This is a genomic window from Trinickia caryophylli, assembly GCF_034424545.1.
Classification (GTDB): domain Bacteria; phylum Pseudomonadota; class Gammaproteobacteria; order Burkholderiales; family Burkholderiaceae; genus Trinickia; species Trinickia caryophylli.
In genome coordinates, this window is the sequence record NZ_CP139970.1 from 3,030,770 (window position 1) to 3,143,077 (window position 112,308).

Annotated in this window: 105 protein-coding genes and 4 pseudogenes (2 of these 109 only partly in view); 61 read left to right on the forward strand and 48 right to left on the reverse strand. The window is 64.9% G+C overall.

The genetic code is table 11. The annotated features are described in order from the left end of the window. Positions 1-148, reverse strand: the 5' portion of a protein-coding gene (locus U0034_RS13685) for a flavin reductase family protein (RefSeq protein WP_085230372.1). The gene continues 362 nt to the left of window position 1, outside the view; only the first 148 of its 510 coding nucleotides appear in the window; the start codon lies at positions 146-148; its stop codon lies off the left edge, out of view. A 260-nt stretch (positions 149-408) separates the two neighbouring features. Between U0034_RS13685 and msrA the strand changes: the two genes are divergently transcribed. Then, positions 409-960, forward strand: a complete 552-nt coding sequence (gene msrA / locus U0034_RS13690; protein WP_085230371.1) for a peptide-methionine (S)-S-oxide reductase MsrA — start codon at positions 409-411, stop codon at positions 958-960. 80 nt (positions 961-1,040) lie between these two features. On the opposite strand, the gene U0034_RS13695 is transcribed toward msrA, so the two are convergent. The 3 genes from U0034_RS13695 to pdxH form a co-directional block, all read right to left on the reverse strand. Further along, the gene (locus tag U0034_RS13695; RefSeq protein ID WP_085230413.1) at positions 1,041-2,252 is read right to left on the reverse strand and encodes a DUF72 domain-containing protein; all 1,212 of its coding nucleotides are present in this window, start codon (positions 2,250-2,252) and stop codon (positions 1,041-1,043) included. Positions 2,253-2,287: 35 nt separating this feature from the next. Further along, positions 2,288-3,502: an SAM-dependent methyltransferase gene (locus U0034_RS13700; protein WP_085230370.1), complete on the reverse strand. Its 1,215-nt coding sequence runs from the start codon at positions 3,500-3,502 to the stop codon at positions 2,288-2,290. Between the two features lie 156 nt (positions 3,503-3,658). Then, entirely contained in the window at positions 3,659-4,297 is a 639-nt protein-coding gene (gene pdxH, locus U0034_RS13705) for a pyridoxamine 5'-phosphate oxidase (protein WP_085230369.1), read from the reverse strand. A gap of 153 nt (positions 4,298-4,450) precedes the next feature. Here pdxH and U0034_RS13710 point away from each other — a divergent pair, with 153 nt between their 5' ends. Beyond that, positions 4,451-5,317: a tRNA threonylcarbamoyladenosine dehydratase gene (locus tag U0034_RS13710; protein WP_085230368.1), complete on the forward strand. Its 867-nt coding sequence runs from the start codon at positions 4,451-4,453 to the stop codon at positions 5,315-5,317. A 74-nt stretch (positions 5,318-5,391) separates the two neighbouring features. Here the strand turns inward: U0034_RS13710 and trxA are convergent, their stop codons facing one another. From trxA to tsaE, 4 genes are all read right to left on the reverse strand, one after another. Beyond that, positions 5,392-6,240: a thioredoxin gene (trxA, locus tag U0034_RS13715; RefSeq protein ID WP_085230367.1), complete on the reverse strand. Its 849-nt coding sequence runs from the start codon at positions 6,238-6,240 to the stop codon at positions 5,392-5,394. Positions 6,241-6,328: 88 nt separating this feature from the next. Then, positions 6,329-7,210: a pirin family protein gene (locus U0034_RS13720; protein WP_085230366.1), complete on the reverse strand. Its 882-nt coding sequence runs from the start codon at positions 7,208-7,210 to the stop codon at positions 6,329-6,331. 97 nt (positions 7,211-7,307) lie between these two features. Next, on the reverse strand, positions 7,308-8,870 hold the full coding sequence (locus tag U0034_RS13725; protein WP_085230365.1) for an N-acetylmuramoyl-L-alanine amidase: 1,563 nt from the start codon (positions 8,868-8,870) through the stop codon (positions 7,308-7,310). Further along, positions 8,852-9,388 carry a tRNA (adenosine(37)-N6)-threonylcarbamoyltransferase complex ATPase subunit type 1 TsaE gene (tsaE, locus tag U0034_RS13730; RefSeq protein ID WP_085230364.1) on the reverse strand — a complete coding sequence of 179 codons (537 nt, stop codon included), beginning with the start codon at positions 9,386-9,388 and terminating at the stop codon, positions 8,852-8,854. The genes U0034_RS13725 and tsaE overlap by 19 nt, the downstream gene beginning before the upstream one ends. 17 nt (positions 9,389-9,405) lie before the next feature. Between tsaE and queG the strand changes: the two genes are divergently transcribed. The 5 genes from queG to plsY all read left to right on the forward strand — a co-directional run bounded on the left by queG (position 9,406) and on the right by plsY (position 13,530). Beyond that, positions 9,406-10,728, forward strand: coding sequence for a tRNA epoxyqueuosine(34) reductase QueG (queG, locus tag U0034_RS13735; RefSeq protein WP_085230363.1), 1,323 nt, complete (start codon positions 9,406-9,408; stop codon positions 10,726-10,728). 47 nt (positions 10,729-10,775) lie between these two features. Further along, positions 10,776-11,264 (forward strand): methylated-DNA--[protein]-cysteine S-methyltransferase, encoded by a 489-nt coding sequence (locus U0034_RS13740; protein WP_085230362.1) that lies wholly within the window; start codon positions 10,776-10,778, stop codon positions 11,262-11,264. Then, positions 11,261-12,196, forward strand: coding sequence for a site-specific tyrosine recombinase XerD (gene xerD, locus U0034_RS13745; protein WP_085230361.1), 936 nt, complete (start codon positions 11,261-11,263; stop codon positions 12,194-12,196). Before U0034_RS13740 ends, xerD begins: the two co-directional genes overlap by 4 nt. 69 nt (positions 12,197-12,265) lie before the next feature. Continuing rightward, a complete protein-coding gene (ybaK, locus tag U0034_RS13750) occupies positions 12,266-12,757 on the forward strand; it encodes a Cys-tRNA(Pro) deacylase (protein ID WP_085230412.1) in 492 nt (163 codons plus the stop codon). 119 nt (positions 12,758-12,876) lie between these two features. Beyond that, positions 12,877-13,530: a glycerol-3-phosphate 1-O-acyltransferase PlsY gene (gene plsY, locus U0034_RS13755; protein WP_085230360.1), complete on the forward strand. Its 654-nt coding sequence runs from the start codon at positions 12,877-12,879 to the stop codon at positions 13,528-13,530. A 30-nt stretch (positions 13,531-13,560) separates the two neighbouring features. Here the strand turns inward: plsY and U0034_RS13760 are convergent, their stop codons facing one another. Further along, on the reverse strand, positions 13,561-14,046 hold the full coding sequence (locus U0034_RS13760; protein WP_085230359.1) for a YajQ family cyclic di-GMP-binding protein: 486 nt from the start codon (positions 14,044-14,046) through the stop codon (positions 13,561-13,563). 152 nt (positions 14,047-14,198) lie between these two features. Here U0034_RS13760 and murB point away from each other — a divergent pair, with 152 nt between their 5' ends. Next, entirely contained in the window at positions 14,199-15,230 is a 1,032-nt protein-coding gene (gene murB / locus U0034_RS13765) for a UDP-N-acetylmuramate dehydrogenase (RefSeq protein WP_085230358.1), read from the forward strand. A 189-nt stretch (positions 15,231-15,419) separates the two neighbouring features. Here murB and argF read toward each other — a convergent pair whose 3' ends face one another. After that, positions 15,420-16,349, reverse strand: coding sequence for an ornithine carbamoyltransferase (gene argF, locus U0034_RS13770; protein ID WP_085230357.1), 930 nt, complete (start codon positions 16,347-16,349; stop codon positions 15,420-15,422). A gap of 232 nt (positions 16,350-16,581) precedes the next feature. Between argF and U0034_RS13775 the strand changes: the two genes are divergently transcribed. Then, a complete protein-coding gene (locus U0034_RS13775; protein ID WP_085230356.1) occupies positions 16,582-16,914 on the forward strand; it encodes a DUF3579 domain-containing protein in 333 nt (110 codons plus the stop codon). A gap of 265 nt (positions 16,915-17,179) precedes the next feature. Here the strand turns inward: U0034_RS13775 and rpsT are convergent, their stop codons facing one another. Further along, positions 17,180-17,455 carry a 30S ribosomal protein S20 gene (gene rpsT / locus U0034_RS13780; RefSeq protein ID WP_085230355.1) on the reverse strand — a complete coding sequence of 92 codons (276 nt, stop codon included), beginning with the start codon at positions 17,453-17,455 and terminating at the stop codon, positions 17,180-17,182. A gap of 432 nt (positions 17,456-17,887) precedes the next feature. Between rpsT and murJ the strand changes: the two genes are divergently transcribed. Together murJ and U0034_RS13790 are read left to right on the forward strand one after the other, a co-directional pair. Then, positions 17,888-19,438: a murein biosynthesis integral membrane protein MurJ gene (gene murJ / locus U0034_RS13785; RefSeq protein WP_085230354.1), complete on the forward strand. Its 1,551-nt coding sequence runs from the start codon at positions 17,888-17,890 to the stop codon at positions 19,436-19,438. A gap of 5 nt (positions 19,439-19,443) precedes the next feature. Beyond that, the gene (locus U0034_RS13790) at positions 19,444-20,283 is read left to right on the forward strand and encodes a SirB1 family protein (protein WP_085230411.1); all 840 of its coding nucleotides are present in this window, start codon (positions 19,444-19,446) and stop codon (positions 20,281-20,283) included. A gap of 119 nt (positions 20,284-20,402) precedes the next feature. Here the strand turns inward: U0034_RS13790 and U0034_RS13795 are convergent, their stop codons facing one another. From U0034_RS13795 to lpxK, 5 genes are all read right to left on the reverse strand, one after another. Continuing rightward, positions 20,403-21,161, reverse strand: a complete 759-nt coding sequence (locus U0034_RS13795) for an SDR family NAD(P)-dependent oxidoreductase (protein ID WP_085230353.1) — start codon at positions 21,159-21,161, stop codon at positions 20,403-20,405. A 155-nt stretch (positions 21,162-21,316) separates the two neighbouring features. Beyond that, on the reverse strand, positions 21,317-21,979 hold the full coding sequence (gene adk, locus U0034_RS13800; RefSeq protein WP_085230352.1) for an adenylate kinase: 663 nt from the start codon (positions 21,977-21,979) through the stop codon (positions 21,317-21,319). Positions 21,980-22,187: 208 nt separating this feature from the next. Further along, a complete protein-coding gene (gene kdsB / locus U0034_RS13805; protein ID WP_085230351.1) occupies positions 22,188-23,003 on the reverse strand; it encodes a 3-deoxy-manno-octulosonate cytidylyltransferase in 816 nt (271 codons plus the stop codon). Positions 23,004-23,094: 91 nt separating this feature from the next. Next, positions 23,095-23,301 (reverse strand): Trm112 family protein, encoded by a 207-nt coding sequence (locus U0034_RS13810; RefSeq protein ID WP_085230350.1) that lies wholly within the window; start codon positions 23,299-23,301, stop codon positions 23,095-23,097. After that, positions 23,282-24,316, reverse strand: a complete 1,035-nt coding sequence (gene lpxK, locus U0034_RS13815; protein WP_085230349.1) for a tetraacyldisaccharide 4'-kinase — start codon at positions 24,314-24,316, stop codon at positions 23,282-23,284. Before lpxK ends, U0034_RS13810 begins: the two co-directional genes overlap by 20 nt. A 390-nt stretch (positions 24,317-24,706) precedes the next feature. Here lpxK and xseA point away from each other — a divergent pair, with 390 nt between their 5' ends. Together xseA and sodB are read left to right on the forward strand one after the other, a co-directional pair. After that, complete coding sequence (gene xseA, locus U0034_RS13820; protein ID WP_085230410.1) at positions 24,707-26,107, forward strand: exodeoxyribonuclease VII large subunit; 1,401 nt, start codon at positions 24,707-24,709, stop codon at positions 26,105-26,107. 216 nt (positions 26,108-26,323) lie between these two features. Continuing rightward, the gene (gene sodB / locus U0034_RS13825) at positions 26,324-26,902 is read left to right on the forward strand and encodes a superoxide dismutase [Fe] (RefSeq protein ID WP_085230348.1); all 579 of its coding nucleotides are present in this window, start codon (positions 26,324-26,326) and stop codon (positions 26,900-26,902) included. Between the two features lie 128 nt (positions 26,903-27,030). Here sodB and U0034_RS13830 read toward each other — a convergent pair whose 3' ends face one another. Next, entirely contained in the window at positions 27,031-27,261 is a 231-nt protein-coding gene (locus U0034_RS13830; RefSeq protein WP_085230347.1) for a helix-turn-helix domain-containing protein, read from the reverse strand. Positions 27,262-27,272: 11 nt separating this feature from the next. After that, positions 27,273-27,836, reverse strand: a complete 564-nt coding sequence (locus tag U0034_RS13835; protein WP_085230346.1) for a DUF2975 domain-containing protein — start codon at positions 27,834-27,836, stop codon at positions 27,273-27,275. Between the two features lie 182 nt (positions 27,837-28,018). On the opposite strand from U0034_RS13835, the gene U0034_RS13840 reads away from it, so the two are divergent. The 3 genes from U0034_RS13840 (at position 28,019) to U0034_RS13850 (ending at position 29,753) form a co-directional block, all read left to right on the forward strand. Then, positions 28,019-28,504, forward strand: coding sequence for a MarR family winged helix-turn-helix transcriptional regulator (locus U0034_RS13840; RefSeq protein ID WP_085230345.1), 486 nt, complete (start codon positions 28,019-28,021; stop codon positions 28,502-28,504). Between the two features lie 119 nt (positions 28,505-28,623). Further along, entirely contained in the window at positions 28,624-29,226 is a 603-nt protein-coding gene (locus U0034_RS13845) for a chromate transporter (RefSeq protein WP_085230344.1), read from the forward strand. Next, positions 29,223-29,753: a chromate transporter gene (locus U0034_RS13850; protein WP_085230343.1), complete on the forward strand. Its 531-nt coding sequence runs from the start codon at positions 29,223-29,225 to the stop codon at positions 29,751-29,753. The genes U0034_RS13845 and U0034_RS13850 overlap by 4 nt, the downstream gene beginning before the upstream one ends. Positions 29,754-29,763: 10 nt before the next feature. Here U0034_RS13850 and clpP read toward each other — a convergent pair whose 3' ends face one another. After that, entirely contained in the window at positions 29,764-30,399 is a 636-nt protein-coding gene (gene clpP / locus U0034_RS13855; protein WP_085230342.1) for an ATP-dependent Clp endopeptidase proteolytic subunit ClpP, read from the reverse strand. A 220-nt stretch (positions 30,400-30,619) separates the two neighbouring features. Between clpP and U0034_RS13860 the strand changes: the two genes are divergently transcribed. Next, positions 30,620-31,570, forward strand: a complete 951-nt coding sequence (locus U0034_RS13860) for a sigma-70 family RNA polymerase sigma factor (protein ID WP_158243565.1) — start codon at positions 30,620-30,622, stop codon at positions 31,568-31,570. Between the two features lie 50 nt (positions 31,571-31,620). Here the strand turns inward: U0034_RS13860 and U0034_RS13865 are convergent, their stop codons facing one another. Together U0034_RS13865 and U0034_RS13870 are read right to left on the reverse strand one after the other, a co-directional pair. Then, a complete protein-coding gene (locus tag U0034_RS13865) occupies positions 31,621-32,886 on the reverse strand; it encodes an EAL domain-containing protein (protein ID WP_085230340.1) in 1,266 nt (421 codons plus the stop codon). Positions 32,887-33,201: 315 nt separating this feature from the next. Beyond that, positions 33,202-34,641, reverse strand: coding sequence for an aminotransferase-like domain-containing protein (locus U0034_RS13870; RefSeq protein ID WP_386092120.1), 1,440 nt, complete (start codon positions 34,639-34,641; stop codon positions 33,202-33,204). A gap of 130 nt (positions 34,642-34,771) precedes the next feature. Here U0034_RS13870 and U0034_RS13875 point away from each other — a divergent pair, with 130 nt between their 5' ends. Both U0034_RS13875 and U0034_RS13880 read left to right on the forward strand, forming a co-directional pair. Continuing rightward, positions 34,772-35,074 (forward strand): DUF2917 domain-containing protein, encoded by a 303-nt coding sequence (locus tag U0034_RS13875; RefSeq protein WP_085230339.1) that lies wholly within the window; start codon positions 34,772-34,774, stop codon positions 35,072-35,074. Positions 35,075-35,087: 13 nt separating this feature from the next. Next, positions 35,088-35,677: pseudogene (locus U0034_RS13880) on the forward strand (CoA transferase); the annotation flags it as partial. Between the two features lie 74 nt (positions 35,678-35,751). Here U0034_RS13880 and U0034_RS13885 read toward each other — a convergent pair. Further along, on the reverse strand, positions 35,752-36,498 hold the full coding sequence (locus U0034_RS13885) for a GntR family transcriptional regulator (protein WP_085230338.1): 747 nt from the start codon (positions 36,496-36,498) through the stop codon (positions 35,752-35,754). Positions 36,499-36,645: 147 nt separating this feature from the next. Between U0034_RS13885 and U0034_RS13890 the strand changes: the two genes are divergently transcribed. After that, positions 36,646-37,485 (forward strand): aldo/keto reductase, encoded by an 840-nt coding sequence (locus U0034_RS13890; protein WP_085230337.1) that lies wholly within the window; start codon positions 36,646-36,648, stop codon positions 37,483-37,485. Between the two features lie 163 nt (positions 37,486-37,648). Here the strand turns inward: U0034_RS13890 and U0034_RS13895 are convergent, their stop codons facing one another. From U0034_RS13895 to U0034_RS13930, 8 genes are all read right to left on the reverse strand, one after another. Beyond that, entirely contained in the window at positions 37,649-39,763 is a 2,115-nt protein-coding gene (locus U0034_RS13895) for an ABC transporter ATP-binding protein (RefSeq protein ID WP_085230336.1), read from the reverse strand. Then, complete coding sequence (locus U0034_RS13900) at positions 39,760-40,626, reverse strand: ABC transporter permease (RefSeq protein WP_085230335.1); 867 nt, start codon at positions 40,624-40,626, stop codon at positions 39,760-39,762. The genes U0034_RS13895 and U0034_RS13900 overlap by 4 nt, the downstream gene beginning before the upstream one ends. Continuing rightward, on the reverse strand, positions 40,623-41,633 hold the full coding sequence (locus U0034_RS13905; protein ID WP_085230334.1) for an ABC transporter permease: 1,011 nt from the start codon (positions 41,631-41,633) through the stop codon (positions 40,623-40,625). The genes U0034_RS13900 and U0034_RS13905 overlap by 4 nt, the downstream gene beginning before the upstream one ends. Positions 41,634-41,721: 88 nt before the next feature. Continuing rightward, positions 41,722-43,398, reverse strand: coding sequence for an ABC transporter substrate-binding protein (locus U0034_RS13910; RefSeq protein ID WP_085230333.1), 1,677 nt, complete (start codon positions 43,396-43,398; stop codon positions 41,722-41,724). Positions 43,399-43,714: 316 nt separating this feature from the next. Next, complete coding sequence (fusA, locus tag U0034_RS13915; RefSeq protein ID WP_085230332.1) at positions 43,715-45,823, reverse strand: elongation factor G; 2,109 nt, start codon at positions 45,821-45,823, stop codon at positions 43,715-43,717. Positions 45,824-45,980: 157 nt separating this feature from the next. Continuing rightward, entirely contained in the window at positions 45,981-46,505 is a 525-nt protein-coding gene (locus U0034_RS13920; RefSeq protein ID WP_085230408.1) for a DUF192 domain-containing protein, read from the reverse strand. 145 nt (positions 46,506-46,650) lie between these two features. Continuing rightward, positions 46,651-46,839 carry a hypothetical protein gene (locus tag U0034_RS13925; RefSeq protein WP_085230331.1) on the reverse strand — a complete coding sequence of 63 codons (189 nt, stop codon included), beginning with the start codon at positions 46,837-46,839 and terminating at the stop codon, positions 46,651-46,653. 349 nt (positions 46,840-47,188) lie between these two features. Then, positions 47,189-47,770, reverse strand: a complete 582-nt coding sequence (locus U0034_RS13930) for a pseudouridine synthase (RefSeq protein WP_085230330.1) — start codon at positions 47,768-47,770, stop codon at positions 47,189-47,191. A 387-nt stretch (positions 47,771-48,157) separates the two neighbouring features. Between U0034_RS13930 and icd the strand changes: the two genes are divergently transcribed. After that, complete coding sequence (gene icd / locus U0034_RS13935) at positions 48,158-49,414, forward strand: NADP-dependent isocitrate dehydrogenase (protein WP_085230329.1); 1,257 nt, start codon at positions 48,158-48,160, stop codon at positions 49,412-49,414. A gap of 327 nt (positions 49,415-49,741) precedes the next feature. On the opposite strand, the gene cspD is transcribed toward icd, so the two are convergent. After that, a complete protein-coding gene (cspD, locus tag U0034_RS13940) occupies positions 49,742-49,945 on the reverse strand; it encodes a cold shock domain-containing protein CspD (protein ID WP_085230328.1) in 204 nt (67 codons plus the stop codon). Between the two features lie 564 nt (positions 49,946-50,509). Here cspD and clpS point away from each other — a divergent pair. The 4 genes from clpS (at position 50,510) to U0034_RS13960 (ending at position 54,864) form a co-directional block, all read left to right on the forward strand. After that, a complete protein-coding gene (gene clpS / locus U0034_RS13945) occupies positions 50,510-50,824 on the forward strand; it encodes an ATP-dependent Clp protease adapter ClpS (protein ID WP_085230326.1) in 315 nt (104 codons plus the stop codon). Then, entirely contained in the window at positions 50,821-53,118 is a 2,298-nt protein-coding gene (gene clpA / locus U0034_RS13950) for an ATP-dependent Clp protease ATP-binding subunit ClpA (RefSeq protein WP_085230325.1), read from the forward strand. Before clpS ends, clpA begins: the two co-directional genes overlap by 4 nt. 169 nt (positions 53,119-53,287) lie before the next feature. Further along, positions 53,288-54,328, forward strand: coding sequence for an AAA family ATPase (locus tag U0034_RS13955; RefSeq protein WP_085230324.1), 1,041 nt, complete (start codon positions 53,288-53,290; stop codon positions 54,326-54,328). Beyond that, a complete protein-coding gene (locus U0034_RS13960; protein WP_199187098.1) occupies positions 54,328-54,864 on the forward strand; it encodes a hypothetical protein in 537 nt (178 codons plus the stop codon). The genes U0034_RS13955 and U0034_RS13960 overlap by 1 nt, the downstream gene beginning before the upstream one ends. Before the next feature lie 29 nt (positions 54,865-54,893). On the opposite strand, the gene dut is transcribed toward U0034_RS13960, so the two are convergent. The 5 genes from dut to U0034_RS13985 all read right to left on the reverse strand — a co-directional run bounded on the left by dut (position 54,894) and on the right by U0034_RS13985 (position 61,219). Beyond that, on the reverse strand, positions 54,894-55,340 hold the full coding sequence (dut, locus tag U0034_RS13965) for a dUTP diphosphatase (protein ID WP_085230323.1): 447 nt from the start codon (positions 55,338-55,340) through the stop codon (positions 54,894-54,896). 85 nt (positions 55,341-55,425) lie between these two features. Further along, positions 55,426-56,640: a bifunctional phosphopantothenoylcysteine decarboxylase/phosphopantothenate--cysteine ligase CoaBC gene (coaBC, locus tag U0034_RS13970; RefSeq protein WP_085230406.1), complete on the reverse strand. Its 1,215-nt coding sequence runs from the start codon at positions 56,638-56,640 to the stop codon at positions 55,426-55,428. Positions 56,641-56,752: 112 nt separating this feature from the next. Beyond that, positions 56,753-57,253, reverse strand: a complete 501-nt coding sequence (lspA, locus tag U0034_RS13975) for a signal peptidase II (protein WP_085230322.1) — start codon at positions 57,251-57,253, stop codon at positions 56,753-56,755. Next, the gene (gene ileS, locus U0034_RS13980) at positions 57,253-60,090 is read right to left on the reverse strand and encodes an isoleucine--tRNA ligase (RefSeq protein WP_085230321.1); all 2,838 of its coding nucleotides are present in this window, start codon (positions 60,088-60,090) and stop codon (positions 57,253-57,255) included. The genes lspA and ileS overlap by 1 nt, the downstream gene beginning before the upstream one ends. A 115-nt stretch (positions 60,091-60,205) precedes the next feature. Beyond that, entirely contained in the window at positions 60,206-61,219 is a 1,014-nt protein-coding gene (locus U0034_RS13985) for a bifunctional riboflavin kinase/FAD synthetase (protein ID WP_085230320.1), read from the reverse strand. Between the two features lie 162 nt (positions 61,220-61,381). Here U0034_RS13985 and purN point away from each other — a divergent pair, with 162 nt between their 5' ends. From purN to nadC, 6 genes are all read left to right on the forward strand, one after another. After that, positions 61,382-62,038, forward strand: a complete 657-nt coding sequence (purN, locus tag U0034_RS13990) for a phosphoribosylglycinamide formyltransferase (RefSeq protein ID WP_085230319.1) — start codon at positions 61,382-61,384, stop codon at positions 62,036-62,038. Then, complete coding sequence (locus tag U0034_RS13995) at positions 62,035-63,378, forward strand: RsmB/NOP family class I SAM-dependent RNA methyltransferase (protein WP_085230318.1); 1,344 nt, start codon at positions 62,035-62,037, stop codon at positions 63,376-63,378. The genes purN and U0034_RS13995 overlap by 4 nt, the downstream gene beginning before the upstream one ends. 47 nt (positions 63,379-63,425) lie before the next feature. After that, positions 63,426-64,814, forward strand: a complete 1,389-nt coding sequence (locus U0034_RS14000; RefSeq protein ID WP_085230405.1) for a mechanosensitive ion channel family protein — start codon at positions 63,426-63,428, stop codon at positions 64,812-64,814. A 228-nt stretch (positions 64,815-65,042) separates the two neighbouring features. Next, positions 65,043-66,239, forward strand: a complete 1,197-nt coding sequence (locus U0034_RS14005) for a DesA family fatty acid desaturase (RefSeq protein WP_085230404.1) — start codon at positions 65,043-65,045, stop codon at positions 66,237-66,239. Positions 66,240-66,335: 96 nt separating this feature from the next. Continuing rightward, positions 66,336-67,481: a quinolinate synthase NadA gene (nadA, locus tag U0034_RS14010; protein ID WP_085230402.1), complete on the forward strand. Its 1,146-nt coding sequence runs from the start codon at positions 66,336-66,338 to the stop codon at positions 67,479-67,481. Further along, positions 67,478-68,401, forward strand: coding sequence for a carboxylating nicotinate-nucleotide diphosphorylase (nadC, locus tag U0034_RS14015; RefSeq protein WP_386092117.1), 924 nt, complete (start codon positions 67,478-67,480; stop codon positions 68,399-68,401). The genes nadA and nadC overlap by 4 nt, the downstream gene beginning before the upstream one ends. Positions 68,402-68,519: 118 nt before the next feature. Here the strand turns inward: nadC and nadB are convergent, their stop codons facing one another. From nadB to radC, 4 genes are all read right to left on the reverse strand, one after another. Continuing rightward, positions 68,520-70,118 carry an L-aspartate oxidase gene (gene nadB / locus U0034_RS14020; protein WP_085230317.1) on the reverse strand — a complete coding sequence of 533 codons (1,599 nt, stop codon included), beginning with the start codon at positions 70,116-70,118 and terminating at the stop codon, positions 68,520-68,522. A 276-nt stretch (positions 70,119-70,394) separates the two neighbouring features. After that, a complete protein-coding gene (rpmG, locus tag U0034_RS14025; protein WP_004185395.1) occupies positions 70,395-70,562 on the reverse strand; it encodes a 50S ribosomal protein L33 in 168 nt (55 codons plus the stop codon). 17 nt (positions 70,563-70,579) lie between these two features. Continuing rightward, positions 70,580-70,813 carry a 50S ribosomal protein L28 gene (gene rpmB / locus U0034_RS14030; protein WP_085230316.1) on the reverse strand — a complete coding sequence of 78 codons (234 nt, stop codon included), beginning with the start codon at positions 70,811-70,813 and terminating at the stop codon, positions 70,580-70,582. Positions 70,814-71,155: 342 nt separating this feature from the next. Beyond that, positions 71,156-71,800 (reverse strand): RadC family protein, encoded by a 645-nt coding sequence (gene radC / locus U0034_RS14035; protein WP_233212050.1) that lies wholly within the window; start codon positions 71,798-71,800, stop codon positions 71,156-71,158. Positions 71,801-72,059: 259 nt separating this feature from the next. On the opposite strand from radC, the gene U0034_RS14040 reads away from it, so the two are divergent. From U0034_RS14040 to U0034_RS14070, 7 genes are all read left to right on the forward strand, one after another. After that, positions 72,060-72,515: an FKBP-type peptidyl-prolyl cis-trans isomerase gene (locus tag U0034_RS14040; protein WP_085230314.1), complete on the forward strand. Its 456-nt coding sequence runs from the start codon at positions 72,060-72,062 to the stop codon at positions 72,513-72,515. A gap of 3 nt (positions 72,516-72,518) precedes the next feature. Beyond that, positions 72,519-73,484, forward strand: coding sequence for a 4-hydroxy-3-methylbut-2-enyl diphosphate reductase (ispH, locus tag U0034_RS14045; protein WP_085230313.1), 966 nt, complete (start codon positions 72,519-72,521; stop codon positions 73,482-73,484). Between the two features lie 138 nt (positions 73,485-73,622). Then, the gene (locus U0034_RS14050) at positions 73,623-74,108 is read left to right on the forward strand and encodes a hypothetical protein (RefSeq protein WP_085230312.1); all 486 of its coding nucleotides are present in this window, start codon (positions 73,623-73,625) and stop codon (positions 74,106-74,108) included. A gap of 223 nt (positions 74,109-74,331) precedes the next feature. After that, positions 74,332-75,282 (forward strand): branched-chain amino acid ABC transporter permease, encoded by a 951-nt coding sequence (locus U0034_RS14055; protein ID WP_085230311.1) that lies wholly within the window; start codon positions 74,332-74,334, stop codon positions 75,280-75,282. A gap of 18 nt (positions 75,283-75,300) precedes the next feature. Continuing rightward, positions 75,301-76,470: an ABC transporter permease subunit gene (locus U0034_RS14060; protein WP_085230310.1), complete on the forward strand. Its 1,170-nt coding sequence runs from the start codon at positions 75,301-75,303 to the stop codon at positions 76,468-76,470. A gap of 28 nt (positions 76,471-76,498) precedes the next feature. Continuing rightward, positions 76,499-77,275, forward strand: a complete 777-nt coding sequence (locus U0034_RS14065; protein WP_085230309.1) for an ABC transporter ATP-binding protein — start codon at positions 76,499-76,501, stop codon at positions 77,273-77,275. Continuing rightward, positions 77,275-77,991 carry an ABC transporter ATP-binding protein gene (locus tag U0034_RS14070; protein ID WP_085230308.1) on the forward strand — a complete coding sequence of 239 codons (717 nt, stop codon included), beginning with the start codon at positions 77,275-77,277 and terminating at the stop codon, positions 77,989-77,991. The genes U0034_RS14065 and U0034_RS14070 overlap by 1 nt, the downstream gene beginning before the upstream one ends. 185 nt (positions 77,992-78,176) lie before the next feature. Here U0034_RS14070 and U0034_RS14075 read toward each other — a convergent pair whose 3' ends face one another. From U0034_RS14075 to U0034_RS14085, 3 genes are all read right to left on the reverse strand, one after another. Next, entirely contained in the window at positions 78,177-78,671 is a 495-nt protein-coding gene (locus tag U0034_RS14075; protein WP_233212048.1) for a GNAT family acetyltransferase, read from the reverse strand. Continuing rightward, positions 78,668-79,852: an acetylornithine transaminase gene (locus U0034_RS14080; RefSeq protein WP_085230307.1), complete on the reverse strand. Its 1,185-nt coding sequence runs from the start codon at positions 79,850-79,852 to the stop codon at positions 78,668-78,670. The genes U0034_RS14075 and U0034_RS14080 overlap by 4 nt, the downstream gene beginning before the upstream one ends. A gap of 262 nt (positions 79,853-80,114) precedes the next feature. Next, positions 80,115-81,146 carry a CDP-6-deoxy-delta-3,4-glucoseen reductase gene (locus U0034_RS14085; protein ID WP_085230306.1) on the reverse strand — a complete coding sequence of 344 codons (1,032 nt, stop codon included), beginning with the start codon at positions 81,144-81,146 and terminating at the stop codon, positions 80,115-80,117. An 80-nt stretch (positions 81,147-81,226) separates the two neighbouring features. Between U0034_RS14085 and U0034_RS14090 the strand changes: the two genes are divergently transcribed. Further along, a complete protein-coding gene (locus tag U0034_RS14090; protein ID WP_085230400.1) occupies positions 81,227-82,246 on the forward strand; it encodes an NAD-dependent epimerase/dehydratase family protein in 1,020 nt (339 codons plus the stop codon). Here the strand turns inward: U0034_RS14090 and U0034_RS14095 are convergent. Then, on the reverse strand, positions 82,239-82,427 hold the full coding sequence (locus tag U0034_RS14095) for a hypothetical protein (protein WP_085230305.1): 189 nt from the start codon (positions 82,425-82,427) through the stop codon (positions 82,239-82,241). The genes U0034_RS14090 and U0034_RS14095 overlap by 8 nt on opposite strands. A gap of 159 nt (positions 82,428-82,586) precedes the next feature. Then, complete coding sequence (locus U0034_RS14100) at positions 82,587-83,291, reverse strand: pseudouridine synthase (RefSeq protein WP_085230304.1); 705 nt, start codon at positions 83,289-83,291, stop codon at positions 82,587-82,589. A 145-nt stretch (positions 83,292-83,436) separates the two neighbouring features. Here U0034_RS14100 and U0034_RS14105 point away from each other — a divergent pair, with 145 nt between their 5' ends. Next, positions 83,437-83,877 (forward strand): DUF2946 family protein, encoded by a 441-nt coding sequence (locus tag U0034_RS14105; RefSeq protein ID WP_085230303.1) that lies wholly within the window; start codon positions 83,437-83,439, stop codon positions 83,875-83,877. A 120-nt stretch (positions 83,878-83,997) separates the two neighbouring features. Then, the gene (gene copC / locus U0034_RS14110; RefSeq protein ID WP_085230399.1) at positions 83,998-84,369 is read left to right on the forward strand and encodes a copper homeostasis periplasmic binding protein CopC; all 372 of its coding nucleotides are present in this window, start codon (positions 83,998-84,000) and stop codon (positions 84,367-84,369) included. Between the two features lie 27 nt (positions 84,370-84,396). Here copC and U0034_RS14115 read toward each other — a convergent pair whose 3' ends face one another. Beyond that, complete coding sequence (locus tag U0034_RS14115) at positions 84,397-85,293, reverse strand: LysR substrate-binding domain-containing protein (RefSeq protein WP_085230302.1); 897 nt, start codon at positions 85,291-85,293, stop codon at positions 84,397-84,399. 111 nt (positions 85,294-85,404) lie between these two features. Between U0034_RS14115 and kdgD the strand changes: the two genes are divergently transcribed. The 20 genes and pseudogenes from kdgD (at position 85,405) to U0034_RS14215 (ending at position 110,624) form a co-directional block, all read left to right on the forward strand. Further along, complete coding sequence (gene kdgD / locus U0034_RS14120) at positions 85,405-86,331, forward strand: 5-dehydro-4-deoxyglucarate dehydratase (RefSeq protein ID WP_085230301.1); 927 nt, start codon at positions 85,405-85,407, stop codon at positions 86,329-86,331. Then, positions 86,328-87,923 carry an aldehyde dehydrogenase (NADP(+)) gene (locus U0034_RS14125; protein WP_085230300.1) on the forward strand — a complete coding sequence of 532 codons (1,596 nt, stop codon included), beginning with the start codon at positions 86,328-86,330 and terminating at the stop codon, positions 87,921-87,923. The genes kdgD and U0034_RS14125 overlap by 4 nt, the downstream gene beginning before the upstream one ends. 89 nt (positions 87,924-88,012) lie before the next feature. After that, positions 88,013-89,371, forward strand: a complete 1,359-nt coding sequence (locus U0034_RS14130; RefSeq protein ID WP_085230299.1) for an MFS transporter — start codon at positions 88,013-88,015, stop codon at positions 89,369-89,371. Positions 89,372-89,488: 117 nt separating this feature from the next. Further along, positions 89,489-90,862 (forward strand): enolase C-terminal domain-like protein, encoded by a 1,374-nt coding sequence (locus U0034_RS14135; protein WP_085230398.1) that lies wholly within the window; start codon positions 89,489-89,491, stop codon positions 90,860-90,862. Positions 90,863-90,902: 40 nt separating this feature from the next. Further along, a complete protein-coding gene (gene gudD / locus U0034_RS14140) occupies positions 90,903-92,243 on the forward strand; it encodes a glucarate dehydratase (RefSeq protein WP_085230298.1) in 1,341 nt (446 codons plus the stop codon). Positions 92,244-92,295: 52 nt separating this feature from the next. Next, positions 92,296-93,891, forward strand: a complete 1,596-nt coding sequence (garD, locus tag U0034_RS14145; protein WP_085230297.1) for a galactarate dehydratase — start codon at positions 92,296-92,298, stop codon at positions 93,889-93,891. A gap of 1 nt (position 93,892) precedes the next feature. Further along, the gene (locus U0034_RS14150; protein WP_085230296.1) at positions 93,893-94,744 is read left to right on the forward strand and encodes an NAD-dependent epimerase/dehydratase family protein; all 852 of its coding nucleotides are present in this window, start codon (positions 93,893-93,895) and stop codon (positions 94,742-94,744) included. Between the two features lie 7 nt (positions 94,745-94,751). Beyond that, a complete protein-coding gene (locus tag U0034_RS14155) occupies positions 94,752-95,642 on the forward strand; it encodes an SMP-30/gluconolactonase/LRE family protein (RefSeq protein ID WP_085230295.1) in 891 nt (296 codons plus the stop codon). Between the two features lie 99 nt (positions 95,643-95,741). Next, complete coding sequence (locus U0034_RS14160; RefSeq protein WP_085230397.1) at positions 95,742-96,905, forward strand: ABC transporter substrate-binding protein; 1,164 nt, start codon at positions 95,742-95,744, stop codon at positions 96,903-96,905. Positions 96,906-96,972: 67 nt separating this feature from the next. Further along, complete coding sequence (locus U0034_RS14165; RefSeq protein ID WP_085230294.1) at positions 96,973-98,055, forward strand: ABC transporter ATP-binding protein; 1,083 nt, start codon at positions 96,973-96,975, stop codon at positions 98,053-98,055. Continuing rightward, entirely contained in the window at positions 98,052-98,921 is an 870-nt protein-coding gene (locus U0034_RS14170) for an ABC transporter permease (RefSeq protein ID WP_085230293.1), read from the forward strand. The genes U0034_RS14165 and U0034_RS14170 overlap by 4 nt, the downstream gene beginning before the upstream one ends. Beyond that, positions 98,921-99,841, forward strand: a complete 921-nt coding sequence (locus U0034_RS14175) for an ABC transporter permease (protein WP_085230292.1) — start codon at positions 98,921-98,923, stop codon at positions 99,839-99,841. Before U0034_RS14170 ends, U0034_RS14175 begins: the two co-directional genes overlap by 1 nt. Before the next feature lie 251 nt (positions 99,842-100,092). After that, a pseudogene (locus U0034_RS14180) lies at positions 100,093-100,858 on the forward strand (MFS transporter); the annotation flags it as partial. A gap of 440 nt (positions 100,859-101,298) precedes the next feature. Beyond that, positions 101,299-101,643: a DUF6404 family protein gene (locus tag U0034_RS14185; RefSeq protein WP_139831219.1), complete on the forward strand. Its 345-nt coding sequence runs from the start codon at positions 101,299-101,301 to the stop codon at positions 101,641-101,643. A 551-nt stretch (positions 101,644-102,194) separates the two neighbouring features. Continuing rightward, on the forward strand, positions 102,195-103,454 hold the full coding sequence (locus tag U0034_RS14190; protein WP_085230290.1) for an HlyD family secretion protein: 1,260 nt from the start codon (positions 102,195-102,197) through the stop codon (positions 103,452-103,454). 13 nt (positions 103,455-103,467) lie between these two features. Beyond that, positions 103,468-104,244, forward strand: a pseudogene (locus U0034_RS14195) (cysteine peptidase family C39 domain-containing protein); the annotation flags it as partial. Positions 104,245-104,313: 69 nt separating this feature from the next. Continuing rightward, positions 104,314-105,434, forward strand: a protein-coding gene (locus U0034_RS14200; protein ID WP_143795509.1) for an IS3 family transposase whose coding sequence is annotated in 2 segments (ribosomal slippage) — positions 104,314-104,572 and positions 104,572-105,434 — 1,122 coding nt in all. Because the reading frame shifts where the segments join, the coding sequence is not laid out codon by codon here. Positions 105,435-105,481: 47 nt separating this feature from the next. Next, positions 105,482-106,960: pseudogene (locus U0034_RS14205) on the forward strand (peptidase domain-containing ABC transporter); the annotation flags it as partial. After that, on the forward strand, positions 106,957-108,396 hold the full coding sequence (locus tag U0034_RS14210; protein ID WP_085230825.1) for a TolC family protein: 1,440 nt from the start codon (positions 106,957-106,959) through the stop codon (positions 108,394-108,396). The pseudogene U0034_RS14205 and the gene U0034_RS14210, both read left to right, overlap by 4 nt. A gap of 287 nt (positions 108,397-108,683) precedes the next feature. Then, complete coding sequence (locus tag U0034_RS14215; RefSeq protein WP_102623153.1) at positions 108,684-110,624, forward strand: methyl-accepting chemotaxis protein; 1,941 nt, start codon at positions 108,684-108,686, stop codon at positions 110,622-110,624. 28 nt (positions 110,625-110,652) lie between these two features. On the opposite strand, the gene U0034_RS14220 is transcribed toward U0034_RS14215, so the two are convergent. Beyond that, entirely contained in the window at positions 110,653-111,642 is a 990-nt protein-coding gene (locus U0034_RS14220; protein ID WP_085230827.1) for a cytochrome d ubiquinol oxidase subunit II, read from the reverse strand. Positions 111,643-111,670: 28 nt separating this feature from the next. Beyond that, on the reverse strand, positions 111,671-112,308 hold the final stretch of the coding sequence (locus U0034_RS14225; RefSeq protein WP_085230828.1) for a cytochrome ubiquinol oxidase subunit I. It continues 754 nt past the right edge of the window; 638 of the gene's 1,392 nt are visible here — the last part of the coding sequence; the start codon falls outside the window, past its right edge — the gene reads right to left on this strand; its stop codon occupies positions 111,671-111,673.

Genomic DNA, 112,308 nt, shown 5'->3' on the forward strand with positions numbered 1-112,308 from the left:
GCGAAACCGAGTTGAACGAGCTTGCTGTGATGCCGATGAGCTGGCCCGACGGCGCGCGTGTCGTGATGACGGTCACGCCCGTGGCGAACTGGCCAAGCGCGCGCCGAAACGCCGCGGCATCGAAGTTGGGAGGGCTCGCGCGTTTCATCGAGTCGGGGCTGGGCAAGGAAATGCCGCGGATACGGGCGGCGCGAGAGGGCCATGCGGCGGGAACTGCGGCAATGAATCGAAGGTCATGTCGAGATTCGGCGATTAGCCGAGATTTTAAATGAATTCGGACATTTCGCCTCAGGGGCTTGCGCGTGCGCGGATTTCGCCGTTCCCGGGCAAAACGCACTAAGCTACTTCTTCTGGAGATGCGCACGATGCGCATCGCATCCCAGGTTCCATGCAACCTAAGGAGCAGCCATGACTGAGGCGAATGAAACCGCCACGCTCGGCGGCGGGTGTTTCTGGTGTCTCGAGGCGGTCTACGTCGATGTCGACGGTGTGAAATCCGTGGAATCGGGCTATGCCGGCGGCAGCACCGCGCATCCCACGTACGAGCAGGTCTGCGACGGCGGCACCGGGCACGCCGAGGTCGTCAAGGTCGAATTCGACCCCCTGAAGATCAGCTATCGCGAGATTCTGCAGATTTTCTTCTCGATCCACGACGCGACGCAGCTCAACCGCCAGGGCAACGATGTCGGTACCCAGTACCGCTCCGTCGTCTTCACGCATTCGGATGTGCAGCGCGAAACCGCGCTCGACGTGATCCGCGAACTCGAGCAGGAAGGTGTCTACGATCGGCCGATCGTGACGCAGGTCCAAGCGCTCGATGGCAACTACTGGCCGGCCGAGACGTATCATCAGAACTACTTCGCGCAACATCCGGAGCAGGGTTATTGCACCTTCGTGGTCGCGCCGAAAGTGGCAAAGTTTCGTGCCAAGTTTGCAAGCTGGATGCGCTCGGGCGCGTAGCCGGTAGCGAGCGTGCGGCCGGTGCGCGAGCGCCGGCCGCCGGCCCTCGATCGGGACCGGCTGGCCGGGCGCACGTTCGCTCAGGCCGCAAGGCCGTCGAAGCTGCCGGGCGCCGGTTCGTCGCGCAACCGCGCACAGGCTGCCGCGATTTCGCGCGCGAGCGCCGCACAGCTGAGCGGCGCGGATCCCTCTGCCTTATTGTTGGCGATGATCAGCACGGGCTGGCCAGCCAGGGCGTAGCGCGCGGCGAGTTCGGCCAGCGCTGCCCGCGTGGCCGGGTCTTCGTCCACGAGCCGGTTGAACGGCTCGTACTTGGCCTTCGCCTGCTCATACTTGAACCCGCTATGCAGGCTCCACCGCACGACGAGCGGCCCGGCCGGCTTCTCGCCATCGAGCAGCGCAAGCGCCGCAGCCTGGCGCAGCGGATCGGGCATGCGTGCGTGCAATCCCACGCAGTAGCGCACGCCACGCTCTCGCAGCATGCGGATGAGTCGCGGCGTAAGCAGGCACGCGTCGCGGATCTCGATGGCGTAGCAAGGCCCGTCGCCGGCCGGTGCGGCGCTACCGTCGCCGCTCGATGGCAGCGGCGGTAGCGCTGAAAAGAAGGCAGCCAGCCTTTCGATGAATGCGGCCGGCTCGGCGAGGATCCGCTCGGGCAACGGAGAAAACTGAAATACGAGCGCGCCGGCCTTGGCTCCCAGCCCCGCGAGGCACGGCTCGACGAATTCGGCGGCGGCCAGCTTCGCGTCCAGAAAGCAGGGGTTGTCGGCAATCGGCTCGCCCCGTTGCGCGCGCAGCGTCGCATCGGTCACCGAGGCCGGCGCCTTGACGATGAAGCGGAAGTCGTCGGGCACTTGCTGCGCGTAGCGCAGATATTCGGCAATCGAGAGCGGCGCGTAGAACGACCGGTCGATACTGACCGTGCGCAAGAGCGGATGGGCACCGTAGGCCGTAAGGCCGTCGCGGGAGAGCTTCGATTCGCTGTACGGTTCGCCGTACACGATGCCTTCCCACCCGGGAAACGACCATGAGGAAGTGCCGAGATGCACGTTCGGCGGCAAGCCGGCGGCTGCCTCGCGGGCTTCCTCGCCCGGCGCGGCCGGCAGGACTTCCTTGGCGCGCCGCTTCTTGCGCTCGGGACGCGGGGCGGCTGGATCCTCCGCCACGGGTTCGCGGGGGGAGGACTCGCCCGCCGCCAAGGGGGCGCCCGGCGGGACGTCGCCCGCCGAAGCCTTCCCGGGTGCCGGCAGTGCGCCGAACAGATCGAACTGAGGGTCTTGCTGATCGTCCATCGTGGCCGCGCCGGCGCACCGGGCGCGCACAGGTCTCAAAGCGGCCGATCGTACATGTAGCGGCGCGACCACGGCAAGGACTTCGCGCTGCCGCCCGCCTTGCGGCAAACGACCTGATAGATCGAGACGTCGTCGTGCTCGAACGCGTAGGAGCAACCCGCGAGGTAGACACGCCAGATGCGGAATTTTTCGTCGTCCACGAGCTTTCTTGCCTGCTCGGCGTGCGCCTCGAAGTTCTCGGTCCAGATATCGAGCGTGCGCGCATAGTGACGGCGCAGGCTCTCGACATCGACGGCCTCGAGCCCGCCGCGCTGCATCGATTCGAGCGCAAGGCTGATATGCGGCAGCTCACCGTCGGGGAAGACGTAACGGTCGATGAATTCACCGCCGCCGAGCGCCGTCTCGCCGCTGTCATAGTCAGACGAGGTAATGCCGTGGTTCATGGCTACGCCGTCGTCGGCCAGCAACTCGCGGATCTTGCCGAAATAGCCGGGCAGGTTTTTGCGGCCGACGTGCTCGAACATCCCGACGCTCGTGATACGGTCGAACTGGCCCTGCACGTCGCGGTAATCCTGCAGACGGATTTCGATCCGGTCAGCGAGGCCGGCGGCCCTGACGCGCTCCGTGGCGAGATCGAACTGGTTCTGCGAGAGTGTGACGCCCACGCAGCGCGCCCCGAACTTCTGTGCGGCACGCAGCACGAGCGCGCCCCATCCGCAGCCGATGTCGAGCAGGCGCTGGCCGGGTTGCACCTGGATCTTCGTCAGGATGTGATCGATCTTTTTCAACTGCGCCGTGGCCAGATCCTCGTCGCCGTTCTCGAAGTAGGCGCACGAATAGACCATATTCTCGTCGAGCCAGAGCCGGTAGAACTCGTTCGAGACGTCGTAGTGATACTGGATCGCCTTTTTATCCGACGTTTTGGTGTGATTGAAGTAGCGGCGCACGCGGGCGAGCTTGCTCGCGTTCGTGACCGTGCTGCGCGCGAGCGAATAGCCGATGTTGATGATGTCGGAGAGTTTCCCCTCGATATCGATCTTGCCCTTGACGTACGCCTCGCCAAGGTTGTCGAGACTCGGGTCGAGCAACAACGGTAACGCCGATGCAGTATTGACCTTCAGCGTGACCTGCGGCGCGGCGAAGCTGCCGAAATCATGCTGCTCGCCGTTCCATAACACGAGGCGCGCCGGCAGGTTTGTCTTCGTGCGCACATCGTCTACCCACTGAGCCAGCTTCTTTTCCCAGAACATGCGTGATTCTCCGTGTCCGTTGATATTAGAAGGACAGCAAAGCACCGTGTGCGGCACCCCCCGGGCACCGGCACGGCATGGACTTCGAAAACAATCTGCGCCGCGAGCGGGAACGGTGCTTCACGCGAACATCCGTTCATGCCCCCCGGCGGTCAGTCAAGGCGCAAGACGGCCGATGCTCCAGCGATCGTCGCTTTCGCGCGTGTACACAATGCGGTCGTGCAGCCGCGAGGGGCGGCCCTGCCAGAATTCGATCGTCCGCGGCACTAGGCGGTAGCCGCCCCAGTGCGGCGGACGCGGCGGGTGCTCGCCGAACTGCTCCGCGAATGCTTTTTCGCGCGCTTCGAGCTCGCCGCGATTCGCAATCGGACGGCTCTGATCCGAGGCCCATGCGCCGATGCGCGAGCCGAGCGGCCGCGACGCGAAATAGGCGTCGCTCTCGTCGACACCCGTCTTCTCGACCGTACCGTCCACGCGCACCTGGCGCTCGAGTTCGATCCAGTAAAACAGCAAACTCGCCTGCGGATTGACAGCGAGATCGCGGCCCTTACGGCTTTCGTAATTCGTATAGAACACAAACCCGCGTTTATCCACGCCCTTGATCAACAGGATACGCGCGGATGGCCGGCCGTGCTCGTCGGCCGTGGCGAGCGTCATCGTGTTCGGCTCGGGCAGCTGCGCGTCGAGCGCCTGCTGAAACCAGAGCTGGAACTGGCTGATCGGATCGCGATCCACGCTCGTTTCGTCGAGCGATCCACGCGCATAATCTTTGCGGAGTTCGGCAAGGGAAATCATTTCTTATGTGACCGCTTCAGTCGGCTCAGTATAGCCAAGGCCGGAAAAACGTGCGTGAACGTGTCACGTTGTCTTTTCGAAAGGAACGGCCGTGCGTGCCGATCGTGCACAATATGAGTTTTCGCGTCCCGACTTTGCTGAAAACCACGCATCATGCCCAGCACCCTGGCGACGAGCCCTGATCTTATCTCCGCGCGCGCGGCCGACCATGATCTCGATCAGGCCGATCGCGCGCGGCGCTTCGCCGGTGTGGCGAGGCTTTACGGCGCCCCCGCCCTGGCGGCCTTCGAGCGCGCGCACGTGGCCGTCATCGGCATCGGCGGCGTCGGCTCCTGGGTGGCCGAAGCGCTCGCGCGCAGCGCGATCGGCAGCTTGACGCTCGTCGATCTCGACAACGTTGCAGAAAGCAATACGAACCGGCAGATCCATGCGCTCGACGGCAATTACGGCAAGCCGAAAGTCGAGGCAATGGCCGAGCGCATCCGGCTCATCGACCGCGCGTGCGACGTACGGCTCGTCGAGGACTTCGTGGAGCCGGCGAATTTCGAGGCGCTGCTTGGCGGCGGCTTCGACTATGTCGTGGATGCGATCGACAGCGTGCGCACCAAAACGGCACTCATTGCGTGGTGCGTGCAAAAGGGGCAGCCGCTCATTACCGTGGGCGGGGCGGGCGGACAGCTCGATCCAACGCGCATCCGCATCGACGATCTCGCGCTGACGATTCAGGATCCGCTGCTCTCGAAGGTGCGCGGGCAACTGCGCAAGCACCACGGCTTTCCACGCGGGCCGAAAGCGAAGTTCAGGGTAAGCGCCGTCTATTCGGACGAACCGCTCATCTACCCCGAAGCGGCGGTGTGCGACATGGACGACGTGGCGCAGCATCTGGCAAGTTCGCCGGGCCACGCCGGCCCGGTCGGGCTGAACTGTGCCGGGTTCGGCTCGAGCGTGTGCGTGACGGGGAGCTTCGGGTTTGCCGCCGCCTCGCACGTGCTGCGTGCGCTTGCCAGGGCGGCGGGCTGAACAGTCCTTGCACGAGCCTGTCTGATTTCCTTCGTATTGCTTTCCAGGCTCTGACGTTTCCGAAGCGCCGTGCGTCAGTGCAATGTGGTGCTGAGCTTACGCCGCCACTCGGCGACGAGCTCGGGCCGATGCGACGCGAGATCGAAGACCGACAGCATCGTCTTGCGCCCGATATCGTCGCGGAATGCGCGATCGCGCTTGACGATCTCGAGCAGGTGGGCGAGGGCGGCTTCGTAGTCGCGCCGCGCGATCAGTGCGCTCGCGAGATCGAACTGCGCCTCGAGATCGGCCGGATTGGCCGCCACGCGCGCTTCGAGCGCGTCGGTGGGAGGCAGTTCGGCCGCCGCGTCGAGTGCGTCGAGGCGCGTTTTCAGCGTGTTGTAGCGCACGTCGATGCCTTGCCGCGTCTTGGGCGAGAGCAGCTCGTCCTCCTTGCGGGCTTCGTCGACGCGCTCCTCGTCGAGCAGTAGCTCGATGAGGTCGAGCCGCGCCTCGTCGAAACCGGGGTCGAGCGCCAGCGCCGCCTTCAGATGGTCGAACGCGGCGTCGAGCCGGTGGGTCTCGAGCGCGTCGAGCGCGCGCTGGCGCTCGACTTCGGCCGGATTCGGCACCAACTGATCGATGAACGCACGCAGCTGCCCCTCCGGCAGCACGCCGATGAACTGGTCGACGGGCTGTCCGTTGGTGAAGGCGACGACGTGCGGAATGCTGCGAACCTGAAAATGTGCCGCGAGCTGCGGGTCTTCGTCGACGTTGACCTTCACGAGCCGCCATTTTCCGCCCTGTTCCTGCTCGAGTTTCTCGAGCAGCGGGCCCAGCGTCTTGCAGGGGCCGCACCACGGCGCCCAGAAGTCGACGAGGACGGGTGCGAGCTTCGATGCTTCGATCACGTCCCTTTCGAAGGTGGCCAAAGTGGTGTTCATCGCTTCCTCGTTTGCTATGGACCGGTTGAATAGATGAGGTTCGCTCCGATCATTTCAAGATCCGGCCTGCGGTATGGCGGGGGGCGGCTTACCGGTGCGGCTTTTCGGGCAGCGGTATCCACTCCGTTTCGCCGGGCACCTTGCCCATTTCCTGCTTCGTCCAGGCTGCTTTGGCCTGAGCGATGCGCTCGCGCGAGCTGCTCACGAAATTCCACTCGATGAAACGCTCGCCGGGCAGCTTCGCCCCGCCGAGCAGCATCACGGTGGCGCCCGTGCGGCTTGCGAGCGTGGCCGTTTCTCCCGGCGTCAGCACGGCCATGTGGGCCGGCTCGAGCGGTTCTCCGTCGATCGCGAGGTCGCCGTCGACGAGGTAGACGCCGCGTTCTTCGTGCTCGGGTTCGAGCGCGAGCGCACCGCAGGGCTCGAATTCGGCGGCGGCGTAAAGCGTCGGCGAGAACGTGGTGACGGGCGAGCGCGCGCCAAACGCCTCGCCCGCAATGACGGTGAGCGTCACGCCGCTGCGCTCGATCTTGGGCAGCGTCGCGGCGGCGTGGTGCTCGAATGCCGGATCGGCCTCCTCGTGCTCGACGGGCAGCGCGACCCAGGTCTGAATACCGTGCATCGTGCCGCCGGCCGCGCGTACCTCGTCCGGGGTGCGCTCGGAATGGACGATTCCGCGGCCCGCGGTCATCCAGTTCACGTCGCCCGGCACGATCTTCTGGGCCGAGCCGAGGCTGTCGCGATGAAAGATCGCGCCTTCGAACAGGTAGGTGACGGTAGCCAGCCCGATGTGCGGGTGCGGGCGGACGTCGAGCCCCGTGCCCGGCGCAAAGGCGGCGGGGCCCATGTGGTCGAAGAAGATGAACGGCCCGACGAGCCGGGCGGCGAGCGCCGGCAGCACGCGCCGCACGGCGAATCCGCCGATGTCGCGGGTCGAGGGTTTCAGAACGGTTTTGATCGAGTCAGGCATGCGGGAGTCCGGACGGGCGCGACGATGCGCCGATTCTACCGTCGCCAGCGCTCGTGCGCCCGTTCGCGGTCTGGCCGCGCGACCCGCCCACCCGTCGTCAGGTCATGCGGTTCTTGGCAAGCGGCGGGTTCGCCGCGAAATAGCGCCTGATGCCCTTCAGGATCGCGCTCGCCATCTCGCTGCGGTAGCTGTCGTCGTTCAGCCGCGCCTCTTCCTCGGGATTGCTGATGAAGGCCGTCTCGACGAGGATCGACGGAATGTCGGGGGCCTTGAGCACGGCGAATCCGGCCTGCTCGACGGAGCCCTTGTGCAGCTTGTTGATGCCGCCGATTTCGCGCAGCACGAACGAACCGTAGCGCAGCGAGTCGCGGATCTGCGCCGTCGTCGACATGTCGAAGAGCGCGCGATTGACGGCCTCGTCCTGCGTCTTGACGTTGATTCCGCCGATCAGATCGGAGGCGTTCTCCTTGTTCGCCATCCAGCGCGCCGCCGCGCTCGACGCGCCGTGGTCCGACAGCGCGAACACCGACGAGCCGCGCGCGGAAGGCGTCGTGAACGCATCGGCATGGATCGAGACGAACAGGTCCGCCCCGACGCGGCGCGCCTTTTGCACCCGCACGTTGAGCGGCACGAAGAAATCGGCGTCGCGCGTCATCATGGCGCGCATATTCGGCTGAGCGTCGATCATGGCGCGCAGCTTCTTCGCGACGTCGAGCGCGACGTGCTTCTCGTAGGTGCCCGCGCTGCCGATGGCGCCCGGGTCTTCGCCGCCGTGCCCGGGGTCGATCGCCACCGTAAGCAGGCGCACGGTGCGGCCAGCCTTGGGCGAGGAGAACGGATAGGCGTCGCCGTCGAGTCCGTCGTCGCCTTTGCGCGCGTAGGCGTTCTCGCCCGATCCGCCGCCGGGTGCGGGCGTGGGGGCACCGTTGTCTTTGCCGCGCCCCGTGGGCGGCTGGCGTTTCGTGCGCCCGCTGCCCGCGGGCGCCTCGGCCGGCGCGCTTTGCGCATAACGCTGAAAGAAGGCGTCGCTGTTGTCGGCCGCGGGCGGCGCGGTCGGGCCGGCGAGGGGCGCCGGCGCAAGCGTTTCCGGCAGGCCCGGGCTTTCGTTGAGCTGCTTTTCCTTGTGTTCCGTTTGCGCGAGCAGATCCATGAGCGGGTCCGGCGCCACAGTCGGATAGAGATCGAGCACGAGCCGGTAACGATAGTTGCCCACGGGCGGCAGCGAAAACACCTGCGGCTTCACCGAGCCTTTGAGATCGAATACGAGCCGCACGACGTGCGGCTGAAACTGGCCCACGCGCACCGCGCGGATCTGCGGGTCGTTAGGGGTGATCTTCGAGACGAGGTCGCGCAGCGCCTGATCGAGATCGAGGCCGCTCAGATCGACCACGAGCCGGTCGGGGCCCTGCAGCAGTTGCTGCGAGTTTTGCAGCGGCTGATCGGATTCGATCGTCACGCGTGTGTAGTCGCGCGCGGGCCATACACGTACGCCGAGCACCGAGCTCGCATAGGCCGCGCGCGGCGCGACGAGCGGCGCGGCCAGGCCCAGCAGGAGCGTCGAGGCGCCCGCCCGCAGCATCTGGCGCCGGCGCCAGTTGTGCGAAGCGGTGGCGGCGGACTCGATCGAACGGAACGGCTTGATCAACATCTTTCGAGACATTCTTTTCCTGATTCGCTGTAGGCATGCGCGTCGAGCCGGCGGCGCTCGCCGTCCGTATCGAGCGCGAAGACGAGATCGGGTACGCCAAGGAGCCCGCCGGCCTTTTGCGGCCATTCGACGAGACAGATGGCCCCCGAATCGAAATACTCGCGAAAGCCGGCATCGGCCCACTCGGCCGGATCGGCGAAACGATAGAGGTCGAAGTGATAAACCTCGAGCTCGCCGCTCTCGCGCTCGAGCGCGTAAGGTTCGACCAGCGTGTAAGTGGGGCTTCTCACGCGGCCCTTGTGTCCGAGGCCCGCGAGCGTTGCGCGCACGAGCGTGGTCTTGCCGGCGCCGAGCTCCCCGAGCAGCTGAACCTGTAAGCCTTGAAAGCCGGGGCGTATGCGCACGGCGTCGATCGCCTGCGCGAAACGGGCGCCGAACGCTTCGGTGGCCGCCAGGTCCTCCAGCGTGAAGTGCCGCTCGAGCAGGGCGCTCGCGGGCAGCGGAAGCGAGGGATCGGGCGCCACGGGCATTCTCGTAAAATAGCGTGATGAATCAATGTCCGGAACACGCCGCCAAGGGCGGCCGCGCGAATCCGTGCGATACGGCCGCGGCGCGGCAGGACGTCTCGCGCGCCGACGACGCGCATGACGTTCGAGCGAACCGTCTCGACGACGCGACGCTCGCCGCGCTCGCGCAGCGCATCAAGGCGTGGGGACGCGAGCTCGGTTTCGGCGCGCTCGGCATCAGCGACACCGATCTGTCGAGCGCCGAAGCGGGGCTTGCTGCCTGGCTCGAGGCCGGCTGCCACGGCGAAATGGATTATATGGCCAAACATGGCACCAAACGCGCGCGCCCGGCCGAGCTTGTGGCCGGCACGCGACGCGTGATTACGGCGCGCATGGCCTACATGCCCGCCTCGGTGCTGGCCCCGGCCGCATCCGGCGATGCTTCGGCCGCCGCGGCTCCGCAGGACTGGCGCGCGCGCGAACGGGCGCGTCTGGCGGACCCGTCGGCAGCAGTCGTGTCGATCTACGCGCGCGGCCGCGACTATCACAAGGTGATGCGCCAACGGCTGCAGCGGCTCGCGGAACGCATCGAGCAAGAAGTCGGACCGTACGGCTATCGGGTCTTCACCGATTCGGCGCCCGTGCTCGAAGTCGAACTCGCGCAGAAGTCGCAGATCGGCTGGCGCGGCAAGCACACGTTGTTGCTCGAGCGCGACGCGGGTTCGCTGTTCTTTCTCGGCGAGATCTACGTCGATCTGCCGCTGCCCGTCGACGCCCCTTCGACGGGCACGGCCGACGAGGCATCGGCAGTTGCGGCCGCGCCCGCTCAAGCGCCCGCGCGCGCGGCGGGCGCGCACTGCGGCCATTGCACGCGCTGCATCGAGGCCTGCCCGACCGGTGCGATTGTCGCGCCTTACCGCGTGGATGCGCGCCGCTGCATCTCCTATCTCACGATCGAGCTCGCCGGCAGCATTCCGGAGCCGCTGCGGCCGCTGATCGGCAACCGCGTCTACGGCTGCGACGACTGCCAGCTCGCATGCCCGTGGAACAAGTTCGCACAGGCGGCGCCCGTCGACGATTTCGACGTGCGCCACGGCCTCGACCGGGCCACGCTCGTCGAGCTGTTCGAATGGAGTGCCGAGACGTTCGATGCGAGGATGCAGGGTAGCGCGATTCGCCGGATCGGCTACGAGCGCTGGCTGCGCAACGTCGCGGTCGGGCTCGGCAACGCACTGCGCAGCGCGAGCCCGACCGCGCTCGCGGCGGGCGAACGCGAACGGATCGTCGCGGCGTTGCGCGGCCGGGCCGACGACGAGTCGCCGCTCGTGCGCGAACATGTCCTTTGGGCGCTCGCGGCCGCTTGAATGCGCGCGGTGCTTCGGGCGAGAATCGCAGTCAAAGGAGGCAGTGCATGCACAACGTCGTGATCGCGGCGCCGTTCGGCAAGGTCGGCATCGATGTCGACGATGCCGCCGGCGTCGTGCGGCTCATCGAATATCTGCCGCACACGGTGCCGGATGCCAAGCCGCAGTCCGAATTGGCCCGGTGCGCTGCGCGGCAGATCGAGCGCTACTTCGCCGAGTCCGACGCACCGTTCGACTTGCCGCTCGCCGATGTCGGCACCGCGTTTCAGCGGCGCGTGTGGGCCGCCATTCGCGCGATTCCGGCCGGCAGCGTGCAGACCTATGGCGAGCTGGCCCGAGCCGCGGGCGGCGCGGTGCCGCGGGCGGTCGGCCAGGCCTGCGGCGACAACCCGTTCCCGATCGTCATTCCGTGCCATCGCGTCGTCGCGGCTCAGGGGCTCGGCGGTTTTGCGCATCACGCGGAGGACGGCTTTCATCTGCGCGTGAAGCGCTGGCTTCTCGCGCACGAAAGCGCGCAGCAGGCGCTGGCCCTATGAGCGAACACCTGACGGAAGACCCGCGCGAAGCGACGATCGATACTTCGGCGAGCCAGCACTCGATCGACGCGTTTTGCGACGCGCTCTGGCTCGAGCACGGTCTTGCACGCAACACGCTCGATGCCTATCGGCGCGATCTGCAGCTTTTCGCGCAATGGCTCGCGCGCCAGCACGGGCTTGCCATCGATGCCGCGCACGAAGCGCACCTGAACGGCTATCTGGCCGCGCGCAGCGACGGCAAGGCCACCTCGGCGAACCGGCGCTTGTCGGTATTCCGGCGCTATTACGCGTGGGCGATGCGCGAGCATCGCGCCCAGGTGGATCCGACGCTCAAGATCCGCTCGGCGAAGCAGCCGCCGCGTTTTCCGTCCACGCTGGGCGAAGCGCAGGTGGAAGCGCTGCTGGGTGCGCCCGATATCGACACGCCGCTCGGCTTGCGCGATCGCACGATGCTTGAGCTGATGTATGCGAGCGGGTTGCGCGTGAGCGAGCTCGTGACGCTGAAGACGGTCGAAGTCGGGCTCAACGAGGGCGTCGTGCGTGTGATGGGCAAGGGGTCGAAAGAGCGTCTCGTGCCGTTCGGAGAAGAGGCGCACGACTGGATCGCGCGCTATCTGCGCGCGGCGCGCGGCGCGCTGCTGGGCGAGCGCGCGTGCGATGCCCTTTTCGTGACCCAGCGCGGGGAAGGCATGACGCGCCAGCAGTTCTGGAACATCATCAAGCGCCATGCGCGCGCCGCCGACATCCGCGCGCCGCTCTCGCCGCACACGCTGCGCCACGCCTTCGCCACGCATCTGCTCAATCACGGCGCGGATCTGCGCGTGGTACAGCTGCTGCTCGGCCATGCGGACATCTCGACGACCCAGATCTACACGCACGTGGCGCGCGAGCGTCTCAAGACGTTGCATGCGGTGCACCATCCGCGCGGCTGACGGCCGCGGGTGGCCGCGCGGGTGGCCGCATGGCGCCGCCGCAGGCCGGGCAGCCGTTACAATGCGCCGATGAGCAAAACCAAACACGTTTCGGAAACGCCGGCGACGCAGATGCTGCGCCGCCATGGCGTGAGTTTCGGGGAACACCCTTACGAGTATGTCGAGCACGGAGGCACGGCGGAGTCGGCACGGCAACTCGGCGTGGACGAGCACTGCGTCGTCAAGACGCTCGTCATGGAAGACGAGCACGCCAAGCCGCTCATCGTCCTGATGCACGGCGACCGCTCCGTATCGACGAAAAACCTCGCCCGCCAGATCGGGGCGAAGCGCGTCGAGCCCTGCAAGCCCGAGGTCGCGAACCGGCACTCGGGCTATCTCGTAGGCGGGACCTCACCGTTCGGCATCAAAAAAGCGATGCCGATCTACGTGGAAGCGAGCATTCTCGAGCTCGATTCGATCTACCTGAACGGCGGCCGGCGCGGCTATCTCGTCAACCTGGCGCCGTCGGTGCTGACCGAGTTGCTGAAGGCGCGTCCGGTGCACTGCGCAAGCACCGATTGAGCGGCGCGCGCCGTTCTGTAGAATGTGCGCCGCGCGGTGCGGATCGTCGCGGCCGGCTGCGAGCCGGCTGCCCGCGCCGGTGCTTTCGTCCTCACGCCATTCGTTGAAAGAGCTTGCCCATGGAAATGCTCGTTGCCGCGGTCGCGGCCTATCTGATCGGTTCGGTATCGTTTGCCGTGATCGTCAGCGCCGCGATGGGTCTGGCAGACCCGCGCTCGTACGGTTCGAAGAACCCCGGCGCAACCAACGTGCTCAGAAGCGGCAACAAGAAGGCGGCGATTCTCACGTTGATCGGCGATGCCTTCAAGGGATGGCTGGCCGTTTGGCTGGCGGCGCACTTCGGCCCGCGCTACGGGCTTGACGACAACGCGGTCGCCCTCGTCACGTTCGCCGTATTCCTCGGCCATCTCTATCCGGTCTTCTTCAAGTTCAAGGGCGGCAAGGGGGTGGCGACGGCCGCGGGCGTGCTGTTGGCGATCGACCCGCTGCTCGGCCTCGGCACGGTGCTCGTATGGCTGCTGGTTGCCTTCGTCTCGCGCTATTCGTCGCTCGCCGCGCTCATCGCGGCCGCATTCGCGCCGCTCGCCGACATCTTCCTCTTTGGCCCGAACGCGATCGCGTGGGCCGTGTTCGCAATGAGCGCGCTGCTGGTATGGCGTCACCGCGGCAATATCGCCAAGCTGATTGCCGGAAAGGAAAGCCGCATCGGCGAGAAAAAGCAGCCCGTGGGGCATGACGAGCACGGGCACGCCGCGCGGGCGCGCAAGCATTGAGGGGCGCGGCCGTCAGACCGCGCCCGCGCGTTAGTCGCGGAAGTTGTTGAAGTCGAGCGGCGTATCGGTGACGTCCTTGCGCAGCATCGCGATCACGCCCTGAAGGTCGTCGCGCTTGGCGCCCGTCACGCGCACGGCGTCGCCCTGAATGCTCGCCTGCACTTTGATCTTGCTGTCCTTCACGAGCCTGACGATTTTCTTTGCTAGATCGCCCGATACGCCCTTTTTCACGGTGACGACCTGCTTCACTTTGTCGCCGCCGATCTTCTCGATCTTGCCGTAGTCGAGAAAGCGCACGTCGACACTGCGCTTGGCCATTTTCGCGACGAGCACGTCTTTCACTTGGCCGAGTTTGAACTCGTCGTCGGCGAACATCGTGAGTTCGCGCTCTTTCTGCTCCACGCGGGCATCGGAGCCCTTGAAGTCGAAACGCGTCGAAATCTCCTTGTTGGATTGTTCGACCGCGTTTTTGACTTCGACCATATTGGCTTCGCAGACGACATCGAACGAAGGCATGCTGTATCTCCCAGGTTGAGGCATCGGTGGGGCGCGGCGCCGAGCGCTCGCCCCACTCGCTATAATCACGGACCGAACGCCATTCTACCGATCCCGTCCTCTTTTGCCCAAGCCGGCGCCGCGTTCTCGTCGCCGCAGGGAAACGTTGCTCGATGCCCCCGACCGATTCCGTCGCTTTTATTTCAGACTATTCGCTTCGCGCCCACAACACGTTCGGCTTCGACGTCCGAGCCCGGCTCGCATGCCGCGTGGAGACCCCGGAGCAGTTCGTGCAGGCAGCTCGCGAGGCGCGCCGTGCGGGGATGAGCCGGCTTGTGCTCGGCGGCGGCAGCAATGTCGTTTTCACGCGCGATTTCGAGGGGCTCGTCATGCTCGTCGGATCGTCGGGCAAGCGCGTCGTGCGCGAAGACAGCGAGGCGTGGTACGTCGAGGCGAGCGCAGGCGAGAACTGGCACGCATTCGTGGCCTGGACGCTCGAGGCGGGCATGGCCGGGCTTGAAAACCTGGCACTGATTCCCGGTACTGTCGGCGCCGCACCGATCCAGAACATCGGCGCTTATGGGCTCGAAATGGTCGAACGTTTTTCGTCGCTGCGCGCGATTGAGCTCGATACGGGCGAGTGCGTCGAATTCGATGCGGCGGCCTGTGCGTTCGGCTATCGCGACAGTTTTTTCAAGCGGGCGGGGCGTGATCGCTTCGCAATCGCGTCGGTCACGTTTCGTTTGCCGAAGGCGTGGGCGCCGCGTGCCGGGTACGCCGATGTCGCACGAGAGCTCGAGGCGCAAGGCGCCGCGCCAGCGCCCCGTGCGATCTTCGACGCCGTCGTGGCCGTGCGTCGCGCCAAGCTGCCCGATCCGCTCGTGCTAGGCAACGCGGGCAGCTTCTTCAAGAACCCCGTCGTCGACGCCGCGACGTTCGAGGCATTGCGCGCCCAGGCTCCGCAGGCCGTCGCGTATCCCCAGCAGGATGGGCGCGTGAAGCTCGCCGCCGGCTGGTTGATCGATCGCTGCGGCTGGAAGGGGCGCGCGCTGGGCAATGCGGCCGTACATGAGAGACAGGCGCTCGTGCTCGTCAATCGCGGCGGCGCCACAGGAGCCGATGTACTCGCGCTCGCACGCGCGATTCAAGCCGATGTGCGCGAGCGTTTCGGCGTCGAGCTCGAGCCGGAGCCGCTCGTGGTTTGAACGGGTGAGCGCGGGAGGGAGGGCGGCACGGCGCTCGCGCGGTTCCGCCTTCTCGGCCACTATGAAATGCCCCGTTCGAGACGGGGCATTTTTCGACCGGCGTGCGTGCCGGGCGGATTACCGATGGATTACCGGGCGGCCTGGCGCGCAGCCATAGGGGTGCGCGATGTAGGTGCCCGATGTGGGCGCTCAATGCGCGAGCTTGCCTAGCAGCAGGAATTCCATCAGCGCCTTTTGCACGTGCAGGCGGTTTTCCGCTTCGTCCCAGACGACGCTTTGCGGGCCGTCGATCACCTCCGCGCTGACTTCCTCGCCGCGGTGTGCGGGCAGGCAGTGCATGAAGAGTGCGTCGGGGTTGGCGCGGCTCATCATCTGAACATCGACGCACCAGTCGGCGAACGCGGTCTTGCGCGCCTCGTTCTCCGCCTCGAAGCCCATGCTGGTCCAGACGTCGGTGGTCACGAGATCGGCGCCGTGGCAGGCCTCGTGCGGATCGGAGAACTCCTCGTACGCGGCACTGGTTTCGGGGGCGACGAGGGACTGATCGAGCTTGTACCCGGCCGGCGTGGACACGCGCAGCTTGAATCCAAGGATATGGGCTGCCTCGATCCAGGTGTAGAGCATGTTGTTGGCGTCGCCGACCCACGCGACCGTCTTGCCGGCGATCGGCCCGCGGTGCTCGTAGAACGTGAAAATATCGGCGAGCACCTGGCACGGGTGATACTCGTTCGTGAGCCCGTTGATGACGGGTACGCGCGAATTTTCGGCGAAGCGTCGGATGATGTCCTGCCCGAAGGTGCGGATCATGATGATATCCACCATTCGGGAAATGACCTGGGCCGCGTCTTCGATCGGCTCGCCGCGGCCGAGCTGCGTGTCGCGCGTGCTCATGAATACCGCGTGGCCGCCCAGTTGGAAGATACCCGCTTCGAACGACAGGCGCGTGCGCGTCGAATGCTTCTCGAAGATCATTGCGAGCGTGCGGTCGTGCAGCGGGTGGTGCGTTTCATAGTTCTTGAACTTGCGCTTCAGGATGCGAGCGCGTTCGAGCACGTACTCGTAGTCTTCGAGCGAGAAGTCGTTGAACTGCAGGTAGTGGCGAATTTTTTTGTCGGACATGAAACAAATACGGCGGACTGACCCGGCCGAAGAGCCGGACGGCGCCGCCGTCGATGTGATAACTGGTTGCAGCATAAAGGATTTCCGCAGCTTTGACGAGCCGGCCCCAAACCTGCTGCAGTGAGGCTGCCCCGCTTGTGTGCGGTGCGGAAAAGGGGCGTCTGCGGTATAATCCGCGAGTTCTTTCGAGCCCGGCGGGCAAGCTTCGGGCACGTCACACGGGTTTTCCTACATGGCCGAAGCACCCTTCACCGAGTATTTCATTCAGGGCATCACCAAGGACGGAAGGAAATTTCGGCCGAGCGACTGGTCGGAACGTCTCGCTGGTGTAATGGCCTGCTATGGTCCCGGTGTCAGAGGGCCCAACGCCCGTCTTCAGTACTCCCGCTACGTCCGTCCGACGATGCTCGGCGATCTCAAATGCGTCATTCTGGATTCGCGCCTGCGCGAGATCGAGCCGATGGCTTTCGATTTCGTCATGAACTTCGCGAAGGACAACGGCCTCGTCGTTACCGAGGCCTGCGAGTTGCCGGACGATCACGCCGCCACCCGGCGCGCAGGCTGACTACGCGCGAACCGGCGGGGCGGGAGCGCGTCCCCTTCGAAGCGTAAGCGGCAAAAGAAAAAAGCCAGCATTTCGACAATGCTGGCTTTTTTATGGGCACATCGGCCGTTCGCGACGACGGCCGAGAGGGCGCACGGCGTGTGGCGCCGTGCAATGCGCGACGCCGTTTTGCCTGGCGGGCTTGCCGGTCGCTCCTCTGCCGGTTGCTAGCGGGTTGCTTGCTGGTTGCTAGCGGGTTGCTTGCTGGTTGCTTGCTGGTTGCTTGTTAGGCGGCAGCCGGCTGCAGCGCCTTGATGGCGGCAGCGAGGCGGCTCTTGTGGCGAGCGGCCTTGTTCTTGTGAACGATCTTCTTGTCCGCAATGATGTCGAGCGTTTTGGTCGACAGGCGGAAGACCTCGGCGGCCTTGGCCTGGTCGCCGGCTTCGATCGCCTTGCGAACAGCCTTGATTGCCGTGCGGTACTTCGAGCGCAGTGCCGAGTTATGCGAGTTTGCCTTCGCGGCTTGGCGGGCGCGCTTGCGTGCTTGTGCGGAGTTAGCCATGAGAGTTCCTTGTCCTGTACTGTTTCCCGGTGCTCGGACAGACGTCCTTCGAGCGCCGTTTTTCGATCCAAACCTCCGGGAGCGGTTGCCCGGGGGCGCAAAAACATCGGCGAAGCGTGTTCGCGAAGCGCCGAACAGCCCACGGCGGCGGTGCCGCCGCGAGCACAGCGCCTGTGGGCACCGCGCACCGCACTCTGCCCACACCGGCAAGCCTTGGCGGGCCGAAAGAACGTGGACGAGCTTCGAAACGCGCGAGTATAGCAACAAAATCAGATAGATGGCAAGCGCGGCGGGCTGCCCGGTGTCCCCGCGACGCGCTGGCGCCCCGCGGGGACACCGGGGGTGGGCAGGGCGCGAGCGTCCGTTTTTGCACAAGGGCGGGCACTTTCGTCCGGCTGGCGGGACAAATGGTGCCCGTATAATAGGCGCCCCATGAATCTGATCCGAGCCCTGCTGACGGTCAGCGGTTTCACGCTGCTTTCGCGCGTGACCGGCCTGATCCGCGAGACGTTGATCGCGCGCGCTTTTGGTGCAAGCGCCTACACCGACGCATTCTACGTCGCTTTCCGCATTCCCAACCTGCTGCGGCGCCTGTCCGCCGAGGGGGCGTTTTCGCAGGCCTTCGTGCCGATCCTCGCCGAGTTCAAAAACAACCAGGGGCACGACGCGACGAAAGCGCTCGTCGATGCCATGTCGACCGTCCTCGCCTGGGCGCTGGCGGCGCTCTCGGTCGTAGGCATGCTGGGTGCCGCGTGGGTCGTGCTCGGCGTTGCCTCGGGCCTGAGAGCCGAAGGGGGCGCTTTCGCGTTAGCCGTTGCGATGACGCGGATCATGTTTCCATACATCGTCTTCATCTCGCTCACGACGCTGGCGTCCGGCGTGCTCAACACCTATGGCAGTTTTTCGCTGCCGGCGTTTGCGCCGGTGTTGCTCAACCTTTCCTTCATCGCCGCGGCCGTATTCGTCGCGCCGCATCTGAAGGTGCCCGTATTCGCGCTCGCGTGGGCCGTTATTGTGGGCGGCGTGCTGCAATTCGCCGTGCAATGGCCCGGTCTGCATAAGATCGACATGGCTCCGCGCATCGGTCTGAACCCGTTTGCCGCGCTCGCGCACCCCGGGGTCAAGCGCGTGCTCGTGAAGATGGTGCCGGCCACGTTCGCCGTTTCGGTCGCGCAACTGAGCCTCATCATCAATACCAACATCGCGTCGCGGCTCGGCCCCGGCGCCGTGTCGTGGATCAACTACGCCGACCGCCTCATGGAATTTCCGACGGCGCTGCTCGGCGTGGCGCTGGGCACGATTTTGCTGCCGAGCCTGTCGAAGGCGCATGTCGATGCCGATTCGCATGAGTATTCGGCGCTGCTCGACTGGGGCTTGCGTGTCACGTTCCTGCTCGCGGCCCCGAGCGCGCTCGCGCTCTTTTTCTTCGCGGAACCGCTCACGGCCACGCTCTTCAACTACGGCCGCTTCGATGCGCATTCGGTCGTGATGGTAGGGCGCGCGCTGGCTGCTTACGGGGTCGGCCTCATCGGCCTCATCCTGATCAAGATCCTGGCGCCGGGCTTCTACGCGAAGCAGGACATCAAGACGCCCGTGAAGATCGGCGTGGGCGTACTGATTGCGACACAGCTCGGCAACCTCGTTTTCGTGCCGGTATTCGCGCACGCCGGGCTCACGCTCAGCGTCGGGCTCGGCGCTTGCGTCAATGCGCTGTTGTTGTTCGCCGGATTGCGCCGGCGCGGCATCTACTCGCCGTCGCATGGATGGGCGCTCTTTTTCGCGCAGCTTGCCGGCGCGTCGCTCGTGCTCGCTGGCGCGATGCATTGGGCCGCAGTGAACTTCGACTGGACGGGCCTGCATGCACGGCCGCTCGCGCGCATCGCGCTGCTCGGCGCCTGCATTGTGCTGTTCGCCGCACTATATTTCGGTATGCTCGGGCTGATGGGATTCAAATACGCGTACTTCAGAAGGCGTGCCAAGTGACGGTCATGACATCTGTACTCGATTACTTCGCCACCCTCGTCGCGGACGACGACAGCCTGCCGCTGACGGAGACGGCGCTCTCGCTCGCGCAGGACACGTACCCCGACCTCGATCTGCAAGGCACGCAGGCCGAGCTCGACGAACTGGCGCTGCGGCTCAAACGGCGGTTGCCGGACAACGCGAGCCTCACCGACAAGATCGGCTCGCTCAATCGCTTCTTCTTTCGCGAACTAGGCTTCGCCGGCAACCTCAACGACTACTACGACCCCGACAACAGCCATCTGAACGTCGTTCTCAAGCGGCGGCGCGGCATCCCGATTTCGCTCGCCGTCCTCTATATGGAGCTCGGAGAGCAGATCGGCGTGCCGGTAATGGGTGTGTCGTTTCCGGGGCACTTCCTGCTGCGCGTGACGTTGCCCGAAGGCGAGGTGATTCTCGATCCCACCACGGGGCAGTCTCTCTCGGAAGCGCAGATGGTCGACATGCTCGAGCCGTATCTGTCGCACGCCGGCGATTCGCTCGGCGGCGCCTTGCGCATGCTGCTCCAGCCCGCCACGGGGCGCGAGATCGTCGCGCGCATGTTGCGCAACCTGAAAGCGATCTATCTGCAGACCGAGCGCTGGCAGCGCCTGCTCGGCGTGCAGCAGCGGCTCGTCATCCTGCTGCCGGACAATATCGAGGAAGTGCGCGACCGCGGGTTCGCATACGCGCGCCTGGACTACCTGCGGCCCGCGCTCGAAGACCTGGAGCGCTACCTCGACGACAGACCCGACGCAGAAGATGCGACGACCGTCGAATCGCAACTGCACGAGTTGCGCCAGCGAACGAATCACGGCGACGATTGAAGGGGTTGCCGCTCGACCGGCCAGCTTCTTCGTCGTGCGCGAACGCCCGCGCGCGGGCGTCGTTCCTGTTCGTCGCAATATTCCGGTTTCAGGTGCGCGGCTGCCTTGCTTCAACTGCCTTATTTCGGCTGCATGCGGATGGCGCCGTCGAGCCGGATCACTTCACCGTTGAGCATCGCGTTGTCGAAGATCTGCTTGACGAGCATCGCGTACTCGGCCGGCTTGCCGAGCCGCGGCGGGAAGGGGACCATCGCGCCGAGCGAATCCTGTACCTCCTTCGGCATGCCGAGCAGCATCGGCGTCTCGAAGATGCCGGGCGCGATGGTCATGACGCGAATGCCGTTGCGTGAAAGATCGCGCGCGAGCGGTAGCGTCATCCCGGCCACGCCGCTCTTCGACGCGGCATAGGCGGCTTGGCCGACCTGGCCGTCGAATGCGGCCACCGAGGCGGTGTTGACGATGACGCCGCGCTCGCCGGCCGCGTTCGGCGCATTCTTTGCCATGGCCGCGGCCGCGAGCCGCAGTACGTTGAAGGTGCCGATCAGGTTGATTTCGACCGTGCGGCGGAACAGCTCGAGCGGATGCGGGCCTTCCTTGCCGACCGTTTTCGCGGCGGGGGCGACGCCAGCGCAATTGACGAGGCCGGCGAGCGTGCCGAGCGCCGTTGCGGCTTCGACTGCTCGCGTCGCGTCTTCCTCGCGGCTCACGTCGCACCGGACGAACGCGCCGCCGAGTTCTGCCGCGAGCGCTTGCCCGGACGTCTCGTTCAGGTCGGCGAGCACGACCTTGCCGCCATGCTCGGCGATGAGGCGAGCCGTCGCGGCCCCCAGGCCCGATGCGCCACCGGTGATCAAAAATGCGTTGCCGCGAATCTCCATGCTCGAACTCCTTTGCGTATGAACGAAGTGGGCGTCCGGAACCTGCACGGCTCGTGACTGTGCGCGACGCCGGACCGCCGACGATTTTAATCGTTCGCCGCCAAGAAAAAACCCGCCGGCGAGGGCGGGTCGTTCGGTTTCGGTGCGAGGCGGCTTTACTTCAGCGCTTCGAACACACGCTGACGAATTTCGTCGACGGAGCCGAGGCCGGAGATCCGGCGGTATGCCGGCGCCTCGAGGCCGTTCTCGGGGCCGCGCTCGGCCCATTGCCGGTAATAGTCGACAAGCGGCTTCGTCTGCGCAACGTAGACATCGAGACGCTTCTTGACGGTCTCTTCCTTGTCGTCGTCCCGCTGCACGAGCGGCTCGCCCGTCAGGTCGTCCTTGCCTTCGACCTTCGGCGGGTTGAACTTGACGTGATAGGTGCGGCCCGAAGCCGCGTGCGTACGCCGGCCGCTCATGCGCGTGACGATCTCGTCGAACGGCACGTCGATCTCGAGCACGTAATCGATGGCGACGCCGGCCTGCTTCATCGCTTCTGCCTGCGGCAGCGTGCGCGGAAAACCGTCGAAGAGGTAACCGTTGGCGCAATCGGCTTCGAGCAGGCGTTCTTTCACGAGGCCGATGATGAGCGCATCCGGCACGAGTTCGCCGGCATCCATGAATCGCTTCGCCTCGACGCCAAGCGGCGTGCCGGCCTTGACCGCCGCGCGCAGCATGTCACCGGTCGAAATCTGCGGAATCCCGAATTTTTCCTTGATGAAGTTCGCCTGAGTGCCCTTTCCGGCGCCGGGTGCACCCAACAGGATCAAACGCATGGTGATATCTCCGAATTGTATGGGAATGCTGCGGCGCGAAAATCAAAACGCATCGACTGTGTGCCCGAGACGCGTAAAAGCGGCAACGCCTCGCCGTGCATCGTGCGGCGCGATGCGCTGACGTTGGCGGGCGGAGCGGGCGGACGGGAACCGGGAAGCCGACTGTTGCGAATACTCGCGCAATTGGGCTTGATTATGCCATGTCTCGTCAGTGCTTCGACCCAAAAAACGAGCGCACGCGCTCGAGATCGGCCGGCGTATCGACGCCGGGCGCGGGCGCGTGCTCGGTCAGCAAGACGGCGATTCGTTCGCCATGCCACATTGCGCGCAGCTGCTCGAGCATTTCGCTCTGCTCGATCGGCGCCTGCGCGAGCCCGGGGTAGCTGCGCAGGAAGCGCGCGCGATAGGCATAAAGTCCGATGTGACGATATACCGCACCCGCGGGTGCCGGCATCGCGGCGACGTCGAAGGCCTGCGCCGAGCAGTGCGGCTGATAGGCGTCGCGCTCCCAGGGAATCGGCGCACGCGAGAAATAGAGTGCGCGCGAACGTGCGTCGAGCACGACCTTCACCACGCTCGGGCTGAAGACATCGGCGGCGTCCACGATGGGATGGGCTGCCGTCGCGATCGCGCAATCGGGGTGGGCGGCGAGATGGGCGGCCACGTCGCGCACGAGGGCGGGGTCGATGAGCGGTTCGTCGCCTTGCACGTTCACGACGATCGTCTCGTCGCTCCAGTTGAAATGCGTCGCGACCTCCGCGAGGCGGTCGGTGCCCGTCGGATGATCGGCTCGCGTGAGCAGCGCGTCGATACCGTGCGCACGCGCGGCTTCGATGACACGTTCGGCGTCCGAGGCGATCAGCACGTGCGTGGCGCCGGACTCGCGCGCGCGTTCGGCCACGCGCACGACCATCGGCTTGCCGGCGATGTCTGCGAGCGGCTTTTCCGGCAGGCGCGTGGAGGCGAGGCGCGCCGGGATGACGGCGACGAAGGGCGTCGCCGAGTGGGTCGAAAGCTCGGTCATCGAAAGCGTCGAACAGGGAGTAGGGGAAGGGACGGGATCGGTCGGGGCATGCAGGCGAGCGGTGCCGGTGCGGGCGACCGCCGCGACGGCATCAGGCCGTGCCGCTCGGATCGAGGGGCTCGACGGGCGTGCCTTCCACCGTCTGCCGTGCTTCGTCGACGAGCATGACGGGGATGCCGTCGCGCACCGGATAGGCCAGTTTGTCGGCTTGGCAGATCAGTTCCTGCTGCGCGCGATCGTAGCGGAGTGGACCTTTGCAGATGGGGCAAACAAGAATTTCAAGCAGGCGAGCGTCCACGGAGTTTCTCCACAACGAGAGCGATGAGGCGGCCAGGCAACGCGGCTTCGACGGGTACGACCCAGATGCGCGCGTCGCGCGAAGCGCCCAATTTTACTGCATCCTTTTCGGTGACCAGGATCGCGTCCGCCTCGGCCTGTGCGAACGGATCTTCGCGAAACGCGTAGTGGTCCGGCAGCGGCAGCGTTTCGGGTGCAAGGCCCGCGGCGCGCAGCGTGGCGAAGAACCGCTCGGGCGCGCCGATGCCGGCCGCGGCGAGCACGCGCTGGCCGGCGAATTGCGAAAGCGGACGGCGCAGGCTCGGCTCGCCGAGATGCCAGGCGTCGCCGGGCGATAGCGACAGTGCGTAGGTGTTCGGCCATGCCGGCAGCACGTGGCTGAACGGATCGTTGACGAGCGTCGCGTCGCGTCGGCGCGAAAGCGGCTCGCGCAGTGGGCCGGCCGGCAGCAGGAAGCCGTTGCCGCCGAGCCGCTGATCGAACACGACGAGTTCGACGTCGCGACCGAGCCGGTAGTGTTGCAAACCGTCGTCGCTGACCAGCACGTCGACGTCGCGGTGCGCTGCGAGCAGCGCCTGGGCTGCCGCCACGCGATCGGGCGAAACCCAGACCGGCACGCCGGTGCAGCGGGCGATCAAAAGCGGCTCGTCGCCAGCTTCGTCCGGGCGTGAAATGGCCGTCACGGCCCGCGGCAACGAGAGCTTCGCGCCGTAGCCGCGCGAAATGACACCCGGCGCGAAGCCCGCCGAGCGCAGTGCCTCGACGAGCGCGATGACGGTCGGTGTTTTGCCCGTGCCGCCAACCGTGACGTTGCCGACCACAACGACGGGCGCCCCGACGCGCACGGTAGCGCGCCAGCCACGCGCGAAGCTCGCGCGGCGCAACGCGGCCAGTGCGGCGAAAACCCCGGCGGCGGGCAGCAGGGCCCATGCGAGCAGGCCGCGCCGCTGCCACTCGCGCGCGACGAGCGCTTCGATGCGCGAGGTGAATCGGTCGGCCAAGCGGGTGCGTTTCATGGGAAAGGCGCGCGCTTCGCAAGCGCGCGCTCGGCAGGCGGTTCGGGAACCCGGCACTCTAGCGCGGGCCGCGCCGCGAGAGCAAGCGCGACGGCGCCTTCGCGCCTCGGCGAGGGTCCGAGCGCCTGTGGATAACTCTGTGAAAAACGTCCGCCCCGAATGCCGCACAGGCCGGTAAATCAAGCCTCTCATCGGCGAGGGTGCTGGCTTCTAAAAATTTTATTCCTTAAAAATCATGGGGTTGCCACGTGCGCTCGGGTATTTGCGCCCTATTTACGACGCTTGCCCGCGCCGGCTCTCTATGTGGGAAACCTGGCGCGCGCGCATCCGGCACTGGACGGCGGGCGCGCGCGCGACTATCGTCTGTGCGGCAGAAAAAACGGCTCCAGCATGCATACGCGATCTTCATTTTCCTCGTCCGGCACGGGTTCTCCCGCCTCCGGGCCGTTCGACGGCGACGTCGCCGTTCCCGTCTCGACGCTCAACCGGGCGATCGGAACGATGCTCGAACGTTCGTTTCCACTCGTGTGGGTGGCGGGCGAAGTATCGAACTTCACGCGGGCCGCGAGCGGCCATTGGTATTTTTCGATCAAGGATGCGCAGGCGCAGATGCGCTGCGTGATGTTCCGTGGCCGCGCGCAGTATGCCGAGTTCATGCCGCGCGAGGGCGACAAGATCGAAGTGCGAGCGCTCGTGACGATGTACGAGCCGCGCGGCGAGCTGCAACTGAACGTCGAGGCGGTACGGCGCACGGGACTGGGGCGGTTGTACGAGGCTTTTTTGCGCCTCAAGACGCAGTTGGAGGCCGAAGGTCTTTTCGCCGCCGAGCGCAAGCGCGCGCTTCCCGCGCATCCGCGCGCGATTGGCATCGTCACCTCGCTGCAGGCGGCTGCGTTGCGCGATGTGCTGACGACGCTTGCGCGCCGGGCGCCGCACATTCGCGTCGTCGTCTATCCCGCCCCCGTACAGGGCGCGGGGGCGGGCGAGAAACTGGCGGCGATGGTCGCGGCGGCCAATGCGCGCCGCGAGGTCGACGTGCTGATCGTTTGCCGCGGCGGCGGCTCGATCGAGGATCTGTGGGCCTTCAACGAGGAGGTGCTGGCGCGCGCGATCGCGGCGAGCGAACTTCCCGTGATCTCGGGCGTCGGACACGAGACCGACGTGACGATCGCCGATTTCGCCGCCGACGTGCGCGCGCCGACGCCGACGGGCGCGGCCGAACTGGTGAGCCCGCAGCGCGCGCTGCTCTTGCGCGAGCTCGACCAGCACCGCGCCGCGATTGCGCGCGGCTTCGGCCGCCTCATGGAGCGCCGCGCGCAACAAGTCGACTGGCTCGCCCGCCGGCTCGTGAGCCCGGCCGAGCGGTTGCGGCGGCAGCAAGCCCACCTCGATCAACTGCGCGCGCGTCTGGTATCCGCGGGGCAGCGGCCCGTGCGCGAGGCTCGTGCACGTTTGGCGCTCGCACGCCTGCGCTGGCAGCGCTGGCGTCCCGACCTCGACAACCGCCGGCAGGTGTTGAGCGGATGGGCGGCGCGCCTCGACAGCACGTTCGCGCGACAGCACGAGCGCCGCGCGGCCGGCGTGGCAACGCTCGCGGCGCGCCTCGAGGTGCTGAGCCCGCGGCGCACGCTCGAGCGCGGCTACGCGGCGTTGCTCGATGGCGATACGGGGCGAGCGGTGCGAGCGCCGCAAACTCTTGCGCGTACGCGGCGCTACACCGTTCATCTTGCCGAGGGCGCGGCCGACGTGACGTTCTCGGATGTGCAGCCGCGCTTGACCGATGGCTTCTAGCCGGTGGCGCGTGCGGCGGCATTGGTTGCAGCTGCTGCGTCGATCGGTCGCGATGCGAGCATTTTTTGCGCCGATAAATCGATATGACGGTCAATGCTGCGCATAAAGGGCTGCTAATTTGCGGGGTTATTCCAAAGCGCCTACAATCCAAGGCTCCGAAGCGTCACCTGCGACAAAGTACCCCACACTCGATCACTCGATAGAAGGAACCGCAACATGGAACATACGCTCCCTCCGCTGCCGTTCGCCAAGAACGCGCTTGCTCCGCACATGTCGGAAGAGACGCTCGAATTTCACTACGGCAAGCATCATCAGGCTTACGTCACGAATCTGAACAATCTCATCAAGGGCACCGAGTTCGAAAACCTGCAGCTCGAAGAGATCGTCAAGAAGTCGTCGGGCGGCATCTTCAACAACTCGGCGCAAATCTGGAATCACACTTTCTTCTGGAACAGCCTGTCGCCGAACGGCGGCGGAGCACCGGCGGGCGCGCTCGGCGATGCGATCAACCAGAAGTGGGGCTCCTACGATGCCTTCAAGGAAGCGTTCTCGAAGGCTGCCGTCGGCAACTTCGGCTCGGGCTGGACGTGGCTCGTGAAAAAATCGGACGGTTCGCTCGATATCGTTTCGACGAGCAACGCCGCCACGCCGCTCACCACGAGCGACAAGCCGCTCCTCACCATCGACGTCTGGGAACACGCGTACTACATCGATTACCGCAACGCGCGTCCGAAGTTCGTGGAAGCATTCTGGAACATCGTGAATTGGGACTTTGCGGCGAAAAACTTCGCATAACGAAGTAATCGGTCCCCACACGGCAAAGGCCCTCGAGATTTTCGAGGGCCTTTTTGCTTATACGGGGCCGCGTTATCTCATCCGCGATGCGAGCCGCCCGTGTTTCGGGCGTTCGCGTGGCCGGTGGCTCATGCGTCTTCGGCGGCCGGAGCCGGACCGGGTTCGCGTTCCAGCAGGTCGCCGGGTTGGCAGTTCAGATATGCGCAGATGGCATCGAGCGTGGCGAGGCGAATACCTTTCACCTTGCCTTGCTTGAGCAGCGAAAGATTTTGCTCGGTGATACCCACGGCGGCAGCCAGATCCTTCGATTTGACCTTGCGCCGCGCGAGCATGACGTCGAGACGAATGACGATGGGCATGGGCGGGCGACTCAGACGAAGAGCCGATGCTCGGCGTCCATCTCGCTCGCTTCGCGCAGGATGTGCGCTATGACGGCAATGCTTGCGGCGAGAAAGAGCGCGACGATATCGGACGAACCGATGCTGAGCGTGACGACGCGGTGCCCCACGGGCTCGCGCAGCGTGAGCCATACGCTCAGCAGCGGCTCGCAGATCAGATCGGCCAATACCCACAGCCATACCGCGCGCGCCACCTTCCCGAGATGATTCGACGCGGCGCGGGAAAAGTACTGCCGGCGGCCATACGCGCGAAAGAGCAGCCGCAGGTGCGCGAGGCCGTGCGCGAGTACGAGCAGCGGCAGGCTGGACAGCACGATCGCGCCGAGCTTTTGCCACCACGGAAACTTCGTGACGTCCGTGCCCAGGCTCTTTATCAGCCCGTTCGTCAGCCCGAATCCGAGCCCATGGCCGCCGGCGGCGGAGGTCAATTGCGGGAAAAGCCAGCAGGCCGCATTCAACACCAGCATGCCTGCGGCGAAACACAGTGTGACGGCGGCCATGCGTTGACTGTATCGGGTCAGGCGGTCCGAGTTCAAGATCAGCTCCTATCAAGTTTCGATGACGGGAAGTGTAGCAGCGATTGAACGGGAAATGCGAAAAACTTATCGTTCAACGATAATTAATGGCTTCTATCTCGCAGTCTCGCTGCTACCGTCGCTTTCTCTGAAATACCTATATCAATATAGCTACGTTGAAATAGCTATGCTAGGATAGGAAAATGACGAATGCAGACGATCTTCTCGACCAGGCTGCGCGCCTGCGCTCGCAGGTGACGGGGTTGGCCCGCCGTTTGAGGCAGGAGGCCCAACTCGACCCGGTGCAGTATTCGCAGCTCGTGGTGATGGGCGCGATCGACCGCCTGGGTGACGGCGTCACGCCATCGGCGATCTGCGCGGCCGAGCGCATTCGCTCGTCCAACCTCGCGGTCCTGCTGCGCGAACTCGAGGCTCAGGACTACATCAGGCGCAGCGGCGACCCCGAGGATCGCCGGCGGATGCTGCTGGCGCTGACAGCAAAGGGGCGCCGCGCGTTGCATGGCAACCGCAAGCTGCGCGGCCAATGGCTCGTGTCGGCGATGCTCGGGTGCCTGAGCGAAGAGGAACGAACGCTCGTACTCAAGAGCGGCGCGTTGCTGGAGCGGCTCGCGCAGTTCGATGCCGCGCAAAAGCCGATTGCGTCGATCGATAAAGGGAAGCGCCCGTGAGAGAAGCCTCCGGGGTACCCGCGAAACACGTTTGCCGGGCCCGTTTGCCGGGGACATCGACGCCGCGCGGTGCAAAGCATGACGCGGCGGGCCAGGGCCGTTAGACAAGGAGAAGCAGCATGTCATCGCCTCTCGACTCCCACCATGACACCGATGGCGCGCCGGCAAGGCGGGTGGGCATCGGCGAGCTCTTCGTCGGATTCCTGACGCTCGGCCTCGTTTCGTTCGGCGGGGCGCTGCCGTTCGTGCGGCACAAAGTCGTGGAAGAACGGCGTTGGCTCAGCAGCGAGGAATTCACCGATCTGCTCGGGCTGTGCCAGTTCCTGCCCGGAGGCAACGTCATCAACCTGTCGGTCGCGATCGGCATGCGCTTTCGCGGCGTGGCCGGTGCGCTTGCGTCGCTCGTCGGACTCATCGCCGCGCCGTCGCTGATCGTCATCGGCCTCGGGGTGCTGTATGCGAAAACACAGCACATACCCGCGGTGCACCACGCATTCGGCGGGCTCGCCGCGGCGGCGGCCGGCCTCCTCGTAGCGATGGCCCTCAAAGTGGCGAAGCCACTCAGGGGTGTGGGTGCGGGCGTGATCATCGCGGCGCTGGCGTTCGTCTCGATCGCGGTGTTTCGTCTGCCGCTGTTGCCGACGATGCTCGTCCTCACACCGCTCAGCATCGCGCTTGCCGTGCATCGGCAGCGCGCGCGCGCTCAAGGAGCCAAGCCATGAATCCGACACTCGTTGCGCTGGCAACCATCTTCAGTCAGCTGTCGCTGCTCGCGTTCGGCGGCGGCAATACGATCCTGCCCGAGATGCACCGGCAGGTCGTCGACGTGCACCATTGGATGAGCGCGGAGGAGTTCACCTCGCTCTTCGCGCTCGCGCAGGCGGCCCCCGGCCCCAACATGATGATCGTCACGATGATCGGGTGGCACGTGGCGGGCTGGCCGGGCTTTCTTGTCGCGTCGGTGGCGAAGTTCGGTCCGTCGTCGATCGTCACCGCGTTGTCGCTGCATGCCTGGGACCGTTTCAAGGACCGCCCGTGGCGCCGCTACGTGCAGCTCGGGATGATGCCGATGACGGCCGGTCTCGTCGCATCGAGCGCGGTGCTGATTTCGCAGGCTTCGAACACATCGGCGATCCAGTGGGGCATTACTGCCGCCGTCGCCGTGCTCGCATTTCGGACACGCGTGCATCCGCTATGGCTGCTCGCAGCGGGCGCGCTCATCGGTGCGACGGGATTCGGCCAGGTTTGAGTTTCGCGAATCAGCGCATCGTCCGCCGCGCGATATCGTCGAGGGAGGCCCGCTCGCTGAGCACGTCGTCGATGAGCCCGTACTCCTTTGCCGCCGCAGCCGACATGAAGTTGTCGCGGTCGGTGTCTTTCTCGATCTGCTCGATCGATTGCCCTGTACGCTCGGCCAGCACCTGATTGAGCCGCTCCCTCAGATAGAGCACCTCCTTCGCCTGAATCTCGATGTCGGCCGCGCTGCCCTGACTTCCGCCGGACGGCTGATGAATCATGATGCGCGCGTTCGGCAACGCATAGCGTTTGCCCTTTGCTCCCGCCGCCAGCAGAAACGTGCCCATGCTTGCTGCGAAGCCCGTGCAAAGGGTCGATACCTGCGGTTTGACGAACTGCATCGTGTCGTAGATCGCGAGCCCGTCGTACACCGATCCGCCGGGCGAGTTGATATAGAAGGAAATGTCCTTGTCGGGGTTCTCGGATTCGAGGAACAGCATCTGCGCGACGATGACACTCGCCGTTTGCTCGTTGACGGGACCGACCAGAAAGACGATCCGCTCGCGTAGAAGCCGCGAATAGATGTCGTAGGCACGTTCGCCGCGGCCCGTCGTCTCGATGACGGTCGGCACGAGTTGACTGCAGGGTGGGTGTTGCATGGCGCTCCTCGCGTGAATGTCGGCCGGGGGCGGATTGCAATGCCGCCCCTCGCTGAACTTGACGCACGGCCAGCGCCCATTGTGACAAGCACGGGCGCACAATGCAGCCGTGGCGGCACGAAAAAACGTGCCGCGCCTGTCACGTTTTCGGTCCCTCGCGCGTCAACGAATGAGGGACACCACGAACGGCGCCAGCGCGCCCATGGCGGAGCATCGACGCATGACCCGTGAAGAACAGCATTTGACCGACCGCGGCTTCGAGGGCGCCCGCTCGCGCCTCGTTTCCATCGCGAGCCGCCTGCTCGGCAGCCGGGCTGAGGCGGAGGACGTCGTGCAGGACGCGTGGCTGAAGTGGCAGGCGGCCGATCGCGCCGCGCTGCGCACGCCGCTCGCATGGCTTACGACGGTGACGACGCGGCTCGCAATCGACCGCTTGCGACGGTTGCAGACCGAGACGGCTGCTCACGAACAGGAGCGGCTTGCCATAGCCTCGCTCGGCGACGCGACGGCCCCGTCCGCCGAAGAGGAAATGATGCGCGCATCGTTGCTCGGACAAGCGCTCGCCGTGGTCTTCGACGCCCTTTCGTCCGACGAGCGCGCGGCGTTCGTCCTGCACGAAGCGTTCGATTGCGATTATCAGCAGATCGCCAGCGCTATCGGGAAGACGCCTGCGCATTGCCGCCAGCTCGTGCATCGGGCGCGGCAGCGGCTGCAAGGTGCGACGCCGGCGGGTACGGACCGCCGCACAGCCGATGCCGCACGCGAGCCCGCGCTCGAAGCGCTCGCTTCGGCGATCGAGACATGCGATGTGGCCCGCGCCATACGCGTTTTCGCCGGCAGTGCGGCGGCCCAGGGCAACGATGCCACGTCTCCGGCGGAATCACGGCCGGCCGTTGCGGCGCTTGCGGCCGCGGCCGTGCCTATGAATCGGACATCACACGTGACGGTTCTCTCCATGCGCGGAGAGACGAGCTACCTCGCACTCGTGGATGGCGACGTCCCGCAGGTGACAGCGATCATCGTCGTTTCGTGGCGGGGCGACTGCATTCGCAGCATCGACTGGCTGACCGACGCGGCCGTACTCCGGGCGATCGATCGTCTCTTCGGGGCGACTGCGGTGCGCGCGCGGCTGGCGCGCCCGTTCGCGGTGCACTGTGCCGCGCTGGCCTGAGCGGGGCCGCCGCCAGATCGCGGCGCGGCTGCTCAGGCGCCACGCGCGGATCAGTGCCCCGTGGCTTCCCAGTTGATGTCGACGCAGAGCACTTGCAGCCCCGTCGACGTTTGCGCGGCAATCGATGCCGTTACGCACAGGTGGGCTTCGTTGATCGAGAGATAAGGCGCGGTCAGATGCACGCGACCCGGGGTGCGCACGGCCTCGATGAAATAGGGGCGCCGCTCCCAGCTTGCGCCCTCCGAGTGCAGCAGCGGGCGGAACCGTTTCGCGCGCCGCGAGACGCGGCGTCCGTGCGGTACCACGTTGTCGCCGATCTGGCGGCCACTCGCGTCGAGCAGGAAGCAGCGTGCCGTATCGGGCAGCGAAAGCAGCGGCTGCGCTGCGGTTTCCACGGGCTCGCCTTCCACCACGCGCGCGCACGCTTGCGCGAGCGCGGCGCCATAGGGTGCCAGCCGTGCGGCCTGCGCACGCTCGCGTGCGGCGACGCGTTCGCGCAGCGCAGCCGAAAGCGCGTCGATGACGCTCGCCGCGATGCGCGGCTCCACGGGGTCCATGCTGGGGCCGGCGAAATAGGCGCCCTGCACGAAATCGACATTGCTCTCGAGCGCGATGAGGGCTTCGCGCTCGGTCGAGAGTCCGCCCATGAGCACGAGCTGCCCCGACTCGTGCAGCAGCGAGACGAGCCCCGGCAGCACGCGCTCGATATGCGAGTGTTCGGTGGCCTGCGCGAGAATCACGCGGTCGAGCGAGACGATATCGGGGCGCAGATCCCACACGCGATCGATGTTCGAATGCTTGGCCCCGAAGCCGCCCAGTGCGATCAGGAACCCCGACTTGCGCAGCGATTCGACGATTTCGGCAAACCGGCTCGTCTCGCCGCCGGCCTGCTCGGGCACTTCGAGCACGACGCGCTGCGGCGGCAGGCCAAGCGCCTTGAGACCCGCGAGCAGCGCATCGCCGTAGCTCGTGTCCATCAGCGCGGCCGGATGCAGGCTCAGAAAGAGCCACTCGTCATGGCTGTCGAAGGCGCTGAAGTTGCCGAGATGCAGCGATTCGGCGAGGCGCCCGAGCTCCAGCAAATCGCCGCGGCGTGCGGCCTGCGTGAACACTTCGTGCGAAGGCACATGCCGTCCGTCCTCGTCGTGCGCGCGCAGCGACGCGTGATAGCCGATCGCGCGACGGTGCGACACGGAAAATACCGGCTGAAAAACGCTGAGAACCGTATAGCCGCCGTAGACGACGGTATGACGGGCACCCGCGTCGCCCGCGACGGGGCGCGGCGGTTGAAAGCCGGGGGGATCGAGATCGATCATGCTTCGGGTCGGACGTGACGGAAGGGGGAAGGCGCGCAGCGCCCATGATGCAAATCAGGTAGTACTTTACCGCATCGCTCAGCAAGATCCATGCGCAACACCGATGCGAAGGGAGCAGACCCGTGTGCCGTCTTGGCCGGCTGCCGCCCGTGCCTCGCGAGCGCGCGCCTGGCGGGACCCTGGGAGCGCGGCGATTCGAAGCGCGCGTGGCGCAGGGATCCCGATCGCCTCCGCCGGATACCCGCGGCGTCGATGTGCGCTGCACCGGCCTGGTGCGGGGGCTGCCCTGCTCTGGTTCGATGCATCCGCGCCGCGTCAGGTAGCCGCATAAGCGGCCGCATGCTGCGAGGCGGGCGCGAGTTCGGCCGCGCGCGCGAAGAACCGATGGGCGCGCGGATCGTCGACGAAGGCGGCGTTGATGCGCAGCCATGGGCTCGTTTGACCATGCGGCCGGAAATAGCTGCCCGGCGCCACCGTCACGCCGCACGACGCCGCGCATTCGACGAGGCGCTGCGAGTCTTCGATCTGCGGCATTCGGGCCCAGACGAATTTGCCGCCGACCGGAGTGGCGAACAGTTGCCATCCGTATGCTTCCAGCGTGCGCGTGGCCATGCCGAGCGCGTCGCCCATGCGACGGCGCAGCCGCTCGAGGAACTTGTGATAGGCGCCGCGTTCGAGCATCGTCAGTGCGACCGCTTCGGCGAAGAGCGAACCGCCGATGCTCGTGAGCACCTTGATGTTGGCGAGATCCTTGACGATCGACGGCTCGGCGACGATATAGCCGATGCGCAGAGACGACGACAACGTCTTCGACAATCCGCCCACGTAGATCACGTGCTCGAGCTGATCGAGCGTGGCGAGCCGGTCGCTCGCATCGGATTGATAATCCGCATAGATGTCGTCCTCCACGATCGTGAAGTCGTATTCGCGCGCAAGTTGCAGCAGGCGGAACGCGACGGATGGCGCGACGATCGTCCCGGTGGGATTGTGAAACACCGTGTTGACGAACAAGGCGCGCGGACGATGGCGTTCGAGTTCCGACTGGAGAGCGGCGAGATCGGGGCCTGAGTCCGTACGAGGAATGCCGACGACGTTGACCCCGTGCAGCTTCAGGAGGCCGAACAGGTTGTAGTAGCCGGGGTCTTCGACGAACATCGTGTCGCCGGCCTTCACCAGATAGCGGACAAGCAGATCGACGGCCTGGCTCGCGCCCGCCGTGATGAGCACCTGCGAAGCGTCGACGCGCATGCCGAGCGGTGCGACGCGTGCGCGCAAGTGCTCGCGCAGCGGCAGGCTGCCGAGCGGCGTGGCATAGTCGATCATCGCGGCGCGCTCGGTGCGCGCGACGTGGCGTATCGCCTGCGCGATGCCTTCCACATCGCGCCAGGCTTCGGGGATGAAGCCGCTCGCGAGCTTGAGCGTATCGCCCGGCTGATTGAACTGCTGGATGATGTAGGTCGATTCGTCCTCGGCGCGGCGAGGGTCCGAGGTGCCGCACCGGGGTTGGAGCGCGCTCGACCGGTTGCTCACATAAAAGCCCGACCCATGCCGCGGCTCCACATGGCCGAGCGAAACGAGGCGGTCGTAAGCTTCGATGACAGGAAAGCGGCTGATGCCGTACTCGGCCGCGAAACGGCGGATCGATGGCAGCTTTGCCCCCGCATGCGCCTCGCGGGAGCGGATCCAGCGCGCGACGCCTTCGACGATCTGGTCGGCGAGCGGCACGCCGCTCGCGCGATCGAGTTCGAGCTTCATGGGAATTCCGGCTGAACTGTTTGCTAATTTGACTGCACAGTTTCGGCGAAACTGTTCAGGACTGTGCATGTGATTGTAGCCCCCGGCTCGCAATAATGGGTCAACGGAAACAGTTTTGAAGGGGGCTGCGATGCGCGAAATCCGCACGTTCGAAATGGAGCGCGACGAGCCGGCGGCCGTATGGCGGATCGCCGAGCCGTCTCTCGTGACGGTGATGGCCGGGCAACTGTGGATCACGGTCGAACGCGATGCCGAGGACTACTGGCTGCATGCCGGCGAATCGTTATGGCTGCCGAAGGGCGCGCGGGCGTGGATCGGTGCCGGTGCCGCGAGCGCGCGCTTCACGGTGGTGAGCGCGGGTGCGCGGACTGCCCCGCCGGGCACGCCCTCGCACGCACTGCGCGCGCCGCGGCGGCTACTGGCGGGTTGGTAAACAACAAGATTGCCTGCCGTCGCAATATCGCGTGGGCACGCTCGCGAGCGCGACGATCGGCGCAGCCGCGCTCGCCGCCGCCTGCTGTCATGCACAGCGCACCGGGCAGGGCCAGCAGGTGAGCGTATCGATGCGTCGCGCGCTGGTCGCGTTTCGCAGCGAACGCTATCTGCGCATCGATAACGGCCGCGGCCAGCGCTCGGCCGTGCTCGATCTGCGAGCAGAGCGCGGGCGCGCCACGCTGCATGCGCTGGCGGTCGGGGCCGATGTCTTTTTGCAGGCATATCGCCCCGCGCGCTTACGGCGCACGGATTCGGGCCCGACGACCTCGCGCGCGCGGTGCCGGGCATCGTCCATGTGACAGTGTGTGCGTACGGGCAGGAGGGGCCATGGCGCGGCCGACGCGGGTTCGACAGTCTCGTGCAGTCGGCAAGCGGCATCGCCTGGACGGAGATGCAGGCCGCTGGCAGCGCTAGCCCGAAGCACTTGCCGTGTCAGGCACTCGATCATGCCACGGGCTATCTTGCGGCTTTCGGCGCGATGGTTGCGCTCATGCGTCGTGCGAAGGAAGGCGGCAGCTGGCATGTGCGCGTTTCGCTCGCCCTCCCGTACCGATAGGCAGCGACGCACCTCGGTGGTCCGCATGAGCGCTGCGGCCGGGTGCCGCATCTTCCGCGTTATTTGCGCAGTTCGGCGACGAAGTCGTAATAGTCGTTGCGGCAATAGGTGTCGGTCAGCTCGATTGCGCGCTGATCGGTGGTGTAGCCGATTCTCGTGATCAGCAGCAGCGCATCGTGCGGCGCGATGCCCATTTGCCGCGCGATTTCGTCGTTGGCGTTCACGGCTCGAAAGTGCTGCAGCGCGCGCACGATGGGCACGCCGCGCTGCTCGAGATAGCTGTAGAGCGAATCGCCGATGGCGTTGGGATCGGGTATGACCGAGGCCGGCAGCGTCGAATTTTCGACGGCCATCACGATGCCGTCGGCAAGCCGCAAGCGTTTCAAGCGCGTGACTGCCGCCGAGGGAGACAGGCCGAGCTGGATCACCTCGTCGCGGCTCGCCGGCTGGATCTCGCGCGCGAGCCACTGCGAGCTCGGGGTGAAGCCGCGCCGGCGCAGCATTTCGCTGAAGCTCGACAACTGCGAGAGCGAATCGTCGTAGCGCGGGGTGATGAAGCTGCCCGCGCCCTGTGTGCGGCGGATCATGCCTTGCTCCACCAGCAGGGCGATGGCCTTGCGCGCCGTGATACGCGACACGCCGAGCGCGTCGGAAAGGACGCGCTCGGACGGCAGGGCCTCTCCGGCGTTCCAGCGATTTTCGTGTATCGCTTGGCCGAGCTTGCGGGCGAGCTGGAGGTAAAGAGGCGTGTCGTTATCCGGGTCCGGCCGCAGGTCGCGCCAGCGGTCTTCGGTGGGTGCGTTCATGGATGGTGCGCAGCGAGGGGCGAGCGGCAATTTTATGCCATCGGTGCGTCGCCCGAGCGATTTTGAGAAGCAGCCCGCAAGGTTCCGTATGAACGGCTACACTCGGGCGGATCGAATTCCATCGAGTGCTTCGAGGAGATTCTCATCATGCGCAACGACGAGACGGTAACGCTGCCGGACGGTGAACGTGTCGCGAAGCTGGGGCAGGGAACCTGGGAGATGGGCGAGCGGCGCGCGTCGCGCGAGGGGGAGATAGCCGCCCTGCGAGAAGGGGTGGCCCTCGGAATGACGCTGATCGATACGGCCGAGATGTACGGCGACGGAGCGACAGAGACGCTCGTCGGCGAGGCGCTCGGTGCGGTGCGCGACGAGATCTTCCTCGTCAGCAAGGTCTATCCGCACAATGCCGGCAAGCGCGGTGTCGCGGCATCGTGCGAGGCCAGCCTGAAACGCTTGCGGACCGACCGGCTCGACCTGTACCTGCTGCATTGGCGCGGCACGATCGCGCTCGAAGAGACCGTCGAAGGTTTCGAAGCACTGCGCCGCGCGGGCAAGATACGCCACTGGGGCGTGAGCAACTTCGACGTCGACGATATGGAGGCGCTCTTCGCCGCGGGAGGTGCCGCATGCGCGACGAATCAGATTCTCTATAACGTGGCGCGTCGAGGGCCCGAGTTCGATCTGCTGCCGTGGATGCGCGAGCGCGGCATGCCGGCGATGGCCTACAGCCCGATCGATCATATGCGGCTGCCGCGGCATTCGGTACTCGACGACATCGCGCAGGCGCGCGGCGTTTCGTCCGTGCAGGTCGCGCTGGCTTGGGTGCTCGCGCAGCCGGGCGTCTGCGCCATTCCGAAGGCCGGCAGCATCGCGCATGTGCGGGACAACCGGGAGGCGCTCGGCATCGCGTTGACCGATGCCGAGCGCGCGGCCATCGACGCGCATTTCAAACCGCCTCGCGCGAAGCGCGCGCTCGAAATGCTGTAGACGAAGGAAGGCGGTGAGCGGGCCGTTCTTCGGCCGTTTCCACTGGCATTGCCGCCGCCGCGCCGACCACCGTTAGCGCTTCCGACTGCGGCGGTTCTGCTTTCGGCGGTCCTCGCGCGATGGTCCCGATGGTCCCGTCTGTGGCGTGTGTCGTGCGGGGGGCTCAAAGGCGGCCGGCGGGGCGTGGCGCCTGATGGCGGATCGCGGTCAGATCCGAAATGGGGATATGGCAGCGGATGAGGTGCCCGTCGCCGGCATCGGCAAACGGGGGCGCGCAGTCTTCGCAGATTGCGCCGAGCTTGCGCGGGCAACGCGTGTGGAACACACAACCGCTCGGCGCGTCGGAGGCGCTCGGCGGCTCCCCGAGCAGGCGAACGCGTGGGGGCCTCTCGCCTGTTTCGCCCGGCATCGCACTCGGCATGGCCGAAATGAGCGCTTCCGTGTAGGGATGACACGGCCCTTCGAATATCGACCCGGTCGCGCCGATTTCGAGCAGGCGGCCGAGGTACATCACGGCGATCCGATCGGACACGTAGCGTACGACGTGCAGGTCGTGCGACACGAAGAGGTAGCTGGTGCCGTGCTCGCGCTGCAGATCGACGAGCAGGTTGAGTATCGATGCCTGCACCGATACGTCGAGCGATGACGTCGGTTCGTCGCAAACGACGATGCGCGGATCGCCGGCAAACGCGCGCGCGATGGCCACGCGTTGCTTGAGTCCGCCCGAGAGCTGACGGGTTCTCGCATCGAGATAATCCGTGGGCAGCCGCAGGTCGGTCAGCAGCGCCGCGAGCCGAGCGTCGCGCTCGGTGCCGCGTAGCGCGGCCAGCTTCGTGAGCGCGCGCCCGATGAGGCGCGCGACCGGATGCGCCCGGTTGAGCGCCGAGTCGGCATGTTGAAAGACGAACTGCAGCGACTTCACCTGATCGTGACTGCGCCGCTCCACGCGCGCGGGCAGCGGCTTGCCGTCCAGCTCGATCGAGCCGCCCGCATCCGGCGGCAGCAGGCCCGCTATCAGCTTCGCAAGCGTGGTCTTGCCGCTGCCCGATTCGCCGACCAGGCCGAGTGTCTCGCCCTCGCCGAGCGTGAGGGAGACGTCGTGAACGGCACGCACGCTGCCGTGCTCGCTCGCGAATGTCTTCGAGAGATGGGAGGCGTGCAACAGCCGGGCGGGCCGCAGCGACGCATCGGCGCGCAGGGTCCGCCCCTCGCTCGAGTTCGGCCGATGCGGCAACGCACGAGCTTGCTCGTGGTAATGACAGCGGGCCATTTGCACGCCGCCGGGCATCGTGAAACGGTGAGGCGGCGGCGGTTCGCGCCGGCAGCGATCGTCGGCGAGCGCGCAGCGCGGTGCGAAGACACACCCGCGCGGCACGGCTCCGGAAGCCGGCGGCAGCCCCTCGATCGTATCGAGGCGCGCGAGCCGCTTGCCGGAGGAGCGGGCGGGCAGGCAGCGCAGCAGGCCGACGGTATAGGGATGATGAGGCGCGCCGAAGACGTCCGCCGTCGCGCCTTCCTCCACGAGCCGTCCCGCGTACAGTACGCCGATGCGGCTGCAGACCTGCCCGACCACGGCGAGATCGTGGCTGATGAAGAGCACCGCCATGCCCGTTTGCTCGCGCAATTGCGCGACCAGATCGAGAATGTCGGCCTGCACCGTTGCATCGAGGCCCGTCGTGGGCTCGTCGAGCACGAGCAGCGCCGGGTTCGACGCGAGCGCCATCGCGATGACGACGCGCTGCTGCATGCCGCCCGACAGTTGATGCGGGTAGCGGCTCATGGCCTCGAGCGGCGCGGCGATGCGCACGCGTTCGAGCATGTCGAGCGCCTGATCGCGCGCCGCCCCGCGCGCCAGACCGGCCGCCGTCTCGAATGCCTCGGACAGCTGCACGCCGACCGTCAACGACGGGTTGAGGGCGCGCGACGGATCTTGATAGACCATCGAGACCGTTTTCGCGCGCAGCGTGCGCAGCGCCTCGGCGTCGAGCGCCGCGATTTCGGCGCCGTTCACCGCAATGCGGCCCGCCTTCACCTGTGCGTTGTCCGCGAGGTACCCGAGCGTGGCGAAAGCGAGCGTGGACTTGCCGCAGCCGGACTCGCCGACGAGGCCATAGGCTTCGCCTTGCGCCACGCGCAACGTAATGTCGTGCAGCGCTTCGCGCTCGCCCGTGCGCGTGCGATAGGCCACGGTGAGGCCCGTGACGGCCAATGCATCGCTGCGCGAGCGTGCCGACGTATCGAGCGCGGGGAATCGATTCAGCTTCGGTACGCTGCTCATGACCGAATGACCTCGGTTGCGGCGTCGGCGACGAGATGCACGCCGACGACGAGCGTGGCGATGGCTACGGCATCGAACGTCACGGTCCACCAGGCACCGCCTGTCATCAGCGAATAGGATTCGGCGAGCGCGAGCCCCCAGTCGGCGGATGGCGGTGCCACGCCGAAGCCGAGGAACGAAAGCGTCGCGACGGCGAAGATCGCGTAGCCGAGCCGGACGGTGCCTTCCACGACCACGGCGGGCAGCACGTTGGGCAATATCTCGGCGAACATGATGTAGAGCGTGTGCTCGCCGCGCGAGCGCGCGGCGGCCACATAGTCGAGATGCCGCTCCGCGAGTACCGCTGCGCGCACGGTGCGGGCGGTGATCGGCATGAATGTGACGCCGATGACGAGGATGACGGCGAGGCTCGACGCGCCGAGTGCCGCCAATGCGGCGAGTGCGACGATGACGAGCGGCAGCGCGAGGAGTGCATCGATGACGCGCCCGACGATCTTGTCGAGCCAGCCGCCCGCATAGCCGACGAGGAGCCCGAGCGCAGTGCCGGCGCATGTGCCGACGAGCGTGGCGAGTGGCGCGATGCCGAATATGTCGCGCGAGCCGACGATCACGCGGGAGAAGACGTCGCGGCCGAGCTGATCGGTGCCGAACCAGTGCGTGCGATCGGGCGGCAGGAGCGCGTTGAGCGGGTCCGAGGCATACGGATCGTGCGGCACGACCCACGGCCCGAGCAATGCCGAGGCGAGCCAGAACAGCACGATCGCGGCGCCGACGACGAAACCGGGCGAGCGCGACAATGCCCGCCACGGCAGCAAGCGCGCGGAATGAAGGGGGCCGGGGAGGGGCTCTACGCGTTCGGTCATCGTGCGCCTCCGGTGCGCAAACGCGGATCGAGCAGCATCAGAAGCGCGTCCGCGGCGAAGCTCGCGATCGTGTAGACGATGCCGACGCTCAGTACACCCGCTTCCAGCATCGGAAAGTCCTTCGCCGTGGCCGCGTTGTAGATGAGCGAGCCGATGCCCTGATAGTGAAAGAGCGTTTCGACCACGACGAGCCCGCCCACCATGTAGCCGAGTTGCGTGGCCGCGACCGTGAGGGTGGGCGGCAGGGCATTGCGCAGCACGTGGCGCACGATGACGGTACGGCGCGGCAGGCCCTTGAGAATCGCGGTGCGCGTGTAATCGGCATCGAGGGCTTCCGCGGTACCCGCCCGCGCCATTCGAGCAATGTAGCCGAAGAACACGAACACGAGCGGCAAGGCGGGCAGGATCAGATGGCGCAGCGCGTCGGTCAGGCTTGCGTCGGACGGGTAGGACGCCTCCGTGGGCAACCATTCGAGCCACACGCCGAACACGAGGATCAGCAGGATCGAGGAGACGAATTCCGGCACGATGGTGGCCGACAGTCCAGCGATCATCAGCGTGCGATCGAGCCAGCGCCCGGCATGCATGGCGGCCGTCACACCCGCGGCGATGCCGAGCGGCACCACGATGACGAAGCTGAGCGCGGCGAGCTTCGCGGAGTTTTCGAGCGCGCGCAGCACGAACGGCGCGGCCGGCTCGCGAAACGCGTATGACGTGCCCATGTCGCCCTGCACGAAGGCGGCGACCCAGTGGCCGTATTGTGCGAGAAGAGGCTGGTCCGCGCCAAGTTGTCGATTCAGCGCGGCGACGGCCTGCGCATCGGCGAGCGGCCCCAATATTGCCCGTCCGATGTCGCCGGGCAGCAATTGTCCGAGCGCGAATACGAGCCCTGAAAGCAGGGCGAGCGTTGCGAGCGCGAGCAGCAGCCGCTCGGCGAGAAGCCACGCCACGCGTGCGGTTGCGCTGGAGGTGAAGCGAAGACGGGGAAATCGAACGGTGGCGGACATAGGCTTGCGGCGGCGATGCGGGCGCGATCGAATCGAAAGAAATGCGGTGCGGCGAGTTGGAACGGCGTTCGTCGCTCAGCCGGCTCCGCTAGGCGACGAGCGTCGCACGATCGAAGTAGAGCTGCGAGATCGCCGTGAACCGCACACCCTTGAGCGTTTTGCGCACGGCGACGAGCTGATCGAAAAAGTACGGTATGACCACGGGTGTTTCGTCGACGAGCAGCGTTTCGATTTCGCGTGCGAGCCGCTTTTGCGAGGCGATATCGAGCGCGCCGGCGAACTGGGCGACGAGCTTGTCATATTGCGGATGCTTGAAATGGGCGGCGTTCCATGCGCCATTGCTCGTGAGCGGGGCATTGAGAAAAAGATTCGGCACGCCGCGGTGACCGTAGTCCGTAATGCCGAGCGCGGAGTCGAGCCAGTCCGACTTGCCGAACGCGCCGGCGCCGTAGTATTGCCCCTGGCTTTCGATCTTCAGATTCAGGCGCACGCCGATCGCCTTGGCAGCGTTTTGCACCACGACGGCGAGATCCGCGATCTCCATGAACTTCTCCGTCGTCAGGGTGGCATCGAATCCGTTGCCATGGCCGGCCTGCGCGAGCAGTGCCTTCGCGCGCGCGATATCCTGCCTGCGCTGTGCGACGGTGCCATCGGCCGAAGCGAACACGGGGGCGAACGGATGGTCGTTGCCCACGGTCGCGCGCCCCTTGAAGAGGCCCTTGACCATCACGTCGCGGTCGAGCGCGAGGGCCAGCGCCTGCCGCACGCGCTTATCCGCGAACGGCGCCTGATCGCATCGCATGTGCATCTGACGATGCGCGCTCGAGCGCACCGACAGGATGTCGAACGTATCGGGGCGGTTGAGAATGGCGGTGCCCCCCTGGACCGTGAAGTCGCCCATGGCGTCGGCCCGGTTTCCGAGCAGCGCGAGGATCTGCGCCTGCTGATCGCCATAGAAGGAAAACTGCACGCGTGCGGCAAGTGCCTTGGCGCCCCAATACCCGTCATGTCTGACGAAAGACGCGCCGACCTTCGGTTGGTATCGCTCGAGCCGGAACGGTCCGGTGCCGATGAAGCTTTTTTCGTACGGCCCGTTCATGCCCGCGGGCAGGATCACTGCGTTGTAATTGTCGGACGAGACGTAGTACGGAAAATTGCCGGTCGGCGCGTCGAGGTGAAACGCAACGGTGTGCTCGTCGAGTGCCCGCGTGCCGCCCTTCGACAGCACGCCGCGGAGCATCGAGAGGGCCGCCGAGCCGCTTGCGGGGTCGGCCAGCCGGTCGAAGGTCGCGACCACATCGTTGGCACCGAACGAACGCCCGTCGTGAAACTTGACGCCGTGGCGTAGCTTGAACGTCCATACATCGCCCTTCGGATTCGCCTGCCACGAGAGCGCCAGCGCGGGCTTCAACTGCGAGCCGCCGCTTTCGTCGTCGATGAGGAACTCACCCGTTTGCGCGATCAGCGCGAGGCCCGAGGCATCGGAGACCGTCAGTGGATCGACGGCACCGGCGGGCATCAGATGCGCGACGCGGATCGTTGCGTCGGCGCGTCCGGCAGGCTGCGCGAGCACGCGCCGCGGCAGCGCGAGCCCGCTGGCGGCGAATGCAGCCATGCCCGAGAACCCCATGACGCTCGCGTAGCGCAGCAGTTCGCGCCGCGTGAGACGGCCGGCGGCATATTCGTCGATGGCATGGTTGCCGAGTTCGCCGGCTTCGCGGCGAACGGCGTCGAGAGCAGCAAGGAGGCGCTGGCGGGCTGTCATCGTGGCATATTCCGGTTCGTTCGGTTGGCAGGCGCCCGGCGGAGAAGCAAGGGCGGCGACGATCGGTACTGCGATGAGGCGCGTGCGTGCCAGTGTAGCGCGACTCGAGGTGGATTCGTTACGCGGGCGGCACGATGGCGCGGGCCGCGCGGGCGTTCGCGAACTCGTTGCGCACATCGAAGCAGCGAGCGCGCGACACCGCGACGGCACGGAATTGGCCGCCAGGGCCGAGCAAGAAAACGGCCCGCACCCTGCACGGGAGCGGGCCGCCTGTCGAGGGGCAAGGCGGGCGCGGGCCCGCCGCGCATCTGCGCCGTTACTTGCCCTTCGAGTTGATGATCGCCTCCGAAACCTGCGTCGGCGTTTCGGCGTAGTGCTTGAACTCCATCGTGTACGTCGCGCGGCCCTGCGTGAGCGAGCGCAGCGACGTCGAGTAGCCGAACATCTCGGCAAGCGGCACCTCGGCACGGACCACCTTCCCGCCGCCGCCCGCGATGTCCTCCATGCCCTGCACGATCCCGCGCCGGCTCGACAGGTCGCCCATCACGTTGCCCATGAAGTCCTCGGGCGTTTCGACCTCGACAGCCATCATCGGCTCGAGCAGCACGGGTTTCGCTTTGCGCATCGCCTCCTTGAACGCCATCGAACCGGCCATGCGGAACGCGTTTTCGTTCGAGTCGACATCGTGGTAGGAGCCGAAGGTCAGCGTCACCTTCACGTCCACCACGGGGTAGCCCGCGAGCACGCCGCTTTTGAGCGTGTCCTGAATCCCCTTGTCCACGGCGGGGATGTATTCGCGCGGGATCACGCCGCCTTTGATCGCGTCGACGAACTCGTAGCCCTTGCCCGGCGGCTGCGGTTCGAGCTTGATGACCGCGTGACCGTATTGGCCGCGGCCGCCCGACTGCTTGACGAACTTGCCCTCGACGTCCTCCACCGTATTGCGGACCGTTTCGCGGTAGGCCACCTGCGGTTTGCCGACGGTAGCCTCCACGTTGAATTCGCGCTTCATGCGATCGACGAGAATTTCGAGGTGCAGCTCGCCCATGCCCGAGATGATCGTCTGCCCCGACTCTTCGTCGGTCTGCACGCGAAACGACGGATCCTCCTGTGCGAGACGGTTCAACGCGATGCCCATCTTTTCCTGGTCGGCCTTCGTTTTCGGCTCGACGGCCTGCGAGATCACCGGCTCGGGGAAGATCATCCGCTCGAGAATGATCGGATTGGCGGGATCGCACAGCGTGTCGCCCGTCGTCGCCTCTTTCAGGCCGACGGCCGCGGCGATGTCGCCGGCATAGACCTCCTTGATTTCCTTGCGGTCGTTCGCGTGCATCTGCAGGATCCGGCCGATGCGCTCTTTTTTGCTCTTCGTCGAATTGAGGACCGTGTCGCCCGAATTGACGAGGCCCGAGTAGACGCGAAAGAAGATGAGCTGGCCGACGAACGGGTCGGTCATGATCTTGAACGCCAGCGCGGAGAACGGCTCCTCGTCGCTCGGATGCCGCTCGGCCTCCTTGTCGTCCTCGTCATGGCCCAGGATGGCCGGCACGTCGATGGGCGAGGGCAGATAGTCGATCACGGCATCGAGCATCGCCTGTACGCCCTTGTTCTTGAACGCGCTGCCGCAAAGCATCGGTACGATCTCGTTGGCGATCGTGCGCTTGCGCAAGCCGGCCTTGATCTCGGCCTCGGAGAGCGAGGTATGGTCGGTCAGGTACTTTTCGAGCAGTTCCTCGCTGGCTTCGGCTGCCGCCTCGACCATCTTCTCGCGCCACTCCTCGGCGGTCGGCAGGAGCTCGGCCGGAATGTCGCGGTATTCGAACTTGACGCCCTGGCTTTCCTCGTCCCAGATGATCGCCTTCATCTTGACGAGGTCGATCACGCCCTGGAAATGCTCTTCCGCGCCGACGGGGATCTGGATCGGTACGGCCACACCCTTGAGCCGCTCCCCGATCTGCCGCTGCACGCGGAAGAAATCCGCGCCCACGCGGTCCATCTTGTTGACGAACGCGATGCGCGGCACCTTGTACTTGTTCGCCTGGCGCCAGACGGTCTCGGACTGCGGCTGTACGCCGCCGACCGAGTCGTACACCATGCAGGCGCCGTCGAGCACGCGCATCGAGCGCTCGACTTCGATCGTGAAGTCGACGTGGCCGGGGGTGTCGATGATGTTGATCCGATGCTCGGGGTAGTTTCCCGCCATACCCTTCCAGAAGGCGGTGGTCGCGGCCGACGTGATCGTGATGCCGCGCTCCTGCTCCTGCTCCATCCAGTCCATCACCGCCGCGCCCTCGTGAACCTCGCCGATCTTGTGGCTCACGCCGGTGTAGAACAGGATGCGTTCGGTGGTCGTGGTTTTGCCGGCATCGATGTGAGCGCTGATGCCGATGTTCCGGTAGCGCTCGATGGGAGTCTTGCGGGGCACGTTCGATCTCCTTGCAAAGAGGGCGCTGCCAACGCAGGAGGGCGCCATTCGCCCGCCTCGCCGCGCGCCGCGTGTGCAGATCACAAGCATAGCGCCTGCCAGCACCTTTTGCAGCGACCCATACCGGACAAGGGCGGGCCCGGGGCCTTCGGAAAGGTCAGTTCGGCTGCGGCAGCCCCATGACCTTCATGCCGGGCTTGATGCCCTTGGCCGCAAACCAGCCTTTGCTCATCTCCAGCGCATAGACGCCGTTGTTGCGCGGGCAATGATTGTTCGTCGTCTCCGCCTGCATCTCGTCGATGTCGGTGATCGTGCCATCCGCGCGCATGAACGCGATGGAAAGCGGGATCAGCGTGTTCTTCATCCAGAAGCAGTGCACTGCGTTCTCGCCGAAAACGAAGAGCATGCCTTCGTTCGGCGCAAGTTCCGTGCGGTACATGAGTCCTTGTTCGCGGTCGGCGTCGTTGGCCGCGACCGCGGCGTCGATCACGAACATGCCCACCGTGAGCCTGGCGTGCGGGAATGCCGACGGCGGCTTGGCGCCCGCCGGCATCTGCTGCGCGATGGCGGAGCCGGCCGCGAGTGTGGCGAGAGGCAGGACGACGGTGGCGGCGATACGCGCCAGGCGCGAGCGAAGAAAGACTCCCACGAAAGCACTCCTTCTGTGACTGAACCCGCGCATGTTACGCGAGCGGCTCGGGCCGAAGCAAAATGAAAACCCGGCAAAAAGCGAAAAAAACAAAAGGCAGGCGCCTTGCGGCCACCTGCCTTCGAACGCCGTGAAGAACGGCAGACTGCTTGTTCTTGACTGCGTCTTTACAACAAACTTACTCCGAAGCGGCCGAAGCGGCTTCAGCCTTGGCAGCCTTCTTGTGCGACTTCTTCGCCTTGTGAGCCTTCTTGGCCGGCTTGGCAGCCGAAGCGGCTTCCGTCGAAGCGGCTTCCGGAGCCGAAGCTTGTGCGAAAGCGGCGGTTGCGAACAGGCCAGCGACCAGAGCGGCGATCAGTTTGTTCATGTCGTAAATCCTCAGCTTGAGTGAATTAACCAAGTGACCCGGTCAATGAGTCATGTCGGTAAACGTGCCATCCACCTTTCGGTTGACAGCCGCATCGACGGACTTCGACGACGCGTCTGCGAGCGCTTCGGGGCTGTTTCATCCCGCCGTTGGGCAGGCATGCCGCGGCCTTGGCGCGAATGCCGGATAGCTTCGAGCGGCATCTGCGTCGAATAACGCGCGAGGTGCGGCGCCGGTTGACGACGATCGATGGCGGGCTGGCGTCTTGCGCCGACCGGCGCGGCGGGTCTGGATAGATGGCACGGTGACGCTGTGCCGCGCGGCGGCGCGGCGCATGCGCCCTCCGTCCTTATGCGCGCGTCCGAGCGAGCCCGTCCCACGGCGCGCGCGGCGGCAGCGTTTGCCACTCGCCCGGAGTCAGGCCCAGCGCAAAGATGTCGAGCGCGCCGATGCCCACGCGCACGAGGCGCAGCGTCGGGAAGCCGACCGCCGCCGTCATGCGCCGTACCTGCCTGTTCTTTCCTTCGCTGAGCGCGATCTCGATCCAGGTCGTGGGAATCGCCGCGCGATAACGGATCGGCGGCACGCGCGGCCAGAGCCCTTCAGGTTCGTCGATGACGCGCGCGTGACACGGGCGCGTGACGTAATCGCCCAGGTCCACGCCGCGTGCCAGGGCTCGAAGCGCGGCTTCGTCGGGCGTGCCTTCCACCTGGGCCCAGTAACGTTTCACGAGCTTGTGCCGCGGCTCGGCAACGCGCGCTTGCAAACCACCGTCGTCGGTAAGCAGCAACAACCCCTCGCTGTCGGCATCGAGGCGGCCGGCGGGGTAGACGCCGGGCAGTTTCACCCAGTCGGCGAGCGTCGCCCGCGTTTCATGGGCGGAAAACTGGCAAATGGTGCCGAACGGCTTGTTCAGGGCGATGAGTTGCATGGCATGCAAAGTGGCGGAAGCGGGACGGCGGCCCCGAGCGGGGCCATCGTCTATGGCAAATGGCGGGATCTTAATGCATAATACGGAACGGCAAGTCTTCTGTCTTATATAAGACCTGAGAACGCTCGCATTTCTTGCCGCAGCCTCGCCAGCGGCCGGTGCGCGCCATGTTTCCTCGTCGCGCCGGGCCGGCAGCATGTCTGGCGCGGCTTCGGCCGGGGCGGTGCCGCACGTGCAACGTGGGCTAGAATAGCGAGCCAGCCGCATTGGCGCGAGCCGCGTCAAGCACAATGAGACATCCTGAGCGAGTCGAACGCTGCGAGACGCAGCGCCCGGTTTCGCGTTTTTGCACTCGCTTTCCCTGCACAGCCAACACTGGAGTCGATCATGCCGTATCAGCACATCAAGGTGCCGACAGGCGGTGACAAAATCACCGTCAACTCGGACTTCTCGCTCAACGTTTCCGACCAACCGATCATTCCGTACATCGAAGGCGACGGCACGGGCTTCGACATCACGCCTGTGATGATCAAGGTGGTCGATGCGGCCGTCGAGAAGGCATACGGCGGCAAGCGCAAGATCCACTGGATGGAGATCTACGCTGGCGAGAAGGCGACGAAGGTCTACGGCCCGGACGTATGGCTGCCGGAAGAGACGCTGCAAGTGCTCAAGGAGTATGTCGTTTCGATCAAGGGCCCGCTCACGACGCCCGTTGGCGGCGGCATTCGCTCGCTGAACGTCGCGCTGCGTCAGGAACTGGATCTGTACGTCTGCCTGCGCCCGGTGCAGTACTTCAAGGGTGTGCCTTCGCCCGTGCGCGAGCCCGAGAAGACGAACATGGTGATCTTCCGCGAGAACTCGGAAGACATCTACGCGGGCATCGAGTGGGCGGCCGAATCGGAGCAGGCCAAGAAGGTCATCAAGTTCCTGCGCGAGGAAATGGGCGTCAAGAAGATCCGCTTCCCGGAAACCTCGGGCATCGGCATCAAGCCGGTGTCGCGCGAGGGCACCGAGCGTCTCGTGCGCAAGGCGATCCAGTACGCGATCGACAATGACCGCCGCTCGGTCACGCTCGTGCACAAGGGCAACATCATGAAGTTCACGGAAGGCGCCTTCCGCGATTACGGCTACGCGCTCGCCCAGAAGGAGTTCGGCGCCGAACTGATCGACGGCGGCCCGTGGATGAAGTTCAAGAACCCGAGGACGGGCAACGAGATCGTCGTAAAGGACGTGATCGCCGACGCCTTCTTGCAGCAGATCCTGCTGCGTCCGGCCGAATACGACGTGATCGCCACGCTGAACCTGAACGGCGACTACATTTCGGACGCGCTCGCCGCGCAGGTGGGCGGCATCGGCATCGCGCCGGGCGCGAACATGTCCGATTCGGTCGCGATGTTCGAAGCCACGCACGGCACGGCGCCGAAGTACGCTGGCAAGGACTACGTGAACCCGGGCTCCGAGATCCTCTCGGCCGAAATGATGCTGCGCCACCTCGGCTGGACCGAAGCGGCTGACGTCATTATTTCGTCGATGGAAAAGTCGATCCTGCAAAAGCGCGTCACGTACGACTTCGCGCGCCTGATGGAAGGTGCGACGCAGGTTTCGTGCTCGGGCTTCGGTCAGGTGCTGATCGAGAACATGTAAATCACGGACGCACAGTGGCGGCATCGCGCCGCCACCTGCGCGAAACCCCGGCGCCACATCGTGGCCCGGGGTTTTTTTTCGGGCGCCGCCCGGGATTCTTCGATTTTCCGAATTTTTTCTTCATTACGCCGACATTGTTCGGCGCATTGCAACCAATCGCCGCGCGCAACGGCGACTGAATGCGATTTTCATGACGTGGCGCAACGACTGGGCGCGTCGGCTCGCCACAATGAACGCAAGACAAGTAGTCGGATCGTGCGCTCGAGTCGCCGGGCATAAAAAAACCCGGCCGTGGCCGGGTTTCAGAAAGCGATGGGTCGAACTATCTCAGGCGTTCTGGATGTTCGACGCTTGCTTGCCTTTCGGACCCTGAACGACTTCGAAGCTCACCTTCTGACCTTCCTTGAGCGTCTTGAACCCGTTCATCTGGATGGCCGAGAAATGCGCAAACAGATCCTCGCCGCCTTCGTCAGGCGTGATGAACCCGAAGCCTTTTGCGTCGTTGAACCACTTGACCGTACCAGTTGCCATACCAACTTCCCCTGTAACTCATGTCTACCACGAGCACGCTCGAAAAGCTCGACAGCCGCGCGACGCAGCCGCCCCCTCCGCACTAGCTCACCTCGGCATTTTTTCGTACTTGCACTTGTTGCGGCCAGCTGAAAAAAAGTGCCAGCTTGATTGTTGGACCTCTTTAATCACGTGTCAAGCGAATTTTGAGATCTGTCATGGAAGGTTGTGTCGAACGCGTAGTTTCAGGGTTTCTCCCTCTTCTCAACTGTGCGCTAGCGCAAGCGGGCGCACTTGAAAAGTCGCATAATCGACGCACATGGGAGTGGCGCGAAACACGTCGCACGAGCGGCGCGCATCGTGCGGCACGGCAGGAGGGCCGGCACGCAATGTGCGATACTCGAACCGGCTGCGCGCCGGAGTGTCGCGGCGCCGCGCAAGCGGCAGCCAGGCGAGCGGCGCGGCGGGTTTGGGCGGCACGATGGGGCGCGCTCGGGTGCGCCGCACCGTGACGGTGCGATCAACAACTGGTCGGTCGGGTTTTTGCAGGATTGCGGGGCTCACCGAGTTGTTTAGAATGGGTGTATGGCGATTATCCCGGACAGGCAGGACGGCACGGTCATCGAGCGACAGGAAAAGGAGCTGAAGCCGCCGTCCATGTATAAAGTAGTGTTGTTGAATGACGATTTCACGCCAATGGAGTTTGTCGTGATGATCGTGCAGGAATATTTCAATAAAGATCGTGAGACCGCGACGCAGATCATGCTCAAGGTTCATCGCGAAGGGCGGGGAGTTTGTGGGGTCTATACGCGGGATATCGCGTCGACCAAGGTCGAGCAGGTTGTTACGCACGCACGGCAGGCAGGGCATCCGCTGCAGTGCGTGATGGAGGAAGCATGATTGCCCAGGAACTGGAAGTCAGCTTGCACATGGCGTTCATGGAAGCGCGCCAGGCACGGCATGAGTTCATTACCGTCGAACATCTTTTGCTGGCGTTGCTGGACAATCCGACGGCTGCGGAAGTGTTGCGCGCATGCGCGGCCAATATTGAAGACCTGCGGCAGAACCTGCGCAACTTCATTCACGACAACACGCCCACGGTGCCCGGCACCGACGACGTGGACACGCAGCCGACGCTGGGCTTTCAGCGCGTGATCCAGCGCGCGATCATGCACGTTCAGTCCACGTCGAACGGCAAGAAGGAGGTCACGGGCGCGAACGTGCTCGTGGCGATCTTCGGCGAAAAGGATTCGCACGCCGTGTACTACCTGCAGCAGCAGGGCGTGACCCGTCTGGACGTCGTCAACTTCATCTCGCACGGCATCGCGAAGACGAACAGCAGCGATGCGGCCAAGGCGGGCGAGGCGAACGCCGAGTCGGAAGACGCCGCTTCGCAGAAGGAAACGCCGCTTGCGCAGTTCACGCAGAACCTGAACCAGATGGCCAAGGATGGCCGGATCGATCCGCTTATCGGCCGCGAGTCCGAGGTCGAGCGCGTCGTCCAGGTGCTTTGCCGCCGGCGCAAGAACAACCCGTTGCTCGTGGGCGAGGCCGGCGTGGGCAAAACGGCCATTGCGGAAGGGCTGGCGTGGCGCATCACGCGCGGCGAGGTGCCGGACATCCTTGCAGACGCACAGGTCTACTCGCTCGACATGGGTGCGTTGCTGGCGGGTACGAAATACCGCGGCGACTTCGAGCAGCGTCTCAAAACGGTGCTCAAGGAGCTCAAGGAGCGCCCGCACGCGATCCTCTTCATCGACGAGATCCATACGCTGATTGGCGCGGGCGCCGCATCGGGCGGCACGCTCGACGCCTCGAACCTGCTCAAGCCGGCGCTGTCGTCGGGCATGCTCAAGTGCATCGGCGCCACGACGTTTACCGAGTATCGCGGCATCTTCGAGAAGGACGCGGCGCTTTCGCGGCGTTTCCAGAAGATCGACGTGACGGAGCCGACCGTCGAGCAGACGGTGGCGATTCTGCGTGGGCTGAAGTCGCGTTTCGAAGAGCACCACGGCGTGAAGTACTCGTCGGGTGCGCTTTCGGCTGCGGCTGAGCTTTCGGCGCGCTTCATCACGGACCGCCATTTGCCCGACAAGGCGATCGACGTGATCGACGAAGCGGGTGCGGCACAGCGCATCCTGCCGAAGTCGAAGCAAAAGAAGACGATCGGCAAGGGCGAAATCGAGGAAATCATCTCGAAGATCGCGCGTGTGCCGGCGCAGAGCGTGTCGCAGGACGACCGCAGCAAGCTGCAGACACTCGACCGCGATCTAAAGGCCGTCGTTTTCGGCCAGGACCCGGCAATCGATGCGCTCTCCGCGGCCATCAAGATGGCGCGCGCGGGTCTCGGCAAAACCGACAAGCCGATCGGCGCATTCCTGTTCTCCGGCCCGACCGGCGTCGGCAAGACCGAAGTGGCGCGCCAGTTGGCCTTCACGCTCGGCATCGAGTTGATCCGCTTCGATATGTCGGAATACATGGAGCGCCACGCGGTGAGCCGCCTGATCGGCGCGCCGCCGGGTTACGTCGGTTTCGACCAAGGCGGGCTGCTCACCGAGGCGGTCACGAAGAAGCCGCACTGCGTGCTGCTGCTCGACGAGATCGAAAAAGCGCACCCGGACATCTTCAACGTGCTGCTGCAGGTGATGGACCACGGCACGCTGACCGACAACAACGGCCGCAAGGCGGATTTCCGCAACGTCATCATCATCATGACGACGAATGCGGGTGCGGAATCGATGCAAAAGGGCACGATCGGCTTCACCACGCGCCGCGAAACCGGTGACGAAATGGCCGATATCAAGCGGATGTTCACGCCCGAATTCCGTAACCGGCTTGACGCGACTATCAGCTTCCGTGCGCTCGACGAAGAAATCATCATGCGCGTCGTCGACAAGTTCCTCATGCAGCTCGAGGATCAACTGCACGAGAAGAAGGTCGATGCCGTCTTTACCGATGCGTTGCGCCGTCACCTTGCGAAGCATGGTTTCGATCCGTTGATGGGCGCGCGGCCGATGCAGCGCCTGATTCAGGACACGATCCGTCGTGCGTTGGCGGACGAGTTGCTCTTCGGCAAGTTGATGAATGGCGGGCGCGTGACCGTCGACGTCGACGAGAACGACAAAGTGCAGCTCACGTTCGACGAGAACGCGGCGCCGCGCAGCCCGAATCCGGAAACGGTCGAGGTCGAATAGCGATTCGATGGAGGCGGCTGTTACGCCAAAAAAAACGCGGGCATTGCCCGCGTTTTTTTGAGACGCCGTTGAGGCCGGGCCAAATGGGTGCTGGCTGGCGCGGGAGATTGACGATGTTGCGCATGCACCCTATGCTCCGCCCATTCGACTTGAAAGGGCACCAACTACGATGCTGCGATCGGCTCAATTCACGAGCTTCACTACCATTCCAAATGGGACGTGGAAGTTCGCCGATGGACTCAATGTCATCGTCGGTGAAAACGGCTTGGGCAAGACACACGTGCTCAAGGCGATTTATGCGCTGTTGAAGGTTCAGTCGGCAGTGTCGGAACCGTCGAAATCCGCGTTGGAGAAAACCTACGCAGACAAGCTTGTCACCGTCCTGCGCCCTGAGAGCCTAGGACGCTTGGTCAAGCGGAAACAGGGGCGCGACCGCTGCGAGATCAAACTAACGATGATGCAACGTGCGAAAAGCTCCGCCATCGGTTTTGCGACCAATGCGAAATCTCACGTGGATGTGCTGCGCGCACCGACAGCGCCTTTGGAGTCACCGCCTGTGTATCTGCCGACGCGTGAACTCGTGACGTTATGTCCATGGTTTGTGTCGCTCTATGACAACTACCATCTCGAGTTCGAGGAGACCTGGCGCGACACCGTTTCGCTGCTTGGCGCACCGTCAGTGAAGGGGCCACGAGAAGGAAGCGTGGCACGTTTGCTTGAGCCACTCGAGGAGGCGATGGGCGGAAAGGTCGTCGTGGATGGAAAGAGCGGACGTTTCTACCTTCAGATTTCGGGCGAGGGCAAGATGGAAATGCCCCTCGTCGCTGAGGGGGTGCGCAAGATTGCGATGATCGCGCGGTTGATCAGTACAGGCGTTCTTCTCGAGCAGGGCTATTTGTTCTGGGATGAGCCCGAGACGAATCTCAACCCGCGGCTCATCAAGACAGTTGCAGAGAGCATCATGCATTTGGCCCGTGCGGGCATCCAGGTCTTCATCGCCACGCATTCTCTGTTTCTTCTGCGCGAAATCGAGATGCTGACAGAGAAATCGACGTATCGGGACGTTCCGTGTCGCTACTTTGCGCTGGCACGGACGGAGAGCGATGTGATCGTTGAACAAGGGGACGCGTTCGACGATTTGCGCACGCTTGTCCTCCTGGATGAAGAACTGGCCCAGTCTGATCGGTTCCTCGAAGGCGAGGGGACCTGATGCCGGTAATCAACTCGAGGTTGAGCGAGGGTGCGCTGATTTTCCTGTTTCCCGATGACGGCCTTGCTAGTAAATACGACCACTGGTCACATTACCGTAACGGCTTTCAAGCGGCGTGTGGTGGCCATCATAAGGCGGTCGACATCGTTTACGCTCAAGCTGACGAGCGCATTGCATGGCTGATCGAGGTGAAGGACTATCGTGTCCATGCGCGAACCAAGGCTATCGACCTGGCCGAAGAAATTGCTGTCAAGGTCCGCGACACGCTTGCCGGGCTTGTCGCTACCGGTTGCCAAGCGAACGATCAAAATGAGAAGGATTGCGCGCGGGCGTTGCTCCGCGCTGCAAAGATCAGAGTCGTTTGCCATCTCGAGCAGCCTACGAAGCATTCTCGCCTTCGCCCGCGTGTGATCGAGCCCGACAAGCTCGCGATCAAACTTCGGACCTTGATCAAGGCAATCGATCCCCGTGCGTTGGTGGTGGATCGCCATTCACTGCATGCGTCGATGACTTGGCGCGTAGAAGACGCGAGGTAACGACGCGTCGGTTATCGCCGCCCCGGGGCTCAGTGCTTGCCGGTGCTGCCGAAGCCCCCCGCGCCGCGTGCGCTTTCTTCGAACTCGTCCACGATGTTGAACGCTGCCTGCACCACAGGGACGATGACCAGTTGAGCAAGGCGCTCCATCGGATTGAGGGTGAACGTCGTCTCCCCGCGGTTCCAGGTCGAAATCATCAGTTCGCCCTGGTAGTCCGAATCGATGAGCCCAACGAGGTTGCCGAGCACGATGCCATGCTTGTGGCCCAGCCCTGAGCGCGGCAGGATCAACGCCGCGTACCCTGGATCGCCCACGTGAATGGCGAGGCCCGTCGGCACGAGCGCGGTTTGGCCGGGCTCGAGCGTCAGCGGCTTGTCGAGGCAGGCGCGCAAGTCGAGACCGGCGCTGCCGGGCGTTGCATAGGCGGGCAATTGTTCGCGCATGCGCGCATCGAGGATCTTGAGATCGAGTTTCATGCGTTGTCGCTCGAAGAGACGAAGAGACTTGAAAAGATGGGGACGGACTCGCGCGGCCCTCGCGGCGCGCCGCGAGGGCCGCGCGTCAGGAGATAAGGCTCGTATCGGGTAGCCGGCGCGCGATTTCGCCGATCAAGGCCGCTGCCAGCGCGTCTTTGTGCATGCGCGGCAGCCTGGTCATACCGTCGGCGTCGAACAGCACGACCTCGTTCTCGTCCCGGCCGAATGTCTGAGGCCCGAGGTTGCCAACGAGCAACGGTATCTTCTTGCGGCGGCGCTTTTGTTCGCCGTGCGCTTCGAGCGCGCTGCTTTCGGCGGCGAAGCCGACACAGTAGGGCGGATTCGGCATATGCGCCACCGTGGCGAGGATGTCGGGATTTTCGACGAATGCGAGCGTCGGCACGCTGCGTTCAGCCGTCTTTTTGATCTTCTCGGCCTCGGCCTGATCGACGCGCCAGTCGGCTACTGCCGCAACCGAAACGAATACGTCGCAGTCGGCGGCGGATTGCAAGACCGCATCGTGCATTTGCTGGGCAGTCTCCACGTCCTGCCGTGCGACGCCCCAGGGCGTCGGCAGCGACACGGGGCCGGCTACGAGCCGCACGTCGGCGCCCGCCTGCTGCGCGGCACGCGCGAGTGCGAAACCCATCTTGCCGCTCGAGCGGTTCGTGATGCCGCGCACCGGATCGATCGGCTCGAACGTCGGCCCGGCCGTGATCAGCACGCGCCGCCCCATCAGCAGCTTGGGCGCGAAAAACGAGACGATCGCCTCATACGAGGCTTGCGGTTCGAGCATGCGGCCGTCGCCGATTTCACCGCATGCCTGCGCGCCCGAATCGGGGCCGAGCACATGCACGCCGTCGGCAAGCAATTGCGCGACGTTGCGTTGCGTGGCCGGGTTTGCCCACATTTGACGATTCATCGCCGGCACGACCATGAGCGGACAGTCGCGCGCGAGCACGAGTGTGGAAAGGAGATCATCGGCCAGACCGTGCGCGAGCTTCGCCATGAAATCGGCCGAGGCCGGCGCGATCACGATGGCGTCCGCCTCTCGCGACAGGTCGATGTGCGCCATGTTGTTGTCGATGCGCCCGTCCCATTGGCTCGTGAAGACGGGGCGGCCGGAAAGGGCCTGCATCGTGACCGGCGTGATGAACTGTGTTGCCGCTTCCGTCATCGCCACTTGCACGGTGGCACCGGCCTTCGTCAAAAGACGCGTCAGTTCCGCGATCTTGTAGCAGGCGATGCCGCCCGTCATGCCCAGTACGAGGTGCTTTCCAGCTAATTCCGCGATTGCCACCATGGCCTCCAGGTGCGCGCTCGCCCGTGCTGACGGCGTGGCGCGCCAAGATCGTTGAGATGCTACGAATATGGGCGCCGCCGGCGCGGACGATCGCGTAGGCGGCGCGCGCTTATCGCGAGCCGCCCACGCGCCGCAATTCGTCGAGCACGAGCAATATTGCTCCGACTACGATCGCACTGTCGGCGAGATTGAACGCAGGCCAATGCCAGCGGCCGACGTGAAAATCGAGAAAGTCGATGACGTAGCTGTGCGCGAGCCGATCGATCACGTTGCCGAGTGCTCCGCCCATGATCAGTGCGAGCGCCGTGCAAAAGAGCCGCTGGCCGCTGTGGCGCTTGAGCAGAAAGACGATGACGAGCGCCGCCGCCACGCCGAGCGCCGTAAATGCCCACCGCTGCCAGCCGCCGGCCGCCGCGAGAAAGCTGAACGCGGCGCCGCGGTTGAAGACGAGCAGCATGTTGAAGAACGGCGTGAGGGCATATGGCGTGCCGTAGGCAAACACCTTCATGACCGCGATCTTCGTCAACTGGTCGAACAAGATGACGATGAGCGCGATACCGAGCCAGGGCGCAAGCGTGCTCGATGCCGGCAACGATCGGGTCTTCGCCATTATGCCGCGCTCCTTTTCTCACCCGCGCCGAAGAGGTTGCTGAAGCATCGGCCGCAAAGCCCCGGATGCTCGGCATGCGAGCCCACATCTGCCCGATAGTGCCAGCAGCGCTCGCATTTCAGGTACTTCGACGTCACGACCTCGACACCTTCCTCGGCATCCGAGTCGACCTTTTCGACCGTCGCGGCGGAGGTGATCAACACGAACTTGAGATCGTCGCCGAGGCTCGCGAGTGCCTCGCAGGCGGCGCCGCTCGCGCGAATCACGACTTCGGCCTGCAGCGAGGAGCCGATCGCGTTTGCCGCCCGCGCTTCCTCGAGGGCCTTCGTGACGTTGCCGCGCACTGCGCGCAGCAGCGCCCATTTGCCGATCAGCGCATCGCTGGCGTCTACGTCCGGATAGTTGTGGTAGGTCTCGGTGAAGATCGTCTCGCTGCCCGGCTGGAACACTTGCCACGCTTCTTCGGCCGTGAACGACAGGAACGGTGCCATCACACGCAGCAGGCCCTGCGCGATGTGGTACAGCGCCGTCTGGGCCGAGCGCCGCGCGCGCGAATTCGCAGCCGTCGTATAGAGCCGGTCCTTGAGGACATCGAGATAGAAGCCGCCGAGGTCCTCGGAGCAATAGGTCATCAGCTTCGCGACCACCGGGTGGAACTCGTAGCGCTCGTAGTACTCGAGGATCTCGCGCTGAAGCTCGGCCGACATCGCCACCGCATAGCGATCGATCTCGAGCCATTCGCCGACAGGCACGGCATCGCGGGCGAAGTCGAAGTCGGACAGATTGGCCAGCAGAAAGCGCAGCGTGTTGCGGATGCGCCGGTAGCTTTCGGTGACGCGCTTGAGAATTTCCTCCGAGATCGCGAGTTCGCCCGAGTAGTCGGTGGATGCGATCCACAGGCGGATGATCTCGGCACCGAGGCGGTTGGCCACCTCGTGCGGGTCGATGCCGTTGCCGAGCGACTTGCTCATCTTGCGGCCTTCGCCATCGACTGTGAAGCCGTGCGTGAGCAGCGCGCGATAGGGCGCGCGACCGTCCAGCATCGAGGCCGTGAGAAGCGACGAATGGAACCAGCCGCGGTGCTGATCCGAGCCTTCGAGATAGAGGTCCGCCGGGAATTCCGACACGCTCTTGTGCGAGCCGCGCAGCACGTGCCAGTGCGTCGTGCCCGAGTCGAACCAGACATCGAGCGTGTCGCGGTTCTTTTCATAGAGATTGGCGTCGTCGCCGAGCAGCTCGCGCGGCTCGAGCGCTTGCCACGCTTCGATGCCGCCTTGCTCGACACGCTTGGCCACATCCTCGAGCAATTCGAGCGTGCGCGGATGGAGCTCGCCCGTCTCCTTGTGCACGAAGAACGCCATCGGCACGCCCCATTGGCGCTGCCGCGAGAGCGTCCAGTCGGGCCGGTTCGCGATCATGCTGAAGAGCCGCTGCTTGCCCCACGACGGGTAGAAGGCGGTTGCCTCGACCCCCGCCAGCGCCGTCTCGCGCAGCGTCGGTCCGCCGTCTTTCGGCGTCACGTCCATGCCGGCGAACCATTGCGAGGTCGCGCGATAGATGATCGGCGTCTTGTGCCGCCAGCAATGCATGTAGCTGTGCGGGTATTTTTCCGTGTGCAGCAGCGTGCCGGCCGCTTCGAGCGCCTCGACGACCTTCGGGTTCGCCGCCCAGATCGAGAGGCCGCCGAAAAGCGGCAGAGACTCGATGTACCGGCCGTCGCCCATGACGGGGTTCAGGATGTCGGAGTCGGCAAGGCCGTGCTCCTTGCAGGACAAGAAGTCTTCCACGCCATACGCGGGCGACGAGTGCACGATGCCGGTACCCGTATCGGTCGTTACGTACTCGCCGAGATAGATCGGCGACGTGCGCTTGTAGCCGGGATGCGACGCGGCGAGCGGATGATGAAAGCGCAGGTTCGCCAGCTTGGCGCCGGGCGCCGTCGCCAGCACGTCGCCCGTGAGGCCGAACTCGGCGAGGCTCGGCTCGACACGTTCGGCCGCGAGGATCAGCGCGCCGCGCGGCGTGGCGACGAGCGCATAGGTGACCTCGGGGTGCACGTTCAGCGCCTGATTGGCGGGAATCGTCCAGGGCGTGGTCGTCCAGATGACCGCGCCGCCTTGCGTGCCCGGCAGCGAGGCGAGCCCGAATGCCTGCGCCACCTTCTCCGGTTCGGCGAACGGGAACAGCACGCTTACGGACGGATCGGTGCGGTCCTTGTACTCCACTTCGGCCTCGGCCAGCGCCGAGCCGCAATCGAAGCACCAGTTCACTGGCTTCAGGCCGCGATAAACATAGCCTTTTTCGAGGATCTTCCCGAGCGCGCGAATTTCCGCCGCCTCGTTGCCGAAGTTCATCGTCTTGTAGGGGTTGTCCCAGTCGCCGAGCACGCCGAGCCGCTTGAAGCCGGCTTTTTGCTTCTCGATCTGGTCGGCCGCGTAGGCGCGCGCCTTGCGCTGCACCTCGGCTGCCGGCAGCGACTTGCCGAACTGTTTTTCGATCTGGATTTCGATCGGCATGCCGTGACAGTCCCAGCCCGGCACGTAGGCCGCATCGAAGCCGGCCATGTTGCGCGACTTGACGATGATGTCCTTGAGGATCTTGTTGACGGCGTGCCCGAGATGGATGTCGCCGTTCGCGTACGGCGGCCCGTCATGGAGCACGAAGCGCGGGCGTCCGGCGCTCGCGGCCCGGATCTTGTCGTACACCCGCTTGTCTTCCCATTCCTTCACGCGTAGCGGCTCGCGTTTGGGCAAGTCGCCGCGCATCGGAAACGGTGTGTCGAGCAGGTTGACCGGATATTTGGCCTGGGACTTCGAATCGGCTTTCTTGTCGCTCATGGTGAAATCGCTGAAAACGGTGGGCGCCTCGCTGGCGGGCGTCCCTGGATGACGGTGAGGTGGCTTGGCATCGCGGCGGCCGTGCCTGCGCTGCGAGCGCCGGGCCGCGGCTCGCCTACCGAATTCGGTCGGTGGCCGATGTCGAAAACCCCGTCGCACCGCTGCCTGCGGGGTTTTCCGCCGCGAGCCGCGCCTGGCCGGCCGCGGCGAAACAGGCGCGGGCGTCGGAAACGTCGCGTGCAATCGCGGCCGTGAGCGTTTCGAGATCGGCGAACTTCTGTTCGTCGCGCAGCTTCTTCAGAAATTCCACGCGCACGAGTTTGCCATAGGCATCGCCGTGCCAGTCGAGCAGATGGACTTCCAGCAGCACGCGGCCCGAGTCGTCCACCGTCGGGCGCAGCCCAAGGCTCGCGACCCCTGGCAGCGGCTCCGCTTCGATTCCGTGAACGCGCACGACGAAGATCCCGCGAAGCGCCGGGCGCTTGTGCGCGATCGGCAGGTTCAGCGTGGGAAAGCCGAGGTCGCGGCCAAGCGCGAGCCCGTGTACGACGTGCCCGCTGATGACGTAGTCGCGCCCGAGCGCCGCGCGGGCGGCGTCGAGATTCCCTGCGACGAGCGCGGCGCGTACGGCCGAGCTCGAAATCCGCGCCCCCGATGGGTCCGCCACCGTTGCCATCTGCTCGACTTCGAAACCGTAGCGTTCGCCGGCGGCCTTCAGCGAGGTGAAATCGCCCGCGCGCTTCGTGCCATAGCGGAAATCGTCGCCGATCAGTACCCAGCGCGCGTGCAGCCCGCCGACGATGATCCGCTCGACGAATGTGTCGGGCGACTGACTCGCAAAAGTGCGGTTGAAGTGCTCGACGACGACGCGATCGACACCGTTCGTGCGCAGTGCTTCGAGCTTGTCGCGCAACATCGCGATGCGCGGCGGCGCGCCGGCCGGATCGAAAAACTCGCGGGGATGCGGCTCGAACGTCATCACGCACACGGGCAGCCCCCGCGCCCGGGCCGCGTCGCGCACGCGCGCGAGCAAAGCCTGGTGGCCGCGGTGGACACCGTCGAAGTTGCCGATCGTCAGCGCGCAGGGCGCGCGGCTTTCGGCGTTGGGAAGACCGCGGAAGACTCTCACGATAACCGTCGGGGTGGGGCGGCTCACGCCGCGAAGCCAGGATCCTGGCGCGCTGGCGGGGGCGCCGCAAAAGCAGAAGATTATATAGCGTTTATTCCCCCGCCCGGGACGTGAGGCGCCGTGCGCGGATGGCGGCCGAAGCCCGGATGATAAAATCCCCGGATGAAGAACATCGTAATTTTGATATCGGGGCGGGGCAGCAACATGCAAGCGCTCGTGCGGGCCTGCTCGCGCGAGGGGTGGCCCGCGCGCATCGCGGCTGTCGTCGCGAACCGTCCGGACGCGGCCGGGCTCGCGTTCGCCGAGGCCGCCGGCATCGCGACCGCAGTCGTCGATTACCGCGATTATCCCGAGCGCGACGCGTTCGATGCGGCGCTGGCCAGCGTCGTAGACGGCTTTTCGCCCGATCTCGTCGTATTGGCCGGATTCATGCGCGTACTCACGACGCCGTTCGTCGAACGCTATGCCGGGCGCATGCTGAACGTCCATCCTTCGCTGCTGCCGAGCTTTCCCGGGCTGAAGACGCACCAGCGCGCGCTCGAGGCGGGCGTCGCGCTGCATGGCGCCACGGTGCATTTCGTCACGCCGCAGCTTGACCATGGTCCGATCGTCGCGCAGGCCGCCGTGCCCGTGGCCACCGGTGACGACGCCGCGGCGCTCGCCGGGCGCGTGCTCGACGTCGAGCATGTCATTTATCCGCGTGCCGTGCGCTGGTTCGTCGAAGGACGGCTCGCGCTCGACGGCATGCGCGTGACGGTGAACCCGCCCGAGCCGCAGTGGCTCTTTGCCGACGGGGCAACCCCCCAGGAGAAGGTATGAACGGCAGCATGAAGAAAAAGACGCCGGGCGCACCGCGGCGCCCGGGCCAGCCGCGCACGGCTTCGCCGCGCGGCCGTGAGCAGGGCCTGCATGGCTTTCTGATCGGGCAGACCGAGGCGCTCCTGACCGAGGTGTTGAAGTTCACGGGCCCCGCCGACGCAACGACGAGCCGGTTTTTCCGCGCGCATCCCAAGCTCGGCCACAGCGAGCGCGGGGTTATTGCCGAGGCCGTGTTCGCGGTGCTGCGCCGGCGCATGGAGTTCTCGCACCTGGCGGAGAGCGGTTCGGGCGGGCCGATGCGCCGCCTTGCGCTGCTGGGCCTGATGCAGACCGCGGGGCGCTCGGCGCTGCGCCCGTTCGTTTCCGACGCGGAAAACGCCTGGCTCGAGCACGTTTCGAAGATCGATCCGGCGAACCTGCCGCTGCGCATTCGCACGAACCTGCCGGACTGGATCGTCGAGGCGCTCGGTGCGCGTTTTTCCGCAGAGGAGCTGGCGCAACTCGCGGCCGCGCTCAATCATCCGGCGCCGCTCGATCTGCGCGCGAACCCGCTCAAGGCCAGCCGTGACGAGGCCATCGCGGCGCTGCGCGAGGCCGGCATCGATGCGGGCCCGACGCCGTTCGCGCCGCTTGGCATCCGCGTGGCCGGCAAGCCCGCGCTCACGAAGCTCAAGGTGTTCGAAGACGGCTGGATCGAGGTGCAGGACGAGGGCAGCCAACTGCTCTGCTCGCTCGTGGCGCCGCGGCGCGGCGAGATGATCGTCGACTTCTGCGCGGGTGCTGGCGGCAAGACGCTCGCGCTCGGCGCCGCCATGCGCTCGACGGGCCGTGTCTACGCCTTCGACGTTTCGGAGCGGCGGCTCTCGAAGCTCAAGCCGCGCCTCGCCCGCAGCGGACTTTCGAACGTGCACCCGGTGCTCATCGATACCGAGCACGATGTCAAGATCAAGCGCCTGGCGGGCAAGATCGACCGCGTGCTCGTCGATGCGCCGTGCAGCGGCCTCGGAACGTTGCGGCGCAATCCCGATCTGAAATGGCGGCAGAGTCCCGCGGCGGTCGAGGAGCTCGCGCCGAAGCAGGCCTCCATCCTCGAGAGCGCCGCGCGGCTCGTCAAGCCGGGCGGCCGGCTCGTCTATGCGACCTGCAGCATGCTCGGCGCCGAGAACGACGCGATCGTCGAGCGGTTTCTCGCCGGCCACGACGATTTCACGCTCGTACCGGCGGGCAAGGTGCTCGCCGATCAGCGCATCGAGCTCGAGATGGGCGAATACCTGTCGCTGTCGCCGCATCGGCACGGCACCGATGGGTTCTTTGCCGCCGTGCTCGAGCGCCGCGGCTAGCGCCCGGGCGGCGCGGACGGGCCCGCCGCGTGGAGTCCTTCGACATGATCCAGAACCATATCCTTTCGCACATGCTCGCGGGCCTCGTCCGCGATTTCGGCCAGCCCGTGATGATTTGGCAGGCGGGCCTGCTCGTCGGCACGCTGATCGTGGCCTGGTGGGTCGCGCGCGTAGTGTGGCGCAGGCTGGACGCGCGTCGCACCGAGCGCCGGGAAGCCGCTCGCTTCGGCACGGAAAGCCTGCGCAAGGCGCTCTTTCCGCTGCTCGGCAGTTTGCTCGTCTGGCTGGAGCAGGCGGCCCTCGCCGACTACATATCGACGTCGCTCCTCGAACTCGCGCTCGTGCCGCTCTTCGGCATCGCGTTGATCTACGTCGTGTTCTTCGTGGCCCGACGCGTGTTCGGCCGCAACGGGCACGCGCACGCCTGGCTCGCCCTTGCCGAAAAGGCGGTGGGCGTGGTCGTGTGGATCGCGATGCTGCTCACTGTGCTCGGCATTCACGACCAGGTGCTGCATTGGATGAGTTCGGTGCGCTTTCGCATCGGCAACGAGCGGATGACGCTGCTTTCGTTGTCCACCGGGATTCTCTGGGTCTGCGTCACGCTGATCGTGGCGCTCTGGCTCGGCTCGGCTTTCGAGGAGCGCGTCATGCGCGCGCGCTCGGTCGACGCCAACCTCCGGGTCGTGCTCGCCCGCATCGGCCGTGCGCTGCTCGTGGTGGCCGCGGTGCTGATCAGCTTTTCGCTCGTCGGCATCGACATTACGGTGCTCGGCGTGTTCGGCGGTGCGCTTGGCGTCGGGCTCGGTTTCGGCCTGCAGAAGATCGCGAGCAACTACGTCTCAGGTTTCATCATCCTGATCGACCGGTCGCTGCGCATCGGCGATTCGATCAACGTGGGCGGGCTGCAGGGCATCGTCACCCAGATCACGGCGCGCTACACCACCGTGCGCGGCCTCGACGGTATCGAAACGCTGATCCCGAACGAGCGTCTCATTACCGACGTGGTGCAGAACCAATCGTCGTTCCTCACGCGCGGGCATGCGAAGGCTGCCGTGCAAATCGCATACGACGCCGATGTGGACCGTGCGATGGCGCTGCTCGCCGAGGCCGCCAAAGGCGTGGAGCGCGTACTGACCGATCCGGCACCGACGCCGTACTTCGCCTCGTTCGGGGCGGACGGCATCAATCTCGAGCTCGGTTTCTGGATCGAGGATGCCGCAACGGGCACCGCTGCCGTGCGCTCAGCCGTCAACCAGCGGATCTGGCGCCTTTTCGGCGAAAACGGGATCTCGATTCCCTACCCGACGCGCGACGTACGCATCGTCGGGCCGCTGCCCAGCGTGGTGGCAGCCGCCAACGATCATGCGGGTGCGCCGGTCCCGGGCCCGGTGGGCACAGCCGGAGCCGGCGCGAGCCCGGCACTCGACGCGTCCTGAGCGCGGCTTTCCGGCACAGGGGTTGCGGCAAAACGACGCATGATGCGCATCGCGCCGCCGCAGTCCCGCCCAAAAGGCGGGGGAGGGATCTGCTGCAATGCGGAAATCCTCATTTGTTACAAACACTTGCGTCGATTGCAGTACAATCTCGTCCAGCCCGGACAGTTTGCTTTCGTTTTTCTGACGGCGCGCCGCCGGGCGTCCGTTTCCGCTTCTCAGGTAAAGGCCTTGTTGAACTCCCTGCTTGACTTCCTCGCGCACGGCTTGCTTCGCTTCTCGTGGTGGCAAATCGTGCTCTCCGCGTTGGCCATGACGCACGTCACCATCATTGGCGTCACCGTCTATCTCCATCGCTGCCAGGCGCACCGCGCACTGGATCTTCATCCGATCGCAAGCCACTTTTTCCGGTTCTGGCTCTGGATGACCACGGGCATGCTCACGGGCCAATGGGCCGCCATCCACCGCAAGCACCACGCGAAGTGCGAGACCGAAGAGGACCCGCACAGCCCGCAAACCCGCGGCATCTGGAAGGTGCTGCTCGAGGGTGCGGAGCTCTATCGCGCCGAAGCGAAGAATGAGGAGACGCTGCGCCGCTACGGCCACGGCACACCGAACGACTGGATCGAGCGTAACCTCTACACGCGTTTTCCGATCCTCGGCGTGAGCGTGATGATGGTCATCGACGTCGCGCTGTTCGGTATCGTGGGCCTCAGCGTCTGGGCCGTGCAAATGGTGTGGATTCCGTTCTGGGCGGCGGGCGTCGTCAACGGCCTCGCGCACTTCTGGGGGTATCGCAACTTCAACTCCTCCGACGCCAGCACGAACATCTTCCCGTGGGGCATCATCATCGGCGGCGAGGAACTGCATAACAACCATCACACGTACGCCACGTCGGCCAAGCTCTCGAACAAATGGTTCGAGTTCGACATCGGTTGGCTCTACATCCGGCTGATGTCGGCCTGCGGGCTCGCCAAGGTGAAGAAGATCGCGCCTACGCCGCGGCTCATCGCCCGCAAGCCGGTGCTCGATCAGGAGACGCTGCAGGCCGTGCTGACGAACCGCTATGAAGTGATGGCTCGGTATGCGAAGACGGCCAAGCGGGCTTATCGCCAGGAACTGGCTCGCCTGAAGGAAATCGGCGCGCGCGAGAAATACGTGCTCATGCGTGGCGCGCGCAATTGGTTCCATAAGGAAGAGTTGAGCCTCGGCGAACCGCACAAGCGCCAGTTGCCCGAAATCTTCGCCGACAGCCATACGCTTTCCACCTTCATCGAGTTGCGCAACGATCTCGCTGCCATCTGGGAGCGTTCGAATGCCTCGCGCGAGCAACTGCTCGTCCAACTCCAGGACTGGTGTCACCGTGCCGAGCAAAGTGGCATCAAGGCGCTTCAGGAGTTTGCGATGCGTCTGCGCCGGTACGCCTGAGCGCGAAATCCATTAAAATTTTGAGACGTCATACTGCACCCCGCGCTGGCGGGGTGTTGTTTTTTGCGGCATCCGAGCCACATGAAGGAGAGGATGATGGTTTCGGCGATCAAGACCGTCGAGTTCGATAAGCCCGTTGTGTCGGGTAGCGTCGGTGCCGTATGCGGCGTCGGGCAGGCATGGGCGAAAGTACCGCCGGAAGCGTCACCGGAGGAGCGCCAGGCGCTCAAGGCGCGAATCCGCGCGTTGCTCGCGCGCGAAAATGCCGTGCTCGTCGCGCACTATTATGTCGACCCCGAATTGCAGGAATTGGCCGACGAGACGGGCGGCTGCGTGGCCGACTCGCTCGAGATGGCCCGCTTCGGCCGCGATCACGAGGCAGGCACGCTGGTCGTGGCCGGCGTGCGCTTCATGGGCGAGACCGCGAAAATCCTGAGCCCGGGCAAGCGCATTCTCATGCCCGACCTCGACGCCACCTGCTCGCTCGACCTCGGCTGCCCCGCCGACGAATTCTCGGCCTTTTGCGATGCGCATCCCGATCGCACCGTCGTGGTCTATGCGAATACGAGCGCGGCCGTGAAGGCGCGCGCGGACTGGATGGTGACCTCGTCGATCGGCCTCGACATCGTTCGTGAGCTGCACGCTCGCGGCGAGAAGATTCTCTGGGCGCCCGACCGCCATCTCGGCGGCTATATCCAGAAACAGACGGGCGCCGACATGCTGTTGTGGCAGGGCTCGTGTCTCGTGCATGACGAGTTCAAGGGCATCGAACTCGATTTGCTGCGTGCGCAATATCCCGGCGCCAAGGTCCTCGTCCACCCCGAATCGCCGGCGAGCGTCGTGGCGCAAGCCGACGTGGTTGGCTCGACGACCCAACTGATCGACGCAGCGCAGCGCCTGCCGGCAACCCACTTCATCGTGGCCACCGATCTGGGCATTCTGTACAAGATGCGCCTCGCGGCCCCCGGCAAGACCTTCATCGAGGCGCCGACGGCCGGCAACAGCGCAACCTGCAAGAGCTGCGCGCACTGCCCGTGGATGGCGATGAACGGGCTTGCGAATCTCGCGGATGTACTCGAGCGCGGGCATAACGAGATTCACGTCGACCACGCGATCGGCGAGCGGGCGCGCCTTCCGATCGACCGAATGCTTGCATTCGCGGCCGAACGGAAAAAGCGCGTACAGGCAAGCGGCGATTTCGCGCGCGACACGACGCTTTTCGCCAACGTGGGGCCGGCATGACGGAGACGGCAACGATGCAAAACGGTAGTCCGGCAGCCGTGCAAGGCGCTGCCGTTTCCCCTCTTTTTTCCGACATCCGTGCCGAGTACGGTGCCGCCTTCGACGCGGCGCTGGCGCGCAACGTAGCTGATGCGCTGGCCGAGGATATCGGCAGCGGCGACGTGACGGGCCGGCTCGTGCCGGGCGGGGCGGTACGCGAAGCGCGCGTCATCGTGCGTGAAGAGGCGGTCCTGTGCGGTGTGCCGTGGTTCGAGGCCGTTATGCGCCAGGTGGACCCGGCAATTGCCGTCGAATGGCAGTATCGCGAGGGCGATCGTATGAAGGCGGGCTCGACGGTCTGCATGCTGCGTGGCCCGGTGCGCGCACTGTTGACGGCGGAGCGCAATGCGCTGAACTTCCTGCAACTGCTTTCGGGTGTGGCGACGGCAACGCGCCGGTATGCCGACGCCATCGCGGGCACGCGTGCGCGGGTGCTCGATACACGCAAGACGCTTCCGGGGCTTCGGCTCGCTCAGAAGTACGCGGTGCGCGTGGGCGGCGGCGCGAATCAGCGGCTGGCGCTGTACGACGGCATTCTTATCAAGGAGAACCACATTGCCGCGGCAGGCGGTGTGGGGGCGGCGCTCGATGCGGCCTTCGCGCTCGATGCGGGCGTGCCGGTGCAAATCGAAGTCGAAACGATCGAGCAACTCGAATCGGCGCTTGCGCATGGCGCGCAATCGGTGCTGCTCGATAACTTTACGTTCGATGCGATGCGCGATGCGGTGAAGCTCACAGCGGGACGGGCGTTGCTCGAGGTGTCCGGCGGCGTCAACTTCGAGACGGTGCGCACCATCGCCGAAACGGGCGTCGATCGCATATCGATCGGCGCGCTGACGAAGGACGTCCGCGCGACCGACTATTCCATGCGTATCGTCTGAAAAAAGCGTTCGCGCCGTGAGCTAGAGCCGCTGCGACCGACAGCGGCTTTTTGTTTTGTGCGCGAGCAGAAACGAGCTGGGCGAAGGAACGCGAACGATGGCGTACCGGGCGCCCGGCTCAGGCGAGGCGGTTGCGCACGCGCTCGGGCGAGAGCACGGTCGGCAGTGCCTTCGGCAGCGTGGCGGGCCAATCGCGCGAGAAGTGCAGCCCGCGGCTTTCGCGGCGCGCGCGTGCGCTTTCGACGATGAGCGATGCCACGTCGACGAGATTGCGCAACTCGAGCAGGTCTCGACTCACCTTGAAGTTCGCGTAGTACTCCTGAATTTCGTCGCGCAGGAGCGTGATCCGATGCCGGGCACGCGCGAGCCGCTTGTCGGTGCGCACGATGCCGACATAGTTCCACATCAGTCGCCGCAATTCATCCCAGTTGTGCGCCACGACGACTTCCTCGTCTGCGTCCGACACGCGGCTTTCGTCCCAATCGGGTAACGGTGCGTGCGCGCCGGCCTCGAACCCCTCGCTTTCTATGGCGGATGCCGCCGCGCGGCCGATCACGAGGCATTCGAGCAGCGAATTGCTTGCGAGGCGGTTTGCGCCGTGTAGCCCGGTGCAGGCCGTTTCGCCCACGGCATAGAGGCCGGCCAGATCCGTGCGTCCCGCAAGATCTGTCACCACACCGCCGCACGTGTAGTGCGCCGCCGGCACCACGGGGATCGGATCTTTCGTGATGTCGATGCCGAATTCGAGGCACCGTGCGAGGATCGTCGGAAAATGTTCTTGCAGGAACGCCGCCGGCTGATGGCTGATGTCGAGATACACGCAGTCGATACCGCGCTTTTTGATCTCGAAGTCGATTGCACGGGCGACGATGTCGCGTGGCGCGAGTTCGGCCCGTTCATCGTGCGCGGGCATGAAGCGCGTGCCGTCGGGCAGCACCAATCGCCCGCCTTCGCCTCGTACGGCCTCTGTAATCAGGAACGACTTGGCGTAGGGATGGAAGAGGCAGGTCGGGTGGAACTGGATGAACTCCATGTTCGATACCCGGCAACCCGCGCGCCACGCCATGGCGATGCCGTCGCCGGTGGCGGTATCGGGATTGGTCGTGTACAGGTAGACCTTTCCCGCTCCGCCCGTGGCTAACACCGTATGTGCCGCCTGCAGCGTGACGGTGCGGCCGCTCGCGACATCGAGCGCGTAGAGGCCATGGCAGCGGCGGCCAGGCAGGCCGAGCCGGTCGGAGGTGATCAGATCGATTGCGTAGTGGTCTTCCAGCAGCGTGATATTCGGATGCTGGCGCACGCGTTCCGAGAGCGTGGCGACCACGGCGTGTCCCGTTGCGTCGGCGGCATGAATGATCCGGCGATGGCTATGGCCGCCTTCGCGCGTCAGATGAAAGCCCAGTTCGGCCGCGGCATCTCGCGTGAAAGGCACGTTTTGCGCAATCAGCCATTCGATAGCCGTGCGGCCGCCCTCGACGATGAAGCGCGTTGCCGCTTCGTCGCACAGGCCGCCCCCGGCGACTAGCGTGTCGCGCACGTGGTCCTCGACGCTGTCAGCCGAATCGAGCACCGCGGCAATGCCGCCTTGAGCCCAGTCGCTGGCGCCTTCGGTCATCGACCGTTTGGCGACAACCGCCACGCGCCTCGTCTCGGCAAGATTCAGTGCCACGGTCAACCCAGCGAGCCCGCTGCCCACGATTACGACGTCGAAATTCATCTGTCCCGTTCCTTTGTATGACGCTGCGGACCGCCGTGTTGCGCGCCGCCTTCGGTGCGCACGCCCGACACAAGATGAAACGAGGTGTCGCGCCGAATCGGCAAGGATACCGCGCCTCGGGCGAGGGTGGGAGAAGCGCATGGCGGCGAATTGCTGCGGCGGCTACCGCAACCCCCCGGTATGCGCGGCAAAGCGGGCAAAAAAGGCAACAAAAAGCCCCGCGCGGAGGCGGGGCTTTTGGCTGTCTTCAGTTCCGTCAGGCTCGAGGAACGCAGATCACTTGATCTTCGTTTCCTTGTACGCCACATGCTTGCGGGCGACGGGATCGAACTTCATGATCTCCATCTTTTCCGGCATGTTGCGCTTGTTCTTCGTGGTCGTATAGAAGTGACCCGTACCTGCGGTCGATTCGAGCTTGATCTTGTCGCGTGCGCCTTTGGCCATGATTTGCTCCTTAGTCCTTAGACTTCACCGCGTGCGCGCAGATCGGCGAGCACGGAGTCGATGCCGTTCTTGTCGATCAGGCGCAGGCCCGCGTTCGAAACGCGCAGGCGCACCCAACGGTTTTCGCTCTCCACCCAGAAGCGGCGGTATTGCAGGTTCGGCAAAAAGCGCCGCTTGGTCTTGTTGTTCGCGTGGGAAACGTTGTTGCCGCTCATCGGCGCTTTCCCAGTTACTTGGCATACGCGTGCCATATGAGAGCACTCCTAAAACGCTTTAAATTCGGGGTTCACGCCTGGGTTCGGGCCCGCTTTCGCGCGCGGGCAGGAGCCAACGGCACCTTGCCTTCGCCTTTGCTGCGGCCATGGACCCGTGAAACCGCCCAGTCATGACGCCGAACCCCGAAGCGGGTCAACCCCGCAGCACCGCCGGCCAGAAAACGCCAACGATCAAAAAAGGATCCGCGCGTTGCCACGACCGTGCCCAGGCTCTGGAACGGGTTGGAAACAGGCAGACGGCGATTCTAGCAGAAAAAGCGCAGGAAAATCAAACCCTATCTGCGTTGCGCCGCAGGACGCGGTTTTCTCCTTTCATTCTTAGAGCCACCCCGCCTGAGCGAACGAGAACACCGTGTTCGAGCCGACGACGAGGTGGTCGATGAGCTTTACGTCGACGAGCGAGAGCGCGTCGCGCAGCACCCGCGTGAGTTGCCGGTCGCTCGCACTGGGTTTCGCCGCGCCCGACGGATGGTTGTGGGCCACGACCAGCGCCGCCGCATTGGCCGCCAGTGCCCGCCGAACGATCTCGCGCGGGTAGACGGCCATGCGCGTGAGCGAGCCGCGCGCACTTTCCTCGCTCTCGATGAGCCGATGCCGCGCATCGAGATACAGGCAGACGAACACCTCGTAGGGGCGGGTGCCGATCAGCAGGCGCACGTAGTCCTCCACCGCGCCGCTGGAATCGACGAACGGCCGCTCGCGGGCTTTTTCCGCGAGCGCGCGCCTCGCCATCTCCACCACGGCAAGCAGCACGGCCGTCTTCGCCGGCCCGATGCCGCGCAGGCCCTTGAAATCCGCCGGGGTTGCATCGAGCAGCGCGCGCAGCGAGCCGAAGCGCTCAAGCAGCGAACGCGCGAGCTCGAACACGTTATGGCCCGGTAATCCGCTGCCGAGAAAAATGGCGAGCAGCTCCGTGTCGGAAAGCGCGGCCGCCCCCGCGTCGAATAGCCGCTCCCGAGGCATGTCGCGCCATGCGGACAGCGCCGGCCCCGCTCCCTCATGGGCCAGCGCGAGCACGGCTGCGGAACTATCCGTGGCGTTCGCTCTCCCATGGGACGCGCCCTCCCGCGCCGGAGGGGCGACAGCATCGAGCTGCCGTCCAACCCCGCGCCTGGCGGGCCCAGGTGCCTTACAATAGAGACTTTGCGTCGCCATGCGGCGACCGTCTTCCGTCCCCCACGCGCGGCCAGAGCGCGGCCCGCCGACCGAACGAGTTATTCTCATGAGCATCATCGACCTCTCCGAAGTGAAACCCGGCTCGCACGTCACGCTTCATTACCGGCTTTCGCTCGCCGATGGCGCCGACATCGTCAACACGTTCGGCGACAAGCCCGCCACGCTGCTCATCGGCGCGGGCCAGATCGCGCCGCCGCTGGAAGACATTCTGGTGGGGCTGAAGGCCGGGCACCACTCGACCTTCCGGCTAGAGCCCGGCGAGGGCTTCGGCGAACGCAATCCCGATCTCGTGCAACGTGTCTCGCTCGTGACGCTGCGCGCGAACGGCATGGTGGACGACGATTTCACGCCCGGCGAAGTCATCGAGTTCAACGCGCCCGACGGCGGCCGCTATGCCGGCGTGCTCAAGGAAATCGGGGAGACATCGGCGCTCTTCGACTTCAATCACCCGCTCGCCGGCCAGGCGCTCGCGTTCGAAGTCAAGATCATCGGAATCCTGTAAGACATGAGCCTCTCGGACATCTCTCTCGCGGCGGCCGACGCCGAAATCCTGCTCGCGCAGCCGCGCGGCTTTTGTGCTGGCGTCGATCGCGCCATCGAGATCGTGGAGCGTGCGATCAAGTTGTTCGGCGCGCCGATCTACGTACGCCATGAGATCGTCCACAACGCCTACGTGGTGGAGGATCTGCGCAAGAAGGGCGCGGTTTTCGTCGAATTGCTCGACGAGGTGCCGGCCGGCAGCACCGTCATCTTCAGCGCGCACGGCGTCTCGAAGTCCGTGCGCGAGGAGGCCGACGCGCGCGGCCTGCGCATTTACGACGCCACCTGCCCGCTCGTCACCAAGGTCCACATCGAGGTGGCCAAGATGCGCCAGGAGGGCCTGGACATCGTCATGATCGGCCACAAGGGGCACCCCGAGGTCGAAGGCACGATGGGCCAGTGCGAGCGGGGCATGTATCTCGTCGAAAGTATCGAGGACGTCAACGCGCTCGAGCTTGAAGATCCGGAGCGGATCGCCTTCGTCACACAAACGACGCTTTCGGTGGACGATGCCTCCGAGATCATCGCCGCGCTCAAGGCGCGTTTTCCCGGCATCCGCGAGCCGAAGAAGCAGGATATCTGCTATGCCACGCAAAACCGCCAGGACGCGGTGAAATTCATGGCGCCGCAGTGCGATGTCGTGATCGTGGTCGGCAGCCCGAACAGCTCGAATTCGAACCGGCTGCGCGAGGTGGCGCAAAAGCGCGGGGTGCCCGCCTATATGGTCGATTCGCCGGATCAGATCGACCCCGCCTGGGTGGAAGGCAAGCGCCGTATCGGCGTAACGGCCGGCGCCTCGGCGCCCGAGGTGCTGGCTCAGGCCGTCATCGCGCGCCTGCGCGAGCTCGGCGCACGCAACGTGCGAGCTCTCGAAGGCATCGAGGAAAGCATTTCGTTTCCGCTGCCCCGCGGCCTGACGCTGTCCGAGTGAGTCGCCTGCCGCTTTAGGAATCCCATTTTTTGCCGATAAAGGAAGCGCGCCGCGGGCGCGCTTTTTTCTTGCGCCCGTGTACGGACGCGCGGCAGTTGCTACCGCAAACGACCGATGCGGTGCAACCAGGTTGCACCGATGGGCGAAGATAGCTTGCCAAAAAAGGTTGCAATGCAGGAAAACCCTGTCGATGCGGTTTATTGGCCATTTGGTAATTGGAGTTACAATGCGCCCGTCCTAAAGGCCCAGCGGCCTGCGGGCATCAGTTTCAGCAAGGCGCAGGAGACCGAATTAATGCATGTCCAGTTTGCTTACGCCGCGATCAGCAAGGCGACCGACGGCGAGGCGAGCATCGGCCTGGTGGCGCGAAGGCCCGTGAGCGGCGTGGGGGTCCCCGAGCAGGCGACGGCGGGGCGTTTGTCCCCGGCTCGCGCGCTGCTCGATCAGGAGTCCGAAGTACTCATACGGGCGGCGGGGCAGCGCTCGACATCCCCATTCGTGGCAATTCTTTCTGTCGGCGGTGGTGTGCGCGCCGGCGGAAGGCGCGGCGTCGCACCTCGCGTGCGGCGGGAACACGGTTTCGGCCACGGCGCATGCGCCGTTTTCGGCATCGTGAAGATGTAGTGATGAAGCAGGCAATCCGACGGCACCGGATACCCGACGGTGCCGTTTTTGCATCCGCCTTATCGGGCCGGCCGCCGGATCACGGCTTTTATCGGCATGTTTGAGGCGGCTAACCCTTACCGGTTTTTTTATCAGTACCCGCAGTGCCGTTGCGGTTTTCGTCAACCTGTCTCATGACGGCGGGGGCGCCGAAAATCCAGTCGCACGGGCTAAGGAGCTTTAAATGGATATCTTCATCCAGCAGATCCTCAACGGTCTGGTGCTTGGCAGCGTGTATGCCATCATCGCACTGGGCTACACCATGGTGTACGGCATTCTGGGCATCATCAACTTCGCTCACGGCGACGTCCTGATGGTCGGAGCAATGGTGGCCTTGTCCGCCATCACCGTGCTGCACAACCATTTCCCCGGGCTCGGCAACGTGGCCACGCTCACGATCGGGCTGGCCGTCGCGGCCGTGGTCTGCGCTGTGGTCGGCTATACGATCGAGCGCATCGCTTACAGGCCGCTGCGCCGTGCGCCGCGCCTCGCGCCGCTCATCACCGCAATCGGGGTCTCGATTCTGCTGCAGACGTTCGCGATGATGATCTGGTCGCGTAATCCGCTGCCGTTCCCGCAGCTTCTCTCCACCGATCCGATCAACATCATCCAGGCCGGGGAGAACAATCCCGGTGCCGTGATCTCGGTGACCGAAATCGTCATCATCGCCGTCGCGTTCCTCGTGATGGGCGGCCTTCTGCTGCTCGTGCACCGGACCAAGCTCGGCCGCGCGATGCGCGCCATCGCCGAGAACCCGAACGTCGCGAGCCTGATGGGCGTGAATCCCAACTTCGTGATTTCCGCGACCTTCATGATCGGCTCGGCGCTTGCCGCGCTCGCCGGTGTGATGATCGCCTCCGAATACGGCAACGTGCACTTCTATATGGGCTTCATTCCCGGCATGAAGGCATTCACGGCTGCCGTGCTGGGCGGTATCGGCAATCTGGCCGGCGCCATGGTCGGCGGCATCGTGCTCGGTCTGATCGAGCAGCTCGGCGCCGGCTACATCGGCAATCTGACGGGCGGCGTGTTCGGCAGCAACTACCAGGATGTGTTCGCCTTCGTCGTGCTGATCATCGTGCTGGTCTTCCGTCCGTCGGGCCTGCTCGGCGAGCGCGTCGCGGATCGTGCGTAAGGGCAAGGAGCAAAGATAATGACTTCAATTCAACCGATCGAGCCGTCCACGACGCTCATTCCCGAGAAGAACGCCACCAAGACGCTCGTTGTAGGCGTGCTGACGGCCGCCTTCGTGATCCTGGCGCCATTCGTCGTCGGCTCGGCCGGCGGCAACTATTGGGTGCGCGTGCTCGACTTCGCGATGCTCTACGTCATGCTCGCGCTCGGTCTGAACGTCGTGGTCGGCTTCGCCGGATTGCTCGACCTGGGCTACATCGCGTTTTATGCGGTGGGCTCCTACACGGCCGCGTTGCTGACCTCGCCCCACCTCGCCAATCAGTTCGAGTGGATCGGACAGATGTTCCCCGGCGGCATCCACGCGCCGTACTGGATCGTCGTGCCTGTGGCGATGGCCTTGGCCGCACTCTTCGGTGTGCTGCTCGGCGCCCCGACGCTGCGCCTGCGCGGCGACTACCTCGCGATCGTGACGCTCGGCTTCGGTGAGATCGTGCGCATTTTCATGAACAACCTCGATCGTCCGATCAACATCACGAACGGACCGCAGGGCATCACGGGCGTGGACCCGGTGCACGTGGGCGGCTTCAACCTCTCGCAGACGCACACGCTGTTCGGCCTGCAGTTGCCATCGGTGTACATGTATTACTACCTGTTCGTGCTTTGTTCGCTGCTCGTGATCTGGGTCTGTACGCGCCTGCAGCATTCGCGCATCGGCCGCGCGTGGGCCGCGATCCGCGAAGACGAAATCGCGGCGAAGGCCATGGGCATCAACACCCGCAACGTCAAACTGCTCGCCTTCGCGATGGGTGCGTCGTTCGGTGGCTTGTCGGGCGCGATGTTCGGCGGCTTCCAGGGTTTCGTGTCGCCCGAGTCGTTCACGTTCTGGGAGTCGGTGGTCGTACTCGCGTGCGTCGTGCTCGGCGGCATGGGCCATATTCCCGGTGTGATTCTCGGCGCGGTGCTGCTCGCCGTGTTCCCCGAGTTCCTGCGTTCGACGATGGGCCCCCTGCAACACTGGATCTTCGGTCATCAGATCCTCGATACGGAAGTGATCCGCCAGCTGCTGTACGGTCTGGCCATGGTGGTCATCATGCTCTATCGCTCGGAAGGCCTGTGGCCTGCGCCGAAGCACGAAGACCGGATCGCCAAATTGGCCAAGCGCGGCTCGAAAAAGCCGGTACGCGCCTGAGCGCGAAGCAATGGCAGGAGAATCGTACATGAGCAACAAACCCATTCGTTTGTCCGTCAAGGGCGTCAACAAGCGCTTCGGCGGCCTGCAGGCGCTGTCGGACGTCGGGCTTCAGATCCAGGAAGGCCAGATTTATGGCCTGATCGGCCCGAACGGCGCCGGCAAGACGACGTTCTTCAACGTCATCACCGGCCTTTACACACCCGATTCGGGCGAATTCAAGCTCGACGGCGCGCCTTATACGCCGACGGCCGTGCACCAGGTCGCGCAGGCGGGCATTGCACGCACGTTCCAGAACATTCGTCTGTTCGGCGGCATGACCGCGCTCGAGAACGTGATGGTGGGCCGCCACGTGCGCACGAAGCACGGGCTTTTCGGCGCGGTGTTCCAGACGCCGGCCGAGCGCAAGGAAGAGCGGGAGATCAAGGAGCGCGCGCTCGAACTGCTTGAGTACGTGGGCGTGTTGCAGTACGCGGACTACACCGCGCGCAACCTCTCGTACGGTCACCAGCGGCGCCTGGAGATCGCGCGCGCGCTCGCGACGGACCCGAAGCTGCTGGCGCTCGACGAGCCGGCCGCGGGCATGAACGCGACGGAGAAACTCGAACTCACGACGCTGCTGGAGAAGATCCGCGACGACGGCAGGACGATCCTGCTGATCGAGCACGACGTAAAGCTCGTCATGCACCTGTGCAATCGCATGACGGTGCTCGACTACGGCAAGGTGATCGCTGAAGGACTGCCGCAAGACGTGCAGAAGGATCCGAAGGTGATCGAGGCATATCTGGGCGCGGGGGTCCACTGATGGCAACGGCAATCCTGAAAATCAAGGGCCTGCAGGTCAACTACGGCGGCATTCAGGCAGTCAAGGGTGTGGACATGGAAGTCCACCAGGGCGAGTTGGTGACGCTGATCGGCGCGAACGGCGCGGGCAAGACCACGACGATGAAGGCCATCACGGGCCTGAAGCCGTACTCGGCCGGCGACATCGAATACATGGGTCAGTCGATCAAGGGTGTGCCGGCGCACGAGCTTCTGAAGCGCGGCCTCGCGATGGTGCCGGAAGGTCGCGGCATCTTCGCGCGCATGTCCATCGTCGAGAACATGCAGATGGGCGCATACCTGCGCAACGATTCGGACGGCATCAAGAATGACGTCGAGCGTATGTTCGGCTTCTTCCCGCGCCTGAAGGAACGGGCGTCGCAGCTCGCCGGCACGCTCTCGGGCGGCGAGCAGCAGATGCTGGCGATGGCGCGCGCGATTCTGAGCAAGCCGAAGCTGCTGCTGCTCGACGAGCCGTCGATGGGCCTCTCGCCGATCATGGTCGAGAAGATCTTCGAAGTCGTGCGCGAAATCTCGAAGGAGGGCATCACGGTGCTGCTCGTCGAGCAGAACGCGCGGCTCGCGCTGCAAGCCGCCAATCGCGGCTACGTGATGGACTCGGGTTCCGTCACGATGTCCGGCAATGCGAAGGACATGCTCGACGATCCGAAGGTCCGCGCCGCTTATCTCGGCGAATAATCGAGCGGCGGACTCGATGCACTGACGGAGATCACGACGCCGCGTTTGGCGGCACCGTTCGTTCGCAAGGCGGTGAATCGGAAGACAAAGGCCGCATGCGTGTGCAACGCATGCGGCCTTTTCCATTGCGCTGAGCGAGACGGCGGACGATACGGCGAGCGCGGCCGCATGCGCTGCGCCGGAGGCTAGTCCGCCGCCCGCGCCGCGGCGCCGGTTGCCCGCGGCGCCGCACACAAGCGCTTGCCGAGGCTGATCACGGCATCGCCGGCGTACCCGAGTGCCTCGTAAAAGTGCCGCACGTCCGACTTGCTTTCCAGCACCTGCAGATTCACCTTGGGGCAACCCAGTGCCGCAAGTGCCTGTTCGGCATGAGCGACGAGGCGGGTACCGATGCCGAGCCGGCGCAATTCCGGCATGACCGCGAGGGAGTAGAGCCAGCCGCGATGCCCGTCGTAGCCGGCCATAACCGTACCCGCGAGCCGGGCCCCCAGCGTCGCGACAAAGAACAACTCCGGCTGCACCGCCAGCTTGTTCGCAATGGACAGACGTGGATCGCGTTGCGGCCGGCTCTTGTCGCCATACTCGGGAAACGCCTGCTGCCACAGCGCGATGACCGCGTCTGCGTCCGCGCGCTCGAAGCAACGGATAACGAGCGGCGTTTCGGCCATGGCGGCGTTCATAGCGAATCGAGTACCGAGCGAAGCATCGTCATCATCTGGTCGATTTCGTCGGTGCTCACGTTGAGCGCGGGCATGAAGCGCAGCAGGTTCGGGCGCGCCGCGTTGAGCAGCAAGCCGTCCGGCTGCATCAGCCGCGCTTTTTCCACGATCTGCGGTCCGATGTCCTTGCCGAGCAGCAGTGCGCGCAGCAACCCCTCCCCGCGCTCGCCCTCGAAGCCGCGCTCGGCCGAAAGCTCGAGCAGCCGTTCGCGCAGGTACTCGCCACGCGCGCGTACGCCTTCGAGGAAGCCCGGCGCCGTCAACTGCGAAATCACCGAGTAGCCCACAGCCGTCATCAGTGGGTTGCCATTGTAGGTACCGCCCTGGTCGCCTGCTTCGAAAACGGTGACTTCCTCTTTCGCCAGCAGTGCGGCGAGCGGAACGCCGCCGCCGATGCCCTTGCCGAGCGTCATGATGTCAGGCTCGACGCCCGCGAGCTCGTAGGCGAAGAGGGTGCCCGCCCGCCCGCATCCGCTTTGCACTTCGTCGACGATGAGAAGCAGCCCATGGCGCTTCGTCAGCTCGCGCAGCGCCTGCATGAACTCGCGCGTGGCCGGAATGACGCCGCCTTCGCCTTGAATCGGCTCGAGCATGACGGCCACCGTCTTTTCGCCGATCAGGCGCTCGACCGATGCGATGTCGTTGAGCTCGGCCTTCGGAAAGCCAGGCACCTGCGGGGCGTAGATGGTGTCCCAGCCCGCCTTGCCGCTCGCCGACATGGTCGCGAGCGTGCGGCCATGGAAGCTGTGGTCGAACGTGATGATTTCGTATGCGCCGTTTCTGAACTTGCGACCCCACTTGCGCGCGAGCTTGATTGCACCTTCGTTCGCTTCGGCGCCACTGTTGGCGAAGAACACCTTGTCGAACACGCTGTGTTCGGTGAGCAGGCCCGCCAGTCGTGCCATCGGCTCGTTGTAGAACGCCGGCGACGGATTGATGAGCTGTCGCGCCTGCTTTTCGAGCGCCTCGATCATGCCGGGATTGCAGTGCCCCAGGCTGTTCACCGCCCAACCCTGGATGAAATCCAGATAGCGTTTGCCTTCGTTGTCATAGAGCCACGAGCCCTCGCCGCGCGTGAAGACGATGTCGGGGCGGTTGGTGATGTACATCAGCGACTGGGTCGGGTACTCGTTGAAATGCATGGGGCGGCTCCCGGAAAAATGAAGAACGTGTGGGCTCAGAGTTCAGGAAAAAGAAAAAAGCCACGGGGATCCGTGGCTTTCACTCATCAACCGGTTTCGCGCCTTAAGCTTGCTTGGCGCGCATCCGCGACGTGCCGACGGCTTCCCATGCGGGCAGCGAGCGGCGACGTCGGAGGGCGGAATGGATACGGTTCATGCGCGCAAGAATACGACACGATGGGCGACGATGCAATCGCCGTGGCGTGACGGCGTCACCCTGCCGTCACACTGCGTTTGCCAGATCGGCTTCGCTCGTGAACGAATCGGCGTAGAACTCGTCGGCCGGCAACTGGTGATGGGCCGTGAAGTCGCGCAGCGCGGCTTCGACCATGACGGGGGCGCCGCACGCGTACACCTGGTAGCCGGACAGGTCGGGCAGATCCTCGATCACGGCGCGGTGCACGAAGCCCGTGCGGCCGGTCCAGGCGTCGGACGGATCGGGTTCGGACAGCACCGGCACGAACTTGAAGTTCGGGTGGTCCTTCGCCCATTGCTCGGCGAGATCCAGGTAGTAGATGTCCTTCTTGCGGCGGCCGCCCCAATAGAGCGTCATCGGCCGCTCGACGTTCTTGTAGAACGCATGTTCGACGATGGCCTTGATCGGTGCGAAGCCGGTGCCCGACGCGAGCAGGACGATCGGTTTGTCGGAATCCTCGCGCAGGAAGAACGTGCCGAGCGGCCCTTCGAAACGAAGGATGTCGCGCTCCTTCATCGTGTTGAACACATGTTCGGTGAACACGCCGCCCTTCATGTGGCGGATGTGCAGCTCGATCGGACCTTCCTCGTGCGGCCCGCTTGCCATCGAGTAGCTGCGGCGCTTGCCGTCCTTCAGAATGAACTCGATGTACTGACCGGCCAGATATTGCAGCCGCTCGTTGGCAGGAAGCTGGAGCTTGAGCACGGCGACGTCGTCGGCCTTGCGCTCGATCGCGTTGACGCGGCAAGGCAGCTTCTTGACCTGCATGTCGCCCACGCCCGAGATCTCGCGAATGTCGATGACGAGATCGGTCGTGGCCGTGGCGCAGCAAAAGAGTGCCATGCCCCGCGTCTTCTCGTCGTTCGACAGTGCCGACGACGAGTGCGCCCGCTGCTCGAGTTCGCCGGAGACGACGGTGCCCTTGCACGAGCCGCATGCGCCGTTCTTGCAGCCGTACGGCAACCCGATGCCTTGCCGCAACCCGGCCGTGAGCACCGGCTCGTCGGGTTCCACTTGAAATTGCCGGCCGCTTTGCTTGAGCGTTACGTTGTATGCCATAGTTTTCGAAACGAAGAAGGGAAATCCTCGCGCTTGCGTGCAGCCGGCGCGCAAACCGCCCGACGGCTACAATGCGCGCCATGAAGACGACACGACTCAGCCGGCGCCAGCGCGTGCTCATCGTCGGATGCGGTGACATCGGCCTGCGCGCGGCACGCCTCATGCTCACCCGCGCCGCCCGGCCACGCATCATTGCGCTGACGAGCCGCCCCGAGCGCGCTGCCGAGTTGCGCGCAGCGGGTCTGACGCCGATCGTAGGCGATCTCGACGCTGCCCGTGGCATCAGGCGGCTCGCCGGGATCGCACAGACCGTCCTGCATCTTGCTCCGCCCGCGCCGCACGGCCAGACGGACGCGCGTACCCGGGCCCTCCTGGCAACGCTCTCGGCGCCGGCGCCGCTGCGCCCCGCGCGGCAGGTGCTCGCCACGACGGCGTTGCCGCGCGACATGCGACCCTGGCCCCTGCGGGTTGGACGGGCTATTGTAACCGACAGGCGCGAGTCGGCCGGCCTGCGACGCGTGCGTCTCATCTATGCGAGCACGACGGGCGTCTACGGCGATTGCGGTGGGGCGCTTGTCGACGAAACGCGGAAGGTGAACCCGGTCAACGCGCGCGCCAAGCGGCGCGTGGCCGCCGAGCGGCAGCTGCGCGCGGCGACGGCGCGGGGCGTGCTCGCCGCCAGCATCGTGCGCATTCCGGGCATCTATGCGGCTGGGCGTTTGCCGCTCGCGCGCATCGAGCAGCGCCTTCCCGCGCTCGTCGACGAGCAGGACGTTTATACGAACCATATTCACGCGGACGATCTCGCCGCGATCATGCTGCGGGCGATACGCCGCGCGGGCACGTCGCGTATCGTGCATGCAAGCGACGATACGGTGCTGAAAATGGGGACTTACTTCGATCGCGTGGCGGACGCTTACGGGTTGCCCCGCGTACCGCGCGTCACGCGCGACGAAGCGCGCAGTCAGCTCACGCCGCTTACGCTGTCGTTCATGTCGGAGTCGCGGCGTCTCGCGAACCGGCGCCTCAAGCGTGAACTGCGCGTGACGCTGCGCTATCCGAGCGTCGACGACTTCCTCGCCGGCGTGCGCGTCAAGTGAACGAAGGCAGTGCCTCGAGCAGGACGAAGCACAGCAATGCGCCGATGAGCGCACCGATCAGGTTGGGGTGATAGCGGCGCTTGACGTGCATTGCAACGAGCAATGCGCCGATGACGATCGCACCCAGCGCGGCGAAAGCGAGTGTCATGAACGAAAGTTCGAAAACATTGGCGACGACCATGGCGCTCCTCCCATGCCGCTTTTTAATAGTTCGTACTACGAAGTATAGGGTGGTTCGGTCCCCGTGGAGCAGGCACTCAGGGTAAGCGAGCGGTCATTCGATTGCAGAGCGGGTGCGCAAGCGTACGCACGCGGCGGCGCCCAGCCGGCGCCGCCGTGCTTAGCCCGCTCGCAGCGCTGCGAGATCGGCGTCGTCGAGCCAGCGCCACTGGCCCGGCGCGAGCACCGGGGGCAGCGCAAGGGCGCCGATGCGCTCGCGGTGTAGCGCGTCGCACCGGTTGCCGGCCGCGGCGATCATGCGCTTCACCTGATGATATTTGCCTTCGTTGACCGTCAGCTCGAGGAGCCGTTCGGCGCGTGCCGTCGCCGCGGCCGCCGCGATCGGTTTTGTCTCGCCGTGCAGCAGCACGCCGTTGCGCAGCGCCGAAAGCTGCGTGTCGTCGAGCGGGTGCCGCGTGGTGGCGAGGTAGGTTTTGGGCACTTTGCGTTTCGGCGCGGTGTAAGCATGAACGAACTGGCCGTCGTCCGAGAGCAGCAGCAGGCCAGTCGTATCTTCGTCGAGCCGGCCGACGCATTGCACGCCGCGCGCGAGGAGCGGCGCCGGCAGCAGGCTGAACACGCTCAAATGATGCTGCGGCTCGCGCGAGCACTCGTAGCCGGCCGGCTTGTTGAGCATCAGATAGGCGCGTGAGCGATAGGGCCAGGCTTGCCCGTCGACTTCGAACACGAGCGCGTCGGTGTCGAATTCCATGTCCGGGTCGCTCATGGGCTGGCCGTTCACCCGCACGCGGTCCCCCGCGATCAATGCCCGGCACTGGCGCCGCGAGCCGAAGCCTTGCGTGAAGAGAATGTTTTCGAGGTTCATGGGGGGGCGAGAGACGATCGGCCGCATTCTAGCAAGGCGCAAGCGGCCGATCGCCGTGCTGTCGCCGTGCTGATCGCCGTGCTTGATCCGGGCGGCAAGGGTCGTCGATAATCGTCTGCTTTGAACCCGTTCGCGCCCGCCGCGTATGGCTCGCTTCGACGGCCCCCGCTTACAGAAGACCGGCTCGCTCCTGGGATTGCTCGCGATCCTGCTGGTCACGCTCGCCCCCGTTGTCTCGCAAATGCTTGCGGCGCAGGCCCGGGAAGTCGTTTCCGGCCACCCGGGCGCGACAGCCGCAGCGGTTTGCACCGCGCGTGCCGACGCAACGGTGGGCGGGCGCGAGCCCGGACATGCCGCGCATGCCGCCTTGCATCTCGGCGCATGCATCTACTGCGGACTGCTGTTTCATCTGCCAGTACTGCCCGGCATCGGCCGCACGTTCGCCGCGGGCGACTCGTGCGCACCGTTGGCGATCGTGCGAACCGACGAGCGCCGGGCTCCGGCGCAGCGGTTTCCGGCCGGCAAGCCGCGTGCCCCCCCGGCTTCTTTCCGTTCCTTTTTGCCTGCCCCCATCGCTCGGGCCTGAGCGATGGGGGGCCTCTGCGACGCCATACGCCCGATTCCGCGTGCCGCGTCGCGCGATTTCCGGACGCGCAACGATGCAGGCTCCGCGCCGGTTGCGCCGATCCCTTTTGAAGGAACAATCATGCAAGTCACTCTCAAATACTCGATGCGCGCCTTCGCGGCCGCGATGCTTTTCGCCGCCGCTCAGCTCGCCCAGGCTCATGCGCACATGACGCGGGCGGAGCCTGCCGTGGGCGCGGCTGTCGCCGCCCCGAAGCAGGTGACGCTCGAATTCGACGACGCGCTCGAGCCCGCCTTCAGCTCGGTCGAGGTGACCGATGCCGCCGGCAAGACGGTCACGAGCGGCAAATCACGCATCGACGGCCACGACAAAAAGCGTATGTCGGTCGATCTCGAGACACTCACCCCTGGCACTTATCGTGTGAAGTGGGTTGCGGTGGCCGCGGATGGGCACCGGACCGAGCGCAGCTATACGTTCGACGTCAAGCACTGACGGCGGGCCGTCCGATCGCGGGCGGCCTTAGCGGCCGCCCGCGATCGCTTTGTGCAAGACGTCCTTCAGCGACGCGAAAACCGGATTGTCGTTGTCGCGCCGATGAACGAAGAGCAGCTCGACAGGGCTTGCCGGCACCGTGCGCACAGGCCGGTAGACCACGCCTTCGAACTGCAGCATCGCCGCCGCAGCCGGAATCAGCGCCACGCCGATGCCCGCGCGCACGAGCGCCAGCATCGAGTGGATCTGGCTCACGTATTCGACGATGTCGGGCAACACGCCCGCGCGCTCGAGCAGCCCGCTCACGAGTTGATGGAAGTAGCGGGCCTCGTAGGGCGAATACATCAGCAGCGGCTTGCCCGCGCAATCGCCGAGCGCGGGGCGCGCCGGCCAGAGCGGCGCCGCCGAGGCCGGCAACGCGAGCACGAGCGCCTCGCGCGTGCAGGGGCGCGCGACGAGTTCGCCATGCTCGACCGGGGGCCGCAGCAGGCCCACATCGATCTGGCGCGCATCCAGTGCTTCGAGTTGCGCGCCGCTGACCATTTCCTTGAGCGTGAGCCGCACGCCCGACGAGGCGCCGCGCACGGCACTCACGAGCGAGGGCAGCAGGCCGTAGCCGACCGACGCCGTGAACCCGATCGCGAGCGTGCCGGCGGCGCCCGTCGCGACGCGTCGCGCAGTGGCGGCCGCTTCGTCGGCGAGGCGCAGGATGCGCGCGGCATCGGGCAGGAAGCTGCGGCCGGCGGCCGTAAGGCGCACCGCCCGGCTGCTGCGCTCGAACAATTCCGTGCCCACCTGATGCTCGAGCAGGCGGATCTGTCTGCTTAGCGGCGGCTGCGTCATGTGCAGGCGTTCCGCTGCACGCCCGAAGTGAAGCTCCTCGGCCACGGCCACGAAGCAACGAAGCTGGCTCAGTTCGAACATCGATTCAAAACCTGTATTAATCGAGTCAGTCGTTATCTTGGACGTGAATCGTTCGCGGTGCAAGAATCGCTCCATTCTTCGTTAGGAACGCGACTCACGCGCCACGCAACCATGACCCGCTATACCCCCACCGAATTCGCTCGCCAGATCGGCACCGGGCTGCTGTCGTTCCCGGTCACTCACTTCAAGGACGACCTTTCGTTCGACGAGAATGCCTACCGTGCCAACCTCGACTGGCTGTTCAGCCATCCGGCGGCGGGCCTGTTCGCGGCAGGCGGCACCGGCGAGTTCTTCTCGCTGACGCCCGCCGAGGTGTCGCGCGTCGTGCGTGCGGCCGTGGAGGAAACGGGCGGGCGCGTGCCCGTCATCGCGCCCGCCGGCTACGGCACCGCGATGGCCAAGGAGTACTGCCAGGCCGCGCAAGCCGCCGGTGCCGACGGCATTTTGCTGCTGCCGCCGTACCTGACCGAGGCGGCCTCCGACGGTGTGGCCGCGCATGTCGAGCAGGTATGCAAATCGACCGACCTCGGCGTCATCGTCTACAACCGTGCCAACCAGGTGCTCGACGAAGTGGCGCTCGAGCGTCTGGCCGAGCGGTGCCCGAACCTCGTCGGCTTCAAGGACGGCGTAGGCGATCTCGAACTGATGACGCGCATCCATGCCCGCCTCGGCGATCGCTTCACCTACATCGGCGGGCTGCCGACAGCCGAGACGTTCGCGCTGCCGTACCTGACGCTCGGTGTGACGACCTACTCGTCGGCGATCTTCAACTTTCTGCCGAAGTTCGCGCTCGAGTTCTACGCGGCCGTTCGCGCCAACGATCATGCCAAGGTGTATGCGGAGCTGAACAAGTTCGTGCTGCCGTACATCGCGCTGCGCAACCGTAAGCGCGGCTACGCCGTGTCGATCGTGAAGGCCGGGATGCGCGTGATCGGCCGCAGCGCCGGCCCTGTGCGCACCCCGCTCACCGATCTGACCGACGCGGAGCTCGCCGAGCTGGCCCAACTCGTATCGCGCGTGCAAGAGGTTCAGGCATGACGATCGGCGGGGAGCTCTTGATCGGGGCGTCGCGCGTGGCCGGCGAAGCCGGCGAGATTCGCGCGGTGAACGCCTCGACCGGCGAAACGCTCGAGCCGGCTTTCTCGCTCGCGAGCCTCTCGCAGGTGGCCGAGGCCTGTGCGTTGGCGGAGGCCGCTTTCGACGTCTATCGCGAAACGGTGCCCACGGCGCGTGCGGTGTTTCTCGAGACGATCGCAGCCGAAATCGAGGCGCTCGGCGACGAACTGATCGAGCGGGCGATGGCCGAGACGGGCTTGCCCCGCGCGCGGCTCGAAGGCGAGCGCGGCCGCACCTGCAATCAGTTGCGCCTTTTCGCTCAGCTTGCGCGCAGCGGCGACGCCCTCGATGTGCGCATCGATCATGCGCTGCCCGATCGCAAGCCGCTGCCGCGTTCGGACCTGCGCATGCGCCGCGTGGCCATCGGCCCCGTGGCCGTCTTCGGCGCCAGCAACTTCCCGCTCGCGTTTTCGGTGGCGGGCGGCGATACGGCCGCGGCGCTGGCGGCGGGTTGCCCGGTCGTGGTGAAGGCGCATTCGGCGCATCCGGGCACGTCGGCACTCGTCGGGCGCGCCATGCAGGCAGCCGTCGCACGCTGCGAGCTGCCGCCGGGCGTGTTCTCGCTGATCTTCTCCGAGAAGGAGAAATCGGCCGCGCTCGTGGCCGATCCGCGCATCCAGGCGGTCGGCTTCACCGGCTCGCGCGCGGGCGGTGTCGCACTGATGCGCATCGCGCAGTCGCGTCCGCAGCCGATTCCCGTTTATGGCGAGCTGAGCGCGGTGAATCCCGTGTTCCTGCTGCCGGCGGCGCTCGATGCACGCGCCGAAGCACTCGGCGCTCAGTTCGTCGATTCGCTCACGCTCGGCGCGGGCCAGTTCTGCACGAACCCGGGCCTCTTGCTCGCTATCGACGGCCCCGGCCTCGAACGCTTCCTTGCCGCAGCCGGCAAGACGCTCGCGGAACGCGCCGCGCAGACGATGCTGACGCCCGGCATTTGCGACGCCTACCGCCGCGGGGTGGATCGGCTCGAGCATGAGCCGAACGTGCGCTGCGTCGCGCGCGGGCTCGGCAGCAACGAGCCGAATCGCGGGCAGGCCGGTATTTTCACGACCGACGCCGACAGTTTTCTCGCGCAGAGCGCACTGCACGAGGAGATTTTCGGCGCGGCCTCGCTCGTCGTACGTTGCCGCGATGCGGCCCAGCTCACGGCGCTCGCCCGCTCCGTGGAAGGTCAGTTGACGGCGACACTGCATCTGAATGCCGACGACGCACGCGACACGGTACTTGCGCGCGCGCTCTTGCCCACGCTCGAGCGCAAGGCGGGCCGCATTCTCGTGAACGGCTGGCCGACGGGCGTCGAAGTCACGCATGCAATGGTGCATGGCGGGCCGTGGCCCGCGACCACCGATGGCCGGTCGACGTCGGTCGGCACGGCCGCCATCGAGCGCTTCGTGCGGCCGGTCTGCTATCAGGACATGCCTGAGCAACTGTTGCCCGAAGCGCTGCATGAAGGCAACCCGTGGGGTGTGAGGCGTCTCGTCGACGGCCGCACGAGTTTGAGCGAGCACGTTTGATGGCTTGACGAAAGGCCGGCCTTGCGCCGGCCAATGATCGGGCGATGCGGCGCGACAAGTCGCTCGCTCATTGCAGCAGGAGGAGACAAATGGATATCAAGGCCCCAGCCGCGGATGCCCGCAGCACCCCGACCGCCGCGCGCGCCACGCGCGTGCGCTTTCTGATCCTGGCGATGCTGTTTCTCGTCACGACGATCAATTACGCCGACCGCGCCACCGTGTCGATCGCCGGCTCGGCGATGCAAAAGGACCTCGGCATCAGCCCGGTGGCCCTTGGCTATATCTTTTCGGCCTTCGGCTGGTCCTATGTGATCGCGCAGTTGCCCGGCGGCTGGCTGCTCGACAAATTCGGCTCGCGCCGCGTGTACGGCGTGAGCATTCTCGTCTGGTCGATCTTCACGCTGATGCAAGGCACGATCGGCTTTCTGGCCGGCGCATCGGCGGTGGCGGCCGTGTTTGCCCTGCGCTTTCTCGTCGGTGTGGCTGAAGCACCGGCCTTCCCGGCGAACAGCCGCATCGTCGCGGCCTGGTTCCCGGCCAACGAGCGCGGCACCGCATCGGCGATCTTCAATTCGGCGCAATATGCGGCCACCGTCATCTTCGCGCCGCTGATGGCGTGGATCGTGCACGGCTTCGGCTGGCACGAAGTATTCCTCGTGATGGGTGTGATCGGCATCATCGTGGCCCTGATCTGGCAACTCGTCGTGCGCGATCCGAAGGAACATCCGCGCGTCAATCGCGAAGAGATCGAGTACATCGAAGCGGGCGGCGGCCTCGTCGACATCGACCGCAAGAACGTCTCGGCGAAGCGTCAGGGCCCCAACGTCGCCTATATCAAGCAGTTGCTGCGCAACCGGATGCTGATGGGCGTCTATATCGCGCAGTACTGCATCAATGCGCTGACGTATTTCTTCATCACCTGGTTCCCGATCTACCTCGTGCAGGCACGCGGTATGTCGATCCTGAAGGCCGGCTTCGTTGCTTCGGTGCCCGCCATCTGCGGCTTCCTCGGCGGGATTCTCGGCGGCATCATCTCCGATGCGCTGCTGCGTCGCGGGTCATCGCTGTCAGTGGCGCGCAAGGTGCCCATCGTGCTCGGCATGCTGCTCTCGATGAGCATGGTGATCTGCAACTACGTCGACGAGCAGGTCATCGTCGTCGCGGTCATGGCACTCGCATTCTTCGGCAAGGGCCTCGGCGCGCTCGGCTGGGCCGTCAACTCCGACACGGCGCCGAAGCAGATCGCTGGTCTTTCGGGCGCCCTCATGAACACGTTCGGCAACCTGTCGAGCATCACGACGCCGATCGCCGTAGGCTATATCGTCGGCAAGACGCACTCGTTCAACGGCGCGCTCGTCTTCGTTGGTCTGCACGGACTCATCGCATGCGTGTGCTATCTGTTCATCGTCGGCAAGATTCAGCGCGTGGAACTCAAGCTCGACGCGTGAGCTGGCGCAGTCCTCTACTGCTGTATCGGATAAATCGAACAACGAAAGGAGCATTGGAAGGTGGAGCGGCATACGATCGATGAAGTTCAAGGAGGCGCCACACCGCGCGTCACGAGCATGCGCGTGATCCCCGTTGCGGGACGCGACAGCATGCTCATGAACCTGTGCGGCGCGCATGCTCCGTTCTTCACGCGCAACCTCGTGCTGCTGACCGATTCGGCCGGCCGCACGGGCGTGGGCGAGGTGCCGGGCGGCGAGGGCATTCGCGGCGCGCTCGAGCGTGTGGTGCCGCTCGTCGTCGATACGTCGATCGGCCGCCTGAACGGTACGCTCAACGCCGTGCGCCGCGCACTCGGCGGTGCCGAAGACGCGCACCGCGGCACCGTCTACGAAGTGACGTCGCAAGCCGAGGCCGCCGTGCTGCGTCAGCCGCACGAGATCAACCTGCGCATGGACAACGTGCTCACCGCGATCGAAGCGGCGCTGCTCGATCTGCTCGGCCAGCACCTTGGCGTGCCCGTGGCCGAACTGCTCGCGAACGGCCAGCAGCGCGACCGGGTGCCGATGCTCGCGTACCTCTTCTACATCGGCGATCGCGCCAGGACCGACCTGCCTTACCTCGACGGCGCGAAGGCGCGCGACGGCTGGCTGCGGCTGCGCCACGAGCGCGCGCTGACGCCGGCCGAGATCGCCCGGCTCGCCGAGGCGGCACACGAGCGCTACGGTTTCGCCGACTTCAAGCTGAAGGGCGGCGTGATGGACGGCGACGACGAGATGCAGGCGATCGCCGCGATCAAGGCGCGTTTTCCAAACGCGCGCGCGACGCTGGATCCGAACGGCGCGTGGTCGCTCGACGAGGCGATCCGGCTTTGCCGTGGCCAGGGCCATCTGCTGGCCTATGCGGAAGATCCCTGCGGCCCCGAAAACGGCTATTCGGGCCGCGAGACGATGGCCGAGTTCAAGCGCGCCACCGGCATTCCGACGGCGACGAACATGATCGCGACCGACTGGCGGCAACTCGGCCATGCAGTTTCGCTGCAGGCGGTCGATATCCCGTTGGCGGACCCGCACTTCTGGACGATGCAGGGGTCGGCCCGCGTGTCGCAGCTCACGAGCGAATGGGGCCTCACGTGGGGTTCCCATTCGAACAACCATTTCGATGTGTCGCTCGCGATGTTCACGCACGTGGCGGCGGCGGCCCAGGGTCGTATCACCGCGATCGACACGCATTGGATCTGGCAGGAGAGCGAGGAGCGCCTCACGCGCGAACCGTTCGAGATCGAAGGCGGCATGGTGGCGGTGCCCCAGCGGCCGGGCCTCGGCATCGAGATCGACCTCGAGCGCGTGGAGCAGGCGTACGCCCTCTACAAGTCGCTCGGCAGCGGCGCGCGCGACGATGCCGCGGCGATGCGCTATCTCGTGCCGGGCTGGACCTACGATCCCAAGCGCCCGAGCTTCGGGCGCGCCGTACGCGGCGCGCAGGCGCTCTGACTAGAGACACAGGCAACCGTATCTGCAATCGGAAATCACGATGTCCAACGCTTCCTCTAAAACCCCCGTCGTCGCGCGCATGCGCGTGATTCCCGTCGCCGGGCGCGACAGCATGCTGCTGAACCTCAGCGGCGCGCACGGTCCCTTTTTCACGCGCAACGTCGTCGTCCTCGAAGACAGCGAGGGCCGCGCGGGCGTGGGCGAGGTGCCGGGCGGGGAAGGGATCCGCCGTACGCTCGAAGAAGCGGCCGCACTCGTGGTCGGCGCGCCGATCGGCCGCTGGCAGGACGTGCTGAACGCGGTGCGCCGGCAGTTCGCCGACCGCGACTCGGGCGGACGCGGCACGCAAACGTTCGATCTGCGCATCGCCGTGCATGCCGTGACCGCCATCGAAGCGGCGCTGCTCGATCTGCTCGGCCAGCACCTCGAGGTACCCGTGGCGGCGCTGCTCGGCGAAGGGCAGCAACGCTCGCATGTACCGATGCTCGGCTACCTCTTTTACGTCGGCGAACGCGAGCGCACGGCGCTCGACTATCGCAGCGAGCGCGATGCCGACGACGCCTGGTTCCGCCTGCGCAACGAACCGGCGCTCACGCCCGACGCCGTCGTAGCGCTCGCGGCCGCCGCGCGCGAGCGCTACGGCTTCCGCGATTTCAAGCTGAAGGGCGGCGTGCTCTCCGGCGAAGAGGAAATCGCCGCCGTCACGGCGCTCGCGAAGCGCTTTCCCGATGCGCGCATCACGCTGGATCCGAACGGCGCATGGTCGCTTGCGGAAGCGGTGCGGCTGTGCCGCGACAAGCACGACGTGCTTGCTTATGCCGAGGATCCTTGCGGCGCCGAGAACGGCTATTCGGGCCGCGAGATCATGGCGGAGTTCCGCCGTGCCACGGGCCTGCCGACCGCCACGAACATGATCGCAACCGACTGGCGCCAGTTCGGCCATGCCGTGTCGTTGCAATCGGTCGACATCCCGCTTGCCGACCCGCACTTCTGGACGATGCGCGGCTCGGTGCGCGTGGCGCAGCTCTGTGCGGAGTGGGGGCTCACCTGGGGATCGCACTCGAACAATCACTTCGACATCTCGCTCGCGATGTTCACGCACGTGGCGGCGGCGGCACCGGGCCGGATCACGGCAATCGACACCCACTGGATCTGGCAGGACGGCCAGCGCCTCACCCGCGAGCCGTTTAAGATCGTCGAAGGGCAGGTGGCCGTGCCCAAGCGCGGCGGCCTTGGGGTCGAGATCGACGAGGAAGCGCTGGCGGCGGCGCACGCGCTTTATCTTGAGCACGGGCTCGGCAGCCGCGACGACGCGGTGGCGATGCAGTACCTCATTCCGGGATGGACGTTCGACAACAAACGTCCGTGCCTCGTGCGCTGAAGCGGGTTCGCGCGACGCACGCAGTAACGATGTCACGATGGAGTCTCTAGCAATGTCCGTTTCTTCAACCGCGCCCGAGCAGGCTGCCGAGCGCGCTCTCACGATCCGCGTCGACGAGCGCGACAACGTCGCCATCGTCGTCAACGCGCGCGGACTGCCCGCGGGCACGGCGCTCGACGACGGCACCGTCCTTGCGCAGGGCGTGCCGCAAGGGCACAAGGTGGCGCTGGCCGATATCGCCGAGGGCGAGGCGGTGGTGCGCTATGGCGAGATCATCGGCTATGCGTCGCGCGCGCTGCCGCGCGGCAGCTGGGTAGACGAGCATGCGGTGCAGTTGCCACAGCCGCCCGCACTCGACGCGCTGCCGCTCGCCACGCGCAAGGCGCCCGATCTGCCGCCGCTCGAAGGCTATACGTTCGAGGGGTACCGCAACGCGGACGGCACGGTAGGCACGAAGAACGTGCTCGGCATCATGACGAGCGTGCAGTGCGTGGCGGGCGTGACCGACTATGTCGTCGATCGCATCAAGCGCGAGTTGATGCCGCGTTATCCGAACGTCGACGACGTCGTGGCTCTCACGCACACGTATGGCTGCGGCGTGGCGATCAATGCGCCCGCGGCGATCGTGCCGATCCGTACGCTGCAGAATCTGGCCGTGAACCCGAACTTCGGTGGCGAAGTGCTCGTGATCGGGCTTGGCTGCGAAAAACTCGTGCCCGAGCGGCTCGTGCCGTCGCAGCTCGCGCCGGGCGGCCGGATTCCGATCGAAGTGGCCGGCAAGGCCGAGTCGCCCGTGATGTCGCTGCAAGACGAGGCATACCACGGCTTCGGCGAAATGGTCGATGCGATCCTCGAGATGGCCGACAAGCGCCTCGCGCGGCTCAACGAACGCCGCCGCGAGACGTGCCCGGCTTCGGACCTCGTCATCGGCGTGCAGTGCGGCGGCAGCGACGCGTTCTCGGGCGTGACGGCCAATCCCGCGGTGGGCTATGCGGCCGATCTGATCGTGCGCGCCGGTGGCACCGTGATGTTCTCGGAAGTGACGGAGGTGCGCGACGCAATCCATCTGCTTACGCCGCGTGCCGTCGACGAGGAAGTGGGGCGCGCGCTGCTGCGCGAGATGGCGTGGTACGACGATTATCTGAGCGGCGGCCGTGCCGACCGCAGCGCGAACCCCTCGCCCGGCAACAAGCGCGGCGGGCTGTCGAACGTGGTGGAGAAGGCGCTCGGCTCGATCGTGAAGTCGGGCACGAGCCCGATCGTCGACGTACTTGGCCCTGGCGAGAAGATGCGCCGCAAGGGGCTCATCTTCGCGGCCACGCCCGCGAGCGATTTCGTCTGCGGCACGCTGCAGCTCGCCTCGGGTATCAACCTGCAAGTGTTCACAACCGGCCGCGGTACCCCTTACGGCCTCGCCATGGCACCCGTCATCAAGGTCTCGACGCGCAAATCGCTCTCCGAGCGCTGGCACGATCTGATCGACCTCGACGCCGGCCGGATCGCCACGGGCGAGAAGACGATTGCCGATATCGGCTGGGAGCTGTTCCAGATGATCCTGGACGTGGCGAGCGGCCGCAAGGAGGTCTGCGCGGACAAGCTTGGGCTGCGCAACGATCTCGTTCTGTTCAATCCGGCTCCGGTGACCTGACATGACAACCGATATCCAGATGGCTGCCGATCCGCTCGACGGCATCAGCGTCCGCTGCGGCCGTATCCTGCTCACGGGCGCGGCGGGCAACCTCGGCCGCGTGCTGCGCGAGCGGCTCACGCGCTACTGCGACGTACTGCGCTCGTCCGACCTCGCCCCGCTCGCCGAGCTCGGCGAACGAGAAGAGTCGATGCCGTGCAATCTGGCCGACGCAAAGGCCGTCGATGCGCTCGTGCGCGGATGCGATGCGATCGTGCATCTGGGTGGCGTGTCGGTCGAGCGGCCGTTCGAGGAAATTCTGCCGGCGAACATCGAGGGTACTTACCATCTTTACGAGGCGGCGCGGCGCCACGGCGTGAAGCGCATCGTCTTCGCGAGCTCGAACCACGTCACCGGTTTTTATCGGCAAGACGAGGTGATCGGCCCCGAAGACCCGCCGCGCCCCGATGGCTACTATGGCATCTCGAAGGCGTTCGGCGAGCAGCTCGCGCGCTTTTACTTCGACCGCTACGGCATCGAGACGGTTTCGATCCGCATCGGCTCGTCGTTTCCCGAGCCGAAGGACCGCCGCATGCTGACGACGTGGCTCGGCTACGACGATCTCGAGCAGCTCGTGCGCCGCGCGATGTTCGTGCCGAACGTTGGCTGCCTCGTTGTATATGGTGTGTCGGCCAATCGCGACTGGTGGTGGAACAACGACGCGGCCGCGGCGAAGCTCGGCTACGTGCCGGCTCAAACGAGCGAGCCGTGGCGCGCGCGCATCGAGAACCAACAGGCGCCGCTTCCCGAAACGGATCCGGTGCGCCGTTATCAGGGCGGCGGGTTCGTCGTGGCGGGGCCATTCGGCGACTGAGGCGCACATGCTGCAGACGGTATCGGTCGAGCGGATCGGAGACATGCGATGCGAAGTGGGCGAAAGCCCGCTCTGGCTTGCGCACGCGGGCGTGCTTTATTGGACCGACATCACGGGCCGCAGGCTCTGGCGTTTCGATGAAGGAACCGGGCGCGCCGACAGTTGGGCCCTGCCCGAGATGGCCGGCTCGCTCGCGGCGATCGAGGGCGGTGGGCTCGCGCTCGCGATGGAATCGGGCATTTACCGTGTGCCGGTGCCGCAGCCTGGCGACATGATCGGCACGCCGCAGCCGCTCGCGCGCGTGGCGCACGCGCGCGCCGACATGCGCTTCAACGACGGCCGCTGCGACCGGCAAGGGCGCTTCATTGCCGGCACGATGGTGCTCGATACGGCGCTTGCATTGCCGCTCGGCATGCTGTTGCAGCTCGATACGGCGGGGCGCCGCTTCGAGACGCTCGAGCGCGGGCTCATCGTTTCCAACGGCTTGGCGTTCAGCCCCGACGGGCGCACCATGTATCTGTCCGACTCGCACGCGAGCCGTCAGACGGTCTGGGCCTTCGAATACGACGTCGACACGGGAAAGCCGTACAACCGACGTATCTTCATCGACATGACCGCGCACGCGGGCCGCCCGGACGGCGCGGCCGTCGATGCCGACGGCTGCTACTGGATCTGCGGCAACGACGCGGGGCAGGTGCATCGCTTCACGCCGGACGGCCGGCTCGATCGCAGCATCGAAGTGCCGGTGGCCAAGCCGGCGATGTGCGCATTCGGCGGCGAGCGGCTCGACACGCTTTACGTAACGTCGATCCGCACCGCGGACGATCCGCTTTCCGGGGCGCTCTTCGCGATGCGCCCCGGCGTGACAGGGTTACCGGAACCTGCGATGCGCTTATGACGCCGCAGGCCGGAAAAACGGGGGCGCGCCGCGAGGCACGCATTGAATCCAAGCAAACGGCATACAGGAAAAGGGACCATGCTTAACTACGGAGGAGACATGAAAGGTAAGCATTTCGTGCATCGCGCGGGCCGCATCGCGGCGGCGCTGTGCTTTTCGTTGACGGCGGCGGCGAGCTTCGCGGCCGACCCCGTCTCGCTGAACGTCGTCGACGTAGCGGGCAACCTCGCGTTGACCAAGGCCGGCTTCGAAGCATTCAAGGCGAAGTATCCGGACCTCGTCAGCAATATCACTTATACGAATGCGCCGGCGCCGCAACTGCCGGGCAAGATCAAGGCGATGCAAGGGGCGGGCCGCTCCGATATCGACCTCGTTCTCACGGGTACCGATGCGCTTGCCGCCGGCATCGAGCAAAAGCTCTGGATGAAACTGCCGGAGAAGATGCTCGGCGACGCGAACGGCAAATACGCGCCGGGTCCGAAGGAGATGCAAAAGCTCGCGCAGGGCGAAGGCCTCGAAGTAACGTTCATGCCGGCTGGCCCGCTCGTCGAATACAACCCCGCCAAGGTGCCGCCCGCCGAGGTGCCGAAGACGCCTGAGCAACTGCTCTCGTGGTGCAAGGCGCACCCGGGCAAGTTCATCTATGCGCGCCCCGCCAACTCGGGCCCGGGCCGCACGTTCCTGATGGGCCTGCCTTATATCCTCGGCGACAAGGACCCGCAGGACCCGGAGAAGGGCTGGGACAAGACGTGGGCCTTCCTCAAACAGCTCAACGAATGCGTGCCTTACTACGCCGGCGGCACGTCGGCCGTGATGAAGGAACTCGGCGAAGGTACGCGTGACATGACCGTCACCGTGACGGGCTGGGACATCAATCCGCGCGCGCTCGGCATCGTGCCCGCCGAGTTCAAGGTGCAACCGTTCGACAACATGAAGTGGGTCAACGATGCCCACTACATGGTCATTCCGAAGGGGGTGCCGAAGGAGAAGGTCGAAGTACTCGAGAAGATGATGAACTTCATGCTCGAGCCCGCGCAACAGGCGATGACCTACGACGACGGCTATTTCTATCCGGGCCCGGCGATCGATGGCCTCACGCCCTCGAACGCGCCCGAGAAGAGTCGCGTGGTGCTGCAGAAATTCGGTCGGCCCGAGTACGGCGGTTGGCTGAAGAAGTACCCGAACGTGCAGCCGCTGCCCGCCGACAAGATGGTCCAGGCGTTCCAGAAGTGGGACCGCGAGATCGGCTCGCAGAAGAAGTAACGCAAAGCGAACGCGGCGCGGCCGGCTCGACCGGCCGCGTCAGCCAGACGTCAGTCAGGAAATCATCATGAAGCATACTTTCGATCGGTTGCGTCTCAACTCGGTGTGTCGCAGCTTCGCCAACGCGGAAGGCGCGAACGTCGCAGCACTTCAAGGGCTCGATCTGAATATCGAACGCGGCGAGTTCATCGCGCTGCTCGGGCCGTCAGGATGCGGCAAGTCGACGGCGCTCAATTGCATCGCCGGCCTGCAGCCGCTCACAGGCGGTGAGATCTGGCTGGACGACAAACGTATCGACGTGCTGCCGCCCGAAAAGCGCGGCTTCGGCATGGTCTTTCAGAATTACGCGCTCTTTCCGCACATGAGCGTGCTCGACAACGTGGGCTTCGGCCTCAAGATGCGCGGCACGCCGAAGGCGGAAACCGAGCGCCGCGCGCGTGCCGCGCTGCAGCTCGTGCAACTTGTCGGACACGAGCACAAGCTGCCGGGCCAGCTCTCCGGTGGCCAGCAGCAGCGTGTTGCCATTGCGCGCGCGATCGTGATCGAGCCGCCCGTCGTGTTGATGGACGAGCCGCTCTCCAACCTCGATACGAAGCTGCGCATCGAAATGCGCGCCGAAATTCGCCGCATCCATGGCGAGCTCGAACGCGCGACGATCTACGTGACGCACGATCAGGACGAAGCCCTTTCGATGGCCGACCGCATCGTCGTCATGAAAGAAGGCGTGGTGCAGCAAGTCGCCTCCCCGAAGGAAGTCTACGGCCGCCCGCGCAATCTGCACGTCGCGCGGTTCATGGGATACCGCAACGTGGTGGCCTGCACGCTCGAGGGCACGGCGGGCGAGGGCGTGTCGGTGCAGGCGGGCGGCGTGAAATTCGTCGCCTCGGCGATGGAAGAGTTCGACTCGAAGTCGGCCATGCTCGCCATCCGCCCCGAAGACCTCGTGCGCGCGCAACCGGGTTCGCCCAATGCGTTCGAGGTCGATGTCGACGTTGTCGAATACGGCGGCCGCGATTCGCTGCTTTTCGTGAAGGCACCGTTTGGCCAGCTCTGGGCGCGCGTGGAAGGCGAGTTCGCCGAAGGCGAGCGCGTCACGCTGGCTGTCGCGAGCGATCGCGCGCTCGTCTACCGGCCGGAGCTCGCATCATGAGCGCGCTCTCGCTATCGGGCCCGCGCGACGCAAAGGGCTGGCTCGTCACCCCGGCTCTCGGGTTTATTCTGGCGCTCTTCGTCTACCCGTTCGCCTACGGCCTGATGCTTTCGTTCGAGCCGATGAACGGCGGTGGGATTCTCGCCAACTACACGACGTTCTTCACCGACAGCGCGATGTGGCCGACGGTCCTCGTGACGCTGAAGCTCGCCGTGCCCGCAACGATCATCAATGTCGGATTGTCGGTCCCCGCAGCGTTCGCGCTGCGGCGCAAGTCGCCGTATCAGAAGTTCGTGACGACGTTGCTCGTGATCCCCGTCACGCTAGGCACTGTGCTGATCGCCGACGGCATGCTGAGCTATTTCTCGCCGAACGGATGGTTTACGCAGGCGGTGCAGGCGCTCCATCTTTACGGCGACGAAGTCCGGCTCACACACAACTACTGGGGCGTGCTGATTTCGCTTGTCGTCTCGGGCTTTCCATTCGCGTTCCTGCTGACGCTCTCGTATGTGACCGGCATCGACCCGACGCTCGCGCGCGCGGCTGCGACGCTTGGCGCGGGCCCCTGGCAGCAGTTCCGGCAAGTCTATCTGCCGCTGCTCGTGCCTGGCCTCACCATGGCGGCATGCCTTTCGTTCGTGCAGGCGTTTTCGGTGTTTCCGTCCGCCGTCCTGCTCGGCGCGCCGGCGGGGCCGACGCGCGTGATTTCGATCGCCGCGTCCGAAGCCGCGTTCGAGAACTACGATTATTCGCTCGCCTCGACGATCGCCATCGTCATGGGCTTCGTGCAGTTGCTCGTCGTGGCCGGTATGTTGGGCGCTCGCCGCTTCTTCTATACAGGTCCGGTGACGGGAGGGAAAGGCTGATGACCACCGATAACCAAACTGCTCGCGCGCTGCCGCTGCGCGAGTCGCTGGGCGGCCGCGGCACGCAGTCGAACACGCGGCCGACCAAGCAGACCGAAGGCGTGGGCTCGCGCCTGTGGCGCGTGCTCGTCTGGGGCGTCATGGCGTTCTTCCTGCTCAACGTGCTGCTGCTGATCGCCACCGTGGCCGTGAATTCGATCGCGACGCGCTGGTTCGGCACGCCTTTGCCGCAGGGTTTCACGCTGCACTGGTACGCGCAGGCATGGAGCGACTTTCAGCTCTCGAGCGTGCTGTGGGTGACCGTCGAAGTCGTCGGCGCCGTCGTACTGCTGTCGATCGCGCTCGGCGTGCCGGCCGCTTATGCGCTCGCTCGGGCGCAGTTCCCCGGCAAGCGCATTGCGATGCTCGTGTTCTTGTTGCCGCTCATGGTGCCGCCCGTCACGTACGGCATCCCGATGGCCACCGTCATGTACAAGGTGGGGTTGGCCGGTACGCTCGGCGGCGTGATTCTCGCGAACCTCGTGCCTGCGCTGCCGTTCGTGATTCTCGTCATGACGCCGTTCATCGAGCAGATCGACCCGAACCTCGAGGCGGCCGCACGCATCTTCGGTGCGAACACGGCGCGCTATTTCCGCCATGTGCTGCTGCCGCTGCTCGTGCCGGGCATGCTCGCCGCGGGCCTGCTCGTGCTCGTGCGCACGATCGGCATGTTCGAGCTCACGTTCTTTACGGCCGGGCCCAGCACGCAGACGCTCGTCGTCGCACTCTATTACGCCGTGTTCTCGACGGGCGTACGGGCGCCGCAGGCAATCGATGCGATGGCGATGATCTACATGGGCATCACGCTCGTGTGGGTGATCATCGCGCTGCAGTTCGTGAGCCCGACGCAGCTCGTCTCGCGTGTGAAGGAGCAGCGCTGAGCCAGATGAGCCATTGCCGCGGCGACCGTTCGCCGCGGTTGTCGCTGTGGTATCCACCTTCGGCTTCTCGTCAACGGCTGATAACGAGAAAGTGGATGCCGGCCCCGGCAAGTTGCTGAGCATCGATTCGATCGCTGTTCGGCGGTGAGGCGAGCGCGAGGTGGGCAAGGGGCGGCTTGCGATCGAGCAACAAGCAGGAGCCAGGAAGTGCAATCGAAACGCATGGGCAATATGCGTTGATGGATGATCGAGCTCATCGCGTGATTGGCATCGTCGGTCTCATTTGGAGCGCGCACAGGTTCTCGCTTTATCGGTCGCCCGCGCAGCAAAGGCGGCTCTCTCGGCCGCCGAATGCGAGTACATTCTCGCGGGGCAGGAGCCACCGCATGCAAGTGTGCTTGCCGAGTCGCCTTGGAAGCAGATCATCGCGAGCCGGCAGTTCTGGGGTAGTGCGATTCCGCGCTTTCTTTCCGACCCCCGCGTGGCAGACGTTCAATTTCTGAATCCCGCTTTACATACATGGCCACGGTTCGTCATATGAACCTGCAGGAGATCGCCATGTTCACATGGCTGCCGTTCTCGCAACCGATATCGGCTGCGTGTTCGGCGGGTATCTGACTCCTGATATCAGAAGCGATTCGGCACGTTGCTGATTGCCTCGCGCAAGAGGGTGATGGCAACGGGGCGGTTTGCACGATCGGGCCGGCGTGTATCGGCCTCTATATGGCGATCGCGCTCTTTTGTGTCGGCGGCTTAGCGCATCAGACGCTTCCCGCTGCGCTTTATACGCTTGCTTCAGACGTGTTCGGCTGCCATGAACTGGGTACGGCTACTGGCTTGGCCGGGATGTCCGGCTATCTCGGCGCGACGCTGTTCTCGCTCGCGGTGGGCACGCTCGTGACGGCGGTCGGCTACGATCTGCTCTTCGTGGCATTGGCCGTCTTCAATATCGTTGCCGCCATCGTGCTTTGGATGCTGCTGCCGGACGAGCGGCACGGGGCTACCAACCGATCGAGCAGGAAAGCGGCGTATCTTGCTCGATGCCTGGCATCAAGCGATGGAAGCGCCGCGACCGCGGCGCTTCATGATCGCGTCACGCTTGATCTTCAAGCACTGAAATCTCCCATCGGCGTCCTGTCTAATCGCTGCGCTCCTACCCACCTGCGCACGCAAACAATACGGATCGCTGCAACGCATTCTATTGGTCGAATGCATCGCGCTGGCAGTTGACCTCGCCCGCTGCAGCCCCACAAAAGTCTTTCCGTTTGTCCGATTTGACAGTGGGGCTCCACGCGCTCCGAGGTGGCGGCTTTACGCTCGTCACCGAACGATGAGTGTGTCCGTGCGAAATTATCCCTGAGGCACATTTTCGGTTTCGCCTCGCGAACACAACAGGGACGGCGATCTGAATAGAACCGTAAAAGCCTTTCTTTGATACACGAAATGGAGCAGATGTCATGAATGAACGAATTAGAAGATCAATCTATTTCCTGTCGGAAAGAGGGATGCCTAAAGAGAAGATGGCCCCTCCCCTGATACGTCAAATGTGGCGAGTGGGGTTGAGTATTCCCCCGCTTTGCTTCCTTGGTGGATTGCACGTATTCCTTCTCATCGGCTGCTTGTCTTGCATGGCGTGGGCGTGCATTGCGCTTGTTGCGGTCATTTGGGGGCTGTGGGACATGTCCGCGCAGTATTTGATTGTTAGTTCTATCGTGTTTGGTGTTGTGTTGGGGGTGTACTCGTCCTTTAAATACATGGGTTTGAAGAAAAAATATGATGTTCCGGATTGGAGGGATTTCTAAAGTTATGTCGTAGTTGTCGTTTGTATTTGGAATTAAATTTTAACTGTAATATATTTTTACGTAAAGGAATGAAATTGAGGATTCTCGAACAACACGAAATCGATTTGGTTGGGGGGGCTGGCGAGGCGTCCGCTTCGGGGGCGGCCATGACTATTCTCCAAACGAGCGCAGCTGGAGCCGCGGTCGGCGCCGCGGTTGGCGGACCAACGGGAGCGTTTGTCGGCTCCGCGGTCGGTGCTGGTATCGGAGCAGCTCATGCTCTTCCTGGCGGGCTGAACGTCTGGATGCCTCAAGCTGATTTGTTTTCAGGGCGTCAGCCCTGATGAGTAAAACGTCGTTTCGGTTGCCGCAGATCTGGGACTAACAAGAAGCGGCGTTACATGGTGGCGCATCCGTATTATCGGAGAGCGCCATTTATAAATATGGAATTATGTGTAGAGGGCGGAATGTGCATTTGATTGACTGTTTATCCTGATTGGGTTAGTTGTCATCAATAAAGATTGCATCGGCGTGGGTGATTTTGTTACGACTGGCGTTGGAGTGGAAGGGCAATGTCGCGCATTAGATTTTTTCGTGCCGAGGCACAACAAGAGCGATGCGAGTCAGTAGTCGGCGGGGTCATAATGATTCACCCGTTATCGCTATCGGTACTAACGGCCACAATGGCCTCTATAGCGCTTGCCGTTATGCTGCTGTTTGTATTTGGCCGGTATACGCGCCGTATCACCGTTGAAGGTGTTGTTGTGCCGGATGTCGGACTGGTCAAGGTATACGGGCAGCAGCCGGGCGTTGTGCTGCATAAGAATGTCTCGGAGGGGCAGCATGTGATGGGAGGCGCAGTACTATATACAATTTCGACCGACTTACAGAGTGCTGTAGAGGGCCAAACGCACGCGGCGCTGATAGAACGGGCGCATCAGCGCAAGGAGTCGTTGCAGCAAGAGATGAAAAAAATCCGTGAGCTACAGCAAGCGGAGCGCGAAACAGTTATGGCGAAACTCGTGAGCTTGCGCACGGAACGGGCGCGCATCGAGGACCAGCTTGCGACCCAAAGCGAGCGATTAAAGATCGCTGCTGACGATGTTACGCGATACGAGCGCTTGCACGGGCAGGACTACATTTCGACCGACCAACTGCACCAACGGAAAACCGACTTGCTCGAGCAGAAATCGAAGTCGCTCGGCTTGCAGCGGGAGCGAGGGCGACTATTGCAGTCCCTGAAAGAGACAGCGAATGAACTCGAGGGACTCGATCTGAAACAGCAGAACCTGCTCGCCCAAATCGAGCGAAGTGTGATTGACATCGAGGAGACGATGATCGAGAGCCAAGCGCGCCGGGAAGTTGCGATTCCCGCACCGAGGTCGGGGATCGTCACTGCAGTAATCGCTGAGGCGGGACAAGCTGTCGGACTCGGCCGCCCCCTCGCGAGCATCGTGCCGGATGGCGCGGTTTGGCAGGTCCATCTGTTTGTGCCGAGTGCAGCCATTGGCTTCGTGCATATCGGCGATCATGTCCGTGTTCGCTACCGTGCCTATCCATTTCAGAAGTTCGGCCACTACGGCGCGCGGGTAGCATCGATCGCTCGTACTGCGCTTTCAGCCAACGAACTTTGGACGAGCGCACCACCGGCAGCCGACGGTAAGGCGTTCTATAGGGTTACGGCAACCCTGGACCAGCAGACGGTCGTTGCTTATGGCAAGCCGCAGTCGCTGCAGGCTGGCATGGCACTGGAGGCTGACATTCTGCAGGAGAGCCGGCGTCTCTACGAATGGGTGTTTCAGCCTCTGTACGGCGTCGCTGACAAATTCTGATTTCGCATCGCAAATGTCCTTTCTCGACCGACTGCATTTTGGCAGCCGTAAGTTACCAATGCTTCTTCAGACGGAAGCGCCGGAATGTGGGCTCGCATGTCTGGCGATGATTGCGGGCTACTACGGACATCACTTGGATCTTGCGACGCTTCGTGGTCGTTTTCCCCTGTCGCCGAGGGGTACCGGTTTGGCTCGGGTAATCGAAATCGCGCAGCGACTTGACTTTGCGAGCCGGGCATTAAAACTGGACGTCGATCAGTTGGATCAACTGCGGACGCCATGTATTCTCCACTGGAACTTTAACCACTTCGTTGTGCTGAAAGCGGTGACCAGCAAGGTCGTTGTGATTTATGATCCGGCGCAGGGTATTCGTAGGCTACCGTTCGACGCTCTCTCGCGATCATTTACGGGGGTCGCGTTGGAGTTATGGCCCGCGAGTAGCTTCGCACCGCGCAAAGCAGCACCCGCAGTTAAGTTACGCATGCTCATTGGGCCTGTATCAGGGCTATCGCGTGTCGTCTGCATCGTGCTGGTACTCGCGCTTGCTCTTGAAATATTTTCGCTCGTGCAGCCGCTGCTACTGCGCTGGGCGATAGACGAAGTCATTGTTGGCGGCGATCGCGACCTACTGACGGTGCTTGCACTCGGCTTTGGCCTGTTGCTGATCATGCAACAGGCGACGAGCGCTATGCGTGCATGGGCACTGCTGTACTTCAGCACGAATTTCAACGTGCAATGGCGCGCAAACGTATTCGCGCACCTACTTAATTTGCCAATTCGCTATTTCGAGCTGACCTGCCCCCATCAAACCGGGCCAGTCGGAACCTAGTAAAGTTCGTTTTCGGAGAGGAAGACGAACATGAAGAAGCGCTTTACGGAAGAACAAATCATCGGGTTTCTGAAGGAAGCCGAGGCCGGCATGCCGGTGAAGGAGCTGTGCAGGAAGCACGGCTTCAGTGACGCGTCGTTCTACACGTGGCGCGCGAAGTTCGGCGGCATGGAGGTGCCGGAAGCGCGCCGGTTGAAGGACCTGGAAGTCGAGAACGCGCGGCTGAAGAAGCTACTGGCCGAAGCGATGCTCGACATGGAAGCGCTGAAGGTGGTCGTCAAGGGAAAGCCCTGAGCCCACAAGCCAAGCGCGAGGCAGTGGCGGCGATTCGGGAGAAGGTCGACATCTCGGAGCGCCGTGCCTGCCGGCTTGTTGGGCTGTCTCGCAGCGTGTTGCATTACGAGTCGAAACCGGACCACGAGAACGAAGCGCTAACGGCGCGCCTGGTGGAACTGGCGCATGAGCGCCGGCGGTTCGGCCACCGGCGGCTGCATGCACTCGTGGAGCGCGAGGGCATTCACGCGAACCACAAGCGCGTGCATCGCCTTTACCGTGAGGCTGGGCTGGCCGTGCGACGCCGTCGTCGGCGCCACGGCGTCATGATTGAACGTGAGCAGTTGGCTTTGCCGGGCGGTCCCAATGAGGTTGGGTCAATCGATTTCGTAATGGATGCGCTGTCGAACGGGCGGCGTCTGAAGTGCCTGACTATCGTCGATGACTTCACCAAGGAGTCTGTTGATATCGTCGTGGACCACGGCATGTCCGGCTTGTACGTCGCACGAGCGTTAGACCGGGCAGCACGTTTCCGGGGCTATCCCAAAGCGCTGCGAACGGACCAGGGACCGGAATTTACGAGCCGGGCGCTTGACCAATGGGCCTACGCCAGTGGCGTTACGTTGAAATTGATTCAACCGGGCAAGCCGACGCAGAATGCGTACATCGAATCGTTCAACGGCAAGTTCCGCGACGAATGCCTTAACGAGCATTGGTTCAAGAGCCTTGCACATGCCCGAGCGGTCATCGCGGCGTGGCGTCAGGACTACAACGAGGACCGGCCCCACAGCGCATTGAATTATCTTTCGCCAGCAGAGTTCGCGGCGAAACATCGGGCAACAGCGGATGCTCCTGCCACTTTCCAGGAGCTGGTTTAAAGGGACTTTGCTAGAAGCCGGTTGGCCCTACCGAAGGGGGCAGGTCAGAGCGGCGACATATCGGGGAAATTATTTCACGTTTTGACTCGCTTGATGTAATTCAGAAAACGCTGACTAGCTCGTTCTTGAGCGCGATAGTCGACGGCCTTATGGCGACTGCGACGGTCGCGATAATGTTTGTCTATAGCTCACTGCTGGGTGCCGTCGCGCTCGCTTGTATGGCAATCTCTGCAGGATTACGCCGGATTTGGTACCAACCCTTGCAACGCGCCACAGAAGAACAGATCGTGCGGGCTGCTCGTCAGCAGAGTCATTTTCTTGAGACCCTTCGGGGTGTAAAAACGATAAAACTGTTTGTCGGACAAGACACCCGGCGCGCACGCTGGCTGTCGTTACTCGTCGAGCAGATTAACGCGGAGTTGTGCGCTCAGAAACGGATTCTATGGTACCAACAACTAAACGGTTTTCTCGTCGGTGTCGAAGGAATCCTCATTATCTGGCTGGGCGCACGGATGGTAATTGACGGGCAATTCACGGTAGGGATGCTGATGGCATTTAGCGCATATAAGGGGCAGTTCGACGGACGTGTTGGCAGCCTGATCGACAAATGCTTCGAAGTTCAGACGCTTAGATTGCACGGCGATCGACTCGCCGACATTGTGTTTGAGCAGCCAGAGCACCGTACGAACGCGCGCCACGTCGCGGGGGAGGAGGAAAACCTCGTGGCGAATATCGAATTTGACTCAGTCGGTTTCCACTACGCAGAGGGGGAGCCCGCGGTTCTCTGTGACATATCGTTTTCCGTTGCAGCGGGCGAATCCGTGGCCCTTGTTGGGCCGTCAGGTTGCGGTAAGACGACGTTGGTCAATCTGCTCCTTGGGGTCCTTAAGCCAACGGCAGGGCAGGTGCGAATCGGTGGTGTCGACGCGGACCGTCTTGGCCTCGACCGACTTCGGTCCTTATTCGGTACCGTACTGCAGGACGACGTTTTGTTTGCCGGATCTATTGCAGACAACATTAGCTTCTTCGATCCTAATGCGGACACAAACTGGATTGCCGAATGCGCGCGGCAGGCGGCAGTACACGCGGACATAATAGCGATGCCCTTGGCCTATAACACGTTGGTTGGCGATATGGGCTGCGTACTGTCGGGCGGGCAAAAGCAGCGTTTGCTGCTTGCTCGCGCGCTCTATAAGAGGCCGAAAATCCTCGTACTTGATGAGGCGACGAGCCATCTTGACCTACAGCGGGAACAGGAGGTTAACGCCGCGATTAGCTTGCTAGGGATAACTCGCATAATGGTCGCGCATAGGCCCGAGACAATCGCTTCGGCCGCGCGTGTGCTGGTGCTCGGCGGAGGGCGACTAGTAGTCGATCAGCCGACGACGATCTCCGTTGGCGGCACTATGCGTTCCGTCACGGATGCGGCCTTGTCGTCCGGCGCACCAACCGCATCCGCGGCATCGGCAGCCAACACTGTACCTACCGCGCCGTCGTCAACGGTCGCAGGGGAGCGCGACGAATGATGACGCGCCGTGATCTCGTCGTTGTTTCATTACTTGCAAGTCTTGCGTCTCATGCAGGTGACGCGGTGGCTATGCTCGATTTGCCTCGCACGTACGATGGCATATCGGTCACGCCCGAAAACCGGATCATTAACGATCGGTCATGCGTCCCGCTACCTACCGCGCGACCGCTGGAACTCGACGATGTCGTGCTACAGGCAGTCTGTGCGAGTCCCCAGGCGCGCCGGGCCTGGGCGCACGTACGCGCACAGACGGCTGCGCTCGGTGAAATCGAAGCGGGATATTTGCCGACGATCAGCGCGGCGGCAGGCAGCGACTACAGCACTTTTTCATCCACCCGCGATGACGGAGCAGGCTCCGTTCGCCAGTGGCGGAACGCGTCAGTGATATATGCGACGCTGAACCTTAACTGGGTGCTGCTCGATTTTGGTAAGCGTAATGCCGCCAAGCACCGAGCGCTGGCGTTGCTGGCGGCAGCGAACGCATCGCAGGACGAGATGCTGCAAGCTGTATTTTTTAAGGCAGCACAGGCCTTCTATACCGTGCTGGGAGCGCAGGCGGCGGTTGATGCTACTCGTAAGGCTGTGATGGTGGCGCATGAGAGTCTTCGCGCAACAAATGCCAAGCGCGAAGCTGGCGCCGGCGCTCTCGCGGATGTCCTGCAAGCACGGACGAGTTACCGACGTGCGGTGCTGGACAGTATGGAAGCTGAAGGCGACGCACGTGTCGCAATCGGAGCGCTTGCCGTTGCTATTGGGCTTGATGCGGGCACCCAGCTTGAAGTCGCACCGCTGCAGGCACGTGATGTCGATGTGCACGCTGACATCGACGCTGGCATTGATGAACTGATGAACGAAGCGAAATTCAGTCATCCCAAGCTTGCGGCAGCGCGAGCGATGCTTGACGATGCCCGCGCGAGCATTACCGTTGCTCGCACGCAGGGCCGACCTTCCATTTCGTTGGCCGGTAGTCTTTCTCAGAGCAATCAGTTGTCCCACACGCAGCCGTCGACACACGGTGCACACAGCCGCAGGGGCATAATTGGCTTGAGGGTGACGATCCCACTGTTTGAGGGATTCGCGTCCAATCGCCGAGTTGAGCGCGCGCAGGCGCAGGCAGACGCACAGGAGGCGGTGCTGCGAGATACGGAGCTCCAAGTCTCGCTCGCCGTCTGGGAGAGCTATCACGGCGTGCTGACGCGCGCTGCTAATTTAACGAATTCGCAAGGCTTGCTCGAGGACGCCGAACGCGCGCTCGACCTCACGAGAGGCCGGTATAAGGAGGGTGTTGGTTCCTTTGCCGAGCTACTGAATGCGCAGACGGCACTGGCGGACGCGCAGAAGCAACGCGTACTGGCGGTATCGGGGTGGCGGACCGCGCGCCTGAAGCTTGCGGCGAGTCTTGGCAAACTGCGGCTCTGCGGTGCGGATCCTTAGACGTTCCGATAGAAGCGGGCGCCTGCCGGAAAGCCCCGCGGCGTGTCGATAGCGCACCGATCACAGGTCCGCTCAGCAGCGTTGTTCATCTGCGCTTTCCTCATGAGACTGCGTCTAAAGGATGCCGATACTCCCGGGCGGATTCCCATATGGCAGATACCGTCTCCGGCGTGCATTTCCAGATTGACGTGAGTCAATGGATTCCCCTGCTGCTGGCGTATCGTTCCGATACGATGAGGGCGCCCGCACGGGGCGCCTCGATACCATCGGCCAATCGGGGAAGTGTTGTGAGAAAGTGGTTATTCGGCGCCGGGATCGGCGTGATGGGGCGGCTCAATATGCCCGCCAAGTTGGGCATCGTGGCCCTGCTGTTCATGGTGCCGCTCTCGGCGACGTTCTACGTTACTGTACGAAGCGCACTCCAGTCGTATTCGGCGACGCGAAGCGAACTCGACGGCATCGCCCTGCTGGAGACGACGCAGGATCTGCTCAAGGCCGTGCAGACGCGCCGTGGCACGGGCGCTTCGGTGCTTGCCGGCAACGAAGCGATGAGGCCGGCGTTCGACGCGGCCAGCGCAGCTGGCGATCGTCTCGTCGCGACGCTCGGCGAGCGCAGCGCGACGATTCGCCGCTTCGATCTCTCGGCGCGCGTGCAGGCACTCGTCAAGCACTACCGTGAAGCCGTTACTCCCGGCCTCGATGCCTCGGGCCCCCAATTTTTTGCCACGCATACCGCCCTTGTCGGCGAAATCTTCGCATTCGAAAGCGATCTGGCGGACGCCGCGGCACTTGCATTCGATTCCGACGCGACCAATGAACGTCTCGTCAAAGCAGCCGTATTCCTGCTGCCGGGGACCGCGGAAACCGTCGGTATCACCCGCGGTGCGGGCAGCGCCGCGCTGAGCAAGGGAGGCGCGCAGTTGATCGGCTTCGACGCGGGCGTGCTCTCCGTGCGCGCCGGCGCGCTCGCGAACGCTCGCGACGAAATCACGCGGGCGTTGGGACGCCTGAGCGAATCGGACAAGGCTGACACGGCCGCCGTTTCCGCGATCGATCTGGGTGCATTCGATACGTTCCGCGAGACTGTCGCCCATCTGGCGAAGGACGGCGGCGTGGCGGGGGTAGACGCGGCTGCATTCTTCCGCCAGGGTTCCGATGCCATCGCCACGCTCGATGGCGCGCGTATTCGGCTCGAAGCGCGCCTCGCCAAGCGGCTCGAGGCGCGTGCGCACAGCGAGCGCAACACGGTCGGCGTGACGGTCGTGGTGTCGCTCATTTCCATCGGTGCCGCGCTCTATCTCTTCGCGGCGTTTGCGCTGCGCACGCAAAGCGATGTCGCGCAATTGTCGCGGGCGATGGCCCTCATTGGCAAAGGCGACCTGAGCATCGCGCTCGAAGCGAACGGAAAAGACGAGTTGGCGTTCGTCAAGCGCGAGCTCAACGAGCTTGTGGCGCAATGGAAATCGACCATCACGGCCACGCGCGGCGCGGCGCAATCGGTGCTCGTCGGCAGCCAGCAGATCGCGGCCGGCAATCAGGACCTGTCCCAGCGAACGGAGACGCAGGCGGCCTCGCTTCAGGAAACGGCGGCGAGCATGGAGGAGCTGACATCGACGGTGCGAAGCAATACGTCGAGTGCGTTGCACGCGAGCGCGTTGAGTACCGAGGCGTCGGGCCGCGCGGCGCATACGGGCACCGCAGTGGGCGATGCCGTGGCGCTCATGCGTGAATTGCGCGAGGAGTCCGACCGCATGGCCGAAATCGTGTCGGTCATCGAGGGCATCGCGTTTCAGACGAATATTCTCGCGCTCAACGCGGCCGTCGAGGCGGCGCGCGCCGGGGAACAGGGCAAGGGCTTCGCCGTCGTCGCCGGAGAGGTGCGCGGCCTCGCTCATCGCAGCGCCGAGGCGGCGAAGGACGTGAAGGCGCTGATCCATGCGTCCATCGATCGGGTGACGAGCGGCTCCGCGCGGTTTGCGGAGGTCGAGGCATCGATCGGCGCCGTGATCGATGCGATTGCCAGCGTGGACCGCATCGTCGGCGAGATTGCCTCCGCCAGCGAACAACAGACGCTGGGTATCGAACAAGTGAACGTAGCGATCGCTCAAATGGACGAGGTGACGCAGCGCAACGCGGCACTCGTCGAGCAGTCGGCCGCCGCGAGCGCTTCGCTCGAAGAGCAGGCCGGACAAATGGAGGAACTCGTCGGACGGTTCAAGGTGGCGTAGCATGCGGTCGGCTGCCCGCAGCCGATCGTCAATCCCCCGCCTGTGGATGCGCGCGAACCTTTCCGCGAAAGACGGTGTACTGGTAGACGTTGTAGCCGATCATGACCGGAACGAGGAGCCCGATGCCGATCAGCATGAAAACGAGCGTCGGCGAATCGGACGCCGCCTGCACGATGGCGAGCTTGCCCGGAACGAAATCGGGAAAGAGGCTTGCGGCGAGCCCGGCGAACGAGAACAAAAACAGCGCGACGGAAGCGCGAAAGGGCGCGGCGCTTCCTCCGAGATAAAGCGACCCCATGACGAATGCAAACGCCAGCGCGGCCGCCGCGCCGAGCGCGAGCAAGAGGTGGAACACGCCGGGCTGGCCCCAGCGCGCGCGGCCGATGTCGCTGACGAGCCACGTCGCGGCCGTCAACACGAGCGCGCATGCGACGGTAGCCGACGCACTGAGCAGCGCGACACGCCGCGCCCATTGCTCGATCGCGCCCACTGTCTTCTTGACGAGATAGGTTGCGCCGAGCAGCGAGTAACCGGTTACTACGCCAATGGCCGAGACGGTGACGAACGTCGTATTCGCGGCACCCGGTGCGAAGGCCGTGATCACCTTGCCGAGAATGATGCCCTGGGCCACGGCGGCGAGCAGGCTGCCCAACCCGAAGACCCTGTCGAACAACGGGCCATGCTCCGCGCTGTGGCGGAACTCGATGGCGGCCCCTCGCATGATGAGGCCTGCGATAAGTGCCATGAACGGCAGATAGAGCGCTTGCAGCAGCATCGAATAAGCGGCGGGAAACGCGCCGAACAAGGCGCCCCCCAGCACGACGAGCCAGGTCTCGTTGGCGTCCCAGACCTGTCCGATCGCGAGCGCCATCACGTCGCGATCGGCACGCCGCGGGCGCAGCAGGCTCAGCATGCCGATGCCGAGATCGAAGCCGTCGGCGATGACGTAGATCGCCAGCATCAGACCGATGAGGCCGAACCAGGCGATGGCGAGCATGGAATGAGTCGAGGCATCCATCGATTGTTCTCTCGTCGGCTGGCGGGCCTCAGTGCCCGGTTGTGGTTGCGAAAAGGTCCCCTTGTACCGGCGGGACGAGCGTGAGATCGGGGCCGGTGCGCAGCCATTTGCGCGCAAGTACGAAGAACGTGACGAAGAGCGCCAGATAGAACACGGAAAACATCGAGATGCTCGCCACGACCGATTCCGAGGGGATGGCCGAAACACTGTCGCGCGTGCGCAGCAAACCATAGACGAGCCACGGCTGGCGACCCACTTCGCGCACGATCCATCCCGCCTCCACCGCGACGTAAGGCAGCGGGATGCAAAGCACCCATGCAAGCAGCAGCCTGCGGCGTGCAAGCAATGCGGCAAGGCTGCCCCGCGCGCGCCGGAACGCATACGCGGTCCAGAGCGCGAGTACGACGAAGAAAAAGCCGATGCCCGCCATGACGCGAAACGCGTAATAGAGCAGTGGGAGCTGGGGCGGTTGGTCGTCGGGCGCGAATGCCTGCAGCCCTTTGACCTCGCCATACAGCGAATGCGTGGCGAGCAGGCTCAGCGCGTCGGGCACGTCGATCGACCAATCGTTGCGCTGCGCGGCCTTGTTCGGCCACGCAAGCAGCGACCACGGCGCGCCCGTGCCGGGTGCATTCGTCTGCCAATGCCCTTCGATGGCGGCACCTT

What these genes read in the sequence shown, in the direction of transcription:
- U0034_RS13895 (WP_085230336.1), bottom strand. Translation starts at nt 39,763, where the DNA reads ATGAGCAGCGTACCGAAGCTGAATCGATTCCCCGCGCTCGATACGTCG.
- murJ (WP_085230354.1), top strand. Translation starts at nt 17,888, where the DNA reads ATGAATCTGATCCGAGCCCTGCTGACGGTCAGCGGTTTCACGCTGCTT.
- clpS (WP_085230326.1), top strand. Translation starts at nt 50,510, where the DNA reads ATGGCGATTATCCCGGACAGGCAGGACGGCACGGTCATCGAGCGACAG.
- nadB (WP_085230317.1), bottom strand. Translation starts at nt 70,118, where the DNA reads ATGAATTTCGACGTCGTAATCGTGGGCAGCGGGCTCGCTGGGTTGACC.
- U0034_RS13795 (WP_085230353.1), bottom strand. Translation starts at nt 21,161, where the DNA reads ATGGAGATTCGCGGCAACGCATTTTTGATCACCGGTGGCGCATCGGGC.
- U0034_RS14105 (WP_085230303.1), top strand. Translation starts at nt 83,437, where the DNA reads ATGGCTCGCTTCGACGGCCCCCGCTTACAGAAGACCGGCTCGCTCCTG.
- queG (WP_085230363.1), top strand. Translation starts at nt 9,406, where the DNA reads ATGAATCAATGTCCGGAACACGCCGCCAAGGGCGGCCGCGCGAATCCG.
- rpmB (WP_085230316.1), bottom strand. Translation starts at nt 70,813, where the DNA reads ATGGCACGCGTATGCCAAGTAACTGGGAAAGCGCCGATGAGCGGCAAC.
- U0034_RS14170 (WP_085230293.1), top strand. Translation starts at nt 98,052, where the DNA reads ATGAGCGCGCTCTCGCTATCGGGCCCGCGCGACGCAAAGGGCTGGCTC.
- U0034_RS13960 (WP_199187098.1), top strand. Translation starts at nt 54,328, where the DNA reads ATGCCGGTAATCAACTCGAGGTTGAGCGAGGGTGCGCTGATTTTCCTG.
- U0034_RS13840 (WP_085230345.1), top strand. Translation starts at nt 28,019, where the DNA reads ATGACGAATGCAGACGATCTTCTCGACCAGGCTGCGCGCCTGCGCTCG.
- U0034_RS13790 (WP_085230411.1), top strand. Translation starts at nt 19,444, where the DNA reads ATGACATCTGTACTCGATTACTTCGCCACCCTCGTCGCGGACGACGAC.
- garD (WP_085230297.1), top strand. Translation starts at nt 92,296, where the DNA reads ATGTCCGTTTCTTCAACCGCGCCCGAGCAGGCTGCCGAGCGCGCTCTC.
- U0034_RS14130 (WP_085230299.1), top strand. Translation starts at nt 88,013, where the DNA reads ATGGATATCAAGGCCCCAGCCGCGGATGCCCGCAGCACCCCGACCGCC.
- U0034_RS13860 (WP_158243565.1), top strand. Translation starts at nt 30,620, where the DNA reads ATGACCCGTGAAGAACAGCATTTGACCGACCGCGGCTTCGAGGGCGCC.
- U0034_RS14065 (WP_085230309.1), top strand. Translation starts at nt 76,499, where the DNA reads ATGAGCAACAAACCCATTCGTTTGTCCGTCAAGGGCGTCAACAAGCGC.
- xseA (WP_085230410.1), top strand. Translation starts at nt 24,707, where the DNA reads ATGCATACGCGATCTTCATTTTCCTCGTCCGGCACGGGTTCTCCCGCC.
- purN (WP_085230319.1), top strand. Translation starts at nt 61,382, where the DNA reads ATGAAGAACATCGTAATTTTGATATCGGGGCGGGGCAGCAACATGCAA.
- U0034_RS14165 (WP_085230294.1), top strand. Translation starts at nt 96,973, where the DNA reads ATGAAGCATACTTTCGATCGGTTGCGTCTCAACTCGGTGTGTCGCAGC.
- U0034_RS13710 (WP_085230368.1), top strand. Translation starts at nt 4,451, where the DNA reads ATGCCCAGCACCCTGGCGACGAGCCCTGATCTTATCTCCGCGCGCGCG.
- U0034_RS13775 (WP_085230356.1), top strand. Translation starts at nt 16,582, where the DNA reads ATGGCCGAAGCACCCTTCACCGAGTATTTCATTCAGGGCATCACCAAG.
- plsY (WP_085230360.1), top strand. Translation starts at nt 12,877, where the DNA reads ATGGAAATGCTCGTTGCCGCGGTCGCGGCCTATCTGATCGGTTCGGTA.
- U0034_RS13695 (WP_085230413.1), bottom strand. Translation starts at nt 2,252, where the DNA reads ATGGACGATCAGCAAGACCCTCAGTTCGATCTGTTCGGCGCACTGCCG.
- lpxK (WP_085230349.1), bottom strand. Translation starts at nt 24,316, where the DNA reads ATGAAACGCACCCGCTTGGCCGACCGATTCACCTCGCGCATCGAAGCG.
- U0034_RS14155 (WP_085230295.1), top strand. Translation starts at nt 94,752, where the DNA reads ATGCTGCAGACGGTATCGGTCGAGCGGATCGGAGACATGCGATGCGAA.
- U0034_RS14190 (WP_085230290.1), top strand. Translation starts at nt 102,195, where the DNA reads ATGTCGCGCATTAGATTTTTTCGTGCCGAGGCACAACAAGAGCGATGC.
- U0034_RS13930 (WP_085230330.1), bottom strand. Translation starts at nt 47,770, where the DNA reads ATGCAACTCATCGCCCTGAACAAGCCGTTCGGCACCATTTGCCAGTTT.
- U0034_RS14115 (WP_085230302.1), bottom strand. Translation starts at nt 85,293, where the DNA reads ATGTTCGAACTGAGCCAGCTTCGTTGCTTCGTGGCCGTGGCCGAGGAG.
- U0034_RS13925 (WP_085230331.1), bottom strand. Translation starts at nt 46,839, where the DNA reads ATGAACAAACTGATCGCCGCTCTGGTCGCTGGCCTGTTCGCAACCGCC.
- xerD (WP_085230361.1), top strand. Translation starts at nt 11,261, where the DNA reads ATGAGCGAACACCTGACGGAAGACCCGCGCGAAGCGACGATCGATACT.
- U0034_RS14135 (WP_085230398.1), top strand. Translation starts at nt 89,489, where the DNA reads ATGCGCGTGATCCCCGTTGCGGGACGCGACAGCATGCTCATGAACCTG.
- U0034_RS13955 (WP_085230324.1), top strand. Translation starts at nt 53,288, where the DNA reads ATGCTGCGATCGGCTCAATTCACGAGCTTCACTACCATTCCAAATGGG.
- ispH (WP_085230313.1), top strand. Translation starts at nt 72,519, where the DNA reads ATGAGCCTCTCGGACATCTCTCTCGCGGCGGCCGACGCCGAAATCCTG.
- U0034_RS14070 (WP_085230308.1), top strand. Translation starts at nt 77,275, where the DNA reads ATGGCAACGGCAATCCTGAAAATCAAGGGCCTGCAGGTCAACTACGGC.
- U0034_RS13870 (WP_386092120.1), bottom strand. Translation starts at nt 34,641, where the DNA reads ATGAAGCTCGAACTCGATCGCGCGAGCGGCGTGCCGCTCGCCGACCAG.
- U0034_RS13905 (WP_085230334.1), bottom strand. Translation starts at nt 41,633, where the DNA reads ATGTCCGCCACCGTTCGATTTCCCCGTCTTCGCTTCACCTCCAGCGCA.
- clpA (WP_085230325.1), top strand. Translation starts at nt 50,821, where the DNA reads ATGATTGCCCAGGAACTGGAAGTCAGCTTGCACATGGCGTTCATGGAA.
- U0034_RS13700 (WP_085230370.1), bottom strand. Translation starts at nt 3,502, where the DNA reads ATGTTCTGGGAAAAGAAGCTGGCTCAGTGGGTAGACGATGTGCGCACG.
- icd (WP_085230329.1), top strand. Translation starts at nt 48,158, where the DNA reads ATGCCGTATCAGCACATCAAGGTGCCGACAGGCGGTGACAAAATCACC.
- argF (WP_085230357.1), bottom strand. Translation starts at nt 16,349, where the DNA reads ATGTCCGACAAAAAAATTCGCCACTACCTGCAGTTCAACGACTTCTCG.
- U0034_RS14050 (WP_085230312.1), top strand. Translation starts at nt 73,623, where the DNA reads ATGGGCGAAGATAGCTTGCCAAAAAAGGTTGCAATGCAGGAAAACCCT.
- U0034_RS13900 (WP_085230335.1), bottom strand. Translation starts at nt 40,626, where the DNA reads ATGACCGAACGCGTAGAGCCCCTCCCCGGCCCCCTTCATTCCGCGCGC.
- U0034_RS14080 (WP_085230307.1), bottom strand. Translation starts at nt 79,852, where the DNA reads ATGCATTTCAACGAGTACCCGACCCAGTCGCTGATGTACATCACCAAC.
- adk (WP_085230352.1), bottom strand. Translation starts at nt 21,979, where the DNA reads ATGCGTTTGATCCTGTTGGGTGCACCCGGCGCCGGAAAGGGCACTCAG.
- U0034_RS14090 (WP_085230400.1), top strand. Translation starts at nt 81,227, where the DNA reads ATGAAGACGACACGACTCAGCCGGCGCCAGCGCGTGCTCATCGTCGGA.
- kdsB (WP_085230351.1), bottom strand. Translation starts at nt 23,003, where the DNA reads ATGACCGAGCTTTCGACCCACTCGGCGACGCCCTTCGTCGCCGTCATC.
- kdgD (WP_085230301.1), top strand. Translation starts at nt 85,405, where the DNA reads ATGACCCGCTATACCCCCACCGAATTCGCTCGCCAGATCGGCACCGGG.
- copC (WP_085230399.1), top strand. Translation starts at nt 83,998, where the DNA reads ATGCAAGTCACTCTCAAATACTCGATGCGCGCCTTCGCGGCCGCGATG.
- U0034_RS13865 (WP_085230340.1), bottom strand. Translation starts at nt 32,886, where the DNA reads ATGATCGATCTCGATCCCCCCGGCTTTCAACCGCCGCGCCCCGTCGCG.
- U0034_RS13920 (WP_085230408.1), bottom strand. Translation starts at nt 46,505, where the DNA reads ATGCGCGGGTTCAGTCACAGAAGGAGTGCTTTCGTGGGAGTCTTTCTT.
- radC (WP_233212050.1), bottom strand. Translation starts at nt 71,800, where the DNA reads ATGCCTCGGGAGCGGCTATTCGACGCGGGGGCGGCCGCGCTTTCCGAC.
- U0034_RS14220 (WP_085230827.1), bottom strand. Translation starts at nt 111,642, where the DNA reads ATGGATGCCTCGACTCATTCCATGCTCGCCATCGCCTGGTTCGGCCTC.
- pdxH (WP_085230369.1), bottom strand. Translation starts at nt 4,297, where the DNA reads ATGATTTCCCTTGCCGAACTCCGCAAAGATTATGCGCGTGGATCGCTC.
- dut (WP_085230323.1), bottom strand. Translation starts at nt 55,340, where the DNA reads ATGAAACTCGATCTCAAGATCCTCGATGCGCGCATGCGCGAACAATTG.
- U0034_RS14085 (WP_085230306.1), bottom strand. Translation starts at nt 81,146, where the DNA reads ATGGCATACAACGTAACGCTCAAGCAAAGCGGCCGGCAATTTCAAGTG.
- U0034_RS13875 (WP_085230339.1), top strand. Translation starts at nt 34,772, where the DNA reads ATGCGCGAAATCCGCACGTTCGAAATGGAGCGCGACGAGCCGGCGGCC.
- lspA (WP_085230322.1), bottom strand. Translation starts at nt 57,253, where the DNA reads ATGGCGAAGACCCGATCGTTGCCGGCATCGAGCACGCTTGCGCCCTGG.
- U0034_RS13845 (WP_085230344.1), top strand. Translation starts at nt 28,624, where the DNA reads ATGTCATCGCCTCTCGACTCCCACCATGACACCGATGGCGCGCCGGCA.
- tsaE (WP_085230364.1), bottom strand. Translation starts at nt 9,388, where the DNA reads ATGCCCGTGGCGCCCGATCCCTCGCTTCCGCTGCCCGCGAGCGCCCTG.
- msrA (WP_085230371.1), top strand. Translation starts at nt 409, where the DNA reads ATGACTGAGGCGAATGAAACCGCCACGCTCGGCGGCGGGTGTTTCTGG.
- U0034_RS14040 (WP_085230314.1), top strand. Translation starts at nt 72,060, where the DNA reads ATGAGCATCATCGACCTCTCCGAAGTGAAACCCGGCTCGCACGTCACG.
- U0034_RS14125 (WP_085230300.1), top strand. Translation starts at nt 86,328, where the DNA reads ATGACGATCGGCGGGGAGCTCTTGATCGGGGCGTCGCGCGTGGCCGGC.
- U0034_RS13725 (WP_085230365.1), bottom strand. Translation starts at nt 8,870, where the DNA reads ATGTCTCGAAAGATGTTGATCAAGCCGTTCCGTTCGATCGAGTCCGCC.
- U0034_RS13830 (WP_085230347.1), bottom strand. Translation starts at nt 27,261, where the DNA reads ATGCCCATCGTCATTCGTCTCGACGTCATGCTCGCGCGGCGCAAGGTC.
- U0034_RS14185 (WP_139831219.1), top strand. Translation starts at nt 101,299, where the DNA reads ATGAATGAACGAATTAGAAGATCAATCTATTTCCTGTCGGAAAGAGGG.
- rpmG (WP_004185395.1), bottom strand. Translation starts at nt 70,562, where the DNA reads ATGGCCAAAGGCGCACGCGACAAGATCAAGCTCGAATCGACCGCAGGT.
- U0034_RS13885 (WP_085230338.1), bottom strand. Translation starts at nt 36,498, where the DNA reads ATGAACGCACCCACCGAAGACCGCTGGCGCGACCTGCGGCCGGACCCG.
- U0034_RS14100 (WP_085230304.1), bottom strand. Translation starts at nt 83,291, where the DNA reads ATGAACCTCGAAAACATTCTCTTCACGCAAGGCTTCGGCTCGCGGCGC.
- U0034_RS14150 (WP_085230296.1), top strand. Translation starts at nt 93,893, where the DNA reads ATGACAACCGATATCCAGATGGCTGCCGATCCGCTCGACGGCATCAGC.
- clpP (WP_085230342.1), bottom strand. Translation starts at nt 30,399, where the DNA reads ATGCAACACCCACCCTGCAGTCAACTCGTGCCGACCGTCATCGAGACG.
- cspD (WP_085230328.1), bottom strand. Translation starts at nt 49,945, where the DNA reads ATGGCAACTGGTACGGTCAAGTGGTTCAACGACGCAAAAGGCTTCGGG.
- rpsT (WP_085230355.1), bottom strand. Translation starts at nt 17,455, where the DNA reads ATGGCTAACTCCGCACAAGCACGCAAGCGCGCCCGCCAAGCCGCGAAG.
- U0034_RS13910 (WP_085230333.1), bottom strand. Translation starts at nt 43,398, where the DNA reads ATGACAGCCCGCCAGCGCCTCCTTGCTGCTCTCGACGCCGTTCGCCGC.
- ileS (WP_085230321.1), bottom strand. Translation starts at nt 60,090, where the DNA reads ATGAGCGACAAGAAAGCCGATTCGAAGTCCCAGGCCAAATATCCGGTC.
- ybaK (WP_085230412.1), top strand. Translation starts at nt 12,266, where the DNA reads ATGAGCAAAACCAAACACGTTTCGGAAACGCCGGCGACGCAGATGCTG.
- U0034_RS13850 (WP_085230343.1), top strand. Translation starts at nt 29,223, where the DNA reads ATGAATCCGACACTCGTTGCGCTGGCAACCATCTTCAGTCAGCTGTCG.
- U0034_RS13720 (WP_085230366.1), bottom strand. Translation starts at nt 7,210, where the DNA reads ATGCCTGACTCGATCAAAACCGTTCTGAAACCCTCGACCCGCGACATC.
- murB (WP_085230358.1), top strand. Translation starts at nt 14,199, where the DNA reads ATGCCCCCGACCGATTCCGTCGCTTTTATTTCAGACTATTCGCTTCGC.
- sodB (WP_085230348.1), top strand. Translation starts at nt 26,324, where the DNA reads ATGGAACATACGCTCCCTCCGCTGCCGTTCGCCAAGAACGCGCTTGCT.
- U0034_RS13995 (WP_085230318.1), top strand. Translation starts at nt 62,035, where the DNA reads ATGAACGGCAGCATGAAGAAAAAGACGCCGGGCGCACCGCGGCGCCCG.
- gudD (WP_085230298.1), top strand. Translation starts at nt 90,903, where the DNA reads ATGTCCAACGCTTCCTCTAAAACCCCCGTCGTCGCGCGCATGCGCGTG.
- U0034_RS14060 (WP_085230310.1), top strand. Translation starts at nt 75,301, where the DNA reads ATGACTTCAATTCAACCGATCGAGCCGTCCACGACGCTCATTCCCGAG.
- U0034_RS13760 (WP_085230359.1), bottom strand. Translation starts at nt 14,046, where the DNA reads ATGCCTTCGTTCGATGTCGTCTGCGAAGCCAATATGGTCGAAGTCAAA.
- U0034_RS13890 (WP_085230337.1), top strand. Translation starts at nt 36,646, where the DNA reads ATGCGCAACGACGAGACGGTAACGCTGCCGGACGGTGAACGTGTCGCG.
- nadC (WP_386092117.1), top strand. Translation starts at nt 67,478, where the DNA reads ATGACGGAGACGGCAACGATGCAAAACGGTAGTCCGGCAGCCGTGCAA.
- U0034_RS14095 (WP_085230305.1), bottom strand. Translation starts at nt 82,427, where the DNA reads ATGGTCGTCGCCAATGTTTTCGAACTTTCGTTCATGACACTCGCTTTC.
- U0034_RS13740 (WP_085230362.1), top strand. Translation starts at nt 10,776, where the DNA reads ATGCACAACGTCGTGATCGCGGCGCCGTTCGGCAAGGTCGGCATCGAT.
- U0034_RS14210 (WP_085230825.1), top strand. Translation starts at nt 106,957, where the DNA reads ATGATGACGCGCCGTGATCTCGTCGTTGTTTCATTACTTGCAAGTCTT.
- nadA (WP_085230402.1), top strand. Translation starts at nt 66,336, where the DNA reads ATGGTTTCGGCGATCAAGACCGTCGAGTTCGATAAGCCCGTTGTGTCG.
- trxA (WP_085230367.1), bottom strand. Translation starts at nt 6,240, where the DNA reads ATGAACACCACTTTGGCCACCTTCGAAAGGGACGTGATCGAAGCATCG.
- U0034_RS14175 (WP_085230292.1), top strand. Translation starts at nt 98,921, where the DNA reads ATGACCACCGATAACCAAACTGCTCGCGCGCTGCCGCTGCGCGAGTCG.
- U0034_RS14160 (WP_085230397.1), top strand. Translation starts at nt 95,742, where the DNA reads ATGAAAGGTAAGCATTTCGTGCATCGCGCGGGCCGCATCGCGGCGGCG.
- U0034_RS14055 (WP_085230311.1), top strand. Translation starts at nt 74,332, where the DNA reads ATGGATATCTTCATCCAGCAGATCCTCAACGGTCTGGTGCTTGGCAGC.
- U0034_RS14075 (WP_233212048.1), bottom strand. Translation starts at nt 78,671, where the DNA reads ATGAACGCCGCCATGGCCGAAACGCCGCTCGTTATCCGTTGCTTCGAG.